This window comes from Nocardiopsis sp. FIRDI 009, from assembly GCF_003386285.1.
Taxonomy (GTDB): domain Bacteria; phylum Actinomycetota; class Actinomycetes; order Streptosporangiales; family Streptosporangiaceae; genus Nocardiopsis.
On sequence record NZ_QPNC01000013.1, the window covers coordinates 1 to 113,475 of the forward strand.

Genomic DNA, 113,475 nt, shown 5'->3' on the forward strand with positions numbered 1-113,475 from the left:
GACGTCACCGTCCATCGTCGGGAACGTCACCCGCAGGTCGTCCACCCGGACGACGGGCTCGGTGGACGGGGAGGGCGCGGCGGGTTCGGGCGGAATCTGGCTCATCGGACGGCCTCTTCGTTGCTCAGGATCTAGTCGTGGATGCGGACACGGGGGTCGATGAGCGGGTACACCAGGTCCACGACCAGGTTGGCGACCACGATGAAGAACGCCCCGACCAGGGTCACGCCCAGGATCACCGGCAGGTCGCTCTGGGTGATGGCCTGGACCGCGTACCGGCCGATGCCGTTGAGGGAGAAGACCTGTTCGGTCAGAACCGCACCGCCGAGCACCAGGCCCAGGTCGAGGCCGAAGATGGTGACGATCGGGGTCAGCGTGGGCCGCAGCGCGTGCTTGAGCACCACCCTGCGTTCACTGAGCCCCTTGGCCCGGGCGGTGCGGATGTAGTCCTCGCCGAGGCTCTCCAGCATGCCCGCGCGGGTCTGGCGCGCGTACATGGCCGCGTGCAGGAACGCCAGGGTCAGCCACGGGAGGAACAGGCCGACCGCCCACGCCACCGGGTCCTGGACCAGGGGTACGTAGCGCGGGGTGGGGAACCAGTCCCACGCGTGCACGGGGAAGGCCAGCGCCAGCAGGCCGGTGAAGAAGATCGGCAGGGACACCCCGGCGAGCGCCACGCCCATGGCGATCCGGTCGAAGACACTGCCCTTCCACACGGCCGAGACCACCCCCACGGCGATCCCGCCGACCAGCCAGATGACGCCCGCGCCGATCGCCAGGGAGACGGTCACCGGAAGGCGGTGGACGATCTCGGTGAAGACCGGCTGGTAGGTCTGGAAGGAGTAACCCAGGCACGGCGCCGGACACTCGACGACGTCCCTGCCGAACTGGTACTCGGCACCGACGAAGATCCCCTTGACGAACTCCCAGAACTGGACGGCGATCGGCCGGTCCAGCCCCAGCCGTTCGATGGTCGCCTGGATCGCCTCCGGGGTGGGAGCGCGGCCGACGTACATGGTGGCCAGCTGCTCGGTGGTGCGGCCCGCCCAGCGGGGCACCACGTAGAAGATGGCGAACGTGACCATCGTGACCACGGCGAGCAACAGGAGACCGGCGCCCAGGCGGCGCAGGATGTAGGTCAGCAAGGCGCGCTCTCTCGACGGGGACTCCGGCGGCGGGGGCGGCCACGGCGTGTGCGGCCGGGGCCGTGGTGAACGCCCTCGTCGAGGGCGTGTCCACGGGATCACGCTAGCGGAACGTGTTCACTCGATCACGGATGCGCACCGTGGTCGCGTCGGCCGGAACCCGCTGACCGATTTCGGCGCACATCTCCCGCGCCGCAGAGCTTCCTGGCATACTCGACGGTCGACACCCGCCCCCCCAACCCCCTGTTCCGGGTAGAAGGCTGACGATGTGGAGCCTCTGCACCCCACCGACCCCCCGCGCATCGGCAGTTTCCGGCTGACCGCACGTCTGGGCGCCGGGGGCATGGGCCAGGTCTACCTGGCCCGTACCGCTTCGGGACGTCAGATCGTCATCAAGGTCATCCGGTCCGAGTACGCCGAAGACCCGGGTTTCCGTACCAGGTTCGCCCGCGAAGCGGACGCGGCCCGCCGGGTCGGTGGTTTCCACACGGCCCAGGTCGTGGACGCCGACCCCGAGGCGGCCGCACCGTGGATCGCCACCGCGCACATCCCCGGCCCCACACTCGGCCGGGCCGTCCGTGACGGGGGACCCATCGCCCCGCCCGCGCTGCACGTCCTGGCAGCGGGACTCACCGAGGGGCTCAAGGCCATCCACGAGTGCGATCTGGTGCACCGCGACCTCAAACCCGGCAACATCATCCTGGCCCACGACGGGCCGCGCATCATCGACTTCGGCATCGCCCGTCCGCTGGACGCCGACAGTATGACGACGCGCGGCGCGGTGTTCGGCACCCTGCCCTACATGTCGCCCGAACAGACGGACGGCTCGCGGGTGGGCCCGGCCTCGGACGTGTTCTCCCTGGGAAGCGTGCTCGCCTACGCCGCCACCGGCACCAACCCCTTCAACGGGGCCACCATGGCCGAGACTCTGCGCCGCCTCATCAGTCCCCCACCCGACCCCGGCGAACTCGACACCGAGGTCCGGGAACTGATCACCGCCTGCTGGAACCACGATCCGGCCCAGCGCCCTACCCCGGACCAGATCCTCACCCGGTTCGAGGCACACGACCTCCACGACTCCTGGCCTCCGCCGCGCGGCTCCGACACGCCCCTCCCCGAACCGGTCAGCGGCCCACCGCCGAGGCCGGTTCCCAAGGCTCCCGAGATCCTTCCCCCACCGCCGCACAGCGATCCCCCCTCCGAGGACGCCACCGAGACCGAGCGGCTCGGGACGGCGAAGCCCACTGGGGCACACGCGCCGCGGTCGGCTCGCGTCACGGAGGCCGCTCCGCGGTCCGTCCCCCGCGTCCGAACGATCCCGGGATGGAGCCCCCGACACCTGTCCCCGCCGATACGGAGGCGGGCGATCGTCGCCGCGGTGATCACCGCGGTGGTCCTGGTCGGCTTCGCCCTGCGGGTCTTCTCAGAGCCCACCGTGGCAGCGACTCTCACCGGCCATGACGGAAGCGTGTACACGGCGGCGTTCAGTCCGGACGGCGAAACCCTCGCCACCGGCGGCATCGACGACACCGTCCGGCTCTGGGACACCGGCACCGGAGACAACACCGCCACCCTTACCGAGCACCGGTCAGCCGTGTGGTCCGTCGCCTTCAGCCCGGACGGCGAAACCCTCGCCACCGGAAGCGCCGACGAGACCGTCCGGCTCTGGGACACCGCCACCGGAGACAACACCGCCACGCTCGGAGGGCACGACGGCAGTGTGCGGTCGGTGGCGTTCGGTCCCGACGGCACCCTGGCCACCGGCGGCGGTGACCGAACGGTACGGCTCTGGGACACCGCCACCGGGGAGAACACCACCACCCTCGAACTGGACAGCGCGGTCTACTCAGTGGCGTTCAGCCCCGACGGCGCCCTGCTCGCCGCCGGGAGCTGGGACGGAACGGTACGGCTCTGGGACACCGGCACCGGAGACAACACCGCCACCCTCACCGAGCACCGGTCAGCCGTGCGGTCGATCGCCTTCAGCCCGGACGGCGAAACCCTCGCCACCGGGAGCTGGGACCGGACCGTACGGCTCTGGGACACCGAGGTCGGCCCGGGCCCGGGCCCGGGCACCGACGAGAGCCTGGCGACCTTGGACCACGAAAACGGCGTGTACTTCGTCGCCTTCGGACCTGAGGACGGCACGCTCGCCGTCGGTGGCCGCAGCGGCACCGCACACCTGTGGGACACCGAGATCACTGACACCGTCGCCACCCTGACCGGCCAGGAGTCAGCCGTGTGGTCCCTGGCGTTCAGCCCGGACGGAGGCACGCTCGCCACCGCAGATTCCGGCGGAACCGTCGTGCTCTGGGACGTCGGTTGAGGCCCCGGAACCCGAACCTCCGTCCCGGGACCGCATCCTGGCCCGCCCCGAGGTGTGAGCGGGGTCCAGAGGGGCATGCGAGAGGTGAGGGGGTTCCTGTCAGGCGACTGACCAGGGATGGAGGAGGTGACCGACGTGGAGTGCTACGACTGTGCCCGTGAGGGGCCGACCGCCTCCGCCGTCGCGGTGTGTATGAGGTGCGGGGCCGGGGTGTGCATCGAGCACGCGCACGAGACCCCGGTGGAGGTCCGCCGGGCCGCGAACCCGGGGCAGAGCGAGCTGCCCGATCCGGCCCGCCACATCACCTGCCCGGTCTGCTACCACGCCGAGGGGCTCGACCACGGAGGCTGAACCGGCGGGGTTTCCCGCCACGGAACGAGGTCGCCGCTCCACCCGGGCCACGTGTTCACGGACGAGGTGGGGCCGGTACGGCGCCGGGACGGCGACCTCTGCGGGGAGCGGCTCCGTTCAGCCCGCCAGGCGCTCGCGCCACCACGCCACCGTCTCCTTCAGCGTGTCCTCCAGCGGGGTCGGGGTCACACCGAACGTGTCCTGGAAGTCGGTGGAGTCGGCTACGAACGGCCGGATGAACTGGTAGCGGACCTCCTCCAGCTCACGCAGCGTCGGGGAGAACAGACCGAGCGCCCGCACCAGCCAGCCCGGCAGGACGTCCACCCTCGCCCCGTCCAGGCCCGCGATCCTCCCGACCTCCTCGGCGATCCGGCGTGCGCTGACCGGCGGGTTGGAGGGGGCGTGCCAGGCGCGCCCGAACGAGCGTTCGTCGGTGGCCGCCACGGCCAGGGCCTCGACCACGTCATGGACATAGGTCCACGTGTGCGGTTGGTCCGCGTCGTAGACGAAGTTGGCCGCCCTGCCCTGAAGCAGGCGGGCGACGAACCGCTCGCCGAAGTACGTCTGGTCCACGCACCCCGGACCGTAGAAGTCCCCGGCTCTGACCTCGGTCACGCGAACCCGACCCGCCTCGTGCGCCGCGAGCGCGTCCCGCCACATCCGCGCCCGCGTCGCGGCTTTGGCGCTGGGCGGGTCCAGCGGGTCGGACTCGCGCATCGGACGGGTCGGCGGCGCGTAGACGTAGAGGTTGCCGAGCAGGACGTAGTCCGCACCGGTGTCCTCGGCGGCACCCAGCAGGGAGGCGGCCAGGGGCGGCCAGTGCGTGGGCCAGCGGTGGTAGGGCGGGTTCGCGCAGTTGTACAGGACGTCGGCCCCACGGACGAGCTCGGTCAGACGCCTGCGGTCGGAGGCGTCGGCCGCGACCCTCTCGACCTCGCCGGGGCCTCGCCCGGAACGGCTGATGAGGGTGACCTCGTTCCCCCTGCGGTGCAGCGCACTGGCCAGAGGGGATCCGATCTGCCCCGCTCCGACGACGACGTGACGCGCCATAGGTGTGTCCTCCCACTACTAAGAGATCAGTGCTCTTTTCCAAGAGCGATGCTCTCGCTTTTGGCACACCAAGTCAAGAGCACCGCTCTTGAATGTGATCGCCGCTCTGCTAAGCTGCGCCCCATGAAGGCAAGCCAGACCGCCCGAGAACGTGCCCGCGCCGAACTGACCGACGAGATCACCCGGACCGCGCGCCGCCATCTGGCCACCGCTGGCGCCGCCGGACTCTCCCTGCGCGCCGTCGCCCGCGACCTCGGCATGGCCTCCTCCGCCGTCTACCGCTACTTCCCCGCCAAGGACGACCTGCTGACCACGCTGATCATCGACGGTTACAACGCGCTCGGCCGCGTGGTGGAGGAGGCCGACGCCACCCGCGACACCTCCGACTTCCCCGGGCGGTGGCGGTCCTCGTGCCACGCGGTGCGCGACTGGGCGCTCGCCCACCCGCACGAGTACGCACTGCTCTTCGGCTCCCCCGTGCCCGGATACCGAGCCCCGGGGGACACCGTCGGCCCCGCCGTCCGCGACACCGCCGTGCTCGCCCGGATCACCGAGGACGCCCACCGGGCGGGCGCGTTGCGCACGGCGGACCGGGCGCTCCCCCAGGCCGGAGCGCTGGGCCTGTCCCCGATCGTCCGCGAGCTGTTCGGTGACTGCCCGGAGGAGGTCGTGGCCCGTGCGCTGTCCGTTTGGACGGGCCTGTACGGCTGGGTCGGCTTCGAGGTCTTCGGCCAGCTCGACGCGGTGATGGAGGACCGGGAGGCCGCCTTCCGCCAACACGTGGCGCACCTCGGCGACATGCTGGGGCTCGTCGAACGGAACGGGGTGCGCTGACCCCCGCCATGCGCGACTCCAGGCACCCCGACGCCCTCCACCGGGTCTTCGAGGACCGCGAGTGGCGCGCGTTCGTCACGGCCGTCGACGCCTGACACACCGCCCACGGCCACTCTTCGATCGGGGGTTGACCAGGCCAAAGAGCTGTTGTGTCACAGGTCAGGGAGGTCCCCCAGAACCCGCGAACCCCCCGAAGAGCCCCACAACCGCCGCAGGATGGCCGCCGCTCTGTTCGAGGCAGGCGAGCGCTCCCGGGCCGCGATCGCTCGGATGCTCGGCGTCTCCCGCCAAGCCGTCCACACGTGGCACCACGCCTGGAAGCAGGGCGGCGCTGACGCACCGGCACCCAAGCCCCACGGCGCCGACACCGTGCTCACCTCCGGCCAGGAGCGCGAACTCGTCCGCCTGATCGTCCAGGGTCCGGGTGCCCACCCGATCCCCGCGCCGGTAGCGGCGGCGGCCGGGGTGCCGCACGGAGCCAAACACCCGGTCCTTGCGGGGTGGGGTACCCGGCGGGCGGCGTTTTCGCAGTCCCGGCACGCGCCACGCCGGTACCCGTGATCCGGCGGGAACGCGTCCACCGGTTTCTCTTCGCGGCACCGGGTGCACGTCTCGGTGTCGTCGCGGCCATCGAGCAGGCCACCCGAGTACGGGAGCGCGCGGGACATCGGCCTTCCCCCGTCCCCGGTGGCGTTGCTGCGCGACCTGCCGGTCCCTTGTCCCGGGGCGGGCCGGTAGCACCCTGCTTCTGCCCCATAGTCGCCCCACAAGGGGGATGAGGGGCGCTACCGGCCCGCGCTTTACCAGGTTTTCCTGCTGTTCTCTATTCCCTGGTCGTTCCGAGGGACATGTAGTCGTACATCGAGTAGCCCGCGTGGTAGTACACGTTGGTCAGGTTCGGCGGCCGGTACAGCACCGTCCGCTCGAACACCACCGGCAGGATCGCGGCCTGCTCCATCGCCCGCTCGTCGATCTGCCTGTAGATCTCGGCGCGCTCGGCGGGGTCCTCGATCGTGACGACCTCGTCGAACCACTCGTTGATCTGCGGGTCGTCCAGCTCGGAGATGTTGGCGTTGCCCGCGTCCCGGATGGCGTCCCCGTCCAGGATCTTGCTCATGAACCCGTACCCGCTGGCCCAGTCCGGCGCCCAGCCGTAGACGGTCAGGCCCAGGTCGTTGGCGTGCACGAAGTCCGGCGACCCCGCCTGGGTGTTGGTGTAGGTGTCCGACGGGTACTGCTTGATCTCCGCGTCGATCCCCACCCGCGCCAGCGACTGCTGCAACGCCTCGGCGGTGCTCACGTCCGAGGGCCGGTCGGCGCGGGCGCCGATGGCGGTCGAGAAGCCGTCGGGGTGGCCGCACTCCTCCAGTTTCTGCCGCGCCATGTCCAGGTCGCCCTTGTTGTCCTCGGACGGGTAGAGGTCCATCTCGGGATCGGCCCCCGGCAGGGCGGCGGGCATGATCTGGGTGGCGATGTCGCCGCCGGTGTCCCCGCCCCAGGCGCGTTGCAGGGAGTCGCGGTCGGCGGCGTAGAGCACCGCCTGGCGGCAGGCCAGGTTGTTCAGGGGCTCGACCACGGTGTTGACGTTGACGTAGCGCAGCGTGTTGGTCTGCGGGTTGTCGAGGTTGGGGCGCTCGTTCTCGTCCGTGATCAGCGTGCCCTTCATCGCGGGCCCGACCCCGGTTCCGGCCAGGTCCACGTCGAGCTCGCCGTTGACCAGGCGCTGGTCGATCTCGTTCTGGTCGACGCCGATGCGCACCTCGATCCGGTCGGGCAGGGCCCGGCGGGTCGGGTCGGTGGAGGCGTCCCACTCCTCGTTGCGGACCAGGTTGAGGGACACCCCCGGACGGTAGTCGCCGTCGAACTTGTAGGGGCCCGAGGAGATGACGTGGCTCTGGTACTGCTCACCGCGGTCGGCGTCCGGCGGGACGGGCGCCGTCTGCGGCTGGATGAGCACGTACGGGAACTCCGAGAAGCTCTTGTTGAGGTGGAAGACGAGGGTGTGGTCGTCGGGGGTCTCGATCCCGTCGAAGCCCTCCAGCGGGTCTCCGTCACTCGCGTACGGCCCCTCGTAGTCCTCGCTGTCGGCCAGCAGGCTCTGGAAGTACTTGGGGCCGTTGGGCAGGGCCTGGGCGCCGAAGTTGCTGCGCGCGATCGCGTACTTGATGTCGCGGGCGGTGATCTCCGTGCCGTCCTCGTACCTGAGGCCCTGTTTGATGCGCACGGTCCACTCGGTGGCGTCCTCGTTGGGCTCGGGCATCGCCTCGGCCAGGTCGGGCTGGAGTTCGGTGCCCTCCTCCCCCGGCGCCTCGGTGTAGGTGAGCAGCGTGCGCGCGTAGTAGCGGGAGAAGTTCCAGCTGAACGCGTAGTAGGTGTTGCCCGGGTCGGGCGAGTCGAAGTCGGAGGAGATGGCGTAGCGCAGGGTGCCGCCGGTGGCGTCCGAGGGGTTGACGATGCTGGTCTCGCCCGCGTTGAACTCGGCGCCGGACAGCTCGCCCCCGCCGCCGCCTCCGTCGCCGCCGCAGGCGGCCAGCAGCAGGGCCGCCGCGGTCGCGACGGCCGTGGGCGCGAGTGCCCGTCGACGGCGCCTCGGGTGCTGCGCCGGGGTTCTTGTGTGGTGGGTGGTCACCTTGCCTCCTGGTCGGTTGTCTGTCGGGCTCGTCGGGAGCACGGCCCGGGGTCGGGGACGTGGGGGTGCCGGGTCCGAGGACCCGTCAGTCGGAGGAACGGGGGTCGAAGGCGTCGCGCAGGCCGTCGCCGAACAGGTTGAAGGCCAGGACGGTGATGAAGATGGCCAGGCCCGGCACGATGACGAAGTGCGGTGAGGTGGTGTAGAAGCGCAGCGCGTTGTCGAGCATGCCGCCCCAGGTGGGGGTGGGCGGGTTGATGCCGACGCCGAGGAAGCTCAGGGCGGCCTCGAAGAGGATGTTGGTGGGGATGAGCAGGGTGGAGTAGACGAGGATGGGGGTGACGAGGTTGGGCAGGATCTCGCGGAAGACGATGTGGGCGCTGCCCGCCCCCAGGCTCCGGGACGCCTCCACGAACTCCCGTTCCTTCAGGGTGAGGGTCTGGCCGCGGACGATACGGCCGATGTAGGGCCAGTTGAAGAACCCGATGATGAACACCAGGACGCCGATGCGCAGGTCGTTCCCGGTCAGCCCGAAGGCGCCGTCGGGGATGACGCCGACCAGGGCGATGGCGAACAGCAGCAGGGGGAAGGCCAGGAAGATGTCCATGGCCCGGCTGATGACGGTGTCCACCCAGCCGCCGAAGTACCCGGCGGTGACGCCGAGGACGGTGCCGATGAGCACGCACAGCGCGGTCGCCACCGTGGCGACGAGCAGTGAGGTCCGCGCCCCGTAGACGATGCGGCTGAACAGGTCGCGGCCGTTGACGGGCTCGACGCCGAGCAGGTGGTCGGGACCGATGCCGCCCCACGGGTCGAGGCCGAGCTCGGGGTGTTCGGGGTCGAGCAGGACACCGCCGGTGAGGGGGTCGACCAGGCTCTGGTTGAACTGGTTGGGCGGGTATCCGAACCAGGCGGTGAGCAGGGGGGCGAGGAGGGCGACGAGGATGAGCACGACCACGGTGATCCCGCCCGCCATCCCGGCCTTGTCCTCGCGGAAGCGCCGCCAGGCGATCTGGCGCAGCGATCTGCTCGCCGTGTCGGTCCCCCGGGCGACGACTTCCTCGGGTTCGGCGTGCTGGGACGACTCCGGCGCGTCCAACGGCGCGGCCATGCCCACCTGACTCTCTGTGTGTAGTCGACTGGCTACGCACAGCCTGCCCGAGGCGCGCGCGGGTTTTCCAGCGACCGCGCCGAGGGGAGTGTCGCGGTGGAGGTCGGCGCGGCCCGGGTGTCGTGGTGGAGAGCGCCTTCGAGCCGCCACCTTTACGATGTAGATTCATTCAGATCGGCCGGGAGCGCGCACGGGGAGCGGGTCGCGCTCCGCGGGGAGCGGCGGAGCGCGACCGTGGAAGGCCGGTTCGTCAGCGGATCACGCGTCCGGGTCCGCCCGCCCGTCGACCAGGCGCAGGGTCGTCCCCGCCCAGCGGCGGCGCAGCCACCGGTCGTGCGAGGCCACGACCACGGCGCCGGGCGCCGACCCCAGCGCCTCCTCCAGTTCCTCGGCCAGCGCCAGCGACAGGTGGTTGGTCGGCTCGTCCAACAACAGGGCGTCCGGGGCGCGCCCGACCAGCAGGGCGAGCGCCAACCGCCGCCGCTGACCCACGCTCAGCTCCCCCACCGGCCGGTCCTGGTCGCGCGGGGCGACCAGCCCCAGCTCGTCCAGGCTCGGTGCGTCGGACCTGGCCCCGTGCCGTTCCTCGTACAGGGATCGCGGCGTGCGCGTCGGATCGGGGAAGACCACGTCCTGCTCCAGGAGGGCCACCGACGCGCCGCGCCGCCACTCGACCCGGCCCGACTCCGGCCGCAGCCGCCCCGCCAGCGTGTACAGCAGCGTGGACTTGCCCGCCCCGTTGGGTCCGGTGACCAGGAGCCGACCGGTATCGGGCAGGTCGAGCCGCTCCAGGCGCAGGCGGCCCGGAACCACCAGGTCGCGGACCCGGAGCGCGGTACCGCCCCGCGCACCGGGGTTCCGGGTCAGGGCCCCGGCGAAGCGCAGCGGACGCGGCGGCCGGCGCACCTGGTCGCGCTCCAGAGCCTCCAGGCGGTTGCGGGCGTCGCGGACACGGCGCGAGACCTGCCGGTCCACCCGGCCGCCCCTGTAGTCGTAGGCCATCTTCGCGTTGTCCGTGGGGCCGCGCCCGTGCGAGACCCGGCGCGCGGTGGTGCGCACCGCCTCCCGCAGGTGCTTGAGCTCGTCCTGCTCCCACCGGTGGCGCTGCTCCCAGCGCTCCCGCTCCAGACGCTTCTCGCGCAGGTAGAAGGAGTAGGCGCCGCCGTAGCTGACGGGACCGGCCACCGCCGGGTCCAGGTCCGTCAGACCCGTGCACACGGCGTCCAGGAACACGCGGTCGTGGCTGGCCAGCACGACCAGACCGGGCAGGGCGCGCAGGTACCCCTCCAGGAACTCCAGCGCCCGGTCGTCCAGATGGTTGGTCGGCTCGTCCAGCAGCAGCGCGCCGGGGCGGCGGATCAGCAGGGCCGCCAACCCCAGTCGACCGCGCTGACCGCCGGACATCCGGCCGACGGGACGGTCCGGGGCGATCCCGGCCAGGCCCAGTCCCGCCGTGACCACCTCCGCCCGCCGGTCGGCGTCCCACACCTGGAGGCGCTCCGCCTCGGTGAGGAGTTCACCGTACTCGCGCAGGGCCCGGTCGTCCGCGGGGTCGGCGTCCAGCGCTGCGGCGCCGGCGGCCAGGCGGCGCTCGACCGCGCGAACGGGTTCGAGGGCCTCGGCGACCACCTCGGCCAGGGTCGTGTCGGGCCCGTGCGGCAGCTCCTGGTGCAGGAAACCGGTGTCGGCCGGGCGTGACACCGTCCCGGCGTCGGGCTCCTCCACCCCGCCGAGCAGGCGCAGCAGGGTCGACTTGCCGACGCCGTTCTCCCCCACCAGGCCGAGCCGCTGGCCGGGGGCCGCGTCGAGGCACACGCCGTCGAGGACGACGCGCGTCCCGTAGGACTTGGCGAGGTCGCGTGCGGTGAGCACGGCCGAGCCGCGCGGGGGCGCGGGGGTGTTGGCGTCGAAGGTCATGGGACCACCCTTCGTCGAGGGGTGGGCCTCGATGCGCGCGGCGACGCCCGGGGACGGCCGCGAGGGACGACGGAGGTCGTCGACATCGAGACCGCACCACGGCTGCGGGGAACACGGGTGCGCCGGGCGGGGTCCGGCTCCAGCCCCGGAAGGGGCGAGCCCCGCGCGCCCGGCGGTCGGTCTCGATGTCAGTTACGCATGTCGGGGGCAACCTACCCGAGGGCGGCCGGGAGGAGCAAGGGGTTTTCCCGCCGCCGGGAACGGCTCCCCCGTCGGTCGGTCACCTCTCCCGCAGGGCGCCGTCCTCCACCACCACGCCCGCCTGCGGTCCGCCCTCACCGCACCCCGGGCCGTTGGGCTCCAGCATCTCGGGGGTGACGGTGACCGTGTCGGTGAGGAGCTCCTCCCCGTCCTCGCCCAGGAGCGCGAGCCGTACCTCCACGGGCTCGGCCGGAAGACCCTCGACGAACGCGAAACCGTGCCTTCCCCCGGTGGGAACGGACCGCGCGCCGCACGTCCCGTCCTCGCACCCCTCGTCGACGCTCTCGGTCGACTCCGACAGCTCGACCTCGGAGCTGCGGCACCGCCCGTCCCAGCACACCTCCACCTCGGCGGACCGTACCCCCGCCGCGTCCGGGGGAGCGACCTCCAGGGCCACCCCCACCGGGACGCCGATCTCCGTGCAGGCCCGTCCCCCGCCGAGCGCCGACGCGCAGCCCGCGACCGCACCGGCCATGAGCAGCGTCCCGACCAGTCGAATTCCGGTGCGCACCCGCTCCCCTCCCCGGATCTCCTCGAACCCGAGCGTACCGGTGCCGCCCCGGCGGACGACGCGCCGGGGCGGCACCGGACCCCTAGCGGCCGCGCAGCTCCCGGTACCGCCGCACCAGGGCGGCCGTGGCGGCGTCCAGACCGGGGACCTCGGCGCCCTCGGTCAGGGCGGGCTCGACCCGCCTGGCCAGCACCTTGCCCAACTCGACCCCCCACTGGTCGAAGGAGTTGACGTTCCACACCGCGCCCTGCACGAACACCTTGTGCTCGTAGAGGGCGACCAGCTGGCCGAGCACCGACGGACTCAGCCGGTCGGCCAGGATCGTGGTCGTGGGGTGGTTGCCCGCGAACGTGCGGTGCGGGACCAGGTCGGCGGGCACCCCCTCGGCGGCGACCTCCTCGGCGGTCCGGCCGAAGGCCAGCGCCTGCCCCTGGGCGAACAGGTTGGCCATGAGCAGGTCGTGCTGGGGGACCAGCGCGTCGGGCAGACCGGGGGCGGGGTTGGCGAAACCGATGAGGTCGGCCGGCACGAACCGGGTGCCCTGGTGCAGGAGCTGGAAGTAGGCGTGCTGTCCGTTGGTGCCGGGGGTGCCCCACACGATCGGCCCGGTCTGCCAGGCGACGGGCCGACCGTCGCGCTGGACCGACTTGCCGTTGGACTCCATGTCCAGCTGCTGGAGGTAGGCGGGGAACTTCGACATGTGGTGGCTGTAGGGCAGCACCGCGTGGCTGTGGGCGTCGAAGAAGGCCCCGTACCACACGCCCAGCAGACCGAGCAGGAAGGGCAGGTTGCGGGCGGCTGGCGCGGTCGCGAAGTGCTCGTCCATGAGGTGGAATCCGGCGAGCATCTCACGGAAGGCGTCCGGCCCCAGGGCCACCATCAGGGACAGGCCGATCGCCGAGTCGTAGGAGTAGCGGCCGCCGACCCAGTCCCAGAACTCGAACATGTTGGCGGTGTCGATACCGAACCCGGCCACCGCCTCGGCGTTGGTGGAGACCGCGACGAAGTGCTTGGCGACCGCGTCGCTGTCGACGTCCACGCCCAGCCCGTCGGCCAGCCAGGCGCGCGCGGCGGTGGCGTTGGTGATCGTCTCGACGGTGGTGAAGGTCTTGGAGGCGACAATGAACAGCGTGCGGGCGGGGTCGGCGTCGACGAGCGCCTCGTGCAGGTCGGTGCCGTCCACGTTGGAGACGAAGCGGAACTCCAGTCCGCGGTCGGTGTAGGGGCGCAGCGCCTCGTAGGCCATGGCCGGCCCCAGGTCGGAGCCGCCGATGCCGATGTTGACGACGCGCCGGACGCTCTGGCCGGTGTGGCCGAGCCAGTTCCGCGAGCGCACGCGCTCGGCGAAGGCGGCCATCCGGTCCAGGACGCGGTGGACGTCGGGGACGACGTCGTGGCCGTCGGTCTCGATGACCGCCTGGCGGGGCGCGCGCAGGGCGGTGTGCAGGACGGCTCGGTCCTCGGTGAGGTTGATGTGGTCCCCGCGCAGCATGGCGTCGCGCGACTCGGCCACGCCGGTGGCGTCGGCGAGGGCGGTGAGCAGGCGCAGGGTCTCGTCGGTCACGAGGTTGCGGGAGTAGTCGACGTGCAGGTCGCCGACGTCCAGCGCGAACCGCTCCGCTCGGGCGGGATCGTCGGCGAACAGGTCGCGCAGGTGGGTGTCGCCGAACCGGGTACGGTGCTCGCCCAGGGCGGCCCACTCCCCCCGCCGGTCCAGCGGGGTGTCGGGGCGGGCCCGCTCCCCGGTGTCCACCGCGCCGTGGGGGGTCGTACTGCCAGGCATCCGGTCGCTCCTCGTCGTCCGTGTGATCCTTGGACCGCCACGCCGTGTTCGGTCGGCGTGCCGGGCCGCGCGTGCGGCGCCTCCTAGCCTTTCACGGCCGCGCCCGCGCCCCGACGGACGCCGTCACCACGGATCTCCGCCGGGCCACGACTGGAATCCCCCGCTCCGACCAGGCATGATCGAGATAGAGGGAGCGAGCGCGAGGGGGCCGCCGGTGACGGAGCAACCCGAAGACTTCACGGTGGACGGTTCAGCCGACATCGACGACGTGGACGCCGTCATGGACGTGGGCGCGGCCGACCAGGACAGTGCCGTGGCCGAGTTCCTGCTCGACCACCCCTACGGGCACCGCATCGAGGAGATCGAGGACCACGACGTCCTGGGCATCGACGCTGAGGTCCGGCAGGAGATCCCCGACCCCGCGCTGGCGGCCGACGACGACCGCCCGGTCGCGTCCCGGCGGGAGGAGCTGTCCCGGCTGCTCAAGGCCGAGGAGTTCGCCGAGAGGGTGCGCCGGAGCCAGGAGTGAGCCGGACCCCGGATGCGCTCCGGGTCCGCGCCGCGGCGGCCCCGAACCCCGGGAACGGCGGAACCACGGGGTCGTCCTCCCCCGGAACGGGCGTGCCGTGGCCGGACGCACCGCCCTACCCGTTCGGACGCCAGGTGGCCAGAAGCCGGTCCAGGGGGTCGGGTGTGTCGGTCTCCTGCTGGGCGAACGGCGCCTGGTAGCGCGCTCCGAGGGCGCGCGGCGCGGCGGGCCGGGGTGTGGTCGCCGGGGCGGGGCGGACGGCGGGCCCGGGCTCGGCGGCCTCGTCCTTGGGGGCCAGGGGAGCCTGGTAGCGGGCCCCCTGGGGCTTCGGTCGGCGCCTGCGGCGGATCCAGCGGGGGCGGTCGGGCGGTCCGGGCCGCTCGTCGGGGCCGGACTCGGCGCGTTCCCCGGTCGGGGTGAACCGCACCGGCAGGGCCTGCAGCCCGTGCACGGCCAGGGATCCGCGCCAGGCCAGCTCGGCGGGGTCGACGGCCAGCGCCATACCGCGCAGCCGGTCCACGACCGTGTCGATGGCCGTGCGCACGAACTCCCGGGCGAAACCGGTGGCCGGGCACCGGTGCGCCCCCGCACCCCAGGACAGGTGGGAGCGGTTGCCCGCCATGGCCATGGCGTCGTCCCCGCCGCGGGTCACCGAGGGGTCGCCGTGCGCGGAGGCGAACCCGAACAGCAGCGGTTCCCCCTGGCGGATGCGGGCCCCGGCGAAGCGGATGTCCATGGTGGAGTAGCGCCCGGCGAGCACGCTGATCGGCGAGTCGGTCCACATGACGTAGTCGATGAAGTCCTCGGGGGTGAGGGTGCCGCCCAGGTAGGCGGTCCACACGGCGGGGTCCTCCAACAGCTTGAGCAGGGCGTTGCCGATGAGGTGGGTGGTGGGCTCGTGCCCGGTCTCCCACAGCAGGGAGAGCGCCTCGACCGCCTCGTCGTCGGTGAGGCGGTGGGGGTGTCCCAGCAGGTGGGAGGCGAGGTCGTCGCCCGGATCGGCGCGTTTGCGAAAGACCAGGCCGGTGAAGTAGGCGCGGATGGCCAGCGACGCCGGTTCGGCGCGGGCGGGGTCGCCGCTCCACAGGCGGGCGGTGAGGTCGGCGAGCAGGTTTCCGTAGGCGTCGGGGAGGCCGAAGAGTTCGTTGAGCACGAGGGCGGGCAGCGGGGCCGCGAACCGGCCGATGAGGTCGGTGCGGCCGTCGGCGGCGACCGCGGCGAGCAGGCGCACGGAGGCGCGTTCCACGACGGGGACGAGTTGGGGTGTGCCCACCCGGGCGAGCGCGTCGACGATGGGGGTGCGCAGCCGCTGGTGCTCCTCGCCGTCGTGGGTGAGCGCGCCGGTGCGCGCGGGTGCGACGCCGGAGGCGCTCCAGGGCCGGGGGTCGGCGGAGAAGTAGGTCTGGTCGCGCAGGACCTGGAGGTTCTCCTTGTAGCCGAGGAGGAGCCAGCCGGGCACGCCGGGGCTGATCTCGACCGGGGCGAGGCCGCCGTAGTGGTTCCGGAGCCGGTCCCAGGGCAGGTCCGTCGCGGCGGGGCCGTGCAGGGCCAGCGCCCCCGCCCCTCCGATCGGGCAGCGGGCCTCCTCCGCCCGGCCGCCCGGGGTGTCGTCGCGGCCAGCGGATCCGGTTCCCTGGTGCATGGAGACTCCTCGGTGGCTGTGGATGCCCCGCGACGCTACGCCGCGATTGTTTCCGGCGTGATTCCGGGACGAAAGCTCCGGCTTTCCGCGGGGAACATCGGCCCTCAAGTCGGACTCCGGCGGGTGGCGTCGGCGTGTCCGGCGCCGGTGTCTTTCGGTCGCGTTTCGCGTGTGTCACGGACCGGTGGGGAGCACGGGCCGAAGCGCGGCGGAGGCCCGGGGCCGACACGGCTCGGGCGCCGGCAGGGTGCAGCACGACGAGGCAAGCCGCGAGCGAGGAACGAGCGGCAGGCACAGCCGAGGAGGAAGCACCCTGCCTTCGGGGCGCCCGAGCACCGGCCGAAGCGCGGCGGAGGCCCGGGGCCGACACGGTTAGGATGGCCCGTCGGCTCCACCACCACCTCGACCTGGGAGGACCACCGTGGGCAAGAAGAACCGCGGACGGCGGCGCGCCTCGGCCCCCCGGACCGACGCCTGGGCCGGTCCCGCGCCCGCGGACTCGGCCGCCGACGTGGTGGCGGGGGCCGTGGACGCGCTGGTCCTGGGTGACGACGGCGGGGGTGTGGACCTGGCCGCGGCGCGTCTGGCCGACGTCGAGGATCCGGCGTGGGCGAAGACGGCCGGGCTGGCGGTGACGGACGCCCTGACGCGGGGGCTGGCCGGGGTGTGGGCCCGTGGCTGGCGGCCCGCCGAGACGGTGCGCCAGGTCGGGCGGGAGCTCGGCCACGTGGCCGCGGCCCTGTGCGCCGACGCGGTCGCGGCCGAGCACCGCCGCCACCCTCCGGCCGCGGTGGACCCCCGGTGGAGCGCTCAGGTGCGGGATCTGGGGGCGGCCCCGGAGTGGGGCGAGGGGTACCTCGCGTACGCGGGGGGCGAGCACGGCCTGTTGCGGTTCGAGGTCGTCGAACTGGCGTTGCGGGTGTTGGCCGCGTTGCGGGTGCTGCCTCCCGTGCAGACGCTGGGACCGCCGCCGGGCGCCTTCCGGTCCGGACGCCGGACCCCGGCGCGGGCACCGTCGTCGGTGGACCGCACCCGGTTGGAGAGGGTGCGGGCCCTGCTGGCCAAGGCCGAGTCGACGGAGTTCCCGCACGAGGCGGAGGCGTTGAGCGCCCGCGCCCAGGAGGTGATGGCCCGGCACAGTATCGACCGGGCGCTGCTGGAGGAGGAGCCCGGGGGGTCGGCCTCCGCGACGGCGGCCCGGCGGCTGCCGGTGGACGCCCCCTACGACGAGCACAAGGCCGTCCTGCTGCACGAGGTCGCCGAGGCCAACCGCTGCCGGGCGGTCTGGCACCGGGAGCTGGGGCTGTGCACGGTGGTGGGGTTCGACGCCGACCTGGACGCGGTCGAGTTGATGTTCACGTCGCTGCTGGTGCAGGCGGAGAGCGCGGTGCGGGCCAGCGGGGCGGCGCGTGACCGGTCGGGGCGGGCCGCGGACCGGGACTTTCGGGCGTCGTTCGTCTCGGCGTTCGCGGTGCGCGTGGGTGAGCGGCTCGCGGAGTCGGCCCGGTCGGCCGCGGCGGCCGCCGCGGCCGAGACCGGCGCCGACCTGGTGCCGTTGTTCGCCGCCCGGGAGCGCGAGGTGGCGGCCGCGGTCGAGGAGGCGTTCGGGGAGCTGACCCACACGCGGGTGCGCGGCCCCCACAGCGAGGAGGGCTGGGTCGAGGGGCGGGCGGCGGCCGACGCCGCGTCCCTGGGCGGGCGCCGCCCGGTCCGGGGGCGCTGAGGCTCCTGCCGGGGGTCCGGCCGGACGGCGGTGACGGACGCGCTGCCGCGCAACGCTGAGGTTTCCCCCGGGGGCCGGTCTGGCGGGACGGGCGCCGTGCGGGCGTCCGCGGCGGTTGACGGCCTCGGGAGCGGAGGGCGGCCGGGCCGGTCTAGGAGACCCGGTTGGCGGTGACGACCAGGTCCCACCGGTCCTCGGGGTCGTCGCCCTGGGCGTGGATGACGCCGGAGACCGTGTGGTCGAACGTGAAGTGGTCGAACGCGGCGGGCCGGTGCGGGCCCTCGTAGGCGGCGGCGTGGGCACCCGGTCTGAGGAAGTGGTCGATGAGGTAGGCCATCCACACGTCGGCCTCGTGGAACTTCTCCATCCCGTCCCAGTGGATCCGGGTGCCGTCCTCGGAGGGGGTCCATCCGCACCACAGGGACGGCTGCCCCTCGGGGGGAGTGCTGTACCGGCGGATGTCGGGGTCCTCGCCCTGTCCCATGAAGCCGCTGCCCTCGACGTGGTAGGGGCCGCGCTCGCGGTCCATGCGCCGGGTCCGGTTGAACTTCCTGAGGTAGGCGACCTCGTGGGGGTTGAGCGGCGGGGTGACGGTGACGTGTCCGGTGAACACGGTGCTGTAGCCCATGGACTCCTCCCTACCAACCGGTGCCGACATCGCCGGCCGGTCCGCAGGGCGCCGAGCCGTCCCCGGCCTCCGGCGCGGGAAAACCGGTGGCCCGGGGGCACGGCGTCCCGGTACAACGGGGCGCATGCTGCACAAGTATCCGCGGACCCGGCACATCCGGGGGTCGCGTCTGCAACCGGGTGACGACGACCTGTCGGCCACGCCCTTCCGTGACCTGGCGGGGCGGTACCTGGTCGTCGAGGAGAAGCTCGACGGCGCCAACGCGGGGATCGGTTTCGACGCCGGGGGACGACTGCGGTTGCAGAGCCGGGGCCACTTCCTGACCGGCGGACCGCGTGAGCGGCAGTTCGCGCCGTTCAAGGCCTGGGCGGCGACGGTCGCGCACCGGTTGTGGCCCCGCCTGGGCGACCGGTACGTGCTCTACGGCGAATGGCTGTACGCCAAGCACACCGTGTTCTACGACGCGCTGCCGCACTTCTTCTGCGAGTTCGACGTCCTGGACACGCGGGAGGGGGTCTTCCTGTCGACGCCGCGCCGCCGGGAGCTGCTGGCGGGCGCGCCGGTGGTGTCGGTCCCGGTCCTGTACTCGGGTCCGCTGTCCGAGCTGTCCGAACTGACCCGTCTGGTGGGGCCCTCCACGTGCCGGACCCCGCGGTGGCGGTCGGCGCTGGCCGCCGCGGCGCGCGCCGCGGGGGCCGACCCCGGGCGCGCCCTGGCCGAGAGCGACGGCTCCGACCTGATGGAGGGGCTCTACGTCAAGGTCGAGGAGGGGGACCGCACCGTCGACCGGTACAAGTGGGTGCGCTCGGAGTTCGCCACCGCCGTGCTGGACTCGGGGACGCACTGGCTGGACCGTCCGCTGATCGCCAACCGCCTGGCCGACCCGGAGGTGCTCCATGCGACCGTTCGATGAGCTGTGCCCGGCGCCCCCGGCCTGGTCGCTGGACTGGGCGGCGGTGCGGGAGGCTCTGCCGTGGGTGCGGGAGATGGCGGGTGTGGAGCAGGACCCGGTCCACCACGCCGAGGGCGACGTGGAGACGCACACGCGGATGGCGTGCGAGGCCCTGGCGGAGCTGCCCGAGTGGCGGGCGCGCCCGGCGCCCGAGCGGGTCCGGCTGTTCGCTGCCGTGCTCCTGCACGACGTCGGCAAGGCGGCGCGCACCCGGCGGGACGCCGACGGCCGGGTCACCGCCCACGGGCACTCGCGCGCGGGTGAGCTCATCACGCGCCGTCTGCTGTGGGAGGGCGGAGCCACGGTGGACTGGCGCGAGCACGTCGCCGGGCTGGTCCGCCACCACCAGGTGCCGTTCTGGGCCCTGGAGCGCCCCGACCTGCGCGCGATCGCCTTCCGGGTGAGCCTGGTCGCGCGCAACGACGACCTGGCGCTGCTGGCCACCGCCGACATCCTGGGGCGTCGCTGCGGTGACGGCGCCGAGGTGCTGGACAACATCGCCCTGTACCGCGAGTACTGCGCCGAGCAGCGGTGCCTGGACCGCCCCCGCGACTTCCCCTCCGACCACGCGCGGTTCTGGTTCTTCCGCAAGCCGGACCGGGATCCGGACTACGCGGCCCACGACGACACCCGGTCGACGGTGACGGTCATGTCCGGGCTGCCCGGTGCGGGCAAGGACACGTGGATCGGCGCCCACCGGGCGGGCCTGCCGGTGGTGGGTCTGGACGCGCTGCGCGCGGAGATGGGCGTACGGCCCACCGACCCGCAGCGGCGGGTGGCCGCCGCCGCGCACGAGCTGGCCCGGGAGCACCTGCGGGCGGGGCGGTCGCTGGTGTGGAACGCGACCAACCTGTCGCGTGACGTCCGCGACCGGTGCGTCGGCCTGGCCGCCGCGTACCGGGCCAGGGTCGAGATCGTGTCCCTGGAGGCGCCGCCGGGGGTCCTGCGCGCCCGGTTGGACCGGCGCGCCCGCCCGGTCCCCGCCGCGGTGGTGGAGCGCCTGGTCCGCCGGTGGGAGTACCCCGACGCCACCGAGGCGCACCGGGTCACGGCGGTCGCCTGGTCACAGCGGTGAGCGGGCACGGGGGGTGCGGCCGTGACCGGTGGGGGCCGGGGCGGGCGGCGGCGACCGGGCGGTCAGGTCGGCTCCGGGGCGCTTTGGGCCATCAGCCAGCGGCGGACCGCGATCTCCAGCAGGACGTGGGGGCGGCCGCTGTCCTCGACGACGTCCTCGATGTCCCAGTCGTAACGGTCGCGGAAGGCGGCCACGACGTCGGCGGGGAAGCCGTCGGTGTGCGTCGTGGCGGTGCCCTCGGCGACGACGGGCGCGTCGCCGTCCTCCAGCGCCAGCGACACCCGGGGGTCGGCGGCGAGGTTGCGCGCCTTGACCGTGCCCGGGCCGGTGCTGACCCACCAGCGGTCCCGGACGTGGGCGAACCAGACCGGGGTCAGGTGCGGTGAGCCGTTCGGGCGCGAGGTGCACATCCAGGCGTTGCGGGCCGAGCGCAGGCGGTCGGTGAGGTGGTCGGGGGCGGGGACGGACGGGTGGGCGGTCACGGGGCTCCCTCGGTCGTGGTCGGACGGAGGGTAAGTCTGTTACCTCAACCGCGGTTGAGGTCAATTCCGTTGCGGCGGCCCCGTGGCGGGAGGGCGTACGCCCCGGTCACCGGAGCGCCCACCGGGCCGGGACCCGGCGGTGCCGTTTCGCCCGATGGCCACGTACGGCCCCCCTTTCCCGCTACGATGAGCGCAGCCCACCCGCACCGTCAGTCACCCACCGAACACGGCGCAGGGGCGGCGGGACCACCGACGACCCCAGGGGCGCCCGCGCCGACCACCACGGCCGTCCCCACGGGCTCCGACGTCCAGGTTCCCGACGGTTGCGAGAACGATGTCCGACACGTGTGCGCGCACCGGTGGACGCCCGGCCCCCGCCCCCCGCCCCCGACCGGCGCCGAGCGCGTGGGACGACCACCGCTGGCGGCGCCGCTTCGGTCTGCTGTGGACGGGCGGGGCGCTGTCCGCCCTGGGTTCGATGACCCTCACCCTGTCCGTCCCGCTGCTCGCCCTGCACCAGAGCGGCTCCCCGGCCCTGGCCGGGTGGATCGCCGCCGCCGGGATGGTGCCGCGCACCCTGTTGTACGTGCCGGTCGGGGTCGTGGTCGACCGCCACGACCCCCGCTCCGTCATGGTCGCCAGCCAGTGCGCGCGCCTGGTGTGCGTGGCGCTGCTGGTCGGCCCGGTCCTGGTCCTGGACGCGCCGGTGGCCCTGCTGGCCGCCGCGGCCACCGTCCACGGCGTGTGCGCCGCCCTGCACGCGACCGCCGCGTCGGCCGCCGTGCCGCTGCTGGTCCCCCGCGACCGGCTGCCGACCGCCGCGGCCCGCAACGAGGCCCGCACCCACGCCACCCAGATGACCGGCCGTCCGCTCGGCGGCGCGCTGTTCGGTCTGGGCCACGGGCTGCCCGCCGTGTTCGACGCGGTGGTCTCGGCGGTGGGGCTGTGCCTGGTGGCGCGCCTGCCCCGGTTGCGCGCCGCCCCCGGGGCGGAGGCCGTCCGGCGGAAGGACGCGGCCGCCCGGGAGGGCACCGCACCGGAGCGTCGGGCGGGCGCCCTGTGCCGGGAGACGGCGGCGGGCTTCGCCCACCTGCGCCACGACCGGTTCCTTCTGCTGGCCACGGCGGTGTGCGCGGCGACCAACGCCCTGTTCCAGACGGTGTGGCTGGTCATCGTCGTCCTGGCCACCGACCGGGGGCTCTCCGCCCTCCTGCTCGGGACGGTGCTCGCCGCGACCGGGGCCGGAGGGCTGCTCGGCTCCCTCACCGCCACGGCCCTCGTCCGGCGTCTGCACCACGCCACCGTGGTCGTCCTGTGCCTGTGGGCGTGGGCCGCGGTCACCGCGCCCCTGGCCCTGGTCGGGCGGGCGGACACCGGCTGGCTGGTGGCCGCCCTCCCCCTGGCCTGGGGCGGGATCGGGTTCGTCGGCGCGCACATGAACGTCGCCGTGACCACCTACCACACCACGCGCGTGCCGTCCGAGCTCCTGGGACGGGTCACCGGCACCGTCCGCCTCGTCACCGGCGCGGCGCTCCCCCTCGGTGTGCTGTGCGGGGGCCACCTCATGGCGGCGGTGGGCGTGCGCGCCACCGCCGCGGCGGTCACCGCGCCGCTCCTGCTGGGCGCCCTGGTCCTCACCCTGGTCCGGGCCGTCGGCTGGGGTCGGTGCGCGCCGCGCCCCTCTCCCCCACCGGGAACAGCGACTCCCCCACCCTCCGCAGGGCCGTGTCCAGCGCCTTCTGGATCCGCAGGGCGTCACCGACCTGACCCGTCCGTGTCTGGACGTGGTTGAAGGCCCGGTCGGTGGCCTCGCGCAGCTCGTCGACCGGGCCGCGCCGTCCCTCGGGGAGAACGCCCCGCAGGCGCTCGACCGCCACGACCGCGTCCAGGCTGTCGGCGCGGGCCTGCCGCAGCAGGTCGGCCAGCTCCTCGTCACCGGGCCGGGGCGGGCCCTCGGCGCGGATGTGCGTGACCACCCGGACCGACATGCCGAGGCGGAGCACCGCCCTGCGCGCGTCGTCGAACCGCGACCGCAGCTCCTGGTCGCGGCGGCGCTCCCGGTCGAACAGGTGTCGTGTCCGCTCCACCTCCAGGGCGTGTTCGGCCCGCCAGCGCTCCGTGCGCGCGGCCCGGTGGGCGGCCAACGCTGTGGCGCCGAGTGTGCTCAGGGCCGTGACGGCTCCGGTGATGAGCGCGACCAGCACGGTGGAGTCCATCGGGTCGGGTCACCAGCTCCCGCGTGGGGTCAGCCCCCGGGCGGACGTCAGCTCGGCGCGGATCCGGTTCCGGGTGCGTCGGGCCTCGCTGGCCGACCGGTCGCCGACGAGGACGGCGTCCAGGAGGTCGAGGGCGGACTGGCTCTGCCCGACGCGCCACAGGGCCTGGCCGATGCCGGTGCGCAGGCTCGGGTCCCCGTGCGCGCGTCCTGCGGCGGCGCGCAGGCCGTCGAGCGCCGCGGCGCGCTGCCCCGCCTGGAGCCGGCTGCTCGACTGGGCCACGAGCAGCCGGGCCACGCCGGCGCCGTCCCCGACCGCCTCCAGCAGTTCGGCCGCCTCGGCGTAGTAGGCGGCGGCGACGGCTGGGTCCCCGCGTTCGAAGGCGAGGTCGCCCAGGAGCGAGGTGAGCAGGACGCGCTCGCGGGGGCGGGGCGGCGGGGTGGACCGCAGCGCCCGCCGGGCGTGCTCCCCCGCCAGATCGGGCTCACCCCGGGTGTGGGCCCGACGGGCGACGACGACGCGGTGGGCCGTCGTCCACGGCTCGGGGTGCTCGGTTGGGGGGCGGGCGGCCAGGTCGGCGAGGGGTCGGGCCAGACGCGGGTGGCGCAGGCGGTAGGCGGTCCCGTCGGTGTCGGGGGTGACCAGGTGGCGGTCCTGGAGGGTGTGGACCAGGCCCCGGGTGAGGTCGGGGTCGTGGGCGCCCTCCGCTCCGGGGGCCGGGGCGCCCGGCCCGCCCGGGGTCGCGGCGCGGCGCAGCCAGGCGTGGGGCAGGTCGCGGGGGACGAGGTGCTCGGCGGCGACCTCCTCCAGTACGAGGCTGAGGTGGACGGTGAGGGCGCGGTCGACGTCGTCCGCGGCGAAGGCGTCCGATCCCTCGGCGTACAGGAGCGCGCCGACGGTCTGGAGCAGGACGGGGTCGACGGTGTCGGTGAGGGCCGCGGTGGCGGCGCCGGAGGCGGACGTCCCTGGGACGGTCCGCACCTCCTCGACCAGACGCCCGGCGACGGTCAGGGGGTGCCGGACGCCGGCCGTGTCCAGGGCGCGGGCGGTGGCGCTGACCGCGGTGTCGGGGTCCAGCGGGCCGACGCGCACCTCGGTGTGGTCGGCCCCGTGCGCGGCGATCATCCGGCGCAGGTCGGCCAGGTGCTCGGTGCGCACGGTGAGCAGGAGGTGCAGCCCGGGGTGGTCGTGCAGCGCGACGAGGAGTTCGTCGACGAGCGCGGCGCGGTGCGGTCCGGGGTCGTCCGGGGTGCGCAGCAGGAGTTCGGCCTGGTCGAGGGCGGCGAAGAGGGGCAGCGGGCGGCCGTAGCGGTCGACGCGCTCGTGGTCGCGCAGGAAGTCGGTGGTGGAGGTGCCCGGCCCGTGGGTGGGGAACCCGCCCGGGTTCCAGGAGGCGAGCAGGGCGCGGGTGAAGGGGTTCTGCTCGGGGAGGACGGCGCTGGGGAAGGCCGGGTCGAGGAGCAGGTGACCCACCGGCAGGACCCGGGCGCCCCGGTCGGTGAGGGCGGGGACGGCCCCCGCGCGCAGGAGGGAGGTCTTTCCGGCCCCGGCGTCCCCGTGCAGAACGGTCAGCCGCGCCGTGGTCCACGCCTGGACGAGGGCGTCCACCGTCTCCGCCCGGCCGTGGAACAGGCGACGGTCGCGGGCGCCGAAGGGCCGCGCGCCGACGAACGGCCCCGTGTGAGGCGTCCGAGGGGCGGAGTTTCGTGCCATGAAATCAGCTCCGAGCCGTGGAGAGCGGTTCCGCGGCGCCGCGGGTCGGCGGCGTTCCCGGTTCGGTGAACGGGTTCCGCTTTCATCCGTGGACGTCATTGTCCGTCGCTTTTTTCAGATTCGCGGCCCCCGCGACGACACGTGTGGGAAATGGTCGCGAAGGGACCCCTGTGCCGGAGGTGGGGCGGTCGCCCGAGGGGGTCGCCGTTCGGGTGCGCGAACGGAGCGGACACCGCGTCGCGGGCGTCCTTCGGGGGCGGCCCTCCGGCTGCGCGGCGGCCCCTGGGCGGTGGAGGGCGGCGGGCGGGACCAGGGGCGGGGAAAGCCCGGGACGGGCCCGGTCCGAGGCGGGGCGCAGGGCCACGGCGGAGGCGTTCTAGCCGTCCTCGTCCGGGTCGCTGGTGAACGCGGCGATCGCCTCCGAGGCACCCGATCCCGGCTCCAGGACCGATCGCAGCGCCCGCACGATCGCGCTCTCCCCGTACCCGTCCAGGTCGTGCAGGGTCAGGCCGCCCGCCTCCACCAGGGCGGCCGCCCCGGGGACGTGTTCGTGTGGCATCGACAATGTCCTTCCGACCAGCGAGAAAGGAGAGATACGGTCACGCTCCGCGGCGTCCGCCTCCCTTTGTCGTTTCTTCGGTTGTCCCATGGAGTTTCTACCACCGGCCTGTCCTTCCCTAACATCTTCGCCTACTCTGAGTTCGTATTCGCAGTTCCCGCACCCCGCTGACCGAAATCCTCGACTCGACACCAGGAATCTTCCAAAACTGATCCAGAATGCCTGGTGGGGACGATGTGAAACCGGAGGACATCGCGTGAGCGCTTCCACTCCCCACTCCCCACGCTTCCCCAAGGTCTGGGGGAGGGTCCCGCCGCAGAACAAGAACTTCACCGGCCGCGCCGAGCAGCTCCAGAACCTGTACGACGGGCTGCGCGGCCAGGTGACGGCGGTCGTACCGCACACCCTCCACGGCTACGGCGGCGTCGGCAAGACCCTCATGGCGGTGGAGTACGCCCACCGCTACCGGGAGGAGTACGACCTGGTGTGGTGGATCATGGCCGACCAGCCCGGGCTGGTCCGCTCGGCACTGGCCCACCTGGCCCCGCACCTGGACCTGCCCGGCCCCGGACTGACCGGTGTGGAGGACGCCGCCAACGGGGTCCTCGACGCGCTGCGGCGGGGTGAGCCGTACTCGCGGTGGCTGCTGATCTTCGACAACGCCGACGAGCCCGAGGACCTAACCGACGTCATCCCGCAGGGACCCGGGCACGTGCTGGTCACCACCCGCAACCACCGCTGGGAGTCGGTGGCCAGGACCGTGTCGGTCAACGTCTTCCCCGCGCACGAGAGCGTGGAGTTCCTCAAGCGGCGCATCCCCCGGGGGATCAGTGTCGAGGACGCGGTCGAGCTGGCGGAGGCGCTCGGCCACCTCCCGCTGGCGCTGGAGCAGGCCGGGGCGCTCCAGTCCGAGACCGGGATGTCGGCGCGCGAGTACATGCGGCTGCTCTCCGAGCGCACCGGGCCCCTCCTGCGCGAGGGCAAACCCCCCGAGTACCCGGAGCCGATGACCGCCGCCTGGCAGCTGTCGGTGGCCAAGCTCCGGGAGAACCTGCCCGAGGCGATGGAGCTGCTGCGCTGCTGCGCCTTCTTCGGTCCCGACCCGATCCCGCGCGACCTGTTCTTCCCGGTGGAGGGCGGCCAGATCCGGCCCGAGCTGGCGGAGCTGCTGGCCGACCCCATCCGGCTGAGCCGGGCGGTCGGCCAGTTGGGGCGGTACGCTCTGGTGCGGCTGGACAACGCCAACCGCACCATCCAGGTGCACCGACTCATCCAGGCCCTGCTGCGCGAGGAGCTCGACGAGTCGATGCGGGACTCGATCCGGGCCGAGGTGTGGTCCCTGCTCAGCGCGTCCGCCCCGGAGAGCCGGACCGACCCCGCGGCGCAGTCCCGCTACCAGGAGCTGCTGCCGCACGTGGGCCCCTCCCGGGTGGCGGAGAGCACCCGCCCCGAGGTGCGCAGGTTCGCGCTGAGCATGCTCAGCTTCCTGTTCGTGGTCGGCAACTACGAGACCGCCAGCCGCTACGCGCGCGTGTTCATCGACCAGTGGGTGGCCGACTCCGGGGACGAGGACCCGCACGTGCTGGAGGCCCAGCGCCTGTACGCCAACCGGCTGCGCGACCTGGGCCGCTACCAGGAGGCCCACGACCTCAACCGCGCCATCCTGCCGAAGGTGCGCCGGACCCTGGGGCGCACCCACAGCGAGACCCTCAACGTGCTGTCGGGGCTGGGGGCCGACTACCGGGCGCGCGGGGACTTCTGGCGGGCCCGGGAGCACGACGAGGAGACCCTGCGGCTGCACGAGGAGACCCTGGGGCCCAACGAGTCCGCCACCCTGCGCGCGCTGCACAACCTGGGCATCGACTACGCGCTGACCAGTGACTTCACCGGCGCCCAGGCACGGCACGAGCGCGCGTACATGCTGTACAAGCGGCGCAGCGCCGCCCCCGGCTCACCGGTCCTGCTGTCGTTCTGGCACGGCCTGGCCCTGTCGGTGCGCCTGGCGGGGGACTTCACCGAGGCCTGCGACCTGGGTGAGGACGCGCTGGCCTACGGGCGCGAGCAGCTGGGGGTCGAGCATCCGAGGACGCTGCGCACCCAGATGGACCTGGCGATCGCGCGCCGCATGTCCGGTGAGTTCGAGGAGGCGCTCGAACTGGCGCTGGACGTGCACTCGCGCTACCTGCGGTTGTACGGCATCGACCACCCCGAGACCCTGGCCGCGGCCATGTGCCTGACCAACATCTGGCGGATGACCGGGGAGCTGACGGGTGCGCTGGAGCTGGGTGAGGACACCGACCTGCGGTACGTGCGGGCGTACGGCCCCGAGCACCCCTACAACCACGGGTGCACGAGCAACGTCGCCCTGCTGTACCGGCTGCTGGGTGACGCGTCGCGGGCTCGGGCGATGAACGAGTCGGCGCTGGCCGCCCTGGACGGCAAGCTGGGACGGGACCACCACTACTCGTTGGGGGTGGCGATCAACCTGGCCAGCGACCTGTCCGCGCTGGGCGAGACCAAGAACGCGGTGCGGTTGGGCCGGGGCACCCTGCGCCGGCTGCGCGCGCTGTTGGGCGACGACCACCACAACACGCTGGCGTGCGCGGCCAACCTGGCGCTCGACCTGCGGGAGGAGGGCGCCGCGGAGGAGGCCGACGCCCTGGCGGAGACCACGCACACGGCGCTGGTGCGGACGCTGGGCCGGGAGCACCACTTCACGTCGACCGCGCGGCAGGGCGGCCGGATGATCACCGACTTCGACCCGCCGCTGCTCTGACCGCCCGCGCGGGCGGGGTCCGGGACCCGGTCCGCGTCAGCTCCGGGGCGGGCGGGCGCGCGTGGGGCGCCGTCCTCCGGTTCGGTCAGCGCGGTCGGGTCCGGTCAGCGCGGTCGGCTGTGGGGGCGGCGTGTCCCGCCCCCCGCGGGGTTCCGTTGCGGGCGCGCCACCGCTCCCGGTGGCGGTGGGAGGCGGCCTCGGCCGCCTCGGCGATCCCGTCGGGCACCTCCTCGGCCAGCCAGGAGGCGAGCGTCCGTTCGGTCGCCGCCAGGAAGCGCGCTCCGTCTGGTGTGAGTCTTCCGGATCCGGCCACCGTGCGCGCGGCCCCGTGGGCGGCCGAGCGCCAGTGCGCGAAGTCGGCGTGGGCGCGCCGGGCCTCCTCTCCCCGGGCCACCAGGCGGTGGCGGCGCCAGAACCCGGCCACCCCCAGGTGGGCGTACACCCCTTGGAGGAGCCCGGACACGGGTCTGGGGTCCGGGCGCCAGGGCGCGTAGTGGGTGCTCCCGTCGTCCGGGAGGGTGAGCGGGACCAGGTCGAGCAGGGCCATGAGTTTGGCGTGCTGCACCTCGTGGGCGAAGGTGAGCGCGAACCGCACCGGGTCGGGCGGCCGGGACAGTCCCAGGGAGCCGAAGGCGTGCCGGGCGGTCGCGCTGGTGTGCGCCCCGCCGGGCGCGGTGATGGGGGTGAGCGCGACGACGGTGTCGGCCGCCTCCTCCGCGATGGTCCAGTGGTCGGTGACCAGCAGCTCCCACGCCTGGCGCAGGCTCACCCGCCACTCCCGGACCTCCCGCTCCGTCAGCCGGTGGGCGACCAGGTCGGCGCCGGGGAGGCGGTCGGGGTCCTGGTCGTCCAGGAGCAGGTCGAGGCGGCGTCCCGCGTGTTCGGCCGACATCCGGCGCAGCGCGTGCCACCCGGGGGCGTCCTGGTGCGGGTCGTCGGGGACCTCCACCCGGGCGCCGCCCCGCGACAGCAGCGCGCGACCGCCCTCCGTCTCGACCACGGCCGTGTCGCCCTCGCCCCGGCCGAGGAGGGCGCGGCCGAGGGCGGGCAGCGGCGCGGTCGGGCCGAACAGCGGCACCTCCAGGCTGGCGGTCAGGCGGGCCCGGAGGGCGGCGGTCGCCGCGAGCGCCGCCATCGTGCCGACGCGGGGCGCCTCGTCGCGGTGGCCGTCCAGCGCCAGTGCGGTGCGCCGCGCCCAGACCCCGACCGACGGGTGGCGCAGGACGGGGGCCACGGCCTCCGGTGCGGCCTCCTGTGCGGCGGCGAGCAGGTCGTAAGCGGTTCGGAGGCGGTCCGCATCGGGGTGCCGTCGGGCGAGGGCGGCGTCCAGGACCCGGCGGACCAGGAGCAGGTGTTTGGCGTACTGGGCGCGGCGGAGGGGACCGGTGGCCGCCCGGCCTCCCGCGCCGCGGGCGAGAGCGTCGAACACGGCGTCCGGGAGGGGGCCTTCGGGGGGCATTCAGCGTCCTTCCCGTAGGCGCGCGACGTCCGCGGCCACGGTCTGGCGGACGTGCTCGATGAGCCGGTACAGGTCCCGGCAGTACACCGAGGGGTTGCGGAATCCGGAACCGCTCCGGTACCGGTGCGGGTACAGCCCGCCGCCGCACACGCGGGCCAGGGGGCAGGCCGCGCAGGTGGGGCCCAGGGCGCGGGCCCCGATCTGGCGCGCGGCGACGGAGGGCAGGTACAGGGCCTGGTCGAAGGCGTGGGTGAGGGTGTGCAGGGGGGTGGCGGCCGCGCCGTCGTAGGCGGACCTGAGGCTGTCGACCTGTTCGATGGAGCCGTCGGTCTCCACGACCACGAGCGCCGCCGGGGACAGGCCGACGCTCTCGGTGCGGGAGGGCCGGCCCAGGACCAGGCGGATGATCTCGTTGAACAGGCGGATGTTGGTCTCGCGCCTGGGGGCGTGGTACCAGCGGTCGAAGGCGGCGACGAGCCAGGCGCCGTAGGCGGCGCCGTCCGGGGTCCAGCCTCGCGGCGGGGTGTCCCAGTTGCCGTGCGGCAGGAGCAGGTCGACGGTGGGCGGGGCGAACTCCAGGAGCGCCTCGTAGGTGGCCACGGGGTCGGACTCCAGGTCGACGGTGGTCAGGAGTCCGCTCATCAGGTGGCGGTAGCGCGGGGAGCCGAGCAGTTCCAGCCCGGCGCGGACCTCGGCGTGGGTGCCGCGTCCGTCGAAGCGGCGGCGGTGTCGGTCGTGGTCCTCCCGAGTCCCGTCGACGCTGACGCCGACGCGCACGCCGAGGTCGTCGAACAGGTCGAGGAAGTGGGTGTCCAGCAGGACGCCGTTGGTCTGGAGGCGCAGGTCGATGTGGACGTCGGGTTCGTTGGCCTTGCGCAGGACCTGGACGGTGTGGCGCAGGTGGTCGAGTCCGACGAGGAGTGGTTCGCCGCCGTGCAGGATGACGTCGACCCGGCCGCGGCCGTGGGCGCGGGCGTGTTCGGCGATCCGCTCGGCGACCCGTTCGACGACGGGTCTGGCCATGCGCCGGGGCTGGTCGCGCCACCCCTGGTCGGCCATCTCGTACATGTAGCAGTAGTCGCAGGCGAGGTTGCACCTGCTGTGCACCTTGAGGACGAACTCGCGGAAGGGGGTCGGGCGCCATCCCCGGGCGAGCAGGTCCTCGACGTCCAGGGTCTCGGGCCATTCTCCACGGGTCCGTGTGCGTTCACGAACCCGTGTTCCTCTGTCGTCGGCGCTCCGTGCCACGCTGGTGTCCTCCTGGGGGCGAGAGCACACGTGAAATGATCAGCGAATATCGCGTTTTCTGTGATATGTACTCTCTCAGCGAGTGAGCAAACCTCATCCGCCGCCCCTCCGGGCGGCGCCGCCCGTACGCCTGTCCCCGTCAGGCCCGCGGACCCCGGCCCGGTGAGATCGTTCCTCTCCGGATTCCTTCCCCGGCCGCGGCCGCCGAACGCCGCGCCGGAGGGACATTGGCCGGTTTCGGCCACGGCGAAAAAGATTGACGCCCGCTTTCTGGCGGTGACACCGGATTCTCCGCGGACCGCACCGGAAATTCGGTCCGGAGCCACGCCCTTTCACCGCCGCTTTCGACCGCGCCCGCCGCGAGCGGGAAAACACCCCTTCCGCGCACCGGGGACGGCGGGGCGCGGCGCGGCCGGCGGCCAGACCTCCCCCGCCCGCAGGCCGGTCGGAGCGTGGACCAAGGTCCCGATTTTCGGTGTTCCCCCACGCGCGGGCGGTCGGCGAGGTTAGCCTGATGCCGTCTGAGCGACCCACTCTCGGTGAGCACATCATGACCGAACGCATCCTGTCCGCCGTCGACGAGTGTCTGGACTGGGCCCTGGGGCTCGACCCCCCGGTCGCCGTGGACGTCGACGCCCTCCTCTTTCTCCTGATGACCCACCGGGACGCCGGAGCCCCCGATCCCGGTGACTGGACCACCGCCGACGTCCATGACATCGCCCGCACCGTCCGTGACTGGGACCGCGTGCCGGACAGGCTCCGGGACACGTGGTTGACCTGGTGCGACCACCTCGTCGACCGGGGCGGTCTGCTCTCCTGCGAGAGCCCGCGCAGACTGCGCGCGGCCATCGCGGCGGTCGACCTGACCCCCGGAGGGCGGGCCGCGGACCCGGTCGAACCCGCTGACGAGGCCGCCCTGCCGCTCCTGAACCGGTTGGGTGTCGGCGAGGACGGTGACCCCGACCCGCTCCCCCCGATCCTCCCCGCCGCGCCGGAGGACCTGGCGGCGGCCCGGGCGTGCCCTCCCCTGGCCGAGGCCGCACGGCTCGCCGCGTGGGTGGGCGAGGGGAGGCCGCTGGACCCCGCCCTGCCGCACGACGCGCTGGCCCGCGAGGACACCGACTCCGCCGCCGACGCCCTCGGGGTCGCCCCGCAGGAGGTGCACCGGATCCTGCGGGTGGCCCGGGAGGCGGGGCTCCTGCGCTCGACCTACACCCGGGTCCTGCCCGGACGCGCGGCCCGCGCCTGGGCGGCGGGGGATCCGGGGGCGGCGGCCGACGCCTGGGCGGACGCCCTGTTGGCGATGACCGGGTCACGCGGCATGACGGCCTTCCTCCTGCTGACCGACCTGTTCGTGTGCGGACGCCCCCGCACCCCGGAGCAGCTGGTCGAGGTGTACGGGCCCGGGGTCGCGCTCGGCCGGTGTCCGGACGGGCCCGCCGACCACGTCCGCTCCGTCCTGGACACGCTGGTCGCCCTGGGCGCGGTCGAAAGGGTCGGCACGGGCGGCTTCCGCGTCACCAGGCTGGGCGACCACTTCGCCGTGCGGCAGCTGCGCCACTCGGGTGCCGACGTCCGGCTCACCCCCCCGTTGGAACGGATGGAGGCCGAGCACGTCCTCGCCCTCCTGGAGCGGGGGCGGCCGGTCGACACCGAGGACCTGATGGCGCGGTGGACGGCCACCCGCGACGCCCGCGACGCGGCCCGGGAGCTGCTGGACGCCTCCGCCGAACCGCGTGCCTGGCACCGCCGGAACCTGGTCGCCGCCGCCCTGGCCGACCTGCGCGCCGACCTCACACCGGTGCTGCGCATGTACGTCCACCACCCCGTCCTCGGCGGGTGGGCGCGGCGCCTGCGCGGTACGCACACCGAACCGCCCACGTCGCACCAGGTGGTGTGGGCCGTCCTGGACAGCTACGCGATCCTGGTCGAGTCCGGTCGGCCGCTGCCGGACCGGGACCGGGAACGGTACGCCGGGTGCGCCGAGCAGCTCACGCGCACGATGTGGCTGACGGGGCATCCGGCCGCCGAGACCGTGCTCGACCGGCTCGCCGACGGCGCCCTGGGCGAACCGCTGGCCGAGGCCGCCCGCCGGGTGCGGCCGGTCAGCTGCTGACCGGCCGCGGACGCCCCGGGGCCCGGCGGCCCCGGCGGGCGGGGCTCAGTCCTTGAGCTCCAGTTCGTAGACCTGGAGGTCGACCCCGGGCACGGGTGTCCAGTCGCGTTCCGGCGCCCGGGTGAACCCGCGGGCCCGGTAGACGAACTGGGCCGCGCGCATCTGCGGCAGGGTGGACAGCACGACCCTGACCACGCCCTCCTCACGGGACCGTTCCACGAGCGCGTTGACCAGGGCGCGGCCCACGCCGAGCCCCCGCGCCTGGGGCGCCACGGCGAACGCCCGGATCTCGGCCTCGTCGGCGCTGCGGGCGACCTCGCTGTCGGGCGACCACGGTTCGTACATGATCGTCCCCAGGAGCCTCTCCCCGTCCACGGCCACCAGGACCTCCCCGGTTCCGTCCGCGCCCAGCAGCCGGAGCGTCTCGGCGTACTCGGGGCTGGCCTCCAGCAGGCCGTCGGCGAGGTAGGCGGTCACGCGCAGGTCGCTGACGGCGGTCATCTCTTCAGGCAGTACTCGACGCACGATCATGCACGCCATTCAACAGGAAGAACCCCCGGCCGCGCGGTTCCCGGGAGTGCGGGTCGCGGGGGCTCGGGGGTCGGGTGGGGCCGGAGGACTCCGTCGGGCGCCGTCCGTCAGGTGCCCTCGATGGCTCCGCACTCCCACTCCTGGTCCGCCACCCTGTCCCGGGCGTTGTCCAGGTCGTAGGCGTCCTCGGGCCTGCCCTCGGGCCGTTCGCCCTCGGGGTCGGGCCACTCGTCGGGGTAGGCGGGGGTCCAGGTGGGCTGGTCCGGCAGACAGTGCGCCGGACCCACGAAGCGTGTCCAGGAGGGCCACAGCTCCCAGGTGCCGTCGCCCATGTCGTAGAAGGACACCTCGCCCAGGTGGGAGGTGACCAGGCGCACCGACACGGGTTCGCCGGGGCGGGCGACCGGGTGGACGATCGTGTACTCGGTGCGGACCGCCAGGTAGTCCAGGCCGTTCGGGTCGCTGGCCTCCTCGGCCCACATCCGGCCGTCCACCTTGACCACGTCACCGATCGGTTCGGCCGTGCCGGGGGTGAGGTTGAAGGGGATGTCCCGGGTGTCGAGCTCCGGGTCCTCGTGTCCGAGGTTCTCCAGGTACCAGTCCAGCGACTGGGGGGTGAGCAGCGAGGTGAACTCGCTGTTGTCCTGGCCGAAGACCGCGTCCTGGTCGAGGTAGACGGCCTCCAGCAGCTCCCGGGTGAGCTCGTGGGCCTCGCGGACGCGTGCCCGCGGATAGGGGCCGACGGCTTCGGCCTCCTCGGGGGCGGCGAAGCCCTCGGCGTAGTCCTCGGCCTCGGTGCCGCCGAAGGGGTCGTCGCGGTCGACCTCGTCGAGGATGACGATCCCGTTCTGTTCGAGCGCGTCGTCGGCGAGGTCCTGGAGCACCTCCTCGACCGGTGTGCAGGCGGTGAGGGTCAGCGCGGCGGCCAGGGTGAGGCCCAGGGCCGCTCGGGGGAGACGTGACATGGGGGATGCCTCAATGGACTTATGGGCGAAATGCGAATAATTACACCTTTTTACCAGCGTGAGGCGCGTCCGATCGGCGTTGTCCACAGCTCTCCGTCAAACATCCCCGAAACGTGCCACACTCGCGATCAGGAGGAGACATGACCCCCTGGCCGAACGGCACCGCCGATCCCGCACCCGTCATCCGCGTCCACAGCGGCTCCGTGAGCGCCACGGCCCGCCGCTGCCCCACCCACCTGCGCGGCAGAACCGAGCGCGCCTTCGGCGCGGCCGCTCCCGGCAAGCGCCCCTACCTCGCGCGCTCCGCGCCGGGCCCCCTGACGGCCGTGCTGGACCTGGTCGGTGGTGACGGGGCTGTACCACCGGGACTGCCCGGCCAAGGCCCACTTCCACGATCTCGGTCTGCCTCCCGGGCCCGACCACGGTGTGCGCGGCGGGGTCGGGGGATCCACGAGGCGGAGGAGGTCGCAGGCTCCGGGTTCCGCCACGGCGGCTCCCCGGCCCGGTCCGAGGACACCGCCGCCGTTGAGGACACCACCGCCCGACGCGAGCACACCGTCCGCTCCTGGCTGGCCGGACTCCACCGGACCGCGACGCCTGGTCGGCGGGGGGTGTCGGGCTCACCGGCCGCCCCCGCCCGGGCGGGGGCGGCGCTGCTCGAACACCACCTGACCGTCTGCCCGTTGGAGGACGCCTCCCGCACGGGCGCGGTCCGCGTCGACCATCCGCTGACCGTCGACGACCCCGTCTTCGACGTCCTCGTCCGTTCCAGCGCCGATCTGGTGTTCCGCCGCGGCGGGTCGTGGGTGCTGCGGGATCTCGTGACGGCGGGGACCGCCACCACCGTCCCGGACACGGACCGCCTGCTCCGCGAGCGGCCGCGCGCCGCGCTGCTGCTCCTGCTGGGGACGGCGGTCGTCCCCGCGCCGGATCCTCCGCCGGTGATCGAACTGGAGGCCCTCGCCCCCGGCGGCGCCCGCGTGCGAACGGTCGACCCCGCCTCGCGGCGGAACCGTACCGTGGCACGGACGGTCGTGCGGGCGTTGGCCGCTCCCTGGCACGCGGACACCGCCCACCTGGCCGCCCCCGGGCCGGTCTGCCGTGCCTGCCCCTACCGGCGGTGGTGTCCGGGCGCGGCGGTTTCCGCCACCGGACCGGACGGGGCGACCGGCCCGGAGCGGGCCAGGTGAGAGGCCCTGCGCACCGGCTTCCGAGGTGAGAACCCACACCGCCGGGAGGACACCGGTACGGCTGACCGCCGGTTCCCGGGCGGCGGAACCCCCGGCCCGCCTCGCCGTCCGAAGGCCCCGGACGGCGGGCGTCGTTTCAGGAGACAGGCCCCGGCCCGGGTCCACCGGCCACCCGCCCTCGACGGGCCTTCGCGCGGCCCGCGAAGCCCTGTGGGCCGCCTCGCCACATCTTTCCATTGACAGGTTCACCCCGCACAGAGGTATCTTTCCAGTGGTAAGTTCCCTCCTCGGACGTCATCTTTCCCATGGAAAGTTCAAAAGGAGCCACCCGTGGAACCCCTCATCACCCTCGTCGGCGTCACCCTGGTCCTGGGGGTCGCCGGAGCCCTCGGCGTGCGTCGACTGCACCCGTGGCCGGTCGCCCTGCGCGGCGGCCTGGCGGCGATGTTCACGCTCACCGGCACGGTCCACTTCGTCGGGATGCGCGAGGAACTCGTCGCGATGGTCCCACCCGCCCTGCCCGCCCCGGAGCTGCTGGTCACCGTGACCGGCGTCCTGGAACTGGCCGGGGCCGCCGGGCTGCTGTGGTCGCGGACCGCGCCCTGGTCGGCCGCCGGCCTCACCGTTCTGCTCCTGGCGATGTTCCCCGCCAACGTCCACCTGGCGCTGTCCGGCGCCGAGCTGTCCCCGCACCAGGAGCTCGTCCCGCGCACCGCGATGCAGGCGGTGTTCCTGGCCGCGACCGTCACCGTCGTGGTCCCGTACCTGCGCCGCCGTGGCCGCGCCCGGCGATCGGCTCCCGGCACCGCCGACTCAGGCGTCGGCGGCCAGGGAGTGCGCCCAGTCCATTAGCCGGCGGCGCCTGGCCCGCGCCGGGAGTTCCACCACCGGACAGGGGCGCCGGACGGGGTCGGTCGACGTGTCGGCCGCACCGGCGCCGCACCGGTGAGCGGTGTTCACGATGTCCCCGGTGTCCGCCCCGGAGCCGTCCCACGGCGCCGGGGCGTCCGCGTCCGCGAACATCGAGGCCGCGGCCTCCTCCAGCCCACCGTCCCCGAAACGGACGCCACCCCCGCGTACGCACCCGGCCAGCGCCCTGCCCACGGGGCTGAGCGCGCCCTGCGCGGCCACCCCCAGCAGCTCCGCCTCGCACAGGGAGTGGACGAACGCCTCGACCACGGCCCCGGAGTCCCCGGCGGCCGGTCGGTACCACAGCGCCGACCGGACCAGCCAGAACAGCCCGGGCGGCAGATTGCGCTCCTGGTCCTCGACGGCCCCGGCGGCCAGCAGGGGACCGGACGTGATCCCGCTCCCCAGTCCCTCGGGAAGGGCGCCCAGCGCCAGGACGAGGGCGGAGCGCAGCGCGGTCGCGCCCGGTAGGGTCTGCGTCCCGGGGACGCCCGTCTCCGGCCCGTCGGGGTTCCAGGTCGGCACCCCGGGCAGTCGCAGCCACGCCTCCAGGAGCGGAGCGACCCGTCCCGGCGGGTCGGCGCGCCGCCAGGCCGGGGCCCACTCGGCGGTGGTGATCCGGCGTCCGTCACGTACGAGCAGTCCGGCCTCGTGGGCGGTCTCCACCCACAATCGGACCTCGGCGTCGTCCACGCCCAGCGCCCGGACGAGTCGGGCGCGGTCCCCGGCGCCGATCCCACCCACCCGGTGCAGGATCAGGGGTCGGGCCGCGACCTCCGCGACCAGTCGGTCGACCGTGTCCAGTGCCGTGCGGACCGCGGCCCGCGCCTGGTCCACCACCGCGGTCGCGTCGGTGGGCAACCCGACGGGCTCGGGCGGTGAGGGGGTGAAGGGGAGGGGGCCGCTCTCCCGGACCGTCGCGGCCACCTCGCGCGGCGGCATGGCCCTGGCGGGCCCGACCGGGACCAAGAGTCCGCGTTCGGCCAGCCAGTCGGTGTCCGGGTCACCCGAACCCTCCGGGCGGATCCGGTACCGGGACCGGCCGTCCTCCTCGAAACAGTCCGTGGCCAGGACCCGTCCCCTGGCCGCGAGCTGGCGTAACAGCGTGACGGCTCCCTCCGGTGCGGTGTCGAGCAGCACGCGCACCCGGTCGGGGTCGGTCAGGCGCGTGACGATCGCGCGCCGCACCGCGGCGGGCTCCCGGGTGGGGTCGGCGCCGAGCGCCAGAGCGACCCGGTGCAGTTCCGTGGCGGCCAGGACCTCGGTGAAGGCGGAGAGGACCCGGGGGCCCCAGCGGTGGACGCCGAACGCCTCCACCAGCCCCAGGGCGAGGTGGTAGTGGTCGTCCCCGGCGGGCCAGACCAGGGCGCGCCCCTCCAGTTCGCCGAGCGCCGCCTCGGCGGCGTGTCGCGCGGTGCCGTGCCAGGTGCCGATCCGGGCGAGGAGTTCGGCCCGGTGCAGCGGTGGGGCGGACAGCCCGTCGGTGCGGCGCGGCCTCCTGCCGGGACGCCGGGAGGCGGCCTCGGCCTTGGCGGCGACGTCCGCCGCCGCGACGAGCAGGTCGCACTGCGCGGCGGTCAGCGCGTCGAACACCCCGGTGCGGGCCACCGCGCTCGCCGCGTACGGCAACAGATCCCGCCGGGCGTCCTCCTCCACTCCCTCCACGAGCTCACCGAGGATGTCGGCGACCCGGTCGACCGGCATCGATTTGAGATGCTCGCTGAGCGCAGTGAGACGATCCATGTACGCAACGCTAGTACCCCGCGCCACAGCGGAGGGCCGAACATGGGGACCGGCGCACGGGGCGCTCCGCGACCCGAACGGCTATGGTGTCCGACATGTCATGTCATGGGATGAAAAGTCGGACCCACTCGGCGAGCACCGCGAAGGAGGCCGCGTGAGGAGGAACGTCCTGGTCACCGGAGCCTCCAGGGGTATCGGCAGGGCGATCGCCCTGGCCTTCGCCGAGCAGGGGGACCGGGTGGTCGTGCACTGCGGGAGCCGCCGGACCGAGGCGGAGTCCACCCTGGAACGGCTGTCCGGTGAGGGGCACGTCCTCGTCCAGGCCGACCTCGCCTCTCCCGAGGGCGCCGCCGAACTGGTGCGGCGGGCGGTGGACCGGGTGGACGGGATCGACGTCCTGGTGAACAACGCCGCGCTCAACCCGGCGCACCCGATCGCGTCGGTCTCCCTCGACGAGTGGCGGGCGGCCTGGCGTTCGGTCATGGACGTGAACGTCTTCGGCGCGGCCGACGTCAGCTACCTCGTCGCCCGGCACATGATCGACCGGGGCACGCGCGGGCACATCGTCAACGTCGGTTCCCGGGGCGCCTACCGCGGCGAGCCCGACCACCCCGCCTACGGGGCGAGCAAGGCGGCCCTGCACTCCCTGGGACAGTCGTTGGCGGTCGCGCTGGCGCCGCACGGCATCAGCGTCGCCTCGGTGGCGCCGGGCTTCGTCGAGACCGAGCGCGTGGCCGACCGCCTCACCGACGAGGTCCGCGCCGACAGCCCGTTCGGCCGCGTGGCCGACCCGCGGGAGGTCGCCAGCGCCGTACGCTACCTCGCCTCACCCGAGGCCGTGTGGAGCTCGGGCGCGGTCCTGGACGTCAACGGCGCCTCCCACCTGCGCTGAACCGGCCCCGGACCGCGGGGCCGGGGCCGCCCCTCGGGCACCGGACGGCGGCTGCTCCGGCGACCGCGGTCGACTACCGGACCTCGCCGTCGATCCTCTTGCACTCCTGCAACGTCACGGTGTCCTTGTCGAGGGCCTCCGAGCAGGTGGCGGCGCAGATCAGCAGACCCCAGAACGTGTCGGTCGACCCGCACCGGACCTTGACCGGCTCATCCGACGTCTGGGCGTGAGCCGCCCCCGGCACCATCGCGACCATCACCGCGAGCACGACGGTCCACAGCGTTTTCCGAACGGACATACCTTCTCCTCCGAAAGCCGACTCGGCACAACTGTCGGAGATCAGCCAATGACACGGAGTCGGTTTTGGCGCGGAGGCACACCCGGGCTACACACAATCGTGTCCCCGGCACCACCGTGAACCGTGACGAAAGGGAAGCGGTGTCCTCCCCGAACAGGCCCACGGACCACCCGCCCACGCCTGGCCCGGGACCACTGCGTAGGGTGGGCGCCGTCCACGCACACGGGGAGGGACGGCAACATGAGCCTGGTCGCCATCAGCGACCTCCACGTCCGGCACGGGGAGAACCGCGCCTTCACCGAGGCCCTGCGACCGGAGTCCGACGACGACTGGCTCCTGGTGGCCGGTGACGTCGCCGAGACCGCCGACGACATCCTGTGGGCCATGGAACTGCTGAGCAGGCGGTTCTCCACGGTGGTGTGGGTTCCCGGCAACCACGACCTGTGGACGGTGTCCGCCGACCCCGTCCGACTGCGCGGCCTGGCTCGCTACGAGTACCTCGTGCGCGCCCTGCGCGACCTGGGCGTGCACACCCCCGAGGACCCCTACCCGGTCTGGGAGGGTCCCGACGGCCCGGTCGTGGTCGCCCCCCTGTTCCTCCTGTACGACCACACCTTCCGCCCCTCCGGAGCCCGCACGAAGGAGGAGGCGCTGGCGGTCGCGCACGAGGCCGGGGTGGTGTGCACGGACGAGTACCTGCTGCACCCGGACCCCTACCCCGGCCGCGACGCGTGGTGCCGCGCCCGCCTGGACCGCACCCGCGCCCGCCTGGACGCCCTGCCGCCGGACATGCCCACGGTGCTGGTCAACCACTGGCCGCTGGTGCGCGAACCCACGCGTGTCCTGCGCTACCCGGAGTTCGCGCAGTGGTGCGGCACGGAGGAGACCGCCGACTGGCACGTGCGCTACCGGGCCCGCGCCGTGGTCTACGGACATCTGCACATCCCCCGCACCATCGTGGTGGACGGCGTGCCCCACATCGAGGTGTCCCTCGGCTACCCCCGTGAGTGGCGGCCCCGGCCCGCTCCCCCGGAGGGCCCGCGCCGGGTGCTGCCCCTCCCCGGCTGACCGCCCGGGCGAGCCGTGCGGGCGGACAGGGTGCTATGAACAGGGCCGCGCCGCAGGCGTCCGTGGAGGGCGACGGGCGGGCCGAAGCCAACCGGAGGACCCGAGAAACCCCGCTAGGCCGGGTCGGGCCGGTGCGCGACGTGGTCCGGCACCTCCAGGCCGGGCGCGAGCGTGGGGTCGGGCTCGGGCTCGCCGAAGACCTGGCGCACCGGCAGGACGCCCGCCCAGACCGGCAGGGAGTGGTCCTCCTCCTCGTCGGCGGGCGGACCGGTACGTACCTTGACCGATGCCTCCTCCAGCGACAGCGCCAGCACGCGTGTGGCCGCCATCTCCTTGGCGTTGGGCCGACGCGCCACGTCCCACTGGCCCGGCGCCAGCTGTTCGGTCAGCGCGCGCAGCCCCGCCGTCCGCTCGTCCTCGTCGGTGACCACGCGCGGCGTCCCGTAGATCATGGCGGAGCGGTGGTTGACCGAGTGGTGGAACGTGGAGCGCGCCATGACGATGCCGTCGAGCAGGGTCACGGTGACACACACCTCGCCCGGGGCGCGCAGCGACCGCGCTCCGGTGGATCCGTGCAGGTAGAGGGTGTCGCCGATGCGCCCGTACCCGGTGGGGACCACCCTGGGCGCGCCGTCCACGACCACTCCGAGGTGGCAGACCAGTCCGGCGTCCAGCAGGTCGTACAGTTCGGCGCGGTCGGTCCTGGCCTTGTGCTTGGCCCGGCCGAGCCGGGTCCGTTCGGTGGTGGAGAGCATGCTCCTACGCTAGGCAGAAGTGGATACCAAGACCATGTCCACTTCTGACCCAAAATGGGAGACCACTGTGGCCCGGCACCTCACCGACCTGCCCATCCGTCTGGACCGCGACGCCGCCCCTCCCCTCACCGCCCAGTTGGCGGACGCGCTGCGCGCGGGCATGGCGGAGCGCCACCTCGAACCCGGCGAACGCCTGCCCTCCAGCCGTGCCCTGGCCGCGCAGCTGGGGGTCAGCCGGACCGTGGTGACCGAGGCCTACCAGCAGCTCTACGCCGAGGGCTGGCTGGAGGGACGGCACGGGTCCGGCACCTTCGTCGCCGATCACGGTCCGCTGCCCGCCGTCGATCCGCCTCCGGTGCGGCCCTCGGCTCCGCGCCTGTCCCGGCCCGAGGCCAGGCGGCGGGGGATGATCGACCTGCGGCCCGGAGCGCCGTGGGTGTTCGACATCGACCGCGCCGCCTGGCGCCGGGCCTGGCGGCACGCGGCCGAACAGCCCTTCGACGACGACCCCGATCCGCGCGGTCTGCCCCGCCTGCGCGCGCTGCTGGCCGAACACCTGCGCCGGGCGCGCGGCGTGCGGGTGGGGCCGGAGAACGTGCTGGTCACCCGGGGCACCGGAAACGGCCTCGACCTGGTGGCGGCGACCCTCCTCGGCCCCGGCACGCGCGTGGGGGTGGAGAGCCCCGGTTACGCCAAGGCCCACCTCGTCCTGGGGTCGCGCGGGGCTGAGGTCGTCCCCTGCCCCGTCGACCGGGACGGGATCCTGACCGACTCTCTGCCCCGTGACCTGTCCGTCGCCTACACGACGCCCGCCCACCAGTACCCGTTGGGCGGGCGGCTGCCGATTCCGCGCCGCGAGCGGCTCCTGGCGTGGGCGCGGACGAACGGGGCGGTGGTCGTCGAGGACGACTACGACGCCGAGTTCCGCTACGACGTCGCGCCCCTGCCCGCCCTGTACGGTCTGGACCCCGGCAGGGTGATCCTCCTGGGCACCCTGTCCAAGACGCTCTCGCCCGATCTGGGCATCGGGTGGTTGGTGGCCGAGTCCGACCTGGTGGAGCGGGTGGCCGAGGTCCGGGCACGGCTGACCGACCGCACGAGCGGCCCCGCCCAGGCGGCCACGGCCCTGCTGCTGGAACGCGGCGACCTGGACCGGCACCTGCGCCGGATGCGCCGCGAGTACGCCCGCCGCCGCGGGCTGTTGGTGGAGTACCTGGGGCCGCGGCTGGCCGGGGACACGGCGGGACTGCACGTGCTGCTTCCGCTCCCCGCGCGCGCCGTGGCGGGGGTGGTCGGGGCCGCGGCAGAACGCGGCGTCCTGGTCGTGGACACGAGCCACGCGAGTCCCGCAGAACCCGCCGTGCACGGTCTCGTCATCGGTTACGGCTCCGCCGCCCTGTCAGAGTTGCGCCGTGCCTGCGAGGTCCTCACCGACGTGCTCGACCGCCACGCCTGAGGGGGCGCTGCGCTCGGAGGTGGTCGGTGCGGGCCCGGCCCGATCGACGGAACCCAGCGTGGGGTGCTCGCCTCGCCCGGCCCCCGCTGGCACGATCGGTGTCGGTACGCCGCCGGGGGGAGGTGGTCGGGTGACGGACGTGATCGCGTTCGCCGTGCTGCTGCTCGGCTACGCGCTGGTCTCGGGCCGCACGCAGGGGACGTCCCTGACGGCGCCGATGGTGTTCACGACCGGTGGCCTGGTGCTCGGCGCCGGAGGGCTGGACCTGCTGGGCGTCGGCGCCACCAGCACCGTGGTCCGCGTCCTGACCGAGGCGGCCCTGACTCTCGTCCTGTTCACCGACGCCGTGCGTATCGACCTTGGGGTGCTGCGACGCGAGTACCACCTGCCCCTCCTCCTGCTCGGGGTGGGCATGCCGGTCGGGATCGCCCTGGGCGCGGCGGCCGCCCACTGGGTCCTGCCCGGGCTCGGCCTGGCGGGTGCGGCGCTGTTGGCGTCGGTGCTCGCGCCGACCGACGCGGCCCTGGGGCAGGCGATGATCTCCGACCGGCGTCTGCCCGTCCGGATCCGGCAGAGCCTCAACGTCGAGAGCGGGCTCAACGACGGTGTCGCCCTGCCCGCCGTCATGGTGTTCGCCGCGCTCGCCGCCGCCTCGGAGGGGCTGGGCGGGTCCACGTGGTCGTGGGTGGGTTTCACCGCGGGACAGATCGGGGTGGGGGCGCTGGTCGGTGTCGCCGCGGGCGGGATCGGCGCGTGGGCGATCACCCGGGCCGACGCCGCCGGGTGGGTCAGCGCGACGCACCGGCGGTTGTTCTCGGTCGGCGTCGCCGGACTGTCCTACGCGGGCGCCGAGGTGACGACGGGCAGCGGTTTCCTGGCCGCGTTCGTCGCGGGCCTGGTGTTCGGGGCGCTGGCCAGGCAGCAACGGGCGTTCGTGCACCAGTTCGCCGAACGCGAGGGCGAACTCCTCACCCTGATGACGTTCACCCTGTTCGGGGCCGCGGTCATCGGCCCCCGGCTCGGTGAGGTCGACACCAGGGCCCTGGTGTACGCGGTGCTGAGCCTGGCGGTGGTGCGCCCCCTCGCCGTGGCCGTGGCGACCCTCGGCGCGCGACTGCGTCCGGAGACCGTGTGCTTCCTGGGCTGGTTCGGCCCGCGCGGGCTGGCGTCGATCGTGTTCGCCCTGCTCGTGGTCGACGAGGGCGACATCGCCGAGGCGGACCGGATTCTCCTGGTCGCGGGGGTGACCGTCCTGGTCAGTGTGTACGCGCACGGGATCACGGCCGCCCCGTGGGCGCGTTCGTTCGGCCGCCGCGCGGGCCGCTACGGTCCGGAGGCGCCCGAGCACCTGGACGTCACCGTGCACCACCACCGGTGGCACGGTCCCCGGGACCAGGACACCGACGGTTGACCGACGCTCCTCCATCGCCCCTCCCCGGTCCGGCCCGGGGGGTGTTCCCCTCCCACCAGGGGTTGCGCTATAGGTGGTGTCCTCCCGCGTGCCGTGCCCCGCACTCCCCCGAACCCTCAGGAGAACCTCATGGGCTGGAAGGACCGCCTGGCGTCAGCGTCCGACACGGCGAGGAGGACCGCCGGAACCGCTCGGGACTCGGCGTCCCGACACGCCTCCCCGATCGCCGGGCGCGGCGCGGACGTGGTCCGCGCGGCCGGGGGGCGCGGCGCCGAGGCCACCCGGAGGGCGAACGAGAGGGCGGGCGAGGCCGCTCGCAGGGCCCGGGACAGGAGCGCGGAGATGGCCGAGGCGGCTCAGGAGATCAGGGAGTCGCTGCATGAGATGGCGTGGGTGACCGACGTCCTCGACCGTCTGGAGGTGCCCTCGGAGCCGGGGGAGGAGCCGTTCCGGCTGTCGGTCGGCTCGGTCATCGAGGCGGCGTGGGAACCGCCGCGCCCGGTACGGCGCCTGCTCGGCCTGCTGGACCGGTTGGGCGCCGTCGAGGTCGGCGTGGAGGCGGTCGGTTTCGACGGCTCCGCCGTCCCCTGGAAGCGGGTCCGCCAGATCCAGGCCCGCCGCACCAGCGACATCCTCCTGACCAGCGGACTGGACATGGTCAGCGACAGTGTGACCGGGCTCCTGCCCCCGGTCCCGGGCCGGGCCTGGATCGCCGCCAAGGCCGTCGACGTGGTCTCGGTCCTCACGCTGACGGCCGTCACCCGCGCCGAGCGCGAGGAGGGCCGGAAGGACATGGAGGAGTTCGACCGGGCGGCGGACGAGGCGGGCTTCGGCCTCCTGCCCTGCCACATCGAGTACGGCAGGCTGCTGTGGCGCACCGGTCGGCTGGACGGCGGCCCCGCGGCGGCCCTGTTCATGGCGGTCAAGCCGGAGATCCGATCGCTGGTGCGCACGGGCGCGAGGCTCAGGGGGGTTCCGCTGACCGTCGCTCCCTTCGACGACCGCCTGACCAGCATCGCGGAGCGCTCGCGCGGACTCGCCGAGGTGCGCGAGCGCGTGCTGTCGCGCCCGACGGGTCCGGAGCCGGAGCTGGTGGTGAGCGAGGAACCCGGTGGGGACCCCGGGGAGGCGCCCGGTGGGGGGCGCCCGCCGTCGCGGACGTGAACCGGCCCGTCCGGTGTGTCCGCCCCGGCGCCCTCCCGTTCAGGCGGTCCGGTTCCAGGAGGTGATGACGGGGCGGCCGTGTTCGCGGCCGAGCGTGCTCACGGTCCCGGTGTCCAGCCGGAACAGCGCGCCGTCGGCGGGGGCCAGCCCCAACCAGCGCGCGGTGAGCACCCGCAGGACGTGGCCGTGCGCCACCAGTGCGACGTCGGGTCCGGTGCCGTCGCCCAGGATCAGCGACACCGCCGCCAGCACCCGGTCGGTGCGCGCCCCGACCTGTTCGACGCTCTCCCCGTGGTGCTCAGCGTCGCCCTCGGGCACCCCGTCGGTCCACAGGTTCCAGCCCGGCCGCTCGCGCAGGATCTCGGCGGTGGTGATCCCCTCGTATCCGCCGTAGTCCCACTCCATGAGGTCCGGGTCCGGAACCGCCTCCCCCAGCCCCGCCAGCTCGGCGGTGCGCGCCGCCCGCCGGAGCGGACTGGTCACCGCCAGGTCGATGTCGCGCCCGGCGAGGAGGGGGAGCAGGCTCTCGGCCTCCCGCTCCCCCTCCCCGGTCAGGGGAAGGTCCGTGCGCCCGGTGTGCCGCCGCGCCCGGCTCCACTCGGTCTGGCCGTGTCTGATCAGCACCAGTTCACCCATGACACCGATCCTGCCGCACCGGGCGCGTGGACGGTCCCGTGACGCGTCGGCTCAGCCCTTGTCGACGGGCAGACCGGCCTCCACCCAGTCCTGGATCCCCTCGCGGTACTTGCGCACGCGGGTGTAGCCGAGCCCCTCCAGGGCGGTGGCCACGGCCTGGCTGTTCCCGCACGCGGGGTTGGAGCAGTAGACGGCGATGAGGGCGTCCTTGTCGGGCAGCACCTCGGCGGAGCGGTCGGCCACCTCGTCGGCGACCAGGGCCACGGCGCCGGGCAGGTGCTGCTGTTCGTAGTAGGTGCCGCCGAGGGCGTCCACCACGGTCACCGTCCCGGCGTCGATGTGCCTCTTGAGTTCCTCGCGGCTGATGAGTGCGGTCATGGTTCCTCTCCTATCCGGACTGCGGTCCGCTTGCAGGAACGAACATAACCGGACCAGAGTCCGTTTGTCTAGTAGGCTGGTCCCCGTGAACGACGAACTGCTTCGGGTACTGAGCCGACCACCCCGGGAGCGGGCCGACGCCGCACGCAATCGGGCCCGGGTCCTGGACGCCGCCGCGCGCCTGTTCACGGAGGGGGGTGTGGAGGCGCTGACCGTCGACGCCGTCGCCCGCGCGGCGGAGGTCGGCAAGGGGACGGTCTTCCGCCGGTTCGGCGACAAGTCGGGTCTGGTCGCCGCCCTGCTGGACGAGCGCGAACGGCGGCTCCAGGAGCGGATCGTCTTCGGCGATCCACCCCTGGGGCCGGGCGCGCCCGCCCGGGACCGCGCGCTGGCCTTCTTCGACGCCTACCTCACCCACCTGGCCGACCACCTGGACCTGGTCCGGCTGTCGGAGACGGCCGCGCCCGGCGCCCGCTACCGGGTGGGGTCCTACGTGTTCTGGCACCGACACCTGGCGATCCTGTGCGCCGACCGTCCCGACCCCGACCACCTCGCCCACGTCATGCTCGGGATGGTCGACGCCGACCTCAACGCCGAACTGCGCGAACACGGATACAGCTGGGACCGGATCCGCGCCGGGGTCGCGGCCGCCGTCGGCGCGCTGTTCGGGCCGACGGCGGCCCCGTAGGCCGTCCGATTCCGTGGATCGCGGACAACAGGCGCCGAATCGTCGCTACCCTCCTCACATGACGCAACGCACCGTGACCAGTGACGTGCACGTCTCCTCCCGCCCCGCGAAGGTCCCCCAGCCCCGGTTCCACAAGCCCAACGAGGACCTGGCCGCGGCGATGGAGTGCGCGCGCTGCGCCGAACTCGGGATCAGCACCCCGCCCGGTTGGGCCAACCGCAGGAAGCCCTCGACCAAGAAGGAGCGCAAGAGGAAGCAGCTGGAGCACATCCGACGGCAGCGGGAGGCCCCCAAGAAACCGCACAAGCCCGGCCCGCTGCCGCTCAACGAACTCCAGTCCGCCTTCCTGCGCGAGGTGTGGGCGTACCTGACGCGCAAGGCGGTCGGCGACGACCCCGACAGCCGCCTGCTCGCGCTCACCTGCGCCCTGCGCGGTGCGATCAAGGGCTACGCGAACATGACGGGGCAGGACGTGCGGTCGCTGCGGATGGAGGACGCGCACGCCGCCCTGACCACGCTGATCTCGTCCGGCTGGCTCGACACCACACCCGAGCGGGCGATCAACGCCGAACCCTCCAACATCGCCCGGTGCGGCCTGCCCGACCTGCAGGGCAACCCGTGGGACGTCGGCAACGGCGTGCGCTCACGCGCCTCCGGCTGGGTGACCCGCAGCCTCACCCACAAGAAGATGCGCAAGAAACCCAACCGTCTGCGCCTGGTGGCGGCCTACCTCCCCGCCCAGGCCGACAGCGACGGGCACATCCGCCTGCCGGTGGACGAGGTCGTGGCGGCGTGCGCCCTGACCGGCGGCCCCGACGAGGTCACCGAGCTGGCCGAGTGGCTGCTGCGGCTCGACTGGATCCAGGATCTGCGCGTGGCGGACGGCACCCTCCACGCGCGGCTGACCGAACTGACCATGCCGATGGCGCCCAGGCCCTTCCCTCCGCCGACCCCGCCCAGGGCCGCCCCCGCCACCACCCCCGCCGAGGTCCCCGTCCCCGACCGCGCCCGGAACCTGCTCGCCGGACGGGAGGCGCAGGTCGCCCGGTGGGTGGCGGACTACCGCGACGAGCACGGCCACGGCCCGAGCTGGGCCATGGTCTCCGACGAGTTCGGCTGGCCGCCCCGCCAGGCCCCGGACCAGGAGGTGACCAGGGAGATCTTCCGGCTCCTGGAGGAGGGCGGCTGGCTCACGGGACTGGGCGTGCCGTTCGGGCTGCGCCCCGGCCCCGCCCACGGGGACGCGAACCCCTGACCCGGGTGGGCATCCCCTGACGCGACGTGGGGCCGTCCGGTGTTCCGGGCGGCCCCACGTCGTCGACGGGGTCCGGGGTCCGGGGTCCGGCCCGGGCGAACCCTCCCCCGTTTCCCCGAAACCGCCCGAACCCGTGTTCGTCCCGCTACGGTGGGTCCCGAAAAGAATGCGAGCCCGGTCGGTGCGCCAACACCGGCTCCGGGCTCTGACCATCCCTCCTGCAAGAGCCCAGGAAGGCGGCTGCCGTGCAGTCTACTGCCCCCTGCCCCGATGCCAAGGCCGAAACCCGGATTCCGGTCCCACCTTCCACCTGCGCGCCCGCCCCCCGCAAGCGGGACAGGGGCGTCATGAGCGAGGTCGGGTTCGTCCCCCTGTTCTGGCTGACCCAGGCCATCAACGACGGGCTGCTGCCCAACTCGCGCGCGTGCCTGGTCGCCCTGGCCATCGCGGGCGCCGTGGACCCCGACGGGCGCTGGTGCTTCCTGCACCGGGACACCATCATCCGGCGCTGCGGCGGCCACGTGAGCACCTCCACCGTCGGCCGCGCCCTGAACGACCTGGAGGAGGCCGCGCTCATCCGGCGACTGCCCCGCCACCAGGTCCGCGACTTCTTCGCCGAGGACGTGGCCTCCCGCGTCCGATCGGCCGACCGCCTCCCCGACGTCGTGGAGCTGATGATCCCCGCGTCCGCGTTCCCGGACCGGGCCCTGGCCAAGATCAACGAGGTGCGCGCCGAGACGGGCGAGGAGCCCCTCGACGCGAACTCCCGCCCCCACCCGGGGGCGGGAACGACCCGTCATCGTGAACCCCCGCCCCGTCACGTTGACGCCCCCGACGCCTCAGATCGACCCACAGACCTTTCCGTCACCGACTCTTTTTCCCATGACTCCTCTCCGTCCGTCCGGGCACGGGAACCACAGGACGGGAGCGTGGCGGCGAAGGCCGCCGACTGCCCGACCGCGCCCCAGCTCGCGCGCATCCCCGACGCGGTCCTGCGCGACCCCCGCGCCGACCGGATCACCCTGGACCGGGCCGCGCGCAGGGTCCTGGACGAGGGGCTCACCCCCGGCGAGCTGACCATGGTGCTCGGTGACGCCACGAGCGCACGCCGCCCCTTCCCCGCGCTCATGCGGCGTCTGCGCAGCCCCGAGGACGCGCGCGCCTACCTCGACGGACGCCTCGGTCAGGGGGTCGACCGACAGCGACCGGCCCCGATCCCGGCCATCCCCCGCCCCCGGTCCGGCGCGACGGCGCCCCCACCTCCCCCACCGCTCCCGGCGGGGGAACCGGATCCCCCCGCCGACCCTCCGGCGTTCGTCCTCGACTCGTCCGGGAAGGCGGCGCGCACCTGCCCCGACCATCCGGGGATCCGCAACACCCCCGGCGGCACCTGCCGCGCCTGCGATCGCCCCTGCCGCACGGTGCCCGGTGAGCCCATGCCCCCGCACCCGCGCGCAACCCGGAGGCGGACACGGGCGTCACAGGGGGTGACCGCCCCGTCCCCGGTGCCGTGAGGCCCCGTGACCTCCTCCCGGGCCACGGGCCCGTTCGTCGTTCGCCCCGTCCCTGGACGTGGGCGACCTGTGGACGATCTGCCTGCCCGTGGCCCGCGCTTCGGGGTGTGGTGTACTGGCTCGCGACCGGATCGGGCACGGACGACGGACGGGGACGAGACATGCTGTTGGGTTCCGGAACGGGCGACGGGCCCGCGGTGCGGGTCGGTGACGAGGGCCTCGACCGTGAGGGGCTCTGGTCCGCGGCCGCGGCCGTGGCCGCCCGGATCGCCGGAGCCGACGCCGTGGCCGTGCACGGGGAGGCGTCGCTGCGGACGGTGGTCGCGGTGGTCGGCGGCCTCCTGGCGGGGGTTCCCGTGGTCCCGGTGCCCTCCGACTCCGGGATGGCCGAGCGCCGCCACATCGTGCGCGACTCCGGTGCCGCCCTGTGGTTGGGCGAGCCGCAGGACGGCGTCGAACTGCCCGCGGTCCCCGTCGATCCGGCCGAGCGCTCCTCCACCGTGTTCCCCGAGCCCTCCCCCGAGTCCACTGGGCTGATCCTGTACACCTCGGGGACCACCGGCCCGCCCAAGGGGGTCGTGATCTCCCGGGGAGCGATGGCCGCCTGCCTGGACGGTCTCGCCGACGCCTGGTCCTGGACCCCCGACGACGTGCTGGTCCACGGCCTGCCGCTGTTCCACGTGCACGGTCTGGTCCTGGGCGTGCTGGGCGCCCTGCGGGTGGGAAGCCCGCTCGTGCACACCGTCCGACCGACCCCCGCCGCCTACGCCGCCTCCGCGAAGGAGGGCGGCACCCTGTTCTTCGGCGTCCCGACCGTGTGGTCGCGGATCGCCCGCGACCCCGACAGCGCCCGCGCCCTGGCCGGGACCCGACTGCTGGTGTCCGGCAGCGCTCCCCTCCCCGACCCGGTAGCCGACGACCTGCGCGCGCTGGTCGGCCACAGCCCGGTGGAGCGGTACGGGATGACCGAGTCGCTGATCACCGTCGCCGCCCGTGCCGACGCCCCGCGCCGCACCGGCTGGGTGGGGACGGCGCTGCCGGGTGTGGAGTCGCGGCTGCGCGGTGAGCACGGCGAGCCCGTCGCGTCGGACGGGGAGTCGATCGGGGAACTCCAGGTGCGCGGCGCCACCCTCTTCGACGGCTACCTCGGCCTGCCGGAGGCCACGGCGGCGGCGTGGACCGACGACGGCTGGTTCCGCACCGGCGACGCGGCGGTCCTGGACGGACGGGGCTGGCACCGGATCGTGGGTCGGATGTCGGTCGACATGATCAAGACCGGCGGGTACCGGGTCGGCGCGGGCGAGGTCGAGGCGGCGCTGCTCGGCCACCCCTCGGTGCGGGAGGCCGCCGTGGTGGGCGAGCCCGACGACGACCTCGGCCAGCGGATCGTCGCCTACCTGGTGGGCGACGGCGTCGAACCGGCGACGGTCATCGACTTCGTCGCCGCGCGTCTGTCCGTCCACAAACGCCCGCGCGAGGTGCGGGTGGTGGAGGCGCTGCCGCGCAACGCCATGGGCAAGGTGCAGAAGAAGCTCCTGGTCGACGGGGGGCGTTGACCCTCGCTGGGCCAGGGGAGGCGCGATCCGCCCTGTGGACAACCCGATCCGGCCGGGTCGGGGCGCGCATACTCCAAGCATGCTCTCTCCTCGCGCCCGCACCCTGCTGCGCGCCGTCCTCAACGGCCTGCCCCACGACCGCCACCTGCTGACCCTGCGCACCCGACGGCGGCCCTGGTCCCGCGCAGTTTCACCGATCGGGTCTCCCACACACCGCCCGACGGGGTCGACGTCCCCATGACGCTGGTGCGCGGCTGGACGATCGCCGACCGGTGCCTGATCCCCCTCGACGAGGCGCGGATGTTCGACGCCCACTGCACCGACGCCGCCTCCGGCGAGCCCATACCGCCCGAGCGCGGTGTGGTGTACACCGACGCACCCGACGTCGATCTCACCGGCTTCCACGACCGGTGAGGCCGACGCCGCGCCACGGCTCACCCCACCAGGCGGTACGTGATGAGGTTCGCCGGTCCGCCCGAAGGCTCGGCGCGGACCGGGACCAATCCCGGTCGGCTCCGCCGTCAAGAGGTCCTGACCGTACCTCCTACCGGGAGCGGCTGCCGCGGGAACCGGGGTCGGGAACCTGTTGGCGGCGGCTTCGCCCCGTGTGGGTGGACGACAAACCCCTTGCCCTCACATCACATCCTAAGGATAATAGGAAAAAACCTAGGGCTATTAGGAATGTTATGCCGCGTGTGGGACTCACCCGGGACACACTGGTGTCCGCCGCCGCCGACCTCGCTGACGAGATCGGGTTCGACCACCTGACGCTCGCGGTGCTCGCGGAACGGTTCGGCGTCCGAGACGCCAGCCTGTACACGCACGTCCGGGGCCTGACCGACCTCCTGGAGAGCGTGGCCCTGCTGGCACACGACGAATGGGCCGACACCCTGGGCCGGGCGGTGGCCGGACGATCCGGCCACGCGGCCCTGACAGCCTTCGCCGACGCCTACCGGGCGTTCGCGACCGGGAATCCGGGCCGGTACGCCGCCACCCGGTACCCGGTGTCGCCCGAGAGGCTCGCCGCCTCCACCGGGGTGACGCGCATCATCGAAGCGTGTTACGCGCTACTGCGCGGCTACGACCTGGTCGAACCGGACGCCACCGACGCGGTCCGACTACTGCGCAGCACCTTCCACGGCTTCAGCGACCTGGAGGCCGTCGGCGGCTTCACCGCCGACCGCGATCTGGACGCCTCGTGGCAACGCGCGGTCAACGCACTCCACCACACCCTGACCAACTGGTCACAGATCTGAACCCGGACAGGAACGTCTCGTGCCCACCAGCGCCACCCTCACCCTGAACGCCGCCACCGTGGACTACGACCGCCGTGGCCACGGTCCACCGCTGCTGCTCATCCCCGGCGGTGTGGGACACGGCGGCATGCTCGGCCAACTCGCCTCGCGCCTGGTCGACCGCTACGACGTCGTCACCATGTCCAGCCGCGTGGCCTCCACGCAGCCCGACACCGTGTTCGGCGACCAGCACCCCGAGTCCCACGCCGAGGACGCCCTCGGCGTGATCGAGGAACTGTTCACCGAACCGCCGGTCGTGTTCGGCTTCAGCTCCGGTGCCATCACCGCCCTCGAACTGCTGACCCGCCGCCCCGGCCACGTCCGCCTCGCCATCGTCCACGAACCGCCGCTGGTCAACCTGCTGCCGGACGCCGAGCACCACCGCGCCGCGCTCGAATCAGTCCGCGCCACCGCCCGCGTCAGGGGGCTGGCCGAAGCCCAAGCGCTCATGACCGCCGCGATGACCGCCCCCGACGGCGACACAGAGACCCCCGAACTCCGCCACACCGGCGCCTGGCTCGACGGCTACGCCGACACCGAGCCCGAACCACCCGGCCCCGCGCTGTCAGAACTCCTCACCCGCCTCGGTGAGCTTCAGCCGGTCATGCTGGAACACATCCTGGTCCCGTTCACCACCCACGAACCCGACCTGGCCGCACTGGACGCGCACTCCAGGCGGCTCGTCCCCGTGGCCGGCATCGACTCACGCGGCCAGCTGCCTTACCGGACCGCGGCCGCCCTGGCCACCCGACTCGATCTCCCCCTGACCGAACTCCCCGGAGGCCATCTCGGGCCAGTCGAACGCCCCACACAGTTCGCCGACGCGCTTAAAGCGCTCCTGGAAACACCCTGACCACCGGCACGGAGCGAGGCGCCCCGGACAAGGCGCCCACCAGCCCCGCCCCGGCAGGGCCAGGAGCCCTTCCGGCCAGCGGCCCGTGTCCTTCGGGCCGAAGCTCACGTCCTGTCCGTTTCGATATGGCGAGGCGGGGGTGACCACACTCCCGTTCGGGGAGTCACAGCGCCGGACCGCCCGTGTCAGTCCCACCAGAAGGTCCAGACAGGGCGGTCGACGAGGCGTTCGGCGTAGCCCCGGAGAGTGTGGGGGCTGCCGCCCTGCCAGACGTTGTCCGGGCAGAACGCGAAGTGCTCGGCGGCCACGCGCAGCGCCCGGTCCAGGTCGGTGGGCACGGAGGCGACGCTCAGCGTCAGGGCGTCGAATCCCAGCCCCAGGACCCGCGCGCCGAAGCGGCGCTCCCAGTCGGCCACGACGGCGGCGAACGCCGCGGTGTCGTTGTCGTAGTTGAGCGGGCCGGACCATCCGCACGCGAGCAGGGCCTCCGCCCCCGAGGAGGCCCGCACCAGGCCCAGGCGTTGCCCGGACACGTGCTCGACCAGGAGTTCGGCGCGCTCGGCGGCCGTCTCCTCGGCCGCGCCCTCCGCCAGGGACACGGCGGGAACCGTTCCGGGCCACTTTGTGCCGAAGGGGGCGGTCTCCGGACGGGGGGCCGCCTCCTCCGTATCGGGCTCAAAGGGACTGACGTACTGTGCCCACCACCCGGCGAGGAGCTCGGCCGGATCGTGGCGGGCGAGCGGGGTGGACCGCCCGGGCGCGAACGCCTCCGTGAACCGGAGCGGGTCGCGGTCGACGTCCTCCAGCAGCAGCGGCCACCACCCCGAACGCGGGGACTCGACGAGCAGCCGGGACCACAGGCCGACCGGCGCGGGTTCGTCACTCATCCAGAAGAAGGGTTCCCCGTCGTCGGAGGCGAGCACGCGACCGGAGGGAAGCGGAACGGACAGCGACTCGTGAGGGTTCATGGCCGTCACGGTAGGGGGCCGGGCTGACGTTCCATGACGTTCACCGTCAGGTCAATGGACATCACCGACCTGACGGTGAACGGCGCGATCGGATTCCACCGTGATCCGGCGTGGTGATGAAACCGGACGAGTCCCAGGGGTCAGTGTGTCGGGAAAACCCGAAGCGCCGAAAGCGCGGAATGCTGGTGGCCAGCGAACACCGACCGTCACCCGAGGAGGAAACAGTGCCCGGAATCCCCTATCTTCCCGACCACATGATCGACGCGCCGAAGGAGCCGCCACGCCTGTACCTGGGTGGTGACCGGGGCGGGTTCGAGCTGGCCAGGGTCGCCGTGGACTGGACCGACCGGGGCGGCCCCTTCGAGGAGCCCGGAGACGCGGTCACCTGGCCGCGCTCCCCCTCCGCCCCGGGGCCGGTCGTCGAGTTCGTGTTCGACACCGCCCAGATCCCCATGCGTGTGGTGGTCTACTCCTATCCCGAGGTGGGTGCGGACGGAATCCCGGACCAGGAGAACGGCACCGAGACCCTGTGTTCCTTCGGGGATGCCTCCGGGAAGTGCTGGTATCAGGGCGGGGACGGTGACGACGTCCGCGTCGCCGTACGGGACGCGCGCCCCGGAGACCACCTGGTGATCCACGCCGCGTGGCCGGTGCTGTCAGGGGACGGAGCCCCCGGAGAGTTGGATGAGGTCTCGGCTTCCTGGCTGTGCAGGCTCAGCGGCCGCGACGGGAGGGCCGTGCGAGGTCCGGGGCATCCTCGCCCCAACCCCTGACCCAGCCCTGTGGACAATCCGTCCCGCACCCGTCGGATCTCCCGTGCATGGAACGGTGACCAGCCCGGAGCGTGCCCGCACGATCCGAGGTGGGCTCCGAAAGATCTCCCCGGAGGACTTTTCTTCCAGGAGGGGATGTGGTGGCCGACTGATCACCCGGCTGAGACCTCGGCCAGGGACTCGGGGGTCGGCGCGGCGTCCCGCATGTCCTCGGGCACGGTCAGGTACCAGGCCTCCAGGGTGAGCTCGCTGAGCTCGTCTAGGTCGATCCCGTCCAGGTGGACCACCACCCAGCCGAACCCGCCCGCGGTGAACTGCACCTCGAACACCTCGGGACGTTCCGCCACGAGCGCCGCCTGCTCCAGCAGGGTCTGCTTCAACCCCACTGTGGCGGTGCGCGGCCACAGGTAGCCGAACAGCTTACCGCGCACCCGAAACGTCGTGTACTGCTCCGACTCCCCCGGCTCACAGCCCGGCAACGCCCTCACCAACCGCAGGAACCGCCCGATCTCCACACCCATACGAGCAGACAACCACACACCGACGACACATCGGTATCGGGTGAGGGCTCATGGCCGCGAGACCGGAGCCGCAGGAGCCCGGCCGCCCGCCCTCGACCGTCCGCGGGTTGGATGTCCGTCTCCTCCAGGCGCTTCCATAGCTGGTCGGGGCGGGAGACGGGGTGCCCGGCACCGTCCGGAGCGTCCGACGACGTCCGGTCGACGCGGGTGCGGACGACGCGGATCCATCTGACGTGGGCCCGCTCCCGGGGAACGGTCACTCCGGCAGGGCGTCGAGGTAGGCCCAGGCCCCCTCGTGGCGGGTGAACCGGCTGTGCTCGCGCAGCTCGCCCTCCCGCCCGCCCTCCCGGTACACCGCGCGGAACTCGACCGTGCCCTCGGTGTGGAAGGGGGTGCCGCCGGTGGTCCCGAGGATCTCCAGGCCGACCCAGCGGGTGCGGGGATCGAGGTCGAGGCGGTCCGGCCGGGTGTCGGGGTGCCAGCTGCGCAGGAGGTAGGTGTCGTCGCCGACCGCGAAGGCGCTGTAGCGCGAGCGCATCAGGTCCTCGGCGGTGGCGGCGGAGGCGGTCCCGGCGTGCAGGCGCCCGCAGCAGTCCTGGTAGACGGCCTCCCGCCCGCAGGGGCAGGGCTCGGCGGCGCGGGGGCGGGACGACTGGGTGCGTGGGCTGCGCTTGGACATCTCCCCAGTCAAGCACGCTTCCCGGGCCGCGGAGGCGACACGCGGCGCGGGGAGCCGAACCGTACAGCTGGCCGCAACAGGCCACCGGCGAACACCCCGACGGCCGTCCGGGCTTCCTAGAGTCGGGGCATGGACACCACCGAACTCACCCACCTCATCGATCGCCTCCGCGACATCCCTGACCCCGTCGAGCGCACCAGGACCGCTGCCGCCCTCATCGACGCGCTCAAAGACGCGCAGACCCGGGTCAAGGCCGTCCGCGCCGACGCCGCCGCGGAGCTGCGGCAGGGGCGGACGCTGCGCCAGGTCGGTGAGCTGCTCGGGGTGAGCCCCGCACGCGTCGACCAGATCCTGCGCGGCAAGTAGGCGCGCGAGGCTCCTGGGAGGCTCCTGGGAGTCCCCCTCAGCGGGGGCCTCCCAGGGCACCGGCGGGGTCCGCCCCTCCGCCCGCCCCGAACGGGCGTCGCGGGGCGGTGCCGTCAGCCCGGGTCACGGTCCGCGGAGGCGCCCCGGACGACCTCGCCCACGCGCACCGGCTCCACCCACGGCGGCGGGGCCGGGGCGTCGGGGCCGATGAGCGCGGCGACGAGCCGGGCCGAGACGGGTTCGTCCGGCCAGGGCGTGTGGCCGTCGGTGAGCACGACGACCACCTGCGGCCGTGCGGGCGAGGAGAGCGCCGCCCGGACACCGGCCCGCATGTCGGTGCCGCCGCCCCCGGCCAGCTCCACCTGTTCGGCGCTGGTCACCCGCGAGGCCGCCTGGACGTCGGCGTCGCAGGCCAGCACGGTCAGCCGTTCGCCGCCGACCCCGACCTGGCGCAGCACCCCGGTCACCTCGGCCAGGGCGGCGGCCAGGTCGTCCTCCCCCATGGAGCCGGAGGTGTCGATGACGACCGCGACCCGGGGCACCGGTCGCCGCAGGCTCGGCAGCACCACGCGTGGAAGGGAGGCGGAGCGGCGGGAGGGGCGGCGGTAGGTGTAGTCGGCCGCGCCGCTGGCCCAGGCGACGGCCTCGCGGACCGCGCCCGCCAGGACCGTCCGCCAGTCCACGGTCGGTTCCAGGATCCGTTCGGCCCATCGCCGCCAACCGCCGGGCACGGAGCCCCGGGACCGCTGGTGGGCGCGGATGGCCTCGGCGGTGGCGCGGCGGAGCGCGTCGGCCTCCACCCCGGTGACGCCGCCCGCGGCGGTGCCGTCCTCCCAGTCGGCGGGATGTCCGTGGGCGCCGGATCCGCAGTCGGTGCGACGGTGGATCTGGGGCAGGCGCGGCAGGTACTCCTCGAACAGCAGCCCCTCGGGCAGGTCGAAGGCGGCGGGCAGGACCGCCCCGGAGGGTAGGTCGAGACCGTCGGCGACCAGGTCGTCGTTGATCTCGCAATCCTGGGCGATGTTGACGCGCAGCGGGTCGGCGCGGCGTGCGGCCGGGAGCCGGTCGGCCCGCCCGTGGTGGTCGCGCAGCAGGTGGGACACCTCGTGGATCCACACCCCGGCGAGTTCGGGTACGGGGGTGGCGGCCACGAACTCCGGACGGACGTAGCACCGCCAGTGCCGGTCCACGCCCATGGTCGGCACGCGGGTGCTGGGCACCGCGGTCAGTGAGTACAGCGCCGAGGCCAGGTAGGGCCGGGCGGTGGCGGCGCGGTAGCGGGCCGCGAGCAGCTTCGTGCGGTCCAGGTCGGCGACCCGGTCGGTCGTGTCCACGGGTCAGCCGCCGGTGAGCGCCCCGGACAGCCGGAGCAGGTCGAGGAAGGCGTCGATCCCCTCCGGAACCGGCCAGTCGGCGTCGCGCAGCGCCGCCAGGTCGGTGGCGGCCCGGGCGGCGACGTCCGGCGCGCCCGCGTCCACGGCCTTGGCGAGCACGGTCCAGGCCGACTCCCAGCGGCGCCGGGTCAGGTCCGACTCCACGGCCGCGACCACGGCGGTGAGGAAGGCCAGCTGCCGGTCCCCGCGTTCGGGCAGGGCGAAGGCGTCCGGGTCGGCGAGCACCCGGTCGGGGTCGGGCAGGTCGAGTTCCTCCAGGTAGGTGAGCAGCTCCAGGCCCGCGCCGTCGCCGACCGCGCCGACCAGCGCGGCGGCCAGCGCGTCCCGCCCGGTGCCGGTGGCGTGGGCGGCGGCCAGCAGCCGCAGCGCCATCTCCCAGGTGCGCGGGGACGGCCAGGCGCCGCCCCGGGCCTCGGCGTCGCCCGGCAGGTGGTGGACCAGTCCGGGGCGGGCGCTGAGGAAGCCGGAGACCGCGCCGCGGGCCCGGGCGGTCGCGGAGGGCGCGGCGGCGGGGTCGACGCGGCGGATCGGGACGGTCGGCCACACCCCGGTCATACCGCGGGCCACCACGCGGGCGTCGTGGGTCCAGTGCAGGTGGACGAACCGGTTGGCCAGCGGCGGGCTGAGGTGCCAGCCGTCGGCGGCGCTGGCGGGCGGGTTGGCCGCGGCCACGACGCGGATCGGCTCGGGCAGGGTCAGGCTGCCGACCCGGCGTTCGAGGACGACGCGCAGCAGGGCGGCCTGGACCGCGGGCGGGGCGGAGGAGAGTTCGTCGAAGAAGACCACGCCGCGTCCGGCCCGGGACAGCCGCACCGCCCAGTCGGGCGGGGCCATGGGCACGCCGGAGGCGGCGGGGTCGTCCCCGATGACGGGGAGCCCGGAGAAGTCGGAGGGCTCGTGGACGCTGGCGATGACGGTCTCCAGCGGGACGCCGAGCCCGGCGGCGAGCTGTTCCAGCCCGGCGGACTTGCCGATGCCCGGTTCTCCCCACAGCAGGACGGGCAGGTTGGCCGTGACGGCGAGGGCCAGCGCCTCCAGTTGGACGCTGTCGGCGGGCTCGGTACGGCGGCGCGACAGCTCCCGGTTGAGGTCGTCGGCGGCGGCCAGGGGATCGGTCACAGTTCCTCCAGGTCGGGGTGGTCCGCCACGATCCTGTCGGCGAGCCACGACAGTTCGCGCCGCTCCCGCCAGTCGACGAGCATCGGCAGGGTGAATTCCGCGCCGTTGACCATGCCGATGACGTCGACCCGTGCGCCCGCCTCCACCAGGTCCCGGACGAGCCGCTCCGATCCGTGCTCGGCGATGGCGGTGAACAGCGGTGTGCGCTCCTCCTCGTCCAGGGCCTCGATGTCGAGCCCGGCCGCCAGCAGCCTGGGCAACAGGTCCTCGTGGTCGATCCGGTACAGCAGGTGGAGCGGGGTGCGGCCGAGCCGGTCGCACACGCACGGGTCCACCCCGGCGTCCAGGAGACGCAGGACCCCGGGGACGTCGCCGTGCTGGATCCGCCGCAGCAGGTCGCGGCGCTGGGCGCGCAGGGCCCGGGGCAGCCGTCCCCTCCCCGTCCGCCACGCCTCGCGGGCGGCGAAGCAGCCCGCGCCACGCCCGCCGAGGGCCTGGAGGGCGGCCTCGCGGTCCTCCTCCTCCCGAGTGTGCGGGAGGCGCAGTTCCCCGCCGGTGAAGGCCACCTCGTGCCACGCCCCCTGGCAGCGGATCCGCACCGGGGCGGGCGGGGTGGGCTCCGGCGGCCCCACCGGTCCGGTCGGGGCGGGGGCGGCCGGGGCGAGGGCCCCGCGCACCAGGGGGTGCAGTTCGTCGAGCGGTGTCCTTCCGTCGCGCAGCAGGTCGATGTCGGGCGACCTCTGCCAGCACACCTCAGGCAGCAGAACGGCGTCCCCGGGGGGCTGGAGGTCGTGGGGCGCGACCCGCAGCCGCGCCCGGTCCGGCCCGTCGAGGTCCACCCTGATCACGGTGCGCACGCCGTTGGGGATCCAGAACCGGTCCCCGTGGCCCGCCGCGGCCAGCCTCCGCGCCTCGGCGCCGAGCCGGACCGGGTCGAGCGGAAGGCGCCGCAGCTCCTCGACCGGGTCGACCTCGCCCTGGAGCCACTCCTGGGTCACGGGGGCGGTGTCGACCGCCACCCCCACGGCGGCGAGGGCGGCCAGGACGTCCCCGCGTTCGTAGGTCCGGGTGACCCACTCGGTGAAGGCGGCGGGGTCGTCGCGGCCGGGGTCGGCCGAGGGCAGGTCGGCGGCCGGGCGGGGTGTGCCGTCGGGGTTGAGGAACGGCACGCGCCTCCCGTCGCCGCCCAGGCGTTCGCCCAGTTCGGCGGCGTACCGGACGTCCCACAGGTGGCGTGCGGCCGTCCAGGGGTGCTCGACGTTGCGCCAGAAGACGGCGTAGGGCCAGTCGGTGTTCAGAGCGGTCGTGAACCGGCCGCTGTGGGGGGCGGTCGCGTCGTCGAGCGTCAGCGTCAGCCGCTGCGCTCCGTGCACCGCCCAGGAGGGTGTGCCCACCACCAGGCGGGGTGCCTCCTCGGCGGTGCCGCGCGCCGACAGCACGACCGTCTGGTCGGGGACGAGCGTGGTGCGTGACCGGGCGATCCGGGGCAGGTGCCAGCGGAGCAGGTCGGGGGCCAGGTGTCGCAGATCGTCCGCCAACGCGGCGGCGAAGGCGCTCCCGTGCTCGTTGGCCACCCCGGCCAGGTCGAAGGCCACGTCCACACCCGCGGCCGCGCACGCCCCACGCCAGTCACCGGCCAGACGACGCTCCGTCGCCCGCTCGATCATCCACCCGGGTACGGCGTAGCGACGGATCGCGCGCAGCCAGGCGATCCGCTCCCGCTCCCGGGCCAGCCTCCGCGCCCGTGCCGACACGGCGTTCATCCGTCCTCCAGCAGGTCGGTCCACTCCTGTTCGGGTTCGGTGCCCCGCCCCAGCCGGAGCCGGGCTTCGAGCACGTCGGCCAGGGAGGTCTGCTCCCCGCCGTCCTCGTCCCACAGCCCGATCGCCTCGGTACGCGCGCCGGCGGCGAGGAGGGCCCGGACGAGGTCGGGCGAGCCGTACTCGTAGGCGGCGGCGAACAGCGGGGTGCGCCGGAGGCGGTCTTCGGACTCCAGGTCCAGCCCCTTCTCCAGCAGCAGCGGCAGCATCACCCCGTGGTCGAGGCGGCTCAGGTGGTGCAGCAGCGTGCGCCGCGCCCCGTCCCGGATCCGCGGGTCCACCCCGAGTTCCACCAGCCGCAGGACGCCGGGGGTGTCGCCGTGCAGCACCCGCTCGAACAGGTCGAGCCGCTGGGCGCGCAGCGCCTTGGGCAACCAGCCTCCGCCGCTCGTCCACCGCTCCCGCACCGTGAAACAGCCCGGGCTGCCGCCGCCGAAGGCCCGGAGGGCGGCCTCGCGTTCGATCTCCTGCCGACTGTGCGGGACGCGCAGCTCCCCGTCGGCGGACACCACCTCGTGCCACACGCCCCGGCAGCGGACCCGCACCGGAGCGGGCGGCTCGGGCTCCGGCGGCCCCACCGGTCCGGTCGGGGCGGGGGCGGCCGGGGCGAGGGCCCCGCGCACCAGCGGATGGAGGTCGTCGATCCCCAGGGTGCCGTCGCGCAGGAGGTCGAGGTCGCACGAACGCCGCCAGGCGGCGTCGGGCAGGCGCACGGCGTCGCCCAGGTCGCCGCCGCGGAGCCCGACGCCGACCCCCAGGCGGGATGTCCGGCCGGAGACGTCGAGCAGCAGCGTGCCGGAGGAGAGACGGGCCCAGTAGCGGTCGCCGTACCCTCCGGCGGCGAGCCGCCGCGCCTCCGCCTCCAGGAGGTCCAGCGCCACGTGCGCCGCGGAGAGCGAGGCTGCGGGGTCGGGCCGCCACCCGCGCCCCGAGCCGGGGCGCGCCCGGTCCAGGTCCACGCCCGCCGCCGCGAGCGCGGCCCCGGCGTCACCGCGCTCCTCCAGCTGGGTGACCCACTCGGTGAACGCGGCGGGGTCGTCGCGGCCGGGGTCGGCCGAGGGCAGGTCGGCGGCCGGGCGGGGTGTGCCGTCGGGGTTGAGGAACGGCGCCCGCAGCGCGCTCCCGCCCAGGCGCTCGCGCAGCTCACCGGCGCGCCGGGCGTCCCACAGGTGGCGGGCCTCGGTCCAGATCTGCGGGGTGGGCCCGCTCGCCTCGTACCCGTACACGGAGGGGAGGCCGTCGTCGCCCGACGAGCGCTCCCGGCTCCGGAGACGGAGGGTCATCCGCTGCGGGGCGTCCCACGCCCCGCGGGGCGTGTCCAGGGCGAGGACGGGCGCGTCGGCCGGTACCGCCGCTCCCGCGCCGGGCCGGGACAGGAGCACGGTCCGGCGGGGAGCGAGCGTGCCCCGGTCCGGTCCGTACCGTGGCGCGTGCCAGCGGACCAGGTCGGGGGCCAGGTGTCGCAGATCGTCCGCCAACGCGGCGGCGAAGGCGCTCCCGTGCTCGTTGGCCACCCCGGCCAGGTCGAAGGCCACGTCCACACCCGCGGCCGCGCACGCCCCACGCCAGTCACCGGCCAGACGACGCTCCGTCGCCCGCTCGATCATCCACCCGGGTACGGCGTACCGGCGCACCCGCCGCGTCATGGCGGTATACGCCGCCGCGTGGCCGAGCCACCACGTCACCGGTACCGACTCGCGATCATCCGGACGTCGTCGTCGGCGGCGGGGGCGGCGGGGTTCAGGAACGGGGCGATGGCGCGCTTGGTCCTGCGGGGGACGCCCGGTCCGAGCCCCACGTACTCCAGACGGCTGCCGCCGGCCACCGCGGCGAGCACCCGGGAGGCTCCCCTGTGGGTGATGCCGGTGTGGCGTACCTCCAGCCGCCGCAGCGGGCTGCCGGGGACGGCGGCGGCCAGCGCGGCCAGGCCCTCGTCGCCGGTGGCGTTGGCGGGGGCGCCCAGGGTGCGTTCGGAGGGCGGGCGGCCCAGGTCGAGCGCCTCGATGCCGCCGAGCGCGTCCGCCAGGGCCAGTGCGCCGTCGGGGCCGATGCCGTTGCCGCCCAGGCCCAGCGTGACCGGACGGTCGGGGTCGACGGCGGCGGCGATCACGGTCGCGCCCGCGTCGCCCAGGTGGTTGGCGGGGGCGTACAGTTCACGCACCCGCGCCTGGCGCAGGAGGGCGGCGAGCAGCGGGGCGGTGTCGGGCCCCAGGCCGTTGCCGCCGAGGAAGATCCGGTCCAGGGGCACCGGACGGTCCCGGAGGACGTCGAGCAGGGCGCGCAGCCCGTGGGCGGTGAGGCCGGTGTTGACCAGGTCGAGGGTGCGGATCCGGTGGTTGCGGGCCAGGGCGGCGGCGAGCGCGCGCACGCCGGTGTCCCCGATCGGGTTGCGCTTGAGCCACAGGGCGCGGACGGTGTCGTCGTCGGCCAGGCGGTCGGCGAGCGCGGTCGCCCCGTCCGCGTCGATCCGGTTGCAGCCCAGGTAGAGGGTGTGCAGGCCGTGCCCGGGGGTGAGGGCGTCGGCGAGGGCGCGCGCGCCGGGGGTGCCGACGGCGTTGGTGCCCAGCAGCAGGTGGGCGGCGTGCGGTGAGGCGGTGGCGGCGGGGATGGCGCGGAGCGCGCCGGGCAGGCCGAGCCCCTGCTTGCACAGGTCGAGGCGGCCGTCGGACCGCAGGGTGCCGAGGGGGAACTCCTCGTCCGCCGCCACCGGGGCGGGGTCGGCCAACCGGGCGAGCAGCGGTTCGAGCGCGGCTGGGTCGGCCGGGGGCGCGTCGGGGTGTTCGACGGCGGGGCAGCGGACGGGGGTCGGTTCGGTCATTCACCACTCCGGTGGGCGGTTGTCCTTCGGGGAGGGCCGGTCCCACGCTCACCGACGCCCCCCTGACGGACCGGCCGCGGAGCCGGGCGGCGGCGGCGTCACCGCTCCGAGGGCCCCGGACACGGGGGCGCGGCCCGGGGCGGGGAGGGACACCCACGAGGTGGGGGCAGGGCCGACCGGATTCGAACCGGCGTCCTCCAACCTGCTGTTAGGCGCGACGACCTCTGCGCTACGGCCCTGCCTCGCGGGAGTCTAGTGGCAACGGCGGACAAAAACGCCACGAACCACCCGAAAAATCCCCGATGATCCGCGTCGTACCACGCCAGAAGGGCGGACCGGCGAACCGGATTCCGGGAACCGGCCCTGGAGGTTGGCGCCGCGACCGGTCCGCCAGGGACGGACTACACCAGTCCGTCCACCTCCTCCCGCAGCAGCGCGCCGCTGCGCAGGAACGCCGCCGCCGAGGCGAGGCCGAGACCGAGGAGGAGCGCGGCGACCGGAAGCTCGACGACGGGTTCCAGGGCGGCGCCGCCGACGAGGGACGGACCGGCCCCGCCCAGGATCGCGTGGGCGCCGACCGTCCGCAGCGCAGCCACCAGCACACCGCCGACCAGGGTGACGGCGGCGCACACGCCGATGAGGCGCGCGTTCACGGCGTTGAAGGGGTCCCCGGTCCGCAGCGAGCGCACCACGCGCAGCAGCAGTGTTCCGACGAGCACGATCTGCGCGGCGAGGACGAGCGACGGCGCCATCGTCCACACGCGTTCGGCCGCGGTCGGGTCGGCCACCGTCAGCTCGGCCGTGACGGCGCCGGTGAACTCCAACCCGTCACCGGAGGGCGGGGGCACCACGGCGGCCGGGACCTCGACGGGCACGACCAGGTTGTCCGCTGCCAGGGTGGCGACGGCGGCGAAGAGGACCAGAACCGCCCCCATGACGATCGCCCCGAGAAGCACCCACTCGGACACGCGTTGACGTACGGCAGTCACTCGTTCTCCCCACACTCAGACTCACACTTATCGACAATCGATAAGATCATACCTTAGTGTATCGATTATCGATAAAAGCACCATCCTCCCACCCCCGAACATCCGGAGACTGCCTTGACCGACTCGACACCGCCCCCCGCTCCCGTCCGCGCGTCGGCGGTCTTCCTCACCGGCGCGATCGTCTGCTTCGTGCTCCCCCCGCTGGCACTCGGACTGCTGGTCCGCGCCTCACCCCCGCCACCGGCCCTGGTCGCGGTGGCCCTCGTCGAACTCGCCTCGGCGGTGGCGCTCGTGGCCTGGTGGCTGCGACGGCGCTCCCTGTCGCCCGCCGACGTCGGCCTGACCCCACGGCACTGGCTCAGGGACGCGCTCCTGGGGGCGGCGACCGTGCCTCCGCGCCTGCTGATCGAGTTCGGCGTGCTGATCCCGCTGGCCGGGGGCGCTCACAACCCGGGGGTCGAGGAGGTCCTCACCCACGCCTCGGCGGGCGTGGCGGCCCTGGCCGCGACACTGGTGCTCGGTGTGGTCGGGGGCGGCCTGGCCGAGGAGCTCTACTTCCGCGGCTTCCTCCTGGGCGCGCTGCCGAGGGCCTTCGTCCACCGGCGGGCGGCGCTGTACGGGGCGGCCGCGGTGTCCGTCCTGCTGTTCGCGGCCCTGCACCTGCCCGCCTCGGCCCCCGACGCCGTCGCCATCGTCCTCGCCGGTGTCGTCTACACCGCCCTCTTCCTGCTGACGCGCCGCCTCACCGCGACCGTGGTCGCCCACGCGCTGTGGAACACCGCGGCCGTGCTCACCGTGGTGGCCCTCTACGGATAGCGGCCCGGACCGTGAGGGGGAGGGGCCGCGGGCGCCGAGGGCTCGCGGAGACCGACGGCACGGCCCCCTCCGGTGAGGGTGCGCGCGGGCGACGCCTCACGGACGCGCCCCCTTCCCCGGGGCCTCCGGGGCCCGGGGACCCCCGGCCGTTCCGCCCTGACGGGTCAGCCGCGCGGGACCGGGAAGCGGTGTTCGTTGATCGCGACCTTCTCCCGGACGGCCGCGTCCAGGTCGACCCCGAGCACGTCGGCCAGGCGCAGCAGGTAGCAGAACACGTCCGCCATCTCCTGACGCACCGCGGCGGCCTTGTCCGGGTCGGCCATGACCGCCTCGGACTCCTCCGCGGTCAGCCACTGGAACTCGGCGACCAGCTCACCGGCCTCTCCCGCCAGGGCCATCGCCAGGTTCTTGGGCGTGTGGAAGGGACCCCAGTCCCGCGCCTCGGCGAACCTCTCCAGCAACTCCTGCAACGATGCGACGCTCATGGCACCGGTCTACCAGAGGTCGGGAGGGACGCGGGTCGGGGTCGGGGCGGTCACGGGGCCCACGGGGCGGGCGTGGCATCCTGGGAGGCATGGTGGACACGAAGCCGCGGCTGGAGATCGAGTACTGCACCCAGTGCCGGTGGCTGCCCAGGGCGACCTGGATGGCACAGGAACTGCTGACGACGTTCGAGGGGGACCTGGGCGAGGTCGCGCTCGTCCCCGGGACCGGCGGCGTGTTCGAGGTGCGGCTGGACGGGGAGAGCGTGTGGTCCCGCAAGACCGACGCGGCCTTCACCGACGCCGCCGAGCTCAAGCGGCTCGTCCGCGACCGGATCGCCCCCGACCGCGCGCTGGGCCACTCCGAGGGGACGTCGCAGCGGTGACCGGCGGCTGGCCGGTACCGGCCAGCCCCTTCCCCTCCTGTCGGGACCCCCGCCCCTGACGGCACGGGCGTTCCCCCGCCACACTGGCCGTCATGAGACGCACACGGTGGATCGTCGCCGGACTCGCCGCGACGGTGGTCCTGGTGACGACGGCGGTCCTGTACCGGTCGGGCGGCGACCTCGCAGCGGTGCCCGGCGGCACGGCCGCCCCCTGGAACGGAGCCCTGATCGCCGCCCTGACGGTACTCCTGGTCACCGTCGGGCGCCTCGTGGAACGGTCGTCCAGGAGACGAGGACCGGGCGCGGACCGGCGCACCGGACCGGAACCGACCGGTGCGGGCTCCACGACCGGCACCGTCGTCGGGGACGTCAACGAGGGCACCGTCATCCAAGGACACACGCTCACCCTCCACCAGCCGACGCACCAGACGGTCGTCGACACCCAGATCGTCCACGCCCCGGACACCGAACCGGCCTGGCCGATACTCGTCGGCGTGCTGCCGAACGAGGCCGACCACTTCCAGCACCGCTCCCTCACCGACCGGCTCGCCCGGTCCTCGCGGGACCGGCCCACCGTGGTGCTCGGGCAGGTCCTGTCCGGGATGGGCGGGGTCGGCAAGACCCAGTTGGCCGCCCACCACGCCCGGGAGCTGCTCCGGCGTGGGGAGGTGGACCTGGTGGTGTGGGTGCCCGCGGCCGAGCGGTCCACGATCCTGCGGGCCTACGCCGACGCCGCCCGCCGGATCCTCCGGTCCCCCGCGGACGAGGACCCCGAACCGGCGGCGCTCCGGTTCCTCACCTGGCTCCAGACCACCGACCGGCGCTGGCTGGTGGTGCTGGACAACCTGGACGTCCCCGAGCACGTGCGCGGCCTGTGGCCGACCACCGGCTCCCCGGTCACCGCCGAGGCGGCCGCCCCTCAGGGGCGGCTGGTGGTCACCACCCGCAGGACCGACACCGCCCTGGCGGGCAGGGGACGCGCGTTCATCGACGTGGGCGGCTACACGCCGCACGAGTCCCTCGCCTACCTCACCGCCGCGCTCGCCGACCTGCCCGTGGCCCCCAGGACGCGGAACTGGCGGCACTGGCCGAGGACCTGGGCCACCTTCCGCTGGCCCTGTCCCAGGCGGCCGCCTACATCCGCGACCGCAGGGGCGGCATGACGTGCGAGTCCTACCGCGCGTTGCTCCGGGACCGGCGCGGTTCCCTGAACCGGCTGTTCCCGGAGGAGGGGAGCCTGCCGGACGACTACGCGCGAACCGTGGCCACCACGTGGGCGGTCTCCGTCGACCACGCCGACACGCTCACCCCGCGCGGGCTCGCCCGGCCGATGATGCGGTTGGTCAGCCTGCTGGACCCCACGGGAATCCCCGTCCCGGCGCTGACGTCCTCCCCCGTCCTCGACCACCTGCACCGGACCCGGCCCGAGGGGCCGAGGCCGACCGCACGGGACGCCGACGACGCGCTGTCCGCGCTGGCCCGGCTCCACCTGGTCACCCGTTCCGGGTTCGGGGACGACGCCCTGGTGGGAGCGCACCGGCTCGTGCAGCGCGCCACACGCGAGCGGCGGGCGACGCGGCCCGACGGGGACGCCGTCCGCACGGCCGCCGACGCGCTCCTGTCGGTCTGGGAGTCGAGCGTCCACGCCACCGACCGCGGACAACGGCTGCGGGCGAACACCACCGCCCTGGCCGAGCACGACCGGGGCTGGTTGTGGGACGGGGGCGTCCACCCCCTGTTGAGCCGACTCGGGCGGAGTCTGGGCAAGGCCGGTGCGCTCTCCCAGGCGGTGGCCCACTGCGAGGAACTGGCCGACACGGCGGACGCGCGTCTGGGACCCGATCACCCGGACACCCTGAGCGCACGCCACGACGTCCTCCTCTGGCGCGGCCTGTCGGGTGAGGCGCACCACGCCGCCGAGGGCTTCCGGGCACTGGCCGACACCATGAGGCGGACGCTCGGCACCGAGCACCCGCGCACACTGAGGACCCGGGTGCAGGGCGCGCGCTGGCGCGCCCGCGCGGGCGACCCTGAGGGCGCGGTCGGGGAATTGGAGGACATCGTGCCCGTCCAGACGCGGGTTCTCGGACCGGACCATCCCGACGTCCTCAGCACCCGTGCGCACCTGGCCTCAGCCCGGGGCGGGGCGGGCGACCCACGGGGGGCGGCGGAGTCCTTCCGGTCGGTGCTCGCCGACGAGCTGCGGGTCCTGGGACCGGAGCACCCCGGCACGACGGTCACACGGAACCAGGTCGCCCGGTGGCTGGGGCGGTCGGGCGACCCGCGCGGTGCCATCGCGGCCCTGGAGGAGCTCCTGCCCGACCAGTCCCGACTCCTGGGCCCGGACCACCCCGACACGCTCACCACCCGTGGCCAGATCGCCGCGTGGAAGGGGGTCGTCGGAGAGCACGCCGAAGCCGTAGACGGGTTTGCCGAGCTGCTGGCCGACCAGCTGCGGGTCCTGGGACCGGAGCACCCCCACGTGCTGACGACCCGGCACAGCCTGGCCCGGTTCCGCGGCGAGTCCGGCGACCCCGCACGCGCGGTGGAGGAGTTGGAGGCGCTGCTGCCGGACCAGGTCCGCCTTCTGGGTCCCGACCACCCCAAGACGGAGGAGGTCAGGGAACACCTGGAGAGCTGGCGGCGGCGGGCGGAACGCTAGGAGAGCCTGAGGGACAGGGACACCCGTTCGCGAACCATGTCCACGTCCAGGACCCGGGCGGTGACCTCCTGTCCCACGGAGACGACGTCGGTCGGGGAGTCGACGTGTCGGGAGGGCGGCTCCGGGAGGTTGACCATCGCGGTGCATCCGCCGAGGTCCACGAACGTGACGCCGAAGTCGGCGATGTGCTCGACCGTGCCGGTGACGCGCTGTCCGCGTTCCAGGGTCCGCATGAACGCCCAGGCGCGGTCGCTCTCGGCGGGTTCGGGCCGCCAGCGGGCGCGCAGCACGCCGTCGGGGTCGGGCAGGACCGCGGTGAGGAGGGGGTCGCTCTCGCCGACGTAGGGGGACAGGGCCGCGGCCGCGCGCGCGTCGGACAGTCGTGCGGCCAGCGCCTCGCGGTCGGGTTCGTCGACGATCTCGCCCGTGACGCGGCCGTGGGCGTCCTCCCAGACGAGTTCCACGGAGTCCTCGTCGGGCAGCGCCGCCAGGACCGCGCCGACGTCGTCGGACAGCGGCGGCCACACGGTCAGCCGGGCACGGGGGGTCAACCGGGCGCGCACCTGGTCAACGGTCTCTCGGGTGACCCGGTGCCAGCGCGTGGCGTGACCGCCGTCCTCCTCCAGGAGGAGACCACGGCCCCTGTCGAGGTACTCCAGACGCGCCCAGAAGGTCGCGTCGGCCGGACGCTGCTCCCCCTCCTCCTCGTCGAGGGAGATGTCGTAGGGGGAGATGCCCATCGGTTCGGGGAAGAGACCGAGCGCGCGGGTGCGGGCCACCGCCGCGTGGCAGGGCAGGTGGCTGCCGACGTACACATACTGGTCCCAGCCGACGTGGACGGTGAACGCGTCCCCCGCCTCCAGTCGGCACCAGCCGCCCTCGGCCCGGAGCATGATCCGGACCAGTTCCAGGCCGACGGCGAGTGGAACGGTCGCGCCGTCATGGAAATCCGTGGGGTCGGCCGGGAGCAGCCTCGCGAGTGCGGCGGGCGTGGAAGCACCGCCAAACAGCGGTTCTCGGATCTCCAGGTGGTCGACCCCGCTCTCCCGCGCGAAGGCGGCGATCGCGTCCAGGTAGGCGGCCTCGACCGGCCCGTGGTCGCTGTCGACGTCCTCCAAGCCGACGTAGCGGCCGTCGGCGTCGCGGTCGGCGGGATCGTACTTGGTGACGCGATGGACGTGGAGCGGCACACGGTTCCCTTCGTGTGTGGTGGGCCGGGGGATCACCGAACGAACCCTAGTGCGCGCCAAAGCGCCCGTGCCATCGGATTCCAACTCCCCTTCCGGGGCGTCAACCGCGCTCCCCGACGGCGCGTCGGTACGGTGTGAGCAACACAGAGCCGCCACCCTCCGTCGAGTCCGCCGGGCGCGGCGGGCCACTCCCCCTGCGGATCCTCGGTGCCGTCCACCTGATCCTGATGGTCCTGGGGCTGCCCCTCCTCGTACTCTTCTCGTTCCTCCACCTGTTCATGACGTCGACATACGAGGAGACCATGGGCTACTACCTCGCCGGAATCGGGATGGTCGTGGGCCCGTGGGCACTCGGCTCCTTCGTGGGCTGGCTGTTGATGCGCGCCCTGGAGGTGGACGGCGCACCGAGATACGCGCTGTTCACCCTGGTCGTCGGCACGGCCGTGATCCTGGCCCCGCACGTGATGTCGATCGTCACGGGCATCGCGGGCTGACCGTTCCGGCCCCGGCGGTGCTCACCCCCTGCGGGTGTGGACCGACAGGCGCGCCTCGGCCGCCGCCAGCAGCATGTTCAGCGCCGTCGGGTAGGCGCTGGCCCGCATCGTGGCGGCCAGCAGCGGGACGGTCGCGGCGATGTTCGGGTGCGTCTCCTCCGGCAGGTCGGCGTACGTCGTGTTCCACACCCGCTCCTCCGCCTCGTGGGCGGACCGGGGCAGCGCCGCGTTCGCGGCGTCCAGGGCGGCGAAACCCAGGGCCTGGTCGACGAACGCGTGGTAGATCCGCACCGCCTCCGCGTCGGGGAACCCCGCCCCGCGCAGCAGCCCGAGCCCCGCCTCCACCGCCCGGATCTCGTGCGCGCGCCCGGTCACCCGGCAGGCGCTCAGCACGGTCGCCTGCGGGTGTGCCAGGGCGCTCTCGTGCAGCCGCAGCCCCAGGTCACGCAGGTCGGCACGCCAGTGGCCGCTGGGCCGCCAGTCCCGCAGACCGCGGCCGATCAGCTCGTCGGCCACGGCCAGCAGCAGGTCGTCGGCGTTGCGGAAGTAGCGGTACAGGCTGCTGGGGTCCGCGCCCAGGGCGACGCCCAGGCGCCGCACGGTCAGGGCGTCGGCGCCGTGCTCGCTGACCAGGCGCAGGGCGGTCCGGACGATCAGCTCCTCCGACAGGACGACCCCCTGCTTCGTGGGCCGCCTCCGCCGCCGCGCCCCGGGCGGTACCACGCGGTCACTCATCGGCCCCTCCGCACGTCATCGCCTCGGTGTCCCGCGAGGGAAGCTTATGACAACACCATTGACCTGTGAAGAGGGCGCCGTGTTGCATGTCCGTTCACCGGACCGACATCCCCCAGCGAACGGAGCCGACCATGGCCGCCACCCCACCGCCCACCTCCGCGGTCCCCCCGCCCGCCGCGCCCCTGCGCAGGTCCATCGGCGTCCTGGACGGTGTCGCGATCGCGGCCTCCAGCACGGCGGCCACCACGAGCATCGGCATCGGGCTGACCGCGATGGCCGTGGTGGTCGGTCCGCACCTGCCCGCGATCCTGCTGCTGGGCTTCCTGCCCATCCTCTGCATCGCCGGGGCCTACACCCAGCTCAACAAAGTCGAACCGAACGCGGGCAACACCTACGTGTGGGTCGGCCGCTCCCTCAACCCCTGGCTGGGGTTCCTCTCGGGCTGGACGATGATCGTCGCCACCGTGGCCTTCCTGGCCTACACCACGGCCGTGACCGGCTCCGCGATCCTCCAGACGGTCCTCATGGCGGGCGTGGACCGGATCGGGGGGCTGGCCCTGGATCCGGGGTCGACGGCGCAGTCCGTCATGGCGGGCGTCGTCGTCCTCGTCGGCGTCACGCTGACCGCGGTCACCGGCCTGCGGGCGGCGGCCCGGCTCCAGGGCGCGCTGCTGGTCTTCGAGTACGCGGTCCTGCTCGGGTTCCTCGGCTACGGGATCGCCGTCGGCGCCAACCCGTTCACGTTCGACTGGTTCAACCCGTTCGCCCTCCCCTCCGTCGAGGTGTTGGCGCAGGGTCTGCTGCTGTCGGTGTTCTGCTACTGGGGGTTCGAGGCGGCGTTCAGCGTCAGCGAGGAGGTCCGCGACCCGAGTGACGCCTCGCGGGCCGGACTGCTCACGCTGTTCTCCACGCTCGCCCTGTTCCTGTTCGGTTCCGTGGCCTTCCAGCGCGTGCTGTCCTCCGAGGAGCTCACCGCGACCGGCCCCGAGGGGCTCGCCGTCTTCGCCGGTCACCTGGCCGGCCAGCCGCTGGCGGCGCTGCCCCTGGTGGCGCTGATGTTCTCCGCCGTCGCCTCGCTCCAGTCCGGCGTGATCCCCACCGCCCGCGGCATGTTCGCGATGAGCCGGGACCGCACGCTGGGCCCGCTGTGGTCGCGAGTCAGCCCGCGCTTCGGGACCCCGGCCGCGGGGACCCTGACGCTGGGCGCCGTCGCGGCGGGGGTCGCCGTCCTGTCCCTGGTCATCCCCCGGCTCGCCGACGTGATCATGGCGACGGTCAACTCGATCGGGATCCTCGTCGCGCTGGTCTACGTGCTGACCGCGATCGCGGCCGCGGCGCGGTTCCGCGGCCTGGTGCGCGGGTCGCCGCGGGCCGGTCTGCGCGCGGTGGTCCTGCCGCTGGTGGGGGCGTCGGTCGTCCTCGGGATCACCGGCTACCTGTGCTGGTCCTTCGCCACCTCCACGGACCACTTCGCGGTCGATCCGGACAACGGCTGGTTCCTGCTGTCGGTCCCGGTCGCGATGGTCGCGACCGGTCTGGCGACCGCCGCCTGGGCCCGCTACGCGCGCCGCTCCCCCTACTTCCTCCGCGCCTCGACGCCCGCCGCGTCGGACGAGGCCCACCCGGCCCTCTCCCGCTGACCGCTACCCGAAGGGAACACCGCCATGAACTCCCACCACGCCGACCTCGTGTTCACCAACGGCCCCGTGCTGACGTCCGACGGTCCGCCGAACGGCGCGGGCGGCGTCGCCGTGACCGCGGGCCGGATCACCGCCGTCGGCGCCGCGGAGGCGGACGAGCTGGTCGGCCCCTCGACGACGGTGGTCGACCTCGACGGCCGACTCCTGCTGCCCGGTTTCCAGGACGCGCACGTGCACCCCGTCGCGGCCGGGCTGGAGATGGGCCGGTGCGACCTGACCGGGGCGGAGACCGGGGAGGAGACCCTGACCGCCGTGGCCGCCTACGCCGCCGCGCACCCCGGCCGCGAATGGATCACCGGGGGCGGATGGTCGATGGAGTCCTTCGAGGGCGGCGCGCCGCACCGGTCGGACCTGGACGCCCTGGTCCCGGACCGGCCGGTCTACCTGCCCAACTGCGACCACCACGGGGCCTGGGTCAACAGCAGGGCGCTGGAACTGGCGGGCATCACCCGCCACACCCCGGACCCCGATGACGGCCGGATCGAGCGCGGCCCCGACGGCGAGCCGACGGGTCTCCTCCAGGAGGGGGCGATGGGTCTGGTCAGCCGGTTGATGCCCGAGCCCGCCCCGGCCGAGCTGCGCGCCGCGCTGCTACGGGCGCAGGGGCACCTGCACTCCCTGGGGATCACCGCCTGGCAGGACGCCCTGGTCGGGTCCCTCGGCGGTATCCCCGACCCGTCGGCGACCTACGTGGAACTGGCGCGGGAGGGGGCGCTCACCGCACGGGTCGTGGGCGCGCTGTGGTGGGACCGGGGGCGCGGGGCCGAGCAGATCCCCGAACTCGTCGAGCGGCGCGCCGCCCTGGCCCGCGGGCGGTTCCGCGCGGACGCGGTGAAGCTCATGCTCGACGGGATCGCGGAGACGGGGACCGCCGCGATGCTCGACCCGTACCTGGACGGCTGCGGGTGCGCCACGGCCAACCGGGGCACGAGCTTCATCGACCCCCGGCTGCTGCCCGACCACGTCGCCGAACTGGACCGGCTCGGTTTCCAGACGCACTTCCACGCCCTCGGGGACCGTGCCGTGCGCGACGCACTGGACGCCGTCGAGGCGGCGAGGAGGGCCAACGGGCCGTCGGTCAACCGTCCGCACCTGGCGCACCTGCAGGTCGTCCACCCCGACGACGTGCCGCGGTTCGCCGCCCTGGACGCGACGGCCAACATCCAGCCGCTGTGGGCGGCGCACGAGCCGCAGATGGACGAGCTGACCATCCCCTTCCTGGGCCCCGAGCGAGCCGCGTGGCAGTACCCGTTCGGGTCGCTGCATCGGTCCGGGGCCCGGTTGGCGGCGGGCAGCGACTGGCCGGTGAGCAGCGCCGACCCCCTGGCCGGGATCCACGTGGCGGTCAACCGGGTCTCGCCGGGGGAGTCGGGGCCGGTCTTCCTGCCCCGGCAGCGGCTGGATCTGGCGACGGCGGTCCGCGCCTACACGGCGGGATCCGCCCACGTCAACCGCTTGGACGACACCGGAACCATCCGTCCGGGCGCGCTGGCGGACCTGGTGGTGCTCGACCGGGACCCGTTCGCCGGTCCGGCCGAGGCGATCCACGAGACCCGGGTGGTGCGGACGTACGTGGGGGGTGAACTCGTGTACGCGGCGTCCGGCGCGTGAGGACCGGCGGGGGCGCTCCCACGGGACGGGGACGGGGGCGCCCCCGCCTCATCGACACCTCGACCGGTCCGTGGGCCGGTGTCCCACACGGCCGTGCCGCTCAGTCGGTGGGCGGCATGGGGACGGTGTCGAGGATCCGTTCGGCCTCGGCCCGCGCGGGCACGGCGTAGGTCCCGTGCAGTTCGTGCACCAGTTTCTGGGCGCGGACGGCGGGCCAGTCGTCGGGCAGGTGGGCGAGCGGGATGCGTGGGTCGCGGCGGATGGTCTGGAGCCAGTCGGTCAGCAGCAGCAGCAGCCGGGCCAGATCGTCGGGCGCCTCGGGCACGGGGGTGGCGGTGTCCCACCGTTCCAGGAAACGCCGGTAGCGGGCGGCCAGGTCGTCCAGGTCGAAGGCGTCGGCGATGATCCGGCCCACCTCGGTGGGGGCGGCGGGCCGGGCGTGGAACACGCGGACGTTGTCGTCGATCCCGAGTCCGTCGATGACCTGGCACGCGTCGAGTCTCGACGGCGCGATCCACAGCCCGTTCTGGAGCGGGCCGAACCCCGCCCAGCTCAGGCGGGAGCGCAGGTCGTGGCGGTCGCGTTGGCGTCCCTCCGGCAGGGAGAAGGACAGCAGGGTCCAGGGCGCGTCCGCGTCCTGGTTGACCACCCCGGTCGTCCAGATCCGCCGTTCACCGTCGGCGAGGATCTCGGCGCAGCGCCGGGTGAGCCCGTAGTAGACCCGGCGGCCGTGCCGCTGCCGGTGGAAGTGGCCGCGCCGCGCCATGCGGCTGAGGGTGGAGCGGGCGGCGTGTTCGGACACGCCGACCCTGGCGAAGACGTCGATGAAGCTCCCGGAGAACACTCCGATGTCCCGGCCGAGCACGAAGTTGCCCAGGAAGCTCAGCATCAGCGACTGGGGGCGCGGTCGTATCCCGGAGCCCTCGGTCTCCGCGAACTCGTCGGTCGTCATGGTTCTCCCTCCGCCGTCAGCGTATCGGCGCCGCTCGACGAATAAAGTTGGGCAACTTCTTGACTGAGATTATAAATATGCCTAAGTTCGAGGCCAGCGGCGGAGACCCGGATGACACACCCCATCCCGGTCGCCCGCCACACCCCCGCCACCACCCGCACCAACGAGGAGAACCCCATGACGGACAGCATCGACCTCTCGGGCAGGACCGCCCTGGTCACCGGGGCCGGGCGCGGACTCGGCCTGGCCTACGCCCGACGGCTGGCGGCCGCGGGCGCGGCGGTCGTGGTCAACGACGCCGATCCCGACGCGGCCAAGGCCGCCGTCGACACCATCACCGCCGAGGGCGGCACCGCCGTCGCCGAGGCCGCCGCCGTGGGACCCGCCTCGACCGCGCAGCGCCTGGTGGGCCGGGCCGTGGCGGAGTTCGGCCGCCTGGACATCCTGGTCACCAACGCCGGTGTGCTGCGCGACCGCGTGCTGTGGAAGATGACCGACGACGACTTCGACACGGTGGTCGACGTCCACCTGCGCGGCACCTTCACCTGCGCCCGCGCCGCCGTCACGCACATGCGCGAACGCGGCGGGGGCGGACGACTCGTCCTGGTCGGCTCCCCCGCCGGGCAGCGCGGCAACTTCGGGCAGACCAACTACGCCGCCGCCAAGGCCGGGATCGCCGCCATGGCCCGCACCTGGTCGATGGAGTGCGCCCGGGCCGGGATCACCGTCAACGCCGTCATCCCGGTCGCCGCCACCGCGATGACCGAGACCGTCCCCGCCTTCGCCCCCTACGTCGAGGCCGCCCGCGAACGCGGCGAACCCCTGCCGGGGTGGCTGCGCAAGGGCGAGGGCTTCGGCACCCCCGACGACGCGGCCGGGCTCGTCGCCTTCCTCGCCTCCGACGCCGCCGCCTCCGTCACCGGCCAGTGCGTCGGGATCGGGGGCGACCGCCTCTCCCTGTGGTCGCACCCGGCCGAGCGGGTCGTCGCACTCACCGACGGCGGATGGAGCGCGGAGGACATCGCCGCCGCCTGGCCCGCCACGCTCGGCCGCACCCCCGAGAGCGTCGGCATCCCCGCCCCGGCCGTCCCGGAAGGGGACGCCTGATGGGCATCGACCTCGACACGATCACCGCGATCGACGTCCACACCCACGCCGAGGTGTCCGCCGAGGGCCACCAGTCCCTGGACGACTCCCTGCACGATGCCTCCAGCGCCTACTTCGGGACCGACGCCGCGCACCGCAAGCCCACCCTGCCCGAGATCGCCGCCTACTACCGCGAGCGCCGCATGGCGGCCGTCGTCTTCCCCGTGGACACCGAGTCCACCACCGGCCTGCCCGCCGTCCCCAACGAGGAAGTGGCCCGGGCCGCCGCCGAGCACTCCGACGTGCTCATCCCCTTCGCCAGCATCGACCCCGCCAAGGGTCGCCTGGGCGCGCGGCAGGCGCGCAGGCTGGTCACCGAGTACGGCGTCCGCGGCTTCAAGTTCCACCCCAGCCTCCAGGAGTTCTTCCCCAACGACCGCTCCGCCTACGTGCTGTACGAGACCCTGGAGGAACTGGGGGCCATCGCGCTCTTCCACACCGGCCAGACCGGCATCGGCGCGGGCGCCCCCGGCGGGGGCGGCATCCGTCTGAAGTACTCCAACCCCCTGCACGTGGACGACGTGGCCGCCGACTTCCCCGGGATGCCGATCATCATGGCCCACCCGTCCTTCCCCTGGCAGGACGAGGCGCTCTCGGTGGCCGTGCACAAGCCGCAGGTGTACATCGACCTGTCGGGGTGGTCGCCGAAGTACCTCCCGCCCCAGCTGGTCCGCTACGCCAACTCCCTGCTCCAGGACCGTGTGCTCTTCGGCTCCGACCACCCCGTCCTGTCCCCCGACCGCTGGCTGGCCGACTTCGAGCGCCTGGACATCAAGCCCGAGGTGCGGCCCAAGATCCTCAAGCACAACGCGGCCCGGCTCCTGGGCCTGAAGGGCGGCGGCGATGCGTGACGAGGGGATCGGCTCCTGGCCCGCGCGGCGGGCGCGCTCCTCACCCGAGCGCACCGCGATCGTCCACGGGGAGCGGTCGTTCACCTACGCCGAACTGCACGAACGCGTCAACCGGCTGGCGGCGGCGCTGCGGCGGCTCGGAGTACGGCGCGGCGACCGCGTCGCCTACCTGGGCGCCAACCACCCGGCCCTGCTGGAGACCCTGTTCGCGGCCGGAACGCTCGGCGCGGTGTTCGTTCCGCTCAACACCCGCCTGGCCGTCCCCGAGCTGGCGTACATGCTCGACGACTCGGGCGCCCGCGTCCTGGTGTACGGCGCCGAACGGGCCGAGGAGGCCACGGCCCTGGCGCGGCGTCCGGATCCGCGCACCCTCGTCACCGTCGGTGGGAGCGCTCCAGCCGGGCACGAGGCGTACGAGGAGCTGATCGCCTCCGCCCCCGTCGACCCCGTGGACGAACCGGTCGGCCTCGACGACACCTGCATGATCATGTACACCTCCGGCACCACCGGACGGCCCAAGGGCGCCGAGCTCACCCACGGCAACATCACCTGGAACTGCGTCAACGTCCTCATCGACGTGGACGTCACCGCCGACGAGGTCACCCTGGTCAGCGCGCCCCTGTTCCACACCGCCGCGCTCAACATGACCTGTCTGCCCACCCTGCTCAAGGGCGGACGCGTGGTCGTCGAACCCGGCTTCGACCCGGAGCGCGCCCTCGCGCTGTTCGCCACCGAGCGGATCAGCTGGATGTTCGGCGTCCCGGCCATGTTCGACGCCCTGACCGCCCACCCCGGCTGGGCCGACGCCGACCTGTCGTCGCTCCGGGTGCTGATGGCGGGCGGCGCCCCCGTCTCGGAATCCACCATCGCCGCCTACCAGGAGCGCGGGCTCACCTTCCTCCAGGGGTACGGCATGACCGAGACCGCGCCCGGGGTGCTCATGCTCGGCGCCGCCGACAGCGTCCGCAAGGCCGGGACGGCGGGGCGGCCGAGCCTGTTCACCGACGTGCGGATCGTGCGCCCGGACCTCACCGATGCCGATCCCGGCGAACCCGGGGAGATCGTCGTGCGGGGCCCCAACGTGATGCGCGGCTACTGGGGGCGGCCCGACGACACCGCCCGCGCGCACACCGCCGACGGCTGGTTCCGCACCGGCGACGTGGCCACCGGGGACCCGGAGGGGTTCGTCACCATCGTCGACCGCGCCAAGGACATGATCATCTCGGGCGGGGAGAACATCTACCCCGCCGAGGTCGAGAGCGTCCTGCACGACCATCCCGACGTGCTCGAATGCGCGGTCATCGGGGTGCCCGACGAACGCTGGGGCGAGGTCGGGCGCGCGGTCGTCGTCCCCCGGCCCGGGACCGCCCCTACCGAGAAGGACCTGCTCGCCCACGTCGAGGGCCGCCTGGCCCGCTACAAGATCCCCAAGTCCGTGGTGTTCACCGACGCACTCCCCCGCAACGCCACCGGCAAGCTCCGCAAGGCCGACCTGCGCCGGGACCACGGCACCCCCTGAGCACCGCGTCCGCGTTCTCCCCCCGCGCGCGGAACCGCGTTCCCCCTCCCCGCACGCCCCTCCCGCGCGCCTGGACGGCGCGCCCGTCCACGACCCTGACGAACCCGACCACCGCACCCGGAAGGACACACCCATGCCGACCACCGTCACCGGACTCGACGAACTGCGCGCCGCCGCGGGCCGGGACCTGGGACACAGCCCCTGGCGCACCGTCGACCAGCGGCGGATCGACACGTTCGCCGACGCCACCGACGACCACCAGTGGATCCACACCGACCCCGAGCGGGCCAAGGAGGGCCCGTTCGGCGGCGCCATCGCGCACGGCTACCTCACGCTCTCCCTCGTCATCCCGATGTTCGGGGAGGTTCTGGAGATGCAGGGGATCGACATGGCCGTCAACTACGGCCTCAACAAGGTGCGCTTCCCCTCCCCCGTCCCGGTGGACTCGCGGGTCCGGCTGACCGCCCGCCTCGCCGAGGTCACCGACGTCAGGGGAGGTGTGCAGGCCACCGTCGACGGGGTGGTCGAGATCGAGGGCGCCGACAAGCCCGCCTGCGTCCTGCAGGCCGTCTACCGCTACTACGCCTCCTGACCGTCCGGTCCGCGGGGTCGCGCGCCTCCCCGGCCCCGCGGACCGCCCGTCCGACCTCCCCCCGTTCCGAACCGGAACCCGCCCCTCCAGCCGCCGCACGGCGCCCCGGCGCCGCCCACGAGAGGACGACTCCCCCATGACCTCCTCCACCCCTCCGGTTCCACCGCCCGACCCCCGGTCCGACCCCCGGTCCGACCCCCGGTCCGACCCCCGGTCCGACCCCCGGTCCGACCCCCGGTCCGACCCGCGCGAGATCCGCCGCGTCGCCCTGTCCAGCTACCTCGGCACCACCGTGGAGATGTACGACTTCCTCCTCTACGGCACCGCCGCGGCGCTGGTGTTCGGTCCCCTGTTCTTCCCCGACCTCGATCCGCTGGTCGGCGTGATCGCCTCCTTCGGCACCCTGGCCGCCGGGTACGTCGCCCGCCCGCTCGGCGGGGTGGTCTTCGGCCACTTCGGCGACCGGCTCGGCCGCAAACGGATGCTGCTCACCACGATGATCCTCATGGGCGCGGCCAGCACCCTGATCGGCGTGCTGCCCACCTACGAGCGCATCGGACTGGCCGCGCCGGTGGTCCTGGTGGCGCTGCGCGTCGTGCAGGGCGTCGCGGTCGGCGGCGAGTGGGGCGGGGCGGCCCTGATGACCGTCGAACACGCGGCGCCAGGCAGCCGCGGGGTCTGGGGCGGCGTCACCCAGATGGGCGCCCCCACCGGGGCGGTGCTGGCCACCCTCGCCCTGGCCCTGGCCGGGCTGCTGCCCGACGAGCAGTTCCTGTCCTGGGGGTGGCGCGTCCCGTTCCTGGCCAGTGCGGCGCTGATCGGGGTCGGGCTGTTCGTCCGGCTGCGGATCAGCGAGAGCCCGGTGTTCGCCCGGGCCGAGGCCGCCCCCGTGCCCTCCGGGCCCGCGCGCGTCCGCCTCCCCCTCCTGGAGGTCCTGCTCACCCGGCCGAGGAACCTGCTGCTGGCGGTGGTGGCGGGGATCGCCCCGTTCGCCGCCCAGGGCGTGTTCTCCGCCTTCGTCATCTCCTACGCCATCGGCATCGGCTACGACCGGTCCGCCGCGTTGACCGCCGTGGTCGTCTCCTCGACCCTGGCCATCGTCCTCACCCCGCTCTACGCCCGTCTGTCGGACCGGGTCGGTCGCAGGCCCGTCTACCTCGGCGGTGCCCTGGCCGTGGCGGCCACCGCCTTCCCCGCGTTCTGGCTGGTGAACACCGGCAGTGCCGTCGGACTGATCGCGAGCACGGTCCTCGCCCAGTCCGTCGCGGTCACCGCCATGTACGCGCCGATGGCCGCCCTGCTGGCCGAGATGTTCGACACCCACCTGCGCTACACCGGCGCCTCGGTGAGCTACCAGACGGCGACCGTCCTCGGGGCGGGGCTCAGCCCGATGATCGCCACGTCCGCACTCACCGCCGCGGGTGGCGGCACCGCCACGCACGGCGTCTCGTGGATGCTCGTGGCCGCCGGGCTGGCCAGCGCCGCCGCCATCTGGTTCGCCGGGGAGACGGGCCGCCGCGACCTCACCGACATCGACGCGCGCTGACCCGTCAGCCCCAGCGGATCTCGGACAGGCTTGCCAGGGGAGCCCGCTCCGCCAGCGCCTCGGGCACGACCAGCCTCTCCGCCTCGTGCAGGGCCTCCGGGAAACGGAGGCGGCAGCGCTCCTCCACCTCGCTCAGGACCACCTGGAACACGCGGAACTCGTCCAGCTCCAGCGCCTCCAGCTGGTCGAGGTTCTGCGTCAGCAGGAACGCCGTCGCCCTGAGCTCGCCGTGCTCGCGGAAGGAGATGACCTTCCAGTACTCGCGCGGGATCCGGACCCCCCGGTACACCCGGTCGTCGCTCTGGAAGACCGGCCCGGCGAACACGCTCACCCGCAGGTCGTCGACGTCGGCGTCGGCGAACACGGCGTCCTCCAGCCGCCCCCAGAGCCCGTCCCTGCTGCTCTGGTTGAAGTCGTCCATCTGCGGAGCGATGTTGGTGTAGAAGAACGAGTCCGCGTTGGCCTTCTTCGCCTCGGCCGGACCGCCCCAGAGCAGGTCGGCCCGGCGCGCCAGGTGTCCCCGGTCGATCGGGTTGGCCTTGTACAGCTCGTTGCCGGTCTGGGCCTCGTCCGGGATCCGCGGGTCCTTGGCGAAGGGGATCCCCCTGCGGCTGAGCCTCTTGAGCGCACCGCCGTCGATGTTCCAGGCCACCCAGAGGGCGAGGCGGCGCGACCTGCTCAACGCCAGTGAGAAATGGGTGTAGGGGATGGTCTCGGAGTCATCGAACAGGAACAGGTCGTGCCTGATCCTGGGGTCGGCCCGCGGGACGGGCACACGCGCGCCCAGGAAGTTGGGGTTGTACCCCTCCAGGGCCTCCACGGCCTCGGGAACGGGCGGCCGCAGGGTGATCCCCAGCTCCTCGAAGACCTGGAGGGGGAGGCAGGCCAGGGCGTGCTCGTCCGGGTCCCCCCTGCCCTCGCCGGCGAAGTGCAGGCCAGCCAGGACCCCGCTCGGGCGGCCGTCGCGGTCGGTGAACATCCACACCGACCCCGAGTCGCCGCCCAGGCTGACCTCCCCGCCCTCGGGCGGGTGGTCGGGGTCGACGCCGATCTCGAAGCCGAGGATGTTCTGCGGCCCCACCCCCGGGTAGTGGACCTGGGCGAGTTTGAAGGGGCTGCGGACCACACCGTGCGTCACACCGGTCGTCCGGCCGCTCTTGACCACCGTGTCGCCGAGCTCCGGCTCGCCCAGCTCCTCCGGCGCGACGCCGAGGTCGAGGATGTCCGGGTCGAAACGGCGGTCCTCGACCGTGGCGATCGCGCAGTCCCCGGCGAAGCCCAGGTGGGAGCGTTCCACCCTGCCGAGCCGGTTGCGGTCGACGTGGGGGTCGTCGGCCCGGCCCGGCTGCACGATGTCGTCGCCCACCTCACCGGACGCCCCGTGCAGCACGTGCCAGTTGCTCAGGACGTAGGGGGTGCCGTCGTGCCGGTCGAAGACGACGCAGCCGATGGTGCCCGCCGAGACGTCCACGTGCCCGACGCTCACGCCGGGCTGGGCGGGGTCGAGGCGTCTGCGGCGGGGCGGGCTCTCGGTCTCGGCCACGACCCGGAACTGCGGCTCGTAGCTGCGCTGGAGCACGTCCGTGGGCACCTCGACGCCGTCCACGGTGACCGACTCCGGGAGCTTCTTCGTGCCCAGCGCCTCCAGTTCCTCCGGTTGGGCCTTCCTGTCGACCGTGAACTGGAGCGCGACCCCGCCCTCGTCCTCACCGTCCCTGGTCTTGTGGGCGATGCCGACGGACGTCACGTTCGGATCCCGCAGGTAGTCCTCTCCGTGGATCCGGATGAACTTCTTGAGGGCGGCGATGAGTTCGCTCTGGTCGGGAACGGCCGCGGGCGGTGTGTCCTTCTTCTCGGCGGACATGGAAGGATCCCCTCCCCGAACCGATGTGCGGGATCCGCGCGGGTCTCCCTGACTCGCCTCCACCAGGCTAAACCCGAGAAAAGGGGCATTTCTACACAAATAAGACATAAGTGAGTCACTGTCTCGCCAGGCCGGACCAGCGCCCGGTAGGCGAGCAGTCGCGCCGCGGATGTCGGTCCGGGCTCCCAACGGGGTATCACCACGACGCCCCACCCGAATCGACCCCAGGAGCCCCCCGTATGACCACGAGCCCGGCGACCGACACCCCCCAGACCCCCGACCCGCTCGATCCGAAGATCTGGACCGGGCGCGTCTTCAGCGACGGGTGGCGCGACGCCGACGACGACGCCCCCGTCACCGAGCCCGCCACCGGCGCCGAACTCGGCCGGATCGGCCTGGCCGCGCCCGCCGACGTCGCCCGGGCCGCCGAGCGGGCCGCCCGCGCCCAGCGCGACTGGGCCGCCCTGCCCCACCGTGAACGGGCCCGGGTGCTGCGGCGCGCCGGGGAACTCCTGGAACGCCACACCGACCAGGTCCGGGACTGGCTGGTCCGCGAGTCCGGGTCGGTCCGGGCCAAGGCCGACGTCGAACTGTCCGGCTCCGTCCGCGAGTGCGAGGAGGCGGCCGCGCTGGCCTCGGCGCCGCCGGGAGAGCTGCTGCCCACCGAGCAGGACCGGCTGTCCATGACCCGGAGGGTGCCGGTCGGCGTCGTCGGGGTGATCGCGCCGTTCAACTTCCCGCTGATCCTGGCGATGCGCTCGGTCGCCCCGGCCCTGGCGCTGGGCAACGCGGTGGTCCTCAAACCCGACCCCCGTACGTCGGTGTGCGCGGGGGTGGCGATCGCGCGGATCTTCGAGGGGGCCGGGCTGCCCGAGGGCGTGCTGCACGTGCTGCCCGGCGGCGCCGACGCCGGACGGGCCCTGGTGACCGATCCCCGCGTGCGGGTCGTCTCCTTCACCGGCTCCACGGCGGCGGGCCGCGCCGTGGGCGAGCTCGCCGCCCGCCACCTCAAGCGCGCCCACCTGGAGCTGGGCGGCAACTCGGCGTTCGTCGTGCTCGACGACGCCGACCTGGACGCCGCCGTCGGCCTGGGCGCGTGGGGCTCGTTCCTGCACTCGGGCCAGATCTGCATGTCCTCGGGCCGCCACCTGGTGCACTCCAGCCTGGTCGGGGAGTACGTGGAGCGGCTCGCCGCCAGGGCGGAGGCGCTGCCGGTCGGCGACCCGGCGACCGGGGACGTCGCGCTGGGCCCGATCATCGACCACCGGCAGTTGGAGCGGGTGCACGACCTGGTCGTCGCCTCGGTGAGGGCGGGTGCCCGGCTGGCCGCGGGCGGCACCCACGAGGGGCTGTGCTACCGGCCGACCGTGCTGGCCGACGTCACCGCGGACATGCCCGCCTACGCGCTGGAGGTGTTCGGCCCGGTCGCCCCGGTGCTGGCCTTCGACACCCTGGACGAGGCGGCCGAACTGGCCGCCGACAGCGAGTACGGGCTGAGCCTGGGCATCACCACCGCCGACGTGGGCAGGGGGCTGGCCCTGGCCGAGCGGATCCCCTCGGGGATGGCGCACATCAACGACCAGACGGTCAACGACGAGGCGACCGCGCCGTTCGGCGGGATCGGCGCCTCCGGGGTCGGCCGGTTCGGCGGCCCCACCGCCAACGTCGAGGCGTTCACCGAGACCCGGTGGATCACCGTGCGGAGCCGGGCCGCCGTCTATCCGTTCTGACCCCGCGTCCGCCCGCTCCCGGCACGGCCCCGGCCCGGTCCCCTCGTCGCGACCCGGTACGGGGCCACAGGCCCGCACACGCCTACGGCTTGAGGGTGCTCGTCAGTGCCGCCCACGCCTGGGAGTCGAAGGTGAGGTACCCGAGGTCGCGCTGGGTCGAATCCCGAACGGCGGCGGCGTGCCGGACCCAGCCGACCTCCACACAGCTCTTCCCACCGTCCGGGCTGTAGCTGCTGATTCTCCAGCCGGACACGGCGGACTCATCATGCTTCATCGCAGCTCCCTCTCGATCGACGCGACCATCTCGGCGGACTCAGCCGGGGACAGACTGGCCACGCGCAGCCGATCGTAGCTGGCCACCAACTGGTCCGCGCCCGCGGCTTCCAGGTAGAGGCCACCGGCCGGACTCACCGTGTAGCCGACGACGGGGAAGGGGTCATCCATCTTGATCAGGCGAAACCCTCCGTCAGGGCTGGCGAGGGCACCGCGGTCGAAGGGGATGACCCGCACCTCGATGTGCGGTTCTTCGGCTCGCTCCAAGAGATGGCGAAGCTGTGCCCGCATCACCTCCCTGCCTCCGACAACCCGCCTGAGCGCGGCCTCGTCCATGAGAACGTGAAGTTCCGTGGGCTCGTCGCCCTCCAGGATGCGTTGGCGGATCATACGCAACTCGACGCCCCGTTCGATCTGCGATGCGGAGTCCGTGGGGTTCACGGCGCGCATGAGCGCTTCGGCGTACTCGGGGGTTTGGAGAAGACCGTTGATGGGCGCGGCGTCGAAGGCGTGGATACTGCGGGCACGGCTCTCCAACCACACGTAGTCGATGAACCAGTCGGCGGCATCGCGGGAGTACTTGTCCCACCAGCCGGTCTTGGTCTGCTCCGCTCCCAACTGCAACAGCGCCTCGCGCTGGTGCTGGCCCTCCACCCCGTACAGGTCCATCAGGGCGAGCAGCTCGGGCTGGGGGATAGGTCTGGTCCCCGACTCGACCCGGCTGACCCAGGTGAAGTTACGGCGGACGTGCTCACCGACATCCTTGAGCGTCATGTCGTTCTCAAGGCGGAGTTCCTTCAGGAGCTTGCCCAGCCACTGAGCCCGCAACGTGGCCCTGCCCGATCGCGCCATCCGAACTCCTCGTTGTCAAACTTTCCTAAGATATTGACAGCATCCTATTGGGCGTTCAGTATTGCAGCAAGTGAGCAAAGATCACGCGGAGCAACCGTGGTGTGAGAGCGCCTCCGGTCTGCTCCGAACAGACCACTGCCCGGAGCGGTCAGATGAGATTCGGCCCTCGTTGACGCTCCGGGCAGTGCCTTACCGGAGAGGGGACCCCGATGAACGAAGTCCGCGTACTCCCAGCCCCCATTCTTCCCAAGGAGTGGAACGGCGTCGACACCTCCATCGACGCCGAGACCCCCGAACTGCTCTCCGACGACCAGTTCGACCGCTACGTCCAGACCGTGGCCGACCTCCTCGCCGCCGCCGGACTGGACGTCACCGTCTCCGCCGACGACCACGGCCACCTCGACGTCCACCACCCCACGAGTGGCTTCAACGTCGAACTCGACCTGCGCGAGGACCGCAGCGCCGAGTGGTCCCTGAACGCCGACGACGAGAGCGAGCCCGGCACGACCGCCCTCCAGCTCGCCTCGCTCGTCACCCGTCTGCTCGCCCCGGGTCGGGGCTGACCGCGCGGGCGTCCCCACCAGGAGGCCGGGGCGCCCGCGACCTCCCCGACGCCCGGAGGCGGAACGCGGTGGGTCCGGCTCTCCGCGAACCCCGCCTACACCACGTCCAGCCACGCCCCTTCCGACTGTCGGCCGTCCGGGGACTGTTCGGCCCAGATGACCTTGCCCTCGGCGGTGTAGCGGGTCCCCCAGCGCTCGGCGAGCTGGGCGACGAGGAACAGGCCGCGGCCGCCCTCGTCCGTGCTGGCGGCGTAACGCAGGTGCGGGGCCGTGCTCGCGGCGTCGGAGACCTCGCAGATCAGGGAGCGGTCGTAGATCAGTCGGACCCGGATCGGACCGCGGCCGTAGCGAATGGCGTTGGTGACCAGCTCACTGAGGATCAGCTCGGTGACGAACACGCTCTCGTCCAACTCCCAGGCGGTCAGCTGCCGGGTGACGGAGGCGCGAAGGGGGGCGACGGCCGCGGGGTCCGTGGGCACGTCCCAGTCGGCGACCCGGTCCTGGGGCAGCCTGCGTGCGCGGGCGATGAGTAGCGCGACGTCGTCCTGCGGCCGGTCGGTCAGCAGCGAGCCGAAGACCTCCCGGCAGGCCTCGTCCGGTGCCCGACCGGCGGTGGCGGCCAGCGTCCGGCGCAGCCGGGTGAGGCCGGAACCGATGTCCCGGTCACGGTTCTCCAACAGCCCGTCGGTGTACAGGACCAGTTGGCCGCCCTCCGGCAGGAGCAGCTCCTGGGACTCGAAGGGCAGGCCGCCCAGGCCCAGGGGCGGCCCGGCGGGCAGCTCGGGGAAGGTCACGTCGCCGTCGGGGCCGACCAGCGCGGGCAGCGGGTGACCGGCGCGCGCCAGGACACAACGTCCGGAGATCGGGTCGTAGACGGCGTACAGGCAGGTGGCTCCGACCAGACCGTCGGTGACGGCCTGGTCTGGGACGCCGTCGAGCGCGGCGGACTCGGACTCCTCCAGGTCGATGCGGGTGACCAACTCGTCGATCCGCGCCAGGAGTTCGTCCGGCGGCAGGTCCAGGGTCGAGAAGTTGTGGACGGCGGTGCGCAACCGGCCCATCGTGGCGGCGGCGTGCATCCCGTGACCGACGACGTCGCCGACGACCAACGCCACGCGCGCGCCGGACAGCGGGATGACGTCGAACCAGTCCCCGCCCGCTTCCCCGGCCTGCGCGGGCAGATAGCGGTGGGCGACGTCGAAGGCGCTCTGCTCGGGCAGCCCCCGGGGGAGCAGGCTGCGTTGCAGCGTCACCGCCATGGTGTGTTCGCGGGTGTAGCGGCGGGCGTTGTCGATGCAGATCGCCGCGCGGGCCGCCAACTCCACCGAGAGGGACAGGTCGTCCTCGTCGAAGGGGGCGGGCCTGCGCGAACGGAGGAAGGTGACCGTTCCGAGCAGACTCCCCCGCGCACGCAACGGGACCGAGATGAGCGAGTGGATCCCGTACCCGACGATCCTTTCCGCGCGCTCGGGGTCCTGGGCCTGCCAGGCGGGGGCGTCGGTCAGATCGGGCAGCAGCACGGCCTCCCCGCCGCCGAGACCCTTCGCCTGCGGGGTGGAGGGCACGAACTCGATCAGCTCCCCCACCGGGTAGAGCGGCGGGTCGTCCCGAACGCCGCGGAGGGCGACCCGACGCACGACGGTACTGGTGGGACCGGGTTCCTCCCCCCGCAGCACGGGATCCGGCAGGTCGACGGCGATGAAGTCGGCGAACCGGGGGACGGCCACCTGGGCCAGCTCCTCGGCGGTGCGCCGCACGTCCAGTGTGGTGCCGATGCCCCCTCCGGCGTCGTACAGCAGTTTGAGGCGCTTCCTGGCCAGTTCGGCCCGTTCGGACAGCACGCGCAGCTCCGTGGCGTCCCGGAGCGTCATGACGCTGCCCGGCGGCCCTCCCCGCAGGTCCGTGGTCCGCTGGTTGACGGCCAACAGCAGGTCCCCGGCGGGGTGCACCTCGTCGGTGGCGACGCGCCCGGAGACCAGCAGCGCGGACACGGACTCGGGGAGGCCGAGATCGTCGACGTGCCGGCCGGCGGCGTCCGGGGGCAGTCCGAGCAGCCGGTCCGCCTCGTCGTTGGAGAGCACCAGGCGACCGTCCCCGTCGGTGATCAGGACGCCCTCCTTGACGGAGTGCAGGACCGCGTCATGGTGCTCGTACATCCTGGTCATCTCGGTCGGCCCCAGACCGTGCGTCTGGTGCCGCAGCCGGCGGCCGATCAGCGCCGACCCGACCGTCGCGAGGACGAGCACGGCCGCCGCTCCGCCGATCAGGAGGGGCAGCTGCTTCGCGGCGGTCGCGCCGATCCTCTCCAGGGTGACCCCGGCGGACACCAGGCCCACCACCTCGCCGTCCTCCGCGGTGACGGGGACCACGGCCCGCACGGAGGGGCCGAGGGTGCCGGTGTAGGTCTCGGTGACGATCCCTCCGGCGGCGGCGGGCCCGATGGTGCCGATGAAGGTCTCCCCGATGCGCTCCGGGTTCGGGTGGGTGTACCGGGTGCCCTCCGGGGTCATCACCACGATGAAGTCGACACGCGACCGCTCCCGGGCCCGCTCGGCGAGCGGCTGCAGCACCGCCGACGGGTCGGGGGACTCCAGGGCCTCCACCATGCCCGGCGCCCGCGCGAAGGTCTCGGCGACGGCCAGCGACCGGGCGCTCGCCCCCCGTTCGCTGTCGTAGCGGCTCTGCAGCACCAGGGCCACCGCCCCCAGGGCGACCAGCACCACCACGACCAGCAGTTGGAGGACGAACATCTGACCGGCGACGCTGGGCGCGCCCGCCCTGAAACGGGGTCTGCCGTCACTGCGGACCCACAGGACACGTGGACTGAACCGCGGCATGACACATCGCCCCTACAGGATCGGACGCCCTTGTACCTCCATCACCGCCAATATCCCCACTAATCACCCGTCGCAGTACTCACTCGTCGTTCCACCTGCTCACCCGCCCCGGGACGGCCCGCGATCCATCCGGTGCCGCCGGTCGGCCGCCTACGGAAAACCAGGCCGTCCGGAGACGGGGCGGGGGCGGGTCAGCGCGGCAGCGCCCCGGGGTTGCGCTCGCTCGCCGCGGCCAAGTCGACCTCGATCCGACCGGCCGCCTCCCGCAGGTCGGGCAGGACCTCCTCGCGCAGGGAGTCCGCGCCCCGCTGGGCGGCGTGCGCGGCGACGTTCACGGCGGCCACGACGCGCCCGGACCGGTCGCGGACGGGCACCGCGATCGAGCACAGGCCGTCCTCCAGCTCCTGGTCGACCAGGGCGTATCCGGATCTTCGGGCTTCCTCCACGGCGGCCGCGAGGTCCTCGGGTGAGGTGCGGGTACGACGCGTGAGCGGCTCGGGCGCGGCGCGGTCGAGCCGGTCGGCGAGGTCCTCCGGCGCTAGCCCGGCCAGCAGGACCCGACCCATCGACGTGGGGTGGGCGGGCAGGCGGGTGCCCACCCCCAGGTCCACGCCGATGATGCGGGTGGTGGCCACGCGCGCCACGTAGCGGATGTCGTCGCCGTCGAGCACGGACACCGACGCCGAGTCGTGGACCCGGCGCACCAGGTCGGCCAGGTGGGGGGTGGCGATCCGCTCGAAGGTGAGCCGGGACAGCGGCGCGTGGCCCAGTTCCAGGACGCGGGGCGTCAGGGTGAAGCGGCGTTCGCCGACGGTGGCGACGTAGCCCAGCTGGGCCAGCGCGAGCAGGGAGCGGCGGGCGGTGGCCCGAGCCAGGCCGGTGGCCTCGGCGACCTCGCTCAGGGTGCGTCCGCCGGGGGCGCGCAGGCAGGTCAGGACCGCCAGGCCCCGGGCCAGCGACTGGAGGAAGTCTGCCCCCAGCTCCTCCTTGGCCGCGCGCAGGGCGTCGGCGCGCAGCCGCGGCGGGGTCGTCTGGGAGGGTTCGGGCACGCGCCCGGCCAGGGCCTCGGTGATGGTGTCGGCGCACGCGCGCAGCCGGGGCAGCGCGTGCTCGGCGAGGCTGTCGGCGGTGTGGCGGCTGGTGTGGCTGACGACGCTCACCGCGCACCGGACCCGGCCGTCGGCCCGGTGCACCGGCACCGCGACGGCGACCAGTCCGGGTTCGACGAGCTGGTCGTCCACGGCCCACCCCGAGCGCCGCGCGCGGGCGGCGCGGACCGCGACGTCGCCCCGGTCCGCGGCCGGGTCGGCGGCGACGCGCTCGCGGTGGCGGCGCCAGGTGCCCTCGTCCCAGTCGGCGGCGAAGAGGGCTCCCGGCGCGCAGCGTTCGGCGGGCAGCAGGTCGCCGACGTGGAAGGTGACCGCCATGGCGCGCCGCCGCGGGCACTGGATGACGAAGCGCGCGCCGTCGCCGTCGGGGACGCACACCGACACCGACTCGTCGAGTTCGTCGGCCAGGCGCAGGACGGGGGCGTCGGCCGCGTCGGTCAGCGGATCGGCGGCGAGGTAGGCGTTGCCGAGTTCGCTCAGGCGCGGGGCGAGCACGGCGTCCTGGTCCTCGATCCGCAGGTAGCCGAGGTGGGCGAGGGTGCGGGTGACCCGGTCGACGGTGGCTCTGGCCAGTCCGGTCGAGCGGACCAGGTCGCTTCGGCGCATGCGCGTCGACGGGGCCGCCGTGAGCGCCCGTACGACGGCCAGCCCCCGTTCCAGGGTGGCCACGGACTCCCCGGCGGCCCTGCCGGGCGTCGTCGCGCTGACCTGCATGCGGACCTCCACTGTTCCTCGTTCCGATCGAACGCTACCGGGACTTGACACACCTACGGCCGTCCGGCGACACTCACAGCGGTTCATAAATGAACTTTAGTTCACTAAGCGAACAACAGAGGGTGGGAACGGATGGACAAGGTGGTGGCCACGGCCGCGGAGGCGGTGGCGGACGTCCCCGACGGCGCCTCGATCGCGGTCGGCGGCTTCGGCGTCAGCGGCGTCCCGACGGTCCTCATCCGCGCCCTGCTCGACCACGGCGCCACCGGTCTGGCGGTCGTGTCCAACAACTGCGGCGCCCTGGGCACCGGTCTGGCCGTTCTGCTGTCCGCGGGCCGGATCAGCCGGGTCACCGGCAGCTACATCGGCTCCAACGCGGAGTTCGCCCGGCAGTACCTGGCGGGCGAACTGGAGCTCGAACTCATCCCCCAGGGAACGCTCGCCGAACGGCTGCGCGCGGGCGGCAGCGGCATCCCCGCCTTCTACACCCCGGCCGGGGTCGGCACCCAGGTCGCCGACGGCGGCCTGCCCTGGCGCTACGACGGAGCGGGCGGGGTGGCCGTCGCCTCCCCGCCCAAGGAGGTCCGCGGCTTCGACGGCGTCCCCCACGTGCTGGAGCACGCCATCACCACCGACTTCGCCCTGGTCCGGGCCGCCAGGGGGGACCGGCACGGCAACCTCGTCTTCCGCCGCGCCGCCCGCAACTTCAACCCGCTGGCGGCCATGGCCGGACGCGTCACCGTCGCCGAGGTGGAGGAGCTGGTCGAACCGGGCGCGATCGACCCCGACCACGTGCACCTGCCCGGGGTGTTCGTGCAGCGGGTCGTGGAGCTCACCCCCGAGCAGGCGGCCGAGAAGTACATCGAGAAGCGCACCGTGACGGAGGGGACCACCCGATGAGCTGGACACGCGAGCAGATCGCCGCCCGCGCCGCGCGCGAGCTGCGCGACGGCGAGTACGTCAACCTCGGCATCGGGCTGCCCACCCTGATCCCGGGCCACCTGCCGCCGGGGGTGGAGGTGGTGCTGGAGTCGGAGAACGGCATCCTGGGCACCGGCCCCTACCCGCGGGAGGACGAGGTCGACCCCGACCTGATTAACGCGGGCAAGGAGACGGTCACCGTCCTGCCCGGCGCCGCCTTCTTCGACTCCGCGCTGTCGTTCGCGATGATCCGCGGCGGCCACGTCGACACCGCCGTGCTCGGCGCCATGCAGGTCTCCGCCCGCGGCGACCTCGCCAACTGGTCGGTGCCCGGGAAACTGGTCACCGGCATCGGCGGCGCGATGGACCTGGTGCACGGCGCCCGCCGCGTCATCGTCACCACGGCGCACACGGCCAGGGACGGGAGCCCCAAGATCGTCGAGGAGTGCACGCTCCCCCTGACCGGCCGCGCCTGCGTCGACCGGATCATCACCGACCTGGGCGTCCTGGACGTGACCGACGACGGGCTCGCCCTCGTCGAGACCGCTCCCGGGGTCACCGCCGGGGAACTCGTCTCCCGTACCGGGGCGCGGGTCCGCGTCGACGAGGGGGTCTCGGCGTGAAGACCAGGGACGTCTACGTCGTCGACGCCGTGCGCACCCCCGTGGGCCGCTACGACGGTGCGCTCGCGGCCGTGCGCCCCGACGACCTGGCCGCGCACACCGTCCGCGCGCTGCTGGAGCGCACCCCCGATCTGGACCCGGCCCGGATCGGCGACGTCCACCTCGGCAACGCCAACGGCGCGGGTGAGGAGAACCGCAACGTGGGGCGGATGGCCGCGCTGCTGGCCGGTCTGCCCACCTCGGTACCGGGGGTGACCGTCAACCGGTTGTGCGCCTCCGGGCTGGAGGCCGTGGTCCAGGCGGCCCGCGCCATCGCCCTGGGCGACGCCTCCGCCCTGGTCGCCGGAGGGGTGGAGTCGATGACCCGGGCACCCTACGTGCTGCCCAAGAGCGAACGCGCCTTCCCCGCGGGCCACGCCGAGCTGTACTCCACGACCCTGGGCTGGCGGATGGTCAACCCGAGGATGGAACCGGAGTGGACGGTGCCGCTGGGCGAGTCCGCCGAACTCATCGCCGACAGGCACGGCATCACCCGTGAGCGGCAGGACGAGTTCGCGCTGGAGAGCCACCGCAGGGCGGCCGCCGCCCAGGAGCGGGGGCTGTTCGACGCCGAGATCGTGCCCGTCCGGGTGCCCCGAAGGCGGGGCGAGGCGGTCACGGTCGACCGCGACGAGAGCGTGCGGCCGGACGCGTCGCCGGAGGCGATGGCGCGGTTGCGGCCCTCGTTCCGGCCCGAGGGCGGCACGGTGACGGCGGGCAACTCCTCCCCGCTCAACGACGGCGCCGCCGCCCTGCTGCTCGCCGACGAGGAGGGGGTGCGCGCCACCGGACGCGAACCGCTCGCCCGGATCTCGGCCAGCGCGGTCAGCGCCGTCGAACCGCACTGGTTCGGGCTCGGCCCCGTCGAGGCGGTCACCCGCGCGCTGTCGCGGGCGGGGCGCTCCTTCGCCGACGTGGACGTGCTCGAACTCAACGAGGCCTTCGCCGCCCAGGTCCTCGGCTGCCTGGCCGAGTGGCCCGAGTTCGACCGGGCGGTCCTCAACCCGCGCGGCGGCGCCATCGCCCTCGGGCACCCGCTGGGCGCCTCCGGCGCCCGCCTGGCCGGGACCGTCGCCCACCAGCTCGCCGAGGCCGGAGGCGGCACCGGGGTCGCCGCCCTGTGCGTCGGCGTCGGCCAGGGCCTGGCCCTCGCCCTCGAACGCTAGACCGTGTCCCTTCGGGCCCTCGCTCCGGCCCGCCCGTCGCCCACCACCGCAGCGGAGAGCCCCGGCTCCAGCACCCCTCCTCTCCAGGGAGCACCGAGATGACCGCACTGCCACCCGACCTCGCCCAGTCCGCCATCGACACCGAGATCGCCAAGGCCCGGGCCGCCGCCCCCGGCGGCGACCACCCCCCGCGCGACTTCCCGCCCTACCGCGGCAGCGCCCTGCGCCACCCGACCCACCCGCTGATCCCGGTCCGCGACCCCGAGGCGGTCGAACTGACCGGACCTGCCTTCGGCGTCACCGACGTCACCGACCTCGACCGGGACCTGACCCGGCACCACCCGGGCGAACCGCTCGGTGAGCGCATCACCGTCACCGGCCGCGTGCTGGACCGGCGGGGCCGACCGGTGCGCGGGCAGCTGGTGGAGGTCTGGCAGGCCAACGCCTCCGGCCGCTACGCCCACCAGCGCGACCAGCACCCGGCGCCGCTGGACCCCAACTTCACCGGGTTCGGCCGCTGCCTGACCGACGACGAGGGGCGGTACTCGTTCACCACCATCCGCCCGGGCGCCTACCCGTGGCGCAACCACACCAACGCCTGGCGCCCCGCGCACATCCACTTCTCGCTGTTCGGCGAGGCGTTCACGCAACGACTGGTGACCCAGATGTACTTCCCCGGCGACCCGCTGCTGCCCTTCGACCCGATCCTGCAGTCCGTGACCGACCAGGACGCGCGCGACCGCCTCGTGGCGGTCTACGACCACGGCCTGTCCGTGCCCGAGTGGTCGCTGGGCTACCGGTGGGACATCGTCCTGGACGGACCGGCCGCCACCTGGACCGAGGACGAGGAGGAGGCCCGATGAACCCCGCGCCCACGCCCTCGCACACCGTCGGCCCGTTCTTCGGCTACGCCCTGCCCTTCACCGGCGGCGGCGACGTGGCGCCCCCGCACCACCCGGACGCGCTCACCCTGCGCGGACGGGTCCTGGACGGCGACGGCGAGCCCGTCCCGGACGCGATCGTGGAGACCTGGCAGCCCGCGCCGGACGGCTCGCGCACCGGCGCTCCGGGGTCGATGCGCCGCGACGCGGTGACCGGCCGCGTCGTCGGCCGCCACGGGGCGGACTTCACCGGGTTCGGGCGGGTCGCCACAGACGCCGACGGCCACTGGCTGGTGCGGACGCTGCCGCCCGGCGGGGTGCCGTACGTGTGCGTGGCGGTCTTCGCCCGCGGCCTGCTGCACCATCTGTACACCCGCGCCTACCTCGTCGACGACCCCGCCGACGCGCTGCTCGCCGCCCTGCCCCCGCAACGGCGCGCCACCCTCGTCACCCGGCCCGAACCCGGCGCGGAGCGCGTCCACCGCTTCGACATCCGTCTCCAGGGTGAGGGCGAGACCGTGTTCCTGGAGTTCCCGTGACCGATCCGACCGGCACCGACCCGTCCCGTCCGGCCCCGTCCGACCCGGCCCCGTCCGGCCCGGCCGCGCTCGACACCGGTCTGCTCGCCCCGGGGCGGGCGGGGTCGCCGGCCGAGGCCGCCACGGGCGACGCCGCCCTCCTCGCCGCGATGCTGGACGCGGAGGCCGCCCTGACCGCCGCCCAGGCCGACCTGGGCCTGGTCCCGACCGCCGCCGCCCGGGCGGTCGCCGAGGCCGCCGACCCGGACCGGTTCGACCCGCGTGACCTGGCGTTGCGCGCCCGCGCGGACGGCCACCCGGTGATCGCGCTGGTCGCCGACCTGACGGCGGCCGTGGGCGAGGAGTACGCGCCCTACGTGCACCGGGGCGCCACCAGCCAGGACATCATGGACACCGCGGCCATGCTGGTGGCGGCGCGTGCGCTGAACCCGGTCCTGGCCGACCTGGCCCGGGCCGAACGGGCGTTGGCCGACCTGGCCGCCCGGTACCGCGACACCCCCGTGGCGGGGCGCACGCTCACCCAGCACGCCGTGCCGACCACCTTCGGGCTGAAGGCGGCGGGCTGGCGCCACCTGGTGCTGGACGCCCGCGACCGGCTGTCCGCCGTCCGCGCCGCCCTACCGGTCCAGCTCGGCGGCGCCGCCGGGACCCTGGCGGCGTTCGCGGAGTACGCCCCCGACCCCGCACCCGACACGGGCCTTCGCCTGCTGGCCGCGTACGCGCACCGGACGGGTCTGGCCGAACCGCGCCTGCCCTGGCACGTGCTGCGCACCCCGATCGCCGACCTGGGCGCCGCGCTCGCCCTCACCGGCGGTGCGCTCGGCAAGGTGGCCGCCGACGTGCTGGTGCTGTCGCGCACCGAGATCGGCGAGGTCGCCGAGGCCGCCGGAGGCGGCTCCTCGGCGATGCCGCACAAGGCCAACCCGGTGCGGGCCGCCCTGGTCTCCTCGGCCGCCCGCCAGCTGCCCGCGCTGGCCTCGGTGCTGCTGAGCGGGCTGGCGTGTGAGGACGAACGCCACGCGGGCGCCTGGCACGCCGAGTGGCAGCCCCTGCGCGAGGCCCTGCGCCTGGTCGGCGGCGCCGCCCGCGACACCGCCGAACTGGTCGGCGGGCTGCGCGTGGACCCCGACCGGATGGCGGCCAACCTGGACCTGACCGGCGGACGGATCACCTCCGAGCGGATCGCCGCCGCCCTGGCCTCCCGGGTCGGACACGCCCGGGCGAAGGAACTGCTCACCCGGGCCTCGCGCCGGGCGGCCGAGGAGGGTCTGACCCTGGCCGAGGCCCTGCGCGGCCTGCCCGAACCGGCCGGGACACCGGAGGGGACCCTCACCGGCCTGACCGATCCCGCCGCCTACCTGGGCGCCGCGCCCCTCCTGGTCGACCGCGCCCTGGCCGATCCCCGGGGGCCGGGTGAGACCGGTGCGCCCGACGAACGCCCCCAACACCTGACGGAGAACCCGTGACCGACCCGCTCCACCACCGCCTCGACGGACCCGAGGGCGCGCCCCCGCTGATCCTCGGCCCCTCCCTGGGCACCTCCCTGTCCGTGTGGGAGCCCCACCTGCCCGCCCTGGCCCGCGACCACCGGGTCGCCCGCTACGACCTGCCCGGCCACGGCGGATCGCCCGCCGCGCTCCTGCCGGGCTCCGGGGCCGCCGTCGCCGACCTGGCCCGCCTCGTCCTCGACCTGGCGGACGCCCGGGGCTGGACGGCCTTCCACTACGCGGGCGTCTCCCTGGGCGGGGCCGTCGGCCTCCACCTGGCCCTCCACCATCCCGAGCGGGTCTCGTCCCTGACCCTGGTGTGCTCGTCCGCGCGGTTCGGCGACCCCGCCGCGTGGCGGGAGCGCGCCGACCTGGTGCGGCGCGAGGGGACCGGCGCCCTGCTCGGCGCGGCCCCCGGGCGCTGGTTCGCCGACCCCGGCACCGCCGACACGCTCGCGGGCAAGGGGCTGCTGGCCGACCTGGAGCGCACCGACCCCGGGGGCTACGCGGCCTGCTGCGACGCGCTGGCCGTCCACGACCTGCGGGACCGCCTGGGTGACATCGGCGTGCCGACCCTCGTCGTCTCCGGACGCGGGGACCGCTCCACCCCGCCCGAACACGGGCGCGCGCTCGCCGACGGGATCCCCGGCGCGGAGCTGACCGAGATCGGCGGCGCGGGCCACCTGGCGGGGGTCGAGCGGCCCGAGGCGGTCACCGCCGCCCTGCTCGGTCACCTGTCCCCCGGCACCGACGGCGGACGGTACGCCGCCGGGATGGCCGTGCGGCGGGCCGTCCTGGGCGACGCGCACGTCGACCGGGCGGTGGCGCGCACCACCGCGTTCACCGCCGACTTCCAGGACCTCATCACCCGCTACGCCTGGGGGGAGATCTGGACCCGCCCGGGACTGGACCGGCGCACCCGCAGCTGCGTGACGCTGACCGCCCTGGTCGCGCGCGGCCACCTCGACGAGCTCGCGATGCACGTGCGCGCCGCCCTCGCCAACGGCCTGACCCCCGACGAGATCGCCGAGGTGATCCTGCAGTCCGCGATCTACTGCGGGGTGCCCGCCGCCAACTCCGCCTTCGCCACCGCCCAGCGCGTGCTGGCCGACCTCACCGAGGAGTGACCGTGTCCCACCCCCGCCACACCACCGTCGCCGTCGTCGGAGCGGGCCCCGCCGGGCTCCTCCTGGCGCGGCTGCTGCACCGCTCGGGGATCGAGTGCGTCGTACTGGAGAGCCGCGACCGCGACTACGTGGAACGGCGCCAGCGCGCCGGGATCATGGAACAGGGGACGGTGGAGACGCTGCGCGAGGCGGGCGCCGCCGACCGGCTGGACCGGGAGGGGATCGCGCACGACGGCGTCGAGCTGCGCTTCGACGGCCGGGGCCACCGCGTCGACTTCCCGTCCCTGACCGGGGGCCGCCGGGTGTGGGTGTACGCCCAGACGGAGATGGTCAAGGACCTGATCGCGCTGCGCCTGGCCGACGGCGAGCCCCTGCTGTTCGAGGCCCCCGTCCACGCGGTGGAGGGGATCGACACCGACCGCTGCGCCGTCCGCTACACCCACCGGGGTCGGGAGCACACCCTCACCTGCGACTACGTGGTGGGCTGCGACGGCTACCACGGGGTGGCCCGGCGGGCGGCCCCCGAGGGCGCGAGCCGCACCTTCGAGCGCGTCTACCCCTACTCGTGGCTGGGGGTCACGGCCGACGCCCCGCCCGCCTACGACGAGCTGATCTACGCGCACTCCGACCGGGGTTTCGCGCTGGCGAGCATGCGCTCGCCGTCGGTGAGCCGCCTCTACCTCCAGGTGCCGGGCGGCGCGGATCCGGCGGACTGGCCGGACGGGCGGATCTGGGACGAGCTGGACGCGCGCCTGGGCGCCGACGGGACGTGGCGGCTGAACCGGGGGCCGATCACCGCCAAGGCGGTGCTGCCGATGCGCAGTTCGGTGACCGAGCCGATGCGGCACGGCCGTCTGTTCCTGGCCGGGGACGCCGCGCACATCGTGCCGCCCACGGGCGCCAAGGGGCTCAACCTGGCCGTCTCCGACGTGACCGTCCTGGCCCGCGCGTTCGCGCACCTGCGCACGACCGGGTCGGCGGCGCTGTTGGACGCCTACTCGGCGACCTGCCTGCGCCGGGTGTGGCGGGCGGAGCACTTCTCGTACCTGATGACCACGACCCTGCACACCGATCCGGCGCAGTCGGGGTTCGACACCCGCCTGCAGCTGTCGCAGCTGGACCGGGTCGCCACCTCGCCCTTCGCCGCGGCCGACCTGGCGGAGAACTACACCGGACTGCCGTTCACCTGACCGGCCGGTCCTCCCCTCCCACGCGTCGCAGGGCGCCCCCGCACGAGGGCGACGGAGCGCTGGGGAGCTGCGCCGGGCGGACGGCTGGGCGGCGGGCGGGCGGCGGCCCCGTCCCGCCGCCCGTCCCACGGTCGCCCCCCGACCGGACCGGTTCAGGAGGGTTTCGTCCGGTCCCGGACCGAGTCCACGAGGCGCGCGTAGACCTCCGCCGGCATCTCCTCCTCCCCCATCTCCCTGCCGAGTTCGACCGTCCGCCGGTAGGTGTCCAGGAAGGACCAGCAGTCCGCGCAGTCCCCGATGTGGAACTCGACCGCCCGCCGCCGCGGCTCGGGCAGGTCACCGGAGACGTAGTCGCGCAGGAGGTCGTACACCTCCCGGCACCGCGGCCGCCGCGGACGCGGCAGGCTCCACCGGTCCGGGCCGACGAGCGCGTACGCCCCGGCCGCGACGGACAGCGCGATCTCACGCTTGGCCGCCTCGACCCCGATGAGGAGCCCGTTGTCGGAGATGCTGCCGAGCCCCAGGGCGAACAGCCACACGGCGACGGCGCCCATGACGTAGCGGGGCGCCAGTCCCACGGCCAGGAGTGCACCCACAGCCAGAAGCACGGGAACGGGCAGGCTGGAGTTGACCGAGTTGCTGAAGACCCCCTCGGTGAAGACCGCCGAGGCGAGCAGGGTGTAGGCCATGCCGAGCCGGACCAGCAGCAGGCTGGTGTCGCGGCCTCCCCCGCGCGCGGCCTGTTCGATCCCGGTCAGCCGCAGCGCCCTTCGGGGCACCGCGAGACGTCCGCTGAGCAGGAACCGGTCCAGACTCCAGTACCCTCCGCCCATGCGGGCCAGGGTCAGCGCCATCATCGCCAGCGCGAGATCGGCCGAGATCCGGATGGCTCCTCCCGTGGGGGTGGCCATGGTGAACATGACGAACATCATCGCCATCACCATGCCGATCCGGGGCGTGGCCAGCCCGAGGATCAGGATGACGGCGAGTGTCACCTCGGCGATCCCCTGGAGCAGCAGGAACGTGCTGACGGGGATGCCGAGGTCGGTGATCCGCTCGGCGAGCCACGGTGCGATCCAGCCGGTCTGCGGGTCGGTGAAGGACTCGGCCACCGCGTTCAGGTCGTCGCCGAGGCCGAACGGGACCGGGATGAGGAGTTTGCCTCCGGCCACCAGGAACGCGAGTCCGAGAACGGTCCGGAAGGCGAGGAGCACCCCGTCCCACGGCCCCGGAGGCCGCAGGGGGACGTCTGGTTTCATGATGATTCCGTCCTCACGGTCGTGGATGGGTCGGTCCGGCTCCGCCGTTCGTGGAAGTACGCGTCGAGCGCCTCACGCAGGGCCAGCCGGGCTCGGTGGAGCCGGGTGCGCACAGCGGGTCTGGAGATGTCGAGCAACTCGGCCACCTCCGCGTGGTCCAGGTCCTCGATCTCGGCGAGGACGTAGACCTCGCGTGCCGCGGCGGGCAGCCGTTCCACGGCCTCCGCCAGGACCGCCCGGGTCTCCCCGCGCAGCAGTTCGCCCTCGGGACACGGCGGCCAGCCTCCGACCGTCCTGGCGTGCCGACCGTCCTGGCGTGCCGACCGTCCTGGCGTGCCGACCGTCGTCGGTGAAGACCGGCTCCGGCACCTCGGGGTCGGGTATCGGATCACGCGCCCGTCTACGCAGGCGCATGAGCGCGGCGTTGACCACGACGCGTCGGAGCCACGGTTCCAGGGCGTCCGGCTCCACCAGGGTGTCAACCTTGTCCATCACGGTCACCAGGGACTCCTGAAGGACGTCCTCCGCGTCCTGGCGCTGTCCCGTCAAACGCAGGGCGATCCGGTAGAGGGTGTTCCCGTGCCGTGTCAGGAGTTCCGAGAACAGCCGCCTCCTCCCGGTTCCTGAGTCCTGCCACGAGGTCTGTTGACATCCCGACCACACTTGCCGATTCCGTGGTGGCCGATGCAGGCGACTCGGCGCCGTACGGCGACCACCCCTTTACACAGGAAAGATGAGATGGGAGTGGCCAGCGTTACATCCCGTGACGCGAAACCACCGGAATCAGCGTTCCGGGCAGGTCGTCGGGGTGGTGGAGCGGGTTCGCCGTCGTCCGTCCGGCCGTGTCCGGACCCGGTCACGCGGGCACCCGGTGTCCGCACGCGCTGTTATCTTGGCGACCGCGAATCCGGCGTTCCCTCCCCTTCCGGGCATGGAGGCCGGGTCACGGGCGCGGTGGGGAACGAGGACACGGGTGAAGAGTGCGTCGCGGATCGGTGAGGCGGTCGGCTGGGTCGGCCTGGGGCTGATCGAGGGCGGAATCCTGCTCGCCCTCGCCGACCTGGTGCGGTTCTCCGTCATGGAGGAGGACCCGACGACGCCCGACGCCGCCCTCTGGTGGCTGACCGCCGTGTTCCTCGGAGCGATCGTGCTCTTCACGGTGCTGTGGCATGACAAGGGGGTCCCCGCCACGGAACCCGCCCCTCGCCAGGGCCGGGGGTTGAGGGCGTTCCTGCTGGCGGCGGGCGCGCCCTCCCTGTACGGGGCCTACACCGTCTTCTCACCCACCATGTTCACCGTGACGGCGGACACCAGCGGGTACCACGATTCCGATCCGGCCGGGGTCTCACTGTGGGTGGTGACCCTGACGATCGCCCTCGGTGTCCTCCTCGTCGTGGCCGCCGTGTACCAGCCCAGGATCCTGCCCCCGCGCCGCTCCGTGCCGTTCTTCGCCGTGGGTCTGGTCCTGGTCGCGCTCTCGGAGTTCGGTCTGCGCGCCGCGACCCTCTACCAGCCGACGGAGCACACGGTCGCCGACGCCTTCCCGGACGTCCCCGCACCGGTGCCGAGCGACATCGGCGAGGTCGGCTGGGTGTGGGAAGCCCCGAAGGGCGTGTCCGTGGAAGACCGTGGAACCCGGTCCGCTCGGCCCCCTGCTCGTGCTCGACGACGGCGTGGTCGCCCTGGACGGCACGTCCGGGGAAGAACTGTGGAGCTACCGACACCCCTACAGCGACGTGTCGGTCCAGGTGATCGATGGTGGGGCGACAGCCCTGGTCACACGCCAACCGGCAGCCGATCGGTTCGGCGACCGACGGGTCACCGAACTCGACACCGCCACCGGCGGGATCCGCGCGAAGACCTCCGTGCTGTCGCACGGTCCCGAGACCGAGGACATCCGGATCTCGCTCCTGGACGGGACGTCGGACCTGCGGCTCTACGCGTGGACCGAACCCGGTGAGCGCCCCCGGATCAGTGCCCGTAGGTCGGAGACGAGCGACGAGATGTGGTCCTTCACGTTGCCGGAGAACGACGGGCGCGTGTGCGCGATCCTCGGCGGATGGGACACGGAACGCAACGCCCTGCTGGTGGAGAACCGGCTCGTCGTCCTCCACGCCTGCGCGGACCCGCCCGACCGGCTCGGCCGGGGGGGCGGGTCCCTGGTCGCACCCATCGACCCGGCCCGGTCCTCCGTCGGCGGCGAGCCGCGAACCGGACGCGCGGTGACTCCGCGGCGGGTCACCGTCGCTACACCCGTTGTCTCCGTGGGTCGTCGGTGTTAACTTCACGTCTGTGGGAGCGCTCCCGTAATGGGAGCGCTCCCGCGACCGGGGAACGGAGCCATCCGAACCTCCGGTACGTACGACGACGTACGCGCGCAGTGACATCTCGGATCCCGGCCGGGGTCCGAGCCGCCGTCCCCGGCGGCCCTCCAGCATGACAGCACCCCCGTCCCGCCCCTCCCCCGCTCCACGGCACGTCGGCGCCAGCGGGGTGTCGGGCACGGGAGGGGGCACCCCCGAGGAGGACATGTGACCACCCCCCACACCCGCCCGCGACGCGCCCGTTGGCGCGGCGCGGGAGCCGCGCTCCTGGGCGCGGTACTCACCGCCGCCCTCCTACCGGCGGCACCCGCGCACGCGGCACCGATCTGCACGGTCGACTACCAGACCAACGACTGGGGCACCGGCTTCACCGCCGAGGTCTCCGTGACCAACGAGGCCGAAGCCGTCTCCACCTGGACACTGGGCTGGGAGTTCACCGGCGACCAGCAGATCACCAACAGCTGGAACGCGCAGGTCTCCCAGAGCGGCGCCTCCGTGACCGCCCAGGGCCCCTCCTGGGCGCCGGGGCTCGGCAGCGGGCAGACCGCGGCGTTCGGCTTCCAGGCCACCTACAGCGGCGACAACGCCGCTCCCACGGAGTTCACCCTCAACGGCCGGGACTGCGCCGGAGAGGACGAGTCCCCGGCACTGGTCGTCGACCCCGGCTCGGTCGCCCTGGAACCGGGAGGCCAGGCGGCCTTCGACGTCGCGCTGTCAGCGGCTCCGGACGAGGACGTCTCCGTCAGCGTCGAGCGCACCTCCGGGAGCACCGACCTGTCCGTGGTCTCGGGCGCCTCGCTGACCTTCGGCGACTCCGACTGGGACGTTCCCCAGGAGGTGACCATCGCCTCCTCCGGCGACGGCACGGGCGACCCCGCGCAGGCGGAGTTCACCGTCTCCGCCGAGGGCTACGAGCCCGTGGTCGTCACCGCGCGCGAACTGTCGGGCGCCGACAACCCCTACGAGGAGGAGTTCCTCGACCAGTACGCGAAGATCAAGGACCCCGACAACGGCTACTTCCGCGAGGTCGACGGCCTCCTCGTGCCGTACCACTCGGTGGAGACCCTGATCGTGGAGGCGCCCGACCACGGACACGCCACCACCTCCGAGGCCTACAGCTACTACCTGTGGCTGGAGGCCGCCTACGGCCGGATCACCGGCGACTGGGCGCCCTTCAACGACGCCTGGGAGTCCATGGAGACGTTCATCATCCCGGGCACCGCCGACCAGCCGACGAACTCCGCCTACGACCCCTCGGACCCGGCGACCTACATCCCCGAGTCCCTGGACCCGAGCGACTACCCCATGCCGCTGACCCCCGAGGTCCAGGCGGGTGAGGACCCCCTCGCCCAGGAACTGGCCGGGACCTACGGCACCGACGAGGTCTACGGCATGCACTGGTTGCTGGACGTGGACAACGTCTACGGCTACGGGTTCTGCGGCGACGGCGGCGACGACGCCCCCGCCTACATCAACACCTTCCAGCGCGGCTCCAACGAGTCGGTCTGGGAGACCGTCCCGCACCCGTCCTGTGAGACCTTCGCGCACGGCGGCGAGTACGGATTCCTCGACCTGTTCACCGACGACGAGAACTACTCCGAGCAGTGGCGCTACACCAACGCGCCCGACGCCGACGCGCGCGCGGTGCAGGTGGCCTACCTCGCCCACGAGTGGGCGTCCGAGCAGGGCAACGCGGACGCCATCGCCTCGAACGTCGCCGACGCGGCCAGGATGGGCGACTACCTGCGCTACGCGATGTTCGACAAGTACTTCAAGGAGGTCGGCGACTGCGTCGGCGCCGAGTCCTGCGCCCCGGGTTCGGGCAAGAACTCCGCGCACTACCTCATGTCCTGGTACTACTCCTGGGGCGGGGCCCTGGAGAGCGCCCAGTACCCGTGGGCCTGGCGCATCGGAGGCTCGTCGGCGCACCAGGGCTACCAGAACGTGATGGCCGCCTACGCGCTGTCGGAGGTGGACGCGCTCCGGCCCGAGTCGCCCACCGGCGCCGAGGACTGGGGCACCAGCCTCGACCGGCAGCTGGAGTTCCTCCAGTGGCTGCAGTCCTCCGACGGGGGTATCGCCGGGGGCGCGACCAACAGCTGGGAGGGCTCCTACGCCGAGCCGCCCGCGGGGACGCCGACCTTCTACGGCATGTACTACGACGAGAAGCCCGTCTGGCACGACCCGCCGTCGAACCGCTGGTTCGGGTTCCAGGTCTGGGACATGGAACGGGTGGCCGAGTACCACCGCATCACCGGCGACGAGCGGGCCGGACAGATCCTGGACGCGTGGGTGCCCTGGGCGATCGAGAACACCACCGTCGGGGAGAACGGCGAGTTCGCCATCCCCGCCGACATGGAGTGGAGCGGCCAGCCCGACACCTGGACGGGTGAGCCCACCGGCAACCCGGACCTGAGTGTCGAGGTCGTCTCGCACGGTCAGGACGTCGGGATCGCCGCGGGCCTGGCCAAAACGCTCATGCACTACTCCGCCGCCACCGGCGACGCCGAGTCCCGTGAGGTGGCCGAGGCGCTGCTGAACGCCCTGATGTTCCACGAGGACGACCTGGGCGTCGCCGTCCCGGAGACCCGGGCCGACTACGAGCGCTTCGACGACCCGTTCGACTCCCCGGACGGCGGGCTCTACGTCCCCGAGGGGTGGAGCGGCCAGATGGCCAACGGCGACCCGATCACCTCCGACTCCACGTTCCTGTCGATCCGGTCCTTCTACGAGGACGACCCGGCCTGGCCCCAGGTCGAGTCCTACCTCGACGGCGGGCCGGTGCCCGAGTTCACCTACCACCGCTTCTGGGCGCAGGTGGACGTCGCCACGGCGCTGGCCACCCACGGCGAGCTGTTCGGCGACGGTTCCTGACCGTCCGCGGCCGCACGGGGGCGGGGCCCACGCCCCGCCCCCGCCCCGCCGGCGTCCCGGACGCGGCGGGCACGACCGGTCCCCTCCCGCCGCGGGAGGGGGCCGGTCACACCTCCTGGTAGGCGCTGGCCTGCATCTGCCACAGCTCCCGGTAGTGGTCGCAGGTGGCCAGGAGCCGCTCGTGGCTCCCCCGCGCCAGCACCCGGCCCCGGTCCAGGACGACGACCTCGTCGGCCGGGCGCACCGACGCCAACCGGTGCGTGATCAGCACGACCGTGGCCGAGGTCCGTGCGGCGTGCTCGTGCACCGACGAGAAGAACCGGTACTCGGCCCGCGCGTCCAGCGCCGAGGTGGGCTCGTCCACGATCAGCAGCGGGACGTCGTCGCCGTCGGCGCGGTAGAAGGCGCGCGCCGCCGCCAACCGCTGCCACTGGCCCCCGGAGGGCTGCACACCCTGGGCGAACGACTTGTCCATCAGCGTCTCCCACCCGTGGGGCAGGTCGGCCACCACCGCGTCGGCGTGGGTGGCGCGCGCGGCGCGGTCCAGCCGGTCGGGGTCGAAGGGGCTGCCCATGACCACGTTCTCGCGCGCGGTCATCGGCCAGTGGGTGTGTTCCTGGGCCATGACCGCGATGCGTCGGCGCAGGCTGTCGCCGTCCACCCCGGCCAGGTCGACCCCGTCCCAGCACACGCGGCCCCGGTCCGGGGAGTACAGGCCCGCCAGGAGCTTGGCCAGGGTGGACTTGCCCGACCCGTTCTCCCCCACCAGCGCGTAGGTCCTGCCCCGTTCCAGGGTGAGGGTGACGTCGGCCAGCGCCGGGGACCTGGGCGCGCCCGCCTCCTCGTCGTCGCCGGGGTAGGTGAACGTCACCCCCTCCACCCGAATCGCCGCGAACTCCGCCGGGGCCTGGGGCAGGGTGGCCGGTGGCGCCAGCCTGCGGGCGGTCTCGACCATGTCGAGGAAGTCGGCGAAGTACAGTCCGGACTCGTACACCCGGCTGACCGCGCCCAGGGCGGAGTTCAGCGCCCCCTGGGCGACGCGGATGGCGACCACCGCGGCGCCGCCGGCCGCGATCGGCACCACGCCCCGCACCATCAGCACCCCGAGCACGACGAACGCCGCCAGGGTCACCAGTCCGCCGAAGGTGTCCCCGCCCAACCGGATCAGGGAGGTGCGGGTGGCCAGGTCCATGTGCACGCCCAGTTCGCGGTCGCCGAGCCGGTCGAACTCCTCGCGCAGCACCCGCTCCATGTTGTAGGAGCGCACCTCGGAGGCGTTGTCGTCGTCCATCATCATCCGCTGCACCAGCCACTTGCGGCGGCGCATGTCGGTCATGGCCAGCATCGCCCGGTACCGCAGCCGGGCCGCGGCCGCCGACCCCCACCACTGGGGCACCAACGCCAGCAGCAGCAGGGGCACCAGGGACGGATGCAGGGAGACCAGCACACCGGCCGCGGCGACGATGCCGACCAGCCCGGTGAGCACGTCGACGGTGTAGCGCACCAGGGAACCGGCCTCGTCGGTGCCGCGCGCGTAGGAGCGGAACACCTGGTCGTTGAAGGCGCTGGAGTCGAAGGCGGCGCGGGGCACGCTCGTGGTGGCCTCGTTGAACCTCCTCTCGGCGGCCAGGACCACCTGGGGTTCCAACCGGGCCTGGGAGCGCCCGGCCAGGGTGGAGCAGACGCCGCGCGCCACCATCGCCGCCGCCAGGACGGCCAGCATCGGCAGTGCGCCCAGGATCCGGTCGGGGGTGGGCGCGGCGGTGAACAGCCGCTCCAGCACGCGGGTGGTCATGACCAGGGCCCAGGCGGTGGCCGCCCCGGTGCCGACGTTCCAGGCCACCGTGGCCAGCAGGTCGGCCCGGTTGGCCCGCCACCCCAGGCGGAGGGCGTGCGCGACCAGTGTCGGCATCCTGCGGCCCACGGTCAGCCAGGTCGCCCGCGCGGCCTCCTGGGTGTAGGCGAGGTAGCGGATGGGGGTGAGTTCGGCGTCCGCCGCGCTCGTGGTGGTGTCGGTGGTGGCGGACGGTTCGCGCGGATCGACGGTCTCGGAGGGGGTCGTTGCCACTAAGCGGTCCTCCCAGGGGTGAACGGGCTGGTCGCGGGCGGGGCGAAGCGGTGTCTGCGCAACGGCGGTCCTCTCCCTCGGGGCGCGTGGTCGGCACGGGAGACGATCATGACCGCTGGGACCGACCACGCGCCGCCGTCCTCCCGGTTGCGGTCGGTCCGCTTCCACCCCCCGCGACCGGGGACCGGTCACGGAGCGGGCTCGGTGCGGGGGGCGGGGGCTCCGCCCGGTCCGACACACGTACGAAAATCCGTGGGGATACGGTGCCCCCGGAACTGGGACGGATGAGGTGGTCTGAGCGGTACCTCTCCCGGGTCGCCCCTCGTCCGCGCGAGGTGGGCGCTCCGCGCGGCGCGGGCGTCCGGGACGACCGTCCCTTGACACGGTGCCGGACGCCCACCATGATCATACCGACCAGACGGTATGCCACAGGGGCGCGAGCGGCGCCGCACGCCGGTTCGCGGACCCCCGGCGAGGAGGGGAAGAACGTGGACACCGAGGAGTACCCGACCGGCCGGCGCGCCCGGCGCGGGCGCCGCCGTCGGAGGGGCGGTCGAGGGGCGGAGGCGGTCCGATGACCGGCGAGCGCCTGGTCGACGCCGTCGTGTTCGACTACGGCGGCGTCCTCACCGGCCCCGTCCGGGACACGATCGCCGCCTGGATGGAGTCCGACGGGATCGACCCGGAGTCGTTCACCCGCACCCTCAGGGCCTGGCTCTCACGCGGGGCCCCGGACGGCACCCCGATCCACCGGTTGGAGACCGGGGAGCTGTCCGTGGAGGAGTTCGACGCCCTGCTGGCCGCCGAACTCGGCACCGTCGACGGAAGACCGGTCGACCCGAACGGCCTGCTCGGGCGGCTGTTCGCCGGAATGCGCCCCGACCAGGCGATGTACGCCCTGGCCGAGGAACTGCGCGACCTCGGCGTCCGGGTGGCGCTGCTGTCCAACAGCTGGGGCAACGCCTATCCCCGGGAGCGGATCGACGCGCTCCTCGACCCGGTCGTGATCTCCGGGGAGGTCGGCCTGCGCAAGCCGCAGGCCCCGATCTACGAGCTGACCCTCGACCGGCTCGGCCTGCCCGCCGAGCGCGTGGTGTTCGTCGACGACGCCGAACCCAACGTGCTCGGCGCTCGGGCGGTCGGCATGCGGGCCGTCCCGCACACCGACGCCGGGTCCACCCGGGCGGCCCTGGCCGAACTCGTCCCCGACCTGCCGGGGCGGTCCCCGGCCGGGTGAGGGGTGCGGATCGCGCGGTGGCCGCCGCTCCCCGGGGTGTGGGCGGCGGCGTGCACGCGGAGGGAGCCGCTCCGTGGGTCCCGGGTCCAAGGCCCACGGAGCGGCGGGGTCACACGACGTCAGGTCGGTGCGTCGCCCCGCTCAGACCCGGACGGAACGCGACGCGTCCCCGTCGGCGGCGGGCACCGGGCAGGCGGGCTCCAGCGCCAGCTCCAACACCCGGCGCACGTCGCTGACCGCGTGCACGGTCAGCTGCCCCAGCACCTCCTCCGGAACGTCGTCCAGGTCGGGCTCGTTGCGCTCGGGGATCAGGACCGTGGTGATCCCCGCCCGGTGCGCCGCCAGCAGCTTCTGCTTCGCCTGCGCCGATCGGCCCACCATCGGCGCGAACGCAAAGTGGGGGCCACCGCCCGGAATGGTGACCCCCAGTGACACTTCCGCTACGCGGCCACGCGCTCCGTGCTGTGCGCGGGCTCAAGCGCGATTTCCAGAACCTCCCGGACATCACTCACAGGGTGAACCGTGAGCTGTTCCAGCACTTCATCCGGAACGTCATCCAGGTCCGGCTCGTTGCGGGCCGGAATGATCACGTTCTTGATTCCGGTGCGCAGGCTCGCGAGAAGCTTCTGCTTGACGCCCCCGATCGGCAGCACCCGGCCGGTCAGCGAGACCTCACCGGTCATCGCCACGTCCGCGCGGGCGGGCCGCCCCGACAGCAGCGAGGCCAGGGCGGTGGTCATGGTGATGCCAGCGCTCGGCCCGTCCTTGGGGACGGCGCCCGCCGGAACGTGCAGGTGGACGCCGCGTTCCTTGAGGTCGCCCACCGGCAGCTCCAACTCGGCGCCCCTGGCCCGCAGGTAGGACAGGGCGATCTGCGCCGACTCGCTCATCACGTCGCCGAGCTGGCCGGTCAGCGTCAGCCCGCCCGCCCCGGACTCGGGATCGGCCAGCGACGCCTCCACGAACAGCACGTCTCCTCCGGCTCCGGTCACCGCCAGACCGGTGGCCACGCCCGGCACCGAGGTCCGGCTCGCCGACTCCGGCGTGTGCCTCGGCCGTCCCAGGTAGTCGCGCAGGTCACCGGTGTCCACCCGGACCGGCACCTCCCCCTTCCCCAGGGCCGCGGCCGACGCCACCTTGCGCAGGATGCGGGCAATGGTCCGCTCCAGGCCGCGCACCCCGGCCTCGCGGGTGTACTCCGCGGCCAGCGACCGCAGCGCGTCCTCGGTGATCTCCGCCTCCGGCTCGCCGTCGGCCGAGACCAGCCCGGCCCGTTCGAGCTGCCTGCGCAGCAGGTGGTCGCGGGCGATCGCGACCTTCTCGTCCTCGGTGTAGCCGTCCAGCTCCACCAGCTCCATCCGGTCCAGCAGGGGGCCGGGGATCGTGTCCAGGGTGTTGGCGGTGGCCAGGAACACCACGTCCGACAGGTCGAGGTCGATCTCCAGGTAGTGGTCGCGGAACGTGTGGTTCTGCGCCGGGTCCAGCACCTCCAGCAGCGCCGCCGCGGGGTCGCCGCGGAAGTCGGAGCCGACCTTGTCGATCTCGTCCAGGAGCACCACCGGGTTCATCGACCCGGACTCCTTGATCGCCCGGACGATCCGGCCCGGCAGGGCGCCCACGTAGGTGCGGCGGTGGCCGCGGATCTCGGCCTCGTCCCGCACACCGCCGAGCGCCACCCGGGTGAACCGGCGGCCCATGGCGCGCGCGACCGACTCCCCCAGCGAGGTCTTGCCGACCCCGGGCGGGCCGACCAGGGCGAGCACGGCGCCGCTGCGGCGCCCGCCGACGACGCCCAGCCCCCGGTCCGCGCGGCGCTTGCGCACCGCCAGGTACTCGGTGATCCGGTCCTTGACGTCGGTCAGGCCCGTGTGGTCGGCGTCCAGGACCTCGCGGGCCCCCGCGAGGTCGTAGGCGTCCTCGGTGCGCTCGTTCCACGGCATGTCCAGAACGGTGTCCAGCCAGGTGCGGATCCATCCGGACTCCGGGGAGGAGTCACCGGCCCGCTCCAGCTTGTCGACCTCGTCGAGCGCGGCCCTGCGGACGTGCTCGGGCAGGTCGGCCTCCTCCACCCGCGCCCGGTAGTCGTCCTCCTCGCTGCCGGGGCGGCCGTCGAGCTCGTTGAGCTCCTTGCGGATGGCCTCCAGCTGCCGCCGCAGCAGGAACTCCCGCTGCTGCCTGTCCACGCCCTCCTGGACGTCGCGGTCGATGCTCTCGGTCACGTCCAGCTCCGCGAGGTACTCGCGGGTCCACTCGGTGAGCAGGTGCAGGCGGTCCAGGACGTCGTAGGTCTCCAGCAGTTCGAGCTTGCGCCCGGCGTTCAGGAACGGCGAGTAGCCGCCGCGGTCGGCGAGGCGGCTGGGGTCGGTGATCTGCTGCACGCCGTCCAGGACCTGCCAGGCCCCGCGCTTGTGCAGGTAGGTGGTGAGCAGCGACTTGTACTCGCGGGCCGCCTCCAGCACCTTGCCCGGATACTCGCCCTCCGGCTCGGTGTGCACCGTGGCCAGCACCCACAGGGCCGCGCCGGGGCCGGTCGTGCCGCTGCCGACACGGGCGCGGGCCGTGCCGCGCAGCACGGCGGCCGGGGTTCCCTGGGGGGTGCGTCCGACCTGTTCGACGGTGCCGACGGTGCCCACGGCGGCGTAGGAGCCGTCCACCCTCGGCACGATCAGCACCTCGGGGCCCTTGGCGGAGTCACGGTGGCCGCCCGACCGCGCGACGGCCTGCGCCGCGTCCACGGCCGCGCGCACCTCGGGTTCGGTCAGGTCGACGGGCACGACCATGCCCGGCAGGACGACGTCGTCGTCGAGGGGAAGCACCGGGAAGGTCACGCTGGCGGGAGTCTCACTCATGAATCCTCCTAGTTGAGTTAAACAGACTCAATAAAAAGGAGTCCGATTATCTTCCCATACACGTGTTCGCCCTCAGCGATCGCCCCACGCGGCCGTCGGCGCGGGCCATCCGGGGACGCCCGCCGCCACGGGCGCACGTGCGTGGGCACCCGGACGCCCCGCGGTGGGGCGTGCGCGGGGACCGCGCCGACGGCCGCGGCATCAACCCGCCCCGAAAGACACCGGACCGTGGCCACGGGACACGACGAGCCCGCCGTCCGCCACGAAGCCGCCGTCCCCGTCGCCGCCCATCGTCGACACCGCGCCACCGGCCCGGATCGGACCGGCCCCCGCCGCCCCACCCGCGCCACGGGAGTTCCTCCGCCCGGTGGCCGGGAACGGCAGGCCACCCCGCGGTACCGGGCGGGTGGGCCGGGGAGGACGCCGCGCCCGTGTTCCCCGTTCCTACCTGCTGTTCAGCCCGCGTATGGCGGCCTCGCCGCCGAGGCGCGCGAACGCGACCGGGGTGCGGCGCATCCGTCCGGCGCGCGCCTCCACCGGATCGTCGGTCCCGCCGGCACGGCCCGGCGCGCCGCCGAACTCGCCACCACGATCCGGTCCACTTCCCGCCCACGCCCCACGACGCGTGCGGCGGGAGCCGCTTCGCGGGTCAGGACGCGTTCTCGGCAGGTGGGGGTGACCGGCGATCGGGGTCCTCACCTCCGAGATCGGGACGGCCCCGGAAACGGGGGGTCATCCCTCCCGGGGCGTGGTGGGTTCCTGAGTCCGGCGGGCGCGGTGCGCGGCCAGAAAGTCGCGGTACCAGCGGTAGCTGTCCTTGGGATGGCGTTCCAACGTCTCGTAGTCGACGCGGACCAGCCCGAAACGCTTGTCGTAGCCGTGGGCCCACTCGAAGTTGTCCAGCAGCGACCACACGAAGTACCCGCGTACGTCCACGCCCGCCTCCAGGGCGCGGGACAGGGCGGCCAGGTGCGCGCGCAGGTAGTCGACACGCTCGCGGTCGCGGACCCGACCGCTCCCGTCGGGCCGGTCGTCCTCGGCGGAGCCGTTCTCCGTGATGAGGACGGGCGGCAGGTCCGGGTAGCGCCGGTCGAGGTCGACGAGCAGGTCGGTGAAGGTGTCGGGAAGCACCGGCCAGCCCATGGTGGTGTGCCGCACGCCCTCGAAGGGCACCTGCTCGACGCCGATGTCCGCTGCGGTGCGCCGCGCGGGGTCGGCCTCGGTGTG

Annotated in this window: 98 protein-coding genes, 1 tRNA gene and 1 pseudogene (1 of these 100 only partly in view); 53 read left to right on the forward strand and 47 right to left on the reverse strand. The window is 73.8% G+C overall.

Annotation, left to right across the window (positions count from 1 at the left end; all coding sequences use genetic code 11):
- Positions 1-131 precede the first annotated feature (131 nt).
- The gene (locus DVR05_RS10960; protein ID WP_116245752.1) at positions 132-1,145 is read right to left on the reverse strand and encodes an ABC transporter permease; all 1,014 of its coding nucleotides are present in this window, start codon (positions 1,143-1,145) and stop codon (positions 132-134) included.
- Positions 1,146-1,413: 268 nt separating this feature from the next.
- Here DVR05_RS10960 and DVR05_RS10965 point away from each other — a divergent pair, with 268 nt between their 5' ends.
- Both DVR05_RS10965 and DVR05_RS10970 read left to right on the forward strand, forming a co-directional pair.
- Positions 1,414-3,471 carry a WD40 repeat domain-containing serine/threonine protein kinase gene (locus DVR05_RS10965; protein WP_116245753.1) on the forward strand — a complete coding sequence of 686 codons (2,058 nt, stop codon included), beginning with the start codon at positions 1,414-1,416 and terminating at the stop codon, positions 3,469-3,471.
- A gap of 126 nt (positions 3,472-3,597) precedes the next feature.
- Positions 3,598-3,822 (forward strand): DUF2180 family protein, encoded by a 225-nt coding sequence (locus DVR05_RS10970; RefSeq protein WP_198659134.1) that lies wholly within the window; start codon positions 3,598-3,600, stop codon positions 3,820-3,822.
- 117 nt (positions 3,823-3,939) lie between these two features.
- On the opposite strand, the gene DVR05_RS10975 is transcribed toward DVR05_RS10970, so the two are convergent.
- Positions 3,940-4,872 carry an NAD-dependent epimerase/dehydratase family protein gene (locus tag DVR05_RS10975; protein WP_116245754.1) on the reverse strand — a complete coding sequence of 311 codons (933 nt, stop codon included), beginning with the start codon at positions 4,870-4,872 and terminating at the stop codon, positions 3,940-3,942.
- A gap of 123 nt (positions 4,873-4,995) precedes the next feature.
- Between DVR05_RS10975 and DVR05_RS10980 the strand changes: the two genes are divergently transcribed.
- From DVR05_RS10980 to DVR05_RS10990, 3 genes are all read left to right on the forward strand, one after another.
- Positions 4,996-5,706, forward strand: a complete 711-nt coding sequence (locus DVR05_RS10980) for a TetR/AcrR family transcriptional regulator (RefSeq protein ID WP_116245755.1) — start codon at positions 4,996-4,998, stop codon at positions 5,704-5,706.
- 8 nt (positions 5,707-5,714) lie between these two features.
- Positions 5,715-5,801, forward strand: a complete 87-nt coding sequence (locus DVR05_RS10985) for a DUF397 domain-containing protein (protein ID WP_116245756.1) — start codon at positions 5,715-5,717, stop codon at positions 5,799-5,801.
- A gap of 121 nt (positions 5,802-5,922) precedes the next feature.
- On the forward strand, positions 5,923-6,267 hold the full coding sequence (locus DVR05_RS10990; protein ID WP_116245757.1) for a helix-turn-helix domain-containing protein: 345 nt from the start codon (positions 5,923-5,925) through the stop codon (positions 6,265-6,267).
- A gap of 262 nt (positions 6,268-6,529) precedes the next feature.
- Here the strand turns inward: DVR05_RS10990 and DVR05_RS10995 are convergent, their stop codons facing one another.
- The 5 genes from DVR05_RS10995 to pgi form a co-directional block, all read right to left on the reverse strand.
- On the reverse strand, positions 6,530-8,335 hold the full coding sequence (locus DVR05_RS10995; RefSeq protein WP_116245758.1) for an ABC transporter substrate-binding protein: 1,806 nt from the start codon (positions 8,333-8,335) through the stop codon (positions 6,530-6,532).
- A gap of 85 nt (positions 8,336-8,420) precedes the next feature.
- Entirely contained in the window at positions 8,421-9,446 is a 1,026-nt protein-coding gene (locus DVR05_RS11000; RefSeq protein ID WP_116245759.1) for an ABC transporter permease, read from the reverse strand.
- Positions 9,447-9,704: 258 nt separating this feature from the next.
- Positions 9,705-11,363, reverse strand: coding sequence for an ABC-F family ATP-binding cassette domain-containing protein (locus DVR05_RS11005; RefSeq protein ID WP_116245760.1), 1,659 nt, complete (start codon positions 11,361-11,363; stop codon positions 9,705-9,707).
- Between the two features lie 280 nt (positions 11,364-11,643).
- Entirely contained in the window at positions 11,644-12,210 is a 567-nt protein-coding gene (locus tag DVR05_RS11010) for a hypothetical protein (protein WP_232832081.1), read from the reverse strand.
- Positions 12,211-12,217: 7 nt separating this feature from the next.
- A complete protein-coding gene (pgi, locus tag DVR05_RS11015) occupies positions 12,218-13,918 on the reverse strand; it encodes a glucose-6-phosphate isomerase (protein WP_116245761.1) in 1,701 nt (566 codons plus the stop codon).
- A gap of 214 nt (positions 13,919-14,132) precedes the next feature.
- Between pgi and DVR05_RS11020 the strand changes: the two genes are divergently transcribed.
- On the forward strand, positions 14,133-14,447 hold the full coding sequence (locus DVR05_RS11020; RefSeq protein ID WP_116245762.1) for a hypothetical protein: 315 nt from the start codon (positions 14,133-14,135) through the stop codon (positions 14,445-14,447).
- A 115-nt stretch (positions 14,448-14,562) separates the two neighbouring features.
- Here the strand turns inward: DVR05_RS11020 and DVR05_RS11025 are convergent, their stop codons facing one another.
- On the reverse strand, positions 14,563-16,089 hold the full coding sequence (locus DVR05_RS11025; protein ID WP_116245763.1) for a cytochrome P450: 1,527 nt from the start codon (positions 16,087-16,089) through the stop codon (positions 14,563-14,565).
- A gap of 421 nt (positions 16,090-16,510) precedes the next feature.
- On the opposite strand from DVR05_RS11025, the gene DVR05_RS11030 reads away from it, so the two are divergent.
- Complete coding sequence (locus DVR05_RS11030; RefSeq protein WP_116245764.1) at positions 16,511-17,812, forward strand: DUF2786 domain-containing protein; 1,302 nt, start codon at positions 16,511-16,513, stop codon at positions 17,810-17,812.
- Between the two features lie 151 nt (positions 17,813-17,963).
- Here DVR05_RS11030 and DVR05_RS11035 read toward each other — a convergent pair whose 3' ends face one another.
- Complete coding sequence (locus tag DVR05_RS11035) at positions 17,964-18,440, reverse strand: hypothetical protein (protein ID WP_116245765.1); 477 nt, start codon at positions 18,438-18,440, stop codon at positions 17,964-17,966.
- 124 nt (positions 18,441-18,564) lie between these two features.
- Between DVR05_RS11035 and DVR05_RS11040 the strand changes: the two genes are divergently transcribed.
- Together DVR05_RS11040 and DVR05_RS11045 are read left to right on the forward strand one after the other, a co-directional pair.
- Positions 18,565-19,353 (forward strand): RNA ligase family protein, encoded by a 789-nt coding sequence (locus DVR05_RS11040; protein ID WP_116245766.1) that lies wholly within the window; start codon positions 18,565-18,567, stop codon positions 19,351-19,353.
- Positions 19,337-20,467 carry an AAA family ATPase gene (locus DVR05_RS11045; RefSeq protein WP_116245767.1) on the forward strand — a complete coding sequence of 377 codons (1,131 nt, stop codon included), beginning with the start codon at positions 19,337-19,339 and terminating at the stop codon, positions 20,465-20,467. Before DVR05_RS11040 ends, DVR05_RS11045 begins: the two co-directional genes overlap by 17 nt.
- A 62-nt stretch (positions 20,468-20,529) precedes the next feature.
- Here the strand turns inward: DVR05_RS11045 and DVR05_RS11050 are convergent, their stop codons facing one another.
- The gene (locus tag DVR05_RS11050) at positions 20,530-20,949 is read right to left on the reverse strand and encodes a pyridoxamine 5'-phosphate oxidase family protein (protein ID WP_116245768.1); all 420 of its coding nucleotides are present in this window, start codon (positions 20,947-20,949) and stop codon (positions 20,530-20,532) included.
- Positions 20,950-21,283: 334 nt separating this feature from the next.
- Here DVR05_RS11050 and DVR05_RS11055 point away from each other — a divergent pair, with 334 nt between their 5' ends.
- Entirely contained in the window at positions 21,284-22,741 is a 1,458-nt protein-coding gene (locus DVR05_RS11055; protein ID WP_116245769.1) for an MFS transporter, read from the forward strand.
- Between the two features lie 433 nt (positions 22,742-23,174).
- Here DVR05_RS11055 and DVR05_RS11060 read toward each other — a convergent pair whose 3' ends face one another.
- Together DVR05_RS11060 and fxsA are read right to left on the reverse strand one after the other, a co-directional pair.
- Positions 23,175-24,878: an ATP-binding protein gene (locus DVR05_RS11060; protein WP_116245770.1), complete on the reverse strand. Its 1,704-nt coding sequence runs from the start codon at positions 24,876-24,878 to the stop codon at positions 23,175-23,177.
- A gap of 376 nt (positions 24,879-25,254) precedes the next feature.
- A complete protein-coding gene (gene fxsA / locus DVR05_RS11065) occupies positions 25,255-25,437 on the reverse strand; it encodes an FxSxx-COOH cyclophane-containing RiPP peptide (protein ID WP_116245771.1) in 183 nt (60 codons plus the stop codon).
- A gap of 256 nt (positions 25,438-25,693) precedes the next feature.
- Between fxsA and fxsT the strand changes: the two genes are divergently transcribed.
- Entirely contained in the window at positions 25,694-28,213 is a 2,520-nt protein-coding gene (gene fxsT / locus DVR05_RS11070) for an FxSxx-COOH system tetratricopeptide repeat protein (protein ID WP_116245772.1), read from the forward strand.
- Between the two features lie 85 nt (positions 28,214-28,298).
- Here the strand turns inward: fxsT and DVR05_RS11075 are convergent, their stop codons facing one another.
- Together DVR05_RS11075 and DVR05_RS11080 are read right to left on the reverse strand one after the other, a co-directional pair.
- Positions 28,299-29,672: an aKG-HExxH-type peptide beta-hydroxylase gene (locus DVR05_RS11075; protein WP_116245773.1), complete on the reverse strand. Its 1,374-nt coding sequence runs from the start codon at positions 29,670-29,672 to the stop codon at positions 28,299-28,301.
- Positions 29,673-30,845: an FxsB family cyclophane-forming radical SAM/SPASM peptide maturase gene (locus DVR05_RS11080; protein WP_116245872.1), complete on the reverse strand. Its 1,173-nt coding sequence runs from the start codon at positions 30,843-30,845 to the stop codon at positions 29,673-29,675.
- A gap of 589 nt (positions 30,846-31,434) precedes the next feature.
- Between DVR05_RS11080 and DVR05_RS11085 the strand changes: the two genes are divergently transcribed.
- Positions 31,435-33,036 carry a hypothetical protein gene (locus tag DVR05_RS11085; RefSeq protein ID WP_232832082.1) on the forward strand — a complete coding sequence of 534 codons (1,602 nt, stop codon included), beginning with the start codon at positions 31,435-31,437 and terminating at the stop codon, positions 33,034-33,036.
- Between the two features lie 45 nt (positions 33,037-33,081).
- Here DVR05_RS11085 and DVR05_RS11090 read toward each other — a convergent pair whose 3' ends face one another.
- Both DVR05_RS11090 and DVR05_RS11095 read right to left on the reverse strand, forming a co-directional pair.
- Positions 33,082-33,567, reverse strand: coding sequence for a GNAT family N-acetyltransferase (locus DVR05_RS11090; RefSeq protein ID WP_116245775.1), 486 nt, complete (start codon positions 33,565-33,567; stop codon positions 33,082-33,084).
- A gap of 107 nt (positions 33,568-33,674) precedes the next feature.
- Positions 33,675-34,532, reverse strand: coding sequence for a hypothetical protein (locus tag DVR05_RS11095; protein ID WP_116245776.1), 858 nt, complete (start codon positions 34,530-34,532; stop codon positions 33,675-33,677).
- A 140-nt stretch (positions 34,533-34,672) separates the two neighbouring features.
- On the opposite strand from DVR05_RS11095, the gene DVR05_RS11100 reads away from it, so the two are divergent.
- Both DVR05_RS11100 and DVR05_RS11105 read left to right on the forward strand, forming a co-directional pair.
- Entirely contained in the window at positions 34,673-35,722 is a 1,050-nt protein-coding gene (locus DVR05_RS11100) for a PD-(D/E)XK nuclease family protein (protein WP_116245777.1), read from the forward strand.
- A gap of 330 nt (positions 35,723-36,052) precedes the next feature.
- Positions 36,053-36,574 carry a DoxX family protein gene (locus tag DVR05_RS11105; RefSeq protein WP_116245778.1) on the forward strand — a complete coding sequence of 174 codons (522 nt, stop codon included), beginning with the start codon at positions 36,053-36,055 and terminating at the stop codon, positions 36,572-36,574.
- Here DVR05_RS11105 and DVR05_RS11110 read toward each other — a convergent pair.
- On the reverse strand, positions 36,536-38,374 hold the full coding sequence (locus DVR05_RS11110) for a hypothetical protein (protein ID WP_157982425.1): 1,839 nt from the start codon (positions 38,372-38,374) through the stop codon (positions 36,536-36,538). The genes DVR05_RS11105 and DVR05_RS11110 overlap by 39 nt on opposite strands.
- A 154-nt stretch (positions 38,375-38,528) precedes the next feature.
- Between DVR05_RS11110 and DVR05_RS11115 the strand changes: the two genes are divergently transcribed.
- Positions 38,529-39,266 (forward strand): SDR family NAD(P)-dependent oxidoreductase, encoded by a 738-nt coding sequence (locus tag DVR05_RS11115; RefSeq protein WP_116245780.1) that lies wholly within the window; start codon positions 38,529-38,531, stop codon positions 39,264-39,266.
- 73 nt (positions 39,267-39,339) lie between these two features.
- Here DVR05_RS11115 and DVR05_RS11120 read toward each other — a convergent pair whose 3' ends face one another.
- A complete protein-coding gene (locus DVR05_RS11120) occupies positions 39,340-39,564 on the reverse strand; it encodes a hypothetical protein (protein ID WP_116245781.1) in 225 nt (74 codons plus the stop codon).
- Between the two features lie 240 nt (positions 39,565-39,804).
- Between DVR05_RS11120 and DVR05_RS11125 the strand changes: the two genes are divergently transcribed.
- Positions 39,805-40,632, forward strand: a complete 828-nt coding sequence (locus DVR05_RS11125; RefSeq protein ID WP_116245782.1) for a metallophosphoesterase — start codon at positions 39,805-39,807, stop codon at positions 40,630-40,632.
- Between the two features lie 113 nt (positions 40,633-40,745).
- Here DVR05_RS11125 and DVR05_RS11130 read toward each other — a convergent pair whose 3' ends face one another.
- Positions 40,746-41,387, reverse strand: coding sequence for a pyridoxamine 5'-phosphate oxidase family protein (locus DVR05_RS11130; RefSeq protein WP_116245783.1), 642 nt, complete (start codon positions 41,385-41,387; stop codon positions 40,746-40,748).
- Positions 41,388-41,421: 34 nt separating this feature from the next.
- On the opposite strand from DVR05_RS11130, the gene DVR05_RS11135 reads away from it, so the two are divergent.
- From DVR05_RS11135 to DVR05_RS11145, 3 genes are all read left to right on the forward strand, one after another.
- A complete protein-coding gene (locus DVR05_RS11135; RefSeq protein WP_116245873.1) occupies positions 41,422-42,843 on the forward strand; it encodes a PLP-dependent aminotransferase family protein in 1,422 nt (473 codons plus the stop codon).
- A 130-nt stretch (positions 42,844-42,973) separates the two neighbouring features.
- Positions 42,974-44,254 carry a sodium:proton antiporter gene (locus tag DVR05_RS11140; RefSeq protein ID WP_116245784.1) on the forward strand — a complete coding sequence of 427 codons (1,281 nt, stop codon included), beginning with the start codon at positions 42,974-42,976 and terminating at the stop codon, positions 44,252-44,254.
- A 129-nt stretch (positions 44,255-44,383) separates the two neighbouring features.
- Positions 44,384-45,418, forward strand: a complete 1,035-nt coding sequence (locus tag DVR05_RS11145; RefSeq protein ID WP_116245785.1) for a hypothetical protein — start codon at positions 44,384-44,386, stop codon at positions 45,416-45,418.
- Positions 45,419-45,457: 39 nt separating this feature from the next.
- On the opposite strand, the gene DVR05_RS11150 is transcribed toward DVR05_RS11145, so the two are convergent.
- Positions 45,458-46,054 carry a histidine phosphatase family protein gene (locus tag DVR05_RS11150; protein ID WP_116245786.1) on the reverse strand — a complete coding sequence of 199 codons (597 nt, stop codon included), beginning with the start codon at positions 46,052-46,054 and terminating at the stop codon, positions 45,458-45,460.
- A gap of 51 nt (positions 46,055-46,105) precedes the next feature.
- Positions 46,106-46,432: a rhodanese-like domain-containing protein gene (locus tag DVR05_RS11155; protein WP_116245787.1), complete on the reverse strand. Its 327-nt coding sequence runs from the start codon at positions 46,430-46,432 to the stop codon at positions 46,106-46,108.
- Positions 46,433-46,517: 85 nt separating this feature from the next.
- Between DVR05_RS11155 and DVR05_RS11160 the strand changes: the two genes are divergently transcribed.
- The 7 genes from DVR05_RS11160 (at position 46,518) to DVR05_RS11190 (ending at position 53,593) form a co-directional block, all read left to right on the forward strand.
- Positions 46,518-47,120 (forward strand): TetR/AcrR family transcriptional regulator, encoded by a 603-nt coding sequence (locus tag DVR05_RS11160; protein WP_232832083.1) that lies wholly within the window; start codon positions 46,518-46,520, stop codon positions 47,118-47,120.
- Between the two features lie 58 nt (positions 47,121-47,178).
- The gene (locus tag DVR05_RS11165) at positions 47,179-48,375 is read left to right on the forward strand and encodes a hypothetical protein (RefSeq protein ID WP_116245789.1); all 1,197 of its coding nucleotides are present in this window, start codon (positions 47,179-47,181) and stop codon (positions 48,373-48,375) included.
- 347 nt (positions 48,376-48,722) lie between these two features.
- Complete coding sequence (locus DVR05_RS11170; protein WP_116245790.1) at positions 48,723-49,889, forward strand: hypothetical protein; 1,167 nt, start codon at positions 48,723-48,725, stop codon at positions 49,887-49,889.
- A 161-nt stretch (positions 49,890-50,050) separates the two neighbouring features.
- The gene (locus DVR05_RS11175; RefSeq protein WP_116245874.1) at positions 50,051-51,445 is read left to right on the forward strand and encodes an acyl-CoA synthetase; all 1,395 of its coding nucleotides are present in this window, start codon (positions 50,051-50,053) and stop codon (positions 51,443-51,445) included.
- A 237-nt stretch (positions 51,446-51,682) separates the two neighbouring features.
- Positions 51,683-51,859 (forward strand): hypothetical protein, encoded by a 177-nt coding sequence (locus DVR05_RS27890; protein WP_369974521.1) that lies wholly within the window; start codon positions 51,683-51,685, stop codon positions 51,857-51,859.
- Positions 51,860-52,131: 272 nt separating this feature from the next.
- Entirely contained in the window at positions 52,132-52,701 is a 570-nt protein-coding gene (locus DVR05_RS11185; protein ID WP_116245791.1) for a TetR/AcrR family transcriptional regulator, read from the forward strand.
- Positions 52,702-52,720: 19 nt separating this feature from the next.
- Entirely contained in the window at positions 52,721-53,593 is an 873-nt protein-coding gene (locus DVR05_RS11190) for an alpha/beta fold hydrolase (protein WP_116245792.1), read from the forward strand.
- Between the two features lie 185 nt (positions 53,594-53,778).
- Here DVR05_RS11190 and DVR05_RS11195 read toward each other — a convergent pair whose 3' ends face one another.
- Positions 53,779-54,561, reverse strand: coding sequence for a DUF4253 domain-containing protein (locus DVR05_RS11195; protein ID WP_116245793.1), 783 nt, complete (start codon positions 54,559-54,561; stop codon positions 53,779-53,781).
- A gap of 224 nt (positions 54,562-54,785) precedes the next feature.
- Here DVR05_RS11195 and DVR05_RS11200 point away from each other — a divergent pair, with 224 nt between their 5' ends.
- Positions 54,786-55,334, forward strand: coding sequence for a hypothetical protein (locus DVR05_RS11200; protein ID WP_157982426.1), 549 nt, complete (start codon positions 54,786-54,788; stop codon positions 55,332-55,334).
- 152 nt (positions 55,335-55,486) lie between these two features.
- On the opposite strand, the gene DVR05_RS11205 is transcribed toward DVR05_RS11200, so the two are convergent.
- Entirely contained in the window at positions 55,487-55,855 is a 369-nt protein-coding gene (locus tag DVR05_RS11205) for an MmcQ/YjbR family DNA-binding protein (protein WP_116245795.1), read from the reverse strand.
- A gap of 256 nt (positions 55,856-56,111) precedes the next feature.
- Complete coding sequence (locus DVR05_RS11210; RefSeq protein WP_116245796.1) at positions 56,112-56,534, reverse strand: YchJ family protein; 423 nt, start codon at positions 56,532-56,534, stop codon at positions 56,112-56,114.
- 129 nt (positions 56,535-56,663) lie between these two features.
- Between DVR05_RS11210 and DVR05_RS11215 the strand changes: the two genes are divergently transcribed.
- Positions 56,664-56,900 carry a hypothetical protein gene (locus DVR05_RS11215; protein WP_116245797.1) on the forward strand — a complete coding sequence of 79 codons (237 nt, stop codon included), beginning with the start codon at positions 56,664-56,666 and terminating at the stop codon, positions 56,898-56,900.
- A 113-nt stretch (positions 56,901-57,013) separates the two neighbouring features.
- Here the strand turns inward: DVR05_RS11215 and DVR05_RS11220 are convergent, their stop codons facing one another.
- The 7 genes from DVR05_RS11220 to DVR05_RS11250 all read right to left on the reverse strand — a co-directional run bounded on the left by DVR05_RS11220 (position 57,014) and on the right by DVR05_RS11250 (position 65,040).
- Positions 57,014-58,234 carry a VWA-like domain-containing protein gene (locus DVR05_RS11220; RefSeq protein WP_116245798.1) on the reverse strand — a complete coding sequence of 407 codons (1,221 nt, stop codon included), beginning with the start codon at positions 58,232-58,234 and terminating at the stop codon, positions 57,014-57,016.
- A 3-nt stretch (positions 58,235-58,237) separates the two neighbouring features.
- Positions 58,238-59,413 (reverse strand): AAA family ATPase, encoded by a 1,176-nt coding sequence (locus DVR05_RS11225; protein ID WP_116245799.1) that lies wholly within the window; start codon positions 59,411-59,413, stop codon positions 58,238-58,240.
- The gene (locus DVR05_RS11230; protein WP_116245800.1) at positions 59,410-61,176 is read right to left on the reverse strand and encodes an ankyrin repeat domain-containing protein; all 1,767 of its coding nucleotides are present in this window, start codon (positions 61,174-61,176) and stop codon (positions 59,410-59,412) included. The genes DVR05_RS11225 and DVR05_RS11230 overlap by 4 nt, the downstream gene beginning before the upstream one ends.
- Positions 61,173-62,879, reverse strand: a complete 1,707-nt coding sequence (locus DVR05_RS11235; protein ID WP_157982427.1) for an ankyrin repeat domain-containing protein — start codon at positions 62,877-62,879, stop codon at positions 61,173-61,175. The genes DVR05_RS11230 and DVR05_RS11235 overlap by 4 nt, the downstream gene beginning before the upstream one ends.
- Positions 62,880-62,914: 35 nt before the next feature.
- On the reverse strand, positions 62,915-64,051 hold the full coding sequence (locus DVR05_RS11240) for a gala protein (RefSeq protein ID WP_116245802.1): 1,137 nt from the start codon (positions 64,049-64,051) through the stop codon (positions 62,915-62,917).
- Between the two features lie 167 nt (positions 64,052-64,218).
- A tRNA-OTHER gene (locus DVR05_RS11245) sits at positions 64,219-64,290 on the reverse strand.
- Between the two features lie 162 nt (positions 64,291-64,452).
- The gene (locus DVR05_RS11250; protein WP_157982428.1) at positions 64,453-65,040 is read right to left on the reverse strand and encodes a hypothetical protein; all 588 of its coding nucleotides are present in this window, start codon (positions 65,038-65,040) and stop codon (positions 64,453-64,455) included.
- Between the two features lie 114 nt (positions 65,041-65,154).
- Between DVR05_RS11250 and DVR05_RS11255 the strand changes: the two genes are divergently transcribed.
- Complete coding sequence (locus tag DVR05_RS11255) at positions 65,155-65,856, forward strand: type II CAAX endopeptidase family protein (protein WP_116245804.1); 702 nt, start codon at positions 65,155-65,157, stop codon at positions 65,854-65,856.
- Positions 65,857-66,020: 164 nt separating this feature from the next.
- Here DVR05_RS11255 and DVR05_RS11260 read toward each other — a convergent pair whose 3' ends face one another.
- The gene (locus tag DVR05_RS11260) at positions 66,021-66,341 is read right to left on the reverse strand and encodes a nucleotide pyrophosphohydrolase (protein WP_116245805.1); all 321 of its coding nucleotides are present in this window, start codon (positions 66,339-66,341) and stop codon (positions 66,021-66,023) included.
- A gap of 89 nt (positions 66,342-66,430) precedes the next feature.
- On the opposite strand from DVR05_RS11260, the gene DVR05_RS11265 reads away from it, so the two are divergent.
- The 3 genes from DVR05_RS11265 (at position 66,431) to DVR05_RS27370 (ending at position 69,386) form a co-directional block, all read left to right on the forward strand.
- Positions 66,431-66,724, forward strand: coding sequence for a SelT/SelW/SelH family protein (locus tag DVR05_RS11265; RefSeq protein ID WP_116245806.1), 294 nt, complete (start codon positions 66,431-66,433; stop codon positions 66,722-66,724).
- A 92-nt stretch (positions 66,725-66,816) separates the two neighbouring features.
- On the forward strand, positions 66,817-67,887 hold the full coding sequence (locus DVR05_RS27365) for an NB-ARC domain-containing protein (protein WP_232832084.1): 1,071 nt from the start codon (positions 66,817-66,819) through the stop codon (positions 67,885-67,887).
- Positions 67,884-69,386 (forward strand): tetratricopeptide repeat protein, encoded by a 1,503-nt coding sequence (locus DVR05_RS27370; RefSeq protein WP_232832085.1) that lies wholly within the window; start codon positions 67,884-67,886, stop codon positions 69,384-69,386. The genes DVR05_RS27365 and DVR05_RS27370 overlap by 4 nt, the downstream gene beginning before the upstream one ends.
- Here DVR05_RS27370 and DVR05_RS11275 read toward each other — a convergent pair.
- On the reverse strand, positions 69,383-70,576 hold the full coding sequence (locus DVR05_RS11275; RefSeq protein WP_116245807.1) for a S1 RNA-binding domain-containing protein: 1,194 nt from the start codon (positions 70,574-70,576) through the stop codon (positions 69,383-69,385). The genes DVR05_RS27370 and DVR05_RS11275 overlap by 4 nt on opposite strands.
- Positions 70,577-70,710: 134 nt before the next feature.
- On the opposite strand from DVR05_RS11275, the gene DVR05_RS11280 reads away from it, so the two are divergent.
- Positions 70,711-71,070: a hypothetical protein gene (locus tag DVR05_RS11280; protein ID WP_116245808.1), complete on the forward strand. Its 360-nt coding sequence runs from the start codon at positions 70,711-70,713 to the stop codon at positions 71,068-71,070.
- A 21-nt stretch (positions 71,071-71,091) separates the two neighbouring features.
- Here the strand turns inward: DVR05_RS11280 and DVR05_RS11285 are convergent, their stop codons facing one another.
- Entirely contained in the window at positions 71,092-71,805 is a 714-nt protein-coding gene (locus DVR05_RS11285) for a TetR/AcrR family transcriptional regulator (RefSeq protein ID WP_116245809.1), read from the reverse strand.
- Between the two features lie 131 nt (positions 71,806-71,936).
- On the opposite strand from DVR05_RS11285, the gene DVR05_RS11290 reads away from it, so the two are divergent.
- Positions 71,937-73,445, forward strand: a complete 1,509-nt coding sequence (locus DVR05_RS11290; RefSeq protein WP_116245810.1) for an APC family permease — start codon at positions 71,937-71,939, stop codon at positions 73,443-73,445.
- Positions 73,446-73,469: 24 nt separating this feature from the next.
- Positions 73,470-75,116, forward strand: a complete 1,647-nt coding sequence (locus tag DVR05_RS11295; protein WP_116245811.1) for an amidohydrolase — start codon at positions 73,470-73,472, stop codon at positions 75,114-75,116.
- A gap of 100 nt (positions 75,117-75,216) precedes the next feature.
- Here the strand turns inward: DVR05_RS11295 and DVR05_RS11300 are convergent, their stop codons facing one another.
- Positions 75,217-76,068 (reverse strand): PaaX family transcriptional regulator C-terminal domain-containing protein, encoded by an 852-nt coding sequence (locus DVR05_RS11300; RefSeq protein ID WP_116245812.1) that lies wholly within the window; start codon positions 76,066-76,068, stop codon positions 75,217-75,219.
- 111 nt (positions 76,069-76,179) lie between these two features.
- Between DVR05_RS11300 and DVR05_RS11305 the strand changes: the two genes are divergently transcribed.
- The 5 genes from DVR05_RS11305 (at position 76,180) to DVR05_RS11325 (ending at position 81,722) form a co-directional block, all read left to right on the forward strand.
- Positions 76,180-77,175, forward strand: a complete 996-nt coding sequence (locus tag DVR05_RS11305) for an SDR family NAD(P)-dependent oxidoreductase (RefSeq protein ID WP_304598591.1) — start codon at positions 76,180-76,182, stop codon at positions 77,173-77,175.
- Complete coding sequence (locus DVR05_RS11310; RefSeq protein ID WP_198659135.1) at positions 77,175-78,065, forward strand: amidohydrolase family protein; 891 nt, start codon at positions 77,175-77,177, stop codon at positions 78,063-78,065. Before DVR05_RS11305 ends, DVR05_RS11310 begins: the two co-directional genes overlap by 1 nt.
- Positions 78,058-79,584: a long-chain fatty acid--CoA ligase gene (locus DVR05_RS11315; protein ID WP_116245813.1), complete on the forward strand. Its 1,527-nt coding sequence runs from the start codon at positions 78,058-78,060 to the stop codon at positions 79,582-79,584. The genes DVR05_RS11310 and DVR05_RS11315 overlap by 8 nt, the downstream gene beginning before the upstream one ends.
- Before the next feature lie 133 nt (positions 79,585-79,717).
- The gene (locus tag DVR05_RS11320) at positions 79,718-80,176 is read left to right on the forward strand and encodes a MaoC family dehydratase (protein WP_116245814.1); all 459 of its coding nucleotides are present in this window, start codon (positions 79,718-79,720) and stop codon (positions 80,174-80,176) included.
- A gap of 136 nt (positions 80,177-80,312) precedes the next feature.
- Positions 80,313-81,722, forward strand: a complete 1,410-nt coding sequence (locus tag DVR05_RS11325) for an MFS transporter (protein ID WP_116245815.1) — start codon at positions 80,313-80,315, stop codon at positions 81,720-81,722.
- A gap of 4 nt (positions 81,723-81,726) precedes the next feature.
- Here DVR05_RS11325 and DVR05_RS11330 read toward each other — a convergent pair whose 3' ends face one another.
- Positions 81,727-83,586, reverse strand: coding sequence for a DNA/RNA non-specific endonuclease (locus DVR05_RS11330; protein ID WP_116245816.1), 1,860 nt, complete (start codon positions 83,584-83,586; stop codon positions 81,727-81,729).
- Positions 83,587-83,825: 239 nt separating this feature from the next.
- On the opposite strand from DVR05_RS11330, the gene DVR05_RS11335 reads away from it, so the two are divergent.
- Positions 83,826-85,316 carry a benzaldehyde dehydrogenase gene (locus tag DVR05_RS11335; protein ID WP_116245817.1) on the forward strand — a complete coding sequence of 497 codons (1,491 nt, stop codon included), beginning with the start codon at positions 83,826-83,828 and terminating at the stop codon, positions 85,314-85,316.
- 82 nt (positions 85,317-85,398) lie between these two features.
- Here DVR05_RS11335 and DVR05_RS11340 read toward each other — a convergent pair whose 3' ends face one another.
- A complete protein-coding gene (locus DVR05_RS11340) occupies positions 85,399-85,590 on the reverse strand; it encodes a DUF397 domain-containing protein (protein ID WP_116245818.1) in 192 nt (63 codons plus the stop codon).
- A complete protein-coding gene (locus DVR05_RS11345; protein ID WP_116245819.1) occupies positions 85,587-86,441 on the reverse strand; it encodes a helix-turn-helix transcriptional regulator in 855 nt (284 codons plus the stop codon). The genes DVR05_RS11340 and DVR05_RS11345 overlap by 4 nt, the downstream gene beginning before the upstream one ends.
- A 209-nt stretch (positions 86,442-86,650) precedes the next feature.
- On the opposite strand from DVR05_RS11345, the gene DVR05_RS11350 reads away from it, so the two are divergent.
- Positions 86,651-87,004, forward strand: coding sequence for a hypothetical protein (locus tag DVR05_RS11350; RefSeq protein ID WP_116245820.1), 354 nt, complete (start codon positions 86,651-86,653; stop codon positions 87,002-87,004).
- 95 nt (positions 87,005-87,099) lie between these two features.
- Here the strand turns inward: DVR05_RS11350 and DVR05_RS11355 are convergent, their stop codons facing one another.
- Together DVR05_RS11355 and DVR05_RS27895 are read right to left on the reverse strand one after the other, a co-directional pair.
- Entirely contained in the window at positions 87,100-89,841 is a 2,742-nt protein-coding gene (locus tag DVR05_RS11355; RefSeq protein WP_116245821.1) for a SpoIIE family protein phosphatase/ATP-binding protein, read from the reverse strand.
- Between the two features lie 191 nt (positions 89,842-90,032).
- Positions 90,033-91,664 (reverse strand): IclR family transcriptional regulator C-terminal domain-containing protein, encoded by a 1,632-nt coding sequence (locus tag DVR05_RS27895; protein WP_116245877.1) that lies wholly within the window; start codon positions 91,662-91,664, stop codon positions 90,033-90,035.
- Between the two features lie 132 nt (positions 91,665-91,796).
- Here DVR05_RS27895 and DVR05_RS11365 point away from each other — a divergent pair, with 132 nt between their 5' ends.
- The 8 genes from DVR05_RS11365 to DVR05_RS11400 all read left to right on the forward strand — a co-directional run bounded on the left by DVR05_RS11365 (position 91,797) and on the right by DVR05_RS11400 (position 99,637).
- Entirely contained in the window at positions 91,797-92,564 is a 768-nt protein-coding gene (locus DVR05_RS11365) for a CoA transferase subunit A (RefSeq protein ID WP_116245822.1), read from the forward strand.
- Positions 92,561-93,208, forward strand: coding sequence for a CoA transferase subunit B (locus DVR05_RS11370; protein WP_116245823.1), 648 nt, complete (start codon positions 92,561-92,563; stop codon positions 93,206-93,208). Before DVR05_RS11365 ends, DVR05_RS11370 begins: the two co-directional genes overlap by 4 nt.
- Complete coding sequence (locus tag DVR05_RS11375) at positions 93,205-94,413, forward strand: thiolase family protein (protein WP_116245824.1); 1,209 nt, start codon at positions 93,205-93,207, stop codon at positions 94,411-94,413. The genes DVR05_RS11370 and DVR05_RS11375 overlap by 4 nt, the downstream gene beginning before the upstream one ends.
- A 98-nt stretch (positions 94,414-94,511) precedes the next feature.
- Positions 94,512-95,276, forward strand: a complete 765-nt coding sequence (pcaH, locus tag DVR05_RS11380; protein ID WP_116245825.1) for a protocatechuate 3,4-dioxygenase subunit beta — start codon at positions 94,512-94,514, stop codon at positions 95,274-95,276.
- Positions 95,273-95,833: a protocatechuate 3,4-dioxygenase subunit alpha gene (pcaG, locus tag DVR05_RS11385; protein WP_116245826.1), complete on the forward strand. Its 561-nt coding sequence runs from the start codon at positions 95,273-95,275 to the stop codon at positions 95,831-95,833. The genes pcaH and pcaG overlap by 4 nt, the downstream gene beginning before the upstream one ends.
- Entirely contained in the window at positions 95,830-97,299 is a 1,470-nt protein-coding gene (gene pcaB / locus DVR05_RS11390) for a 3-carboxy-cis,cis-muconate cycloisomerase (protein WP_116245827.1), read from the forward strand. Before pcaG ends, pcaB begins: the two co-directional genes overlap by 4 nt.
- Positions 97,296-98,447, forward strand: coding sequence for a 3-oxoadipate enol-lactonase (gene pcaD, locus DVR05_RS11395; RefSeq protein WP_116245828.1), 1,152 nt, complete (start codon positions 97,296-97,298; stop codon positions 98,445-98,447). Before pcaB ends, pcaD begins: the two co-directional genes overlap by 4 nt.
- Entirely contained in the window at positions 98,444-99,637 is a 1,194-nt protein-coding gene (locus DVR05_RS11400; protein ID WP_116245829.1) for a 4-hydroxybenzoate 3-monooxygenase, read from the forward strand. Before pcaD ends, DVR05_RS11400 begins: the two co-directional genes overlap by 4 nt.
- Positions 99,638-99,789: 152 nt before the next feature.
- On the opposite strand, the gene DVR05_RS11405 is transcribed toward DVR05_RS11400, so the two are convergent.
- From DVR05_RS11405 to DVR05_RS27900, 3 genes and pseudogenes are all read right to left on the reverse strand, one after another.
- Positions 99,790-100,896: an anti-sigma factor gene (locus DVR05_RS11405; protein ID WP_116245830.1), complete on the reverse strand. Its 1,107-nt coding sequence runs from the start codon at positions 100,894-100,896 to the stop codon at positions 99,790-99,792.
- A complete protein-coding gene (locus tag DVR05_RS11410; protein WP_198659136.1) occupies positions 100,893-101,288 on the reverse strand; it encodes an RNA polymerase sigma factor in 396 nt (131 codons plus the stop codon). The genes DVR05_RS11405 and DVR05_RS11410 overlap by 4 nt, the downstream gene beginning before the upstream one ends.
- 58 nt (positions 101,289-101,346) lie before the next feature.
- Positions 101,347-101,559: pseudogene (locus DVR05_RS27900) on the reverse strand (RNA polymerase sigma factor); the annotation flags it as partial.
- A 965-nt stretch (positions 101,560-102,524) separates the two neighbouring features.
- On the opposite strand from DVR05_RS27900, the gene DVR05_RS11420 reads away from it, so the two are divergent.
- Positions 102,525-103,178 carry a PQQ-binding-like beta-propeller repeat protein gene (locus tag DVR05_RS11420; protein ID WP_116245832.1) on the forward strand — a complete coding sequence of 218 codons (654 nt, stop codon included), beginning with the start codon at positions 102,525-102,527 and terminating at the stop codon, positions 103,176-103,178.
- Between the two features lie 249 nt (positions 103,179-103,427).
- Entirely contained in the window at positions 103,428-106,094 is a 2,667-nt protein-coding gene (locus DVR05_RS11425; protein WP_116245833.1) for a glycoside hydrolase family 48 protein, read from the forward strand.
- 106 nt (positions 106,095-106,200) lie between these two features.
- On the opposite strand, the gene DVR05_RS11430 is transcribed toward DVR05_RS11425, so the two are convergent.
- Entirely contained in the window at positions 106,201-108,162 is a 1,962-nt protein-coding gene (locus tag DVR05_RS11430) for an ABC transporter ATP-binding protein (RefSeq protein ID WP_232832086.1), read from the reverse strand.
- A gap of 574 nt (positions 108,163-108,736) precedes the next feature.
- On the opposite strand from DVR05_RS11430, the gene DVR05_RS11435 reads away from it, so the two are divergent.
- Positions 108,737-109,399, forward strand: a complete 663-nt coding sequence (locus DVR05_RS11435; RefSeq protein WP_116245834.1) for an HAD family phosphatase — start codon at positions 108,737-108,739, stop codon at positions 109,397-109,399.
- 141 nt (positions 109,400-109,540) lie between these two features.
- Here the strand turns inward: DVR05_RS11435 and DVR05_RS11440 are convergent, their stop codons facing one another.
- The 3 genes from DVR05_RS11440 to DVR05_RS11450 all read right to left on the reverse strand — a co-directional run.
- A complete protein-coding gene (locus tag DVR05_RS11440; protein WP_198659137.1) occupies positions 109,541-109,780 on the reverse strand; it encodes a S16 family serine protease in 240 nt (79 codons plus the stop codon).
- 59 nt (positions 109,781-109,839) lie between these two features.
- Positions 109,840-112,248: an endopeptidase La gene (gene lon / locus DVR05_RS11445; protein WP_116245835.1), complete on the reverse strand. Its 2,409-nt coding sequence runs from the start codon at positions 112,246-112,248 to the stop codon at positions 109,840-109,842.
- A gap of 732 nt (positions 112,249-112,980) precedes the next feature.
- Positions 112,981-113,475: the 3' portion of a GH1 family beta-glucosidase gene (locus DVR05_RS11450; RefSeq protein ID WP_116245836.1), read on the reverse strand. It continues 912 nt past the right edge of the window; 495 of the gene's 1,407 nt are visible here — the last part of the coding sequence; its start codon lies off the right edge, out of view; it ends in the stop codon at positions 112,981-112,983.

Excerpts from the sequence above, each read along its gene's own strand:
- DVR05_RS11095 (WP_116245776.1), bottom strand. The coding sequence starts at position 34,532 with ATGTCACGTCTCCCCCGAGCGGCCCTGGGCCTCACCCTGGCCGCCGCG.
- DVR05_RS11175 (WP_116245874.1), top strand. The coding sequence starts at position 50,051 with ATGCTGTTGGGTTCCGGAACGGGCGACGGGCCCGCGGTGCGGGTCGGT.
- DVR05_RS11165 (WP_116245789.1), top strand. The coding sequence starts at position 47,179 with ATGACGCAACGCACCGTGACCAGTGACGTGCACGTCTCCTCCCGCCCC.
- DVR05_RS11045 (WP_116245767.1), top strand. The coding sequence starts at position 19,337 with ATGCGACCGTTCGATGAGCTGTGCCCGGCGCCCCCGGCCTGGTCGCTG.
- DVR05_RS11145 (WP_116245785.1), top strand. The coding sequence starts at position 44,384 with ATGGGCTGGAAGGACCGCCTGGCGTCAGCGTCCGACACGGCGAGGAGG.
- DVR05_RS11055 (WP_116245769.1), top strand. The coding sequence starts at position 21,284 with ATGTCCGACACGTGTGCGCGCACCGGTGGACGCCCGGCCCCCGCCCCC.
- DVR05_RS11075 (WP_116245773.1), bottom strand. The coding sequence starts at position 29,672 with ATGCCCCCCGAAGGCCCCCTCCCGGACGCCGTGTTCGACGCTCTCGCC.
- DVR05_RS11290 (WP_116245810.1), top strand. The coding sequence starts at position 71,937 with ATGGCCGCCACCCCACCGCCCACCTCCGCGGTCCCCCCGCCCGCCGCG.
- DVR05_RS11230 (WP_116245800.1), bottom strand. The coding sequence starts at position 61,176 with ATGAACGCCGTGTCGGCACGGGCGCGGAGGCTGGCCCGGGAGCGGGAG.
- DVR05_RS11315 (WP_116245813.1), top strand. The coding sequence starts at position 78,058 with ATGCGTGACGAGGGGATCGGCTCCTGGCCCGCGCGGCGGGCGCGCTCC.
- DVR05_RS10990 (WP_116245757.1), top strand. The coding sequence starts at position 5,923 with ATGGCCGCCGCTCTGTTCGAGGCAGGCGAGCGCTCCCGGGCCGCGATC.
- DVR05_RS11235 (WP_157982427.1), bottom strand. The coding sequence starts at position 62,879 with ATGACGCGGCGGGTGCGCCGGTACGCCGTACCCGGGTGGATGATCGAG.
- DVR05_RS11295 (WP_116245811.1), top strand. The coding sequence starts at position 73,470 with ATGAACTCCCACCACGCCGACCTCGTGTTCACCAACGGCCCCGTGCTG.
- DVR05_RS11005 (WP_116245760.1), bottom strand. The coding sequence starts at position 11,363 with ATGACCTTCGACGCCAACACCCCCGCGCCCCCGCGCGGCTCGGCCGTG.
- DVR05_RS11435 (WP_116245834.1), top strand. The coding sequence starts at position 108,737 with ATGACCGGCGAGCGCCTGGTCGACGCCGTCGTGTTCGACTACGGCGGC.
- DVR05_RS11135 (WP_116245873.1), top strand. The coding sequence starts at position 41,422 with ATGTCCACTTCTGACCCAAAATGGGAGACCACTGTGGCCCGGCACCTC.
- DVR05_RS11000 (WP_116245759.1), bottom strand. The coding sequence starts at position 9,446 with ATGGCCGCGCCGTTGGACGCGCCGGAGTCGTCCCAGCACGCCGAACCC.
- DVR05_RS27370 (WP_232832085.1), top strand. The coding sequence starts at position 67,884 with ATGACGTGCGAGTCCTACCGCGCGTTGCTCCGGGACCGGCGCGGTTCC.
- DVR05_RS11100 (WP_116245777.1), top strand. The coding sequence starts at position 34,673 with ATGACCCCCTGGCCGAACGGCACCGCCGATCCCGCACCCGTCATCCGC.
- DVR05_RS11405 (WP_116245830.1), bottom strand. The coding sequence starts at position 100,896 with ATGAAACCAGACGTCCCCCTGCGGCCTCCGGGGCCGTGGGACGGGGTG.
- DVR05_RS11300 (WP_116245812.1), bottom strand. The coding sequence starts at position 76,068 with ATGACGACCGACGAGTTCGCGGAGACCGAGGGCTCCGGGATACGACCG.
- DVR05_RS11325 (WP_116245815.1), top strand. The coding sequence starts at position 80,313 with ATGACCTCCTCCACCCCTCCGGTTCCACCGCCCGACCCCCGGTCCGAC.
- DVR05_RS11150 (WP_116245786.1), bottom strand. The coding sequence starts at position 46,054 with ATGGGTGAACTGGTGCTGATCAGACACGGCCAGACCGAGTGGAGCCGG.
- DVR05_RS11265 (WP_116245806.1), top strand. The coding sequence starts at position 66,431 with ATGGTGGACACGAAGCCGCGGCTGGAGATCGAGTACTGCACCCAGTGC.
- DVR05_RS27895 (WP_116245877.1), bottom strand. The coding sequence starts at position 91,664 with ATGCAGGTCAGCGCGACGACGCCCGGCAGGGCCGCCGGGGAGTCCGTG.
- DVR05_RS27890 (WP_369974521.1), top strand. The coding sequence starts at position 51,683 with ATGACGCTGGTGCGCGGCTGGACGATCGCCGACCGGTGCCTGATCCCC.
- DVR05_RS11085 (WP_232832082.1), top strand. The coding sequence starts at position 31,435 with ATGCCGTCTGAGCGACCCACTCTCGGTGAGCACATCATGACCGAACGC.
- DVR05_RS11035 (WP_116245765.1), bottom strand. The coding sequence starts at position 18,440 with ATGGGCTACAGCACCGTGTTCACCGGACACGTCACCGTCACCCCGCCG.
- DVR05_RS11350 (WP_116245820.1), top strand. The coding sequence starts at position 86,651 with ATGAACGAAGTCCGCGTACTCCCAGCCCCCATTCTTCCCAAGGAGTGG.
- DVR05_RS11330 (WP_116245816.1), bottom strand. The coding sequence starts at position 83,586 with ATGTCCGCCGAGAAGAAGGACACACCGCCCGCGGCCGTTCCCGACCAG.
- DVR05_RS11125 (WP_116245782.1), top strand. The coding sequence starts at position 39,805 with ATGAGCCTGGTCGCCATCAGCGACCTCCACGTCCGGCACGGGGAGAAC.
- DVR05_RS11130 (WP_116245783.1), bottom strand. The coding sequence starts at position 41,387 with ATGCTCTCCACCACCGAACGGACCCGGCTCGGCCGGGCCAAGCACAAG.
- DVR05_RS11370 (WP_116245823.1), top strand. The coding sequence starts at position 92,561 with ATGAGCTGGACACGCGAGCAGATCGCCGCCCGCGCCGCGCGCGAGCTG.
- DVR05_RS11210 (WP_116245796.1), bottom strand. The coding sequence starts at position 56,534 with ATGTCCAAGCGCAGCCCACGCACCCAGTCGTCCCGCCCCCGCGCCGCC.
- DVR05_RS11320 (WP_116245814.1), top strand. The coding sequence starts at position 79,718 with ATGCCGACCACCGTCACCGGACTCGACGAACTGCGCGCCGCCGCGGGC.
- DVR05_RS10975 (WP_116245754.1), bottom strand. The coding sequence starts at position 4,872 with ATGGCGCGTCACGTCGTCGTCGGAGCGGGGCAGATCGGATCCCCTCTG.
- DVR05_RS11155 (WP_116245787.1), bottom strand. The coding sequence starts at position 46,432 with ATGACCGCACTCATCAGCCGCGAGGAACTCAAGAGGCACATCGACGCC.
- DVR05_RS11040 (WP_116245766.1), top strand. The coding sequence starts at position 18,565 with ATGCTGCACAAGTATCCGCGGACCCGGCACATCCGGGGGTCGCGTCTG.
- pgi (WP_116245761.1), bottom strand. The coding sequence starts at position 13,918 with ATGCCTGGCAGTACGACCCCCCACGGCGCGGTGGACACCGGGGAGCGG.
- DVR05_RS11365 (WP_116245822.1), top strand. The coding sequence starts at position 91,797 with ATGGACAAGGTGGTGGCCACGGCCGCGGAGGCGGTGGCGGACGTCCCC.
- DVR05_RS11185 (WP_116245791.1), top strand. The coding sequence starts at position 52,132 with ATGCCGCGTGTGGGACTCACCCGGGACACACTGGTGTCCGCCGCCGCC.
- DVR05_RS11215 (WP_116245797.1), top strand. The coding sequence starts at position 56,664 with ATGGACACCACCGAACTCACCCACCTCATCGATCGCCTCCGCGACATC.
- DVR05_RS10980 (WP_116245755.1), top strand. The coding sequence starts at position 4,996 with ATGAAGGCAAGCCAGACCGCCCGAGAACGTGCCCGCGCCGAACTGACC.
- DVR05_RS11340 (WP_116245818.1), bottom strand. The coding sequence starts at position 85,590 with ATGAAGCATGATGAGTCCGCCGTGTCCGGCTGGAGAATCAGCAGCTAC.
- DVR05_RS11260 (WP_116245805.1), bottom strand. The coding sequence starts at position 66,341 with ATGAGCGTCGCATCGTTGCAGGAGTTGCTGGAGAGGTTCGCCGAGGCG.
- pcaH (WP_116245825.1), top strand. The coding sequence starts at position 94,512 with ATGACCGCACTGCCACCCGACCTCGCCCAGTCCGCCATCGACACCGAG.
- DVR05_RS11345 (WP_116245819.1), bottom strand. The coding sequence starts at position 86,441 with ATGGCGCGATCGGGCAGGGCCACGTTGCGGGCTCAGTGGCTGGGCAAG.
- pcaG (WP_116245826.1), top strand. The coding sequence starts at position 95,273 with ATGAACCCCGCGCCCACGCCCTCGCACACCGTCGGCCCGTTCTTCGGC.
- DVR05_RS11060 (WP_116245770.1), bottom strand. The coding sequence starts at position 24,878 with ATGGCACGAAACTCCGCCCCTCGGACGCCTCACACGGGGCCGTTCGTC.
- DVR05_RS11305 (WP_304598591.1), top strand. The coding sequence starts at position 76,180 with ATGACACACCCCATCCCGGTCGCCCGCCACACCCCCGCCACCACCCGC.
- DVR05_RS11120 (WP_116245781.1), bottom strand. The coding sequence starts at position 39,564 with ATGTCCGTTCGGAAAACGCTGTGGACCGTCGTGCTCGCGGTGATGGTC.
- DVR05_RS11170 (WP_116245790.1), top strand. The coding sequence starts at position 48,723 with ATGAGCGAGGTCGGGTTCGTCCCCCTGTTCTGGCTGACCCAGGCCATC.
- DVR05_RS11285 (WP_116245809.1), bottom strand. The coding sequence starts at position 71,805 with ATGAGTGACCGCGTGGTACCGCCCGGGGCGCGGCGGCGGAGGCGGCCC.
- DVR05_RS11090 (WP_116245775.1), bottom strand. The coding sequence starts at position 33,567 with ATGATCGTGCGTCGAGTACTGCCTGAAGAGATGACCGCCGTCAGCGAC.
- DVR05_RS11335 (WP_116245817.1), top strand. The coding sequence starts at position 83,826 with ATGACCACGAGCCCGGCGACCGACACCCCCCAGACCCCCGACCCGCTC.
- DVR05_RS11310 (WP_198659135.1), top strand. The coding sequence starts at position 77,175 with ATGGGCATCGACCTCGACACGATCACCGCGATCGACGTCCACACCCAC.
- DVR05_RS11440 (WP_198659137.1), bottom strand. The coding sequence starts at position 109,780 with ATGGTGGGCCGATCGGCGCAGGCGAAGCAGAAGCTGCTGGCGGCGCAC.
- DVR05_RS27365 (WP_232832084.1), top strand. The coding sequence starts at position 66,817 with ATGAGACGCACACGGTGGATCGTCGCCGGACTCGCCGCGACGGTGGTC.
- DVR05_RS11205 (WP_116245795.1), bottom strand. The coding sequence starts at position 55,855 with ATGGGTGTGGAGATCGGGCGGTTCCTGCGGTTGGTGAGGGCGTTGCCG.
- DVR05_RS11195 (WP_116245793.1), bottom strand. The coding sequence starts at position 54,561 with ATGAACCCTCACGAGTCGCTGTCCGTTCCGCTTCCCTCCGGTCGCGTG.
- DVR05_RS11110 (WP_157982425.1), bottom strand. The coding sequence starts at position 38,374 with ATGGATCGTCTCACTGCGCTCAGCGAGCATCTCAAATCGATGCCGGTC.
- DVR05_RS11025 (WP_116245763.1), bottom strand. The coding sequence starts at position 16,089 with ATGCACCAGGGAACCGGATCCGCTGGCCGCGACGACACCCCGGGCGGC.
- lon (WP_116245835.1), bottom strand. The coding sequence starts at position 112,248 with ATGAGTGAGACTCCCGCCAGCGTGACCTTCCCGGTGCTTCCCCTCGAC.
- DVR05_RS11355 (WP_116245821.1), bottom strand. The coding sequence starts at position 89,841 with ATGCCGCGGTTCAGTCCACGTGTCCTGTGGGTCCGCAGTGACGGCAGA.
- fxsA (WP_116245771.1), bottom strand. The coding sequence starts at position 25,437 with ATGCCACACGAACACGTCCCCGGGGCGGCCGCCCTGGTGGAGGCGGGC.
- DVR05_RS11240 (WP_116245802.1), bottom strand. The coding sequence starts at position 64,051 with ATGACCGAACCGACCCCCGTCCGCTGCCCCGCCGTCGAACACCCCGAC.
- DVR05_RS10985 (WP_116245756.1), top strand. The coding sequence starts at position 5,715 with ATGCGCGACTCCAGGCACCCCGACGCCCTCCACCGGGTCTTCGAGGAC.